The sequence below is a fragment of the Faecalibacter rhinopitheci genome (assembly GCF_015234135.1).
Taxonomy (GTDB): domain Bacteria; phylum Bacteroidota; class Bacteroidia; order Flavobacteriales; family Weeksellaceae; genus Empedobacter; species Empedobacter rhinopitheci.
On the sequence record NZ_JADGIK010000002.1, the window covers coordinates 288357 to 403699 of the forward strand.

The 115343-nt window shown below is 31.0% G+C and carries 103 protein-coding genes and 8 tRNA genes (2 of these 111 cut by a window edge); 43 read left to right on the top strand and 68 right to left on the bottom strand.

Going from position 1 to position 115343, the window contains the following annotated elements; genetic code table 11:
* A protein-coding gene (locus tag IM532_RS04125) for a DUF3817 domain-containing protein (protein WP_194182173.1) crosses the window boundary here: on the bottom strand, nt 1-215 show its 5' portion. Its footprint begins 76 nt before the window's first position; the window shows 215 of its 291 coding nt (coding positions 1-215); the start codon lies at nt 213-215; its stop codon lies beyond the left edge, outside the window.
* Nucleotides 216-318: 103 nt separating this feature from the next.
* Between IM532_RS04125 and IM532_RS04130 the strand changes: the two genes are divergently transcribed.
* A complete protein-coding gene (locus IM532_RS04130; RefSeq protein ID WP_228063649.1) occupies nt 319-1935 on the top strand; it encodes a BamA/TamA family outer membrane protein in 1617 nt (538 codons plus the stop codon).
* A gap of 137 nt (nt 1936-2072) precedes the next feature.
* A complete protein-coding gene (locus tag IM532_RS04135; protein WP_194182174.1) occupies nt 2073-3266 on the top strand; it encodes a C1 family peptidase in 1194 nt (397 codons plus the stop codon).
* Nucleotides 3267-3313: 47 nt separating this feature from the next.
* Here the strand turns inward: IM532_RS04135 and IM532_RS04140 are convergent, their stop codons facing one another.
* Complete coding sequence (locus IM532_RS04140; protein WP_194182175.1) at nt 3314-3751, bottom strand: protease inhibitor I42 family protein; 438 nt, start codon at nt 3749-3751, stop codon at nt 3314-3316.
* 45 nt (nt 3752-3796) lie between these two features.
* The gene (locus IM532_RS04145) at nt 3797-4189 is read right to left on the bottom strand and encodes a protease inhibitor I42 family protein (RefSeq protein ID WP_194182176.1); all 393 of its coding nucleotides are present in this window, start codon (nt 4187-4189) and stop codon (nt 3797-3799) included.
* Nucleotides 4190-4309: 120 nt separating this feature from the next.
* Here IM532_RS04145 and IM532_RS04150 point away from each other — a divergent pair, with 120 nt between their 5' ends.
* From IM532_RS04150 to IM532_RS04160, 3 genes are all read left to right on the top strand, one after another.
* Complete coding sequence (locus IM532_RS04150) at nt 4310-5878, top strand: NAD(P)/FAD-dependent oxidoreductase (RefSeq protein WP_194182177.1); 1569 nt, start codon at nt 4310-4312, stop codon at nt 5876-5878.
* A 2-nt stretch (nt 5879-5880) separates the two neighbouring features.
* Entirely contained in the window at nt 5881-6252 is a 372-nt protein-coding gene (gene crcB, locus IM532_RS04155) for a fluoride efflux transporter CrcB (RefSeq protein WP_194182178.1), read from the top strand.
* Between the two features lie 66 nt (nt 6253-6318).
* Complete coding sequence (locus IM532_RS04160) at nt 6319-9231, top strand: M16 family metallopeptidase (protein ID WP_194182179.1); 2913 nt, start codon at nt 6319-6321, stop codon at nt 9229-9231.
* A gap of 55 nt (nt 9232-9286) precedes the next feature.
* On the opposite strand, the gene IM532_RS04165 is transcribed toward IM532_RS04160, so the two are convergent.
* The 3 genes from IM532_RS04165 to IM532_RS04175 form a co-directional block, all read right to left on the bottom strand.
* Nucleotides 9287-10291 carry a helix-hairpin-helix domain-containing protein gene (locus IM532_RS04165; RefSeq protein ID WP_194182180.1) on the bottom strand — a complete coding sequence of 335 codons (1005 nt, stop codon included), beginning with the start codon at nt 10289-10291 and terminating at the stop codon, nt 9287-9289.
* Between the two features lie 92 nt (nt 10292-10383).
* The gene (locus IM532_RS04170; protein ID WP_194182181.1) at nt 10384-10605 is read right to left on the bottom strand and encodes a PspC family transcriptional regulator; all 222 of its coding nucleotides are present in this window, start codon (nt 10603-10605) and stop codon (nt 10384-10386) included.
* On the bottom strand, nt 10602-11873 hold the full coding sequence (locus tag IM532_RS04175) for a DUF2851 family protein (RefSeq protein ID WP_194182182.1): 1272 nt from the start codon (nt 11871-11873) through the stop codon (nt 10602-10604). The genes IM532_RS04170 and IM532_RS04175 overlap by 4 nt, the downstream gene beginning before the upstream one ends.
* A gap of 102 nt (nt 11874-11975) precedes the next feature.
* Here IM532_RS04175 and IM532_RS04180 point away from each other — a divergent pair, with 102 nt between their 5' ends.
* The 4 genes from IM532_RS04180 to IM532_RS04195 are packed head-to-tail and all read left to right on the top strand — an operon-like array spanning nt 11976 to nt 16724.
* Entirely contained in the window at nt 11976-12611 is a 636-nt protein-coding gene (locus IM532_RS04180; protein ID WP_194182183.1) for a TetR/AcrR family transcriptional regulator, read from the top strand.
* Nucleotides 12601-13905, top strand: coding sequence for a TolC family protein (locus IM532_RS04185; protein WP_194182184.1), 1305 nt, complete (start codon nt 12601-12603; stop codon nt 13903-13905). Before IM532_RS04180 ends, IM532_RS04185 begins: the two co-directional genes overlap by 11 nt.
* A 16-nt stretch (nt 13906-13921) precedes the next feature.
* On the top strand, nt 13922-15130 hold the full coding sequence (locus IM532_RS04190) for an HlyD family secretion protein (RefSeq protein WP_194182185.1): 1209 nt from the start codon (nt 13922-13924) through the stop codon (nt 15128-15130).
* A gap of 22 nt (nt 15131-15152) precedes the next feature.
* Nucleotides 15153-16724, top strand: coding sequence for a DHA2 family efflux MFS transporter permease subunit (locus IM532_RS04195; RefSeq protein ID WP_194182186.1), 1572 nt, complete (start codon nt 15153-15155; stop codon nt 16722-16724).
* Between the two features lie 198 nt (nt 16725-16922).
* Here the strand turns inward: IM532_RS04195 and prfA are convergent, their stop codons facing one another.
* From prfA to IM532_RS04210, 3 genes are all read right to left on the bottom strand, one after another.
* Nucleotides 16923-18011, bottom strand: coding sequence for a peptide chain release factor 1 (prfA, locus tag IM532_RS04200; RefSeq protein ID WP_194182187.1), 1089 nt, complete (start codon nt 18009-18011; stop codon nt 16923-16925).
* A gap of 116 nt (nt 18012-18127) precedes the next feature.
* Complete coding sequence (locus IM532_RS04205) at nt 18128-20311, bottom strand: glutamine synthetase III family protein (protein ID WP_194182188.1); 2184 nt, start codon at nt 20309-20311, stop codon at nt 18128-18130.
* Between the two features lie 203 nt (nt 20312-20514).
* Complete coding sequence (locus IM532_RS04210; protein WP_194182189.1) at nt 20515-20928, bottom strand: DUF4293 family protein; 414 nt, start codon at nt 20926-20928, stop codon at nt 20515-20517.
* A 165-nt stretch (nt 20929-21093) separates the two neighbouring features.
* Here IM532_RS04210 and rho point away from each other — a divergent pair, with 165 nt between their 5' ends.
* Nucleotides 21094-22782, top strand: coding sequence for a transcription termination factor Rho (gene rho, locus IM532_RS04215; RefSeq protein WP_194182190.1), 1689 nt, complete (start codon nt 21094-21096; stop codon nt 22780-22782).
* A gap of 131 nt (nt 22783-22913) precedes the next feature.
* On the opposite strand, the gene IM532_RS04220 is transcribed toward rho, so the two are convergent.
* From IM532_RS04220 to IM532_RS04275, 12 genes are all read right to left on the bottom strand, one after another.
* Nucleotides 22914-22997, bottom strand: a tRNA-Leu gene (locus tag IM532_RS04220).
* A gap of 21 nt (nt 22998-23018) precedes the next feature.
* Nucleotides 23019-23091, bottom strand: a tRNA-Gly gene (locus IM532_RS04225).
* A gap of 31 nt (nt 23092-23122) precedes the next feature.
* A tRNA-Leu gene (locus tag IM532_RS04230) sits at nt 23123-23206 on the bottom strand.
* A gap of 32 nt (nt 23207-23238) precedes the next feature.
* Nucleotides 23239-23311: transfer RNA gene (locus tag IM532_RS04235), tRNA-Gly, on the bottom strand.
* A gap of 25 nt (nt 23312-23336) precedes the next feature.
* Nucleotides 23337-23420 (bottom strand) — tRNA-Leu (locus tag IM532_RS04240).
* 32 nt (nt 23421-23452) lie between these two features.
* Nucleotides 23453-23525, bottom strand: a tRNA-Gly gene (locus tag IM532_RS04245).
* A gap of 26 nt (nt 23526-23551) precedes the next feature.
* Nucleotides 23552-23635: transfer RNA gene (locus IM532_RS04250), tRNA-Leu, on the bottom strand.
* Nucleotides 23636-23667: 32 nt separating this feature from the next.
* Nucleotides 23668-23740 (bottom strand) — tRNA-Gly (locus IM532_RS04255).
* A 359-nt stretch (nt 23741-24099) separates the two neighbouring features.
* Nucleotides 24100-24600, bottom strand: coding sequence for a DNA-deoxyinosine glycosylase (locus IM532_RS04260; protein WP_228063650.1), 501 nt, complete (start codon nt 24598-24600; stop codon nt 24100-24102).
* A 66-nt stretch (nt 24601-24666) separates the two neighbouring features.
* Complete coding sequence (locus IM532_RS04265) at nt 24667-26580, bottom strand: ABC-F family ATP-binding cassette domain-containing protein (RefSeq protein ID WP_194182191.1); 1914 nt, start codon at nt 26578-26580, stop codon at nt 24667-24669.
* A gap of 27 nt (nt 26581-26607) precedes the next feature.
* A complete protein-coding gene (locus IM532_RS04270; RefSeq protein ID WP_194182192.1) occupies nt 26608-27081 on the bottom strand; it encodes a hypothetical protein in 474 nt (157 codons plus the stop codon).
* A complete protein-coding gene (locus IM532_RS04275; protein WP_194182193.1) occupies nt 27074-28135 on the bottom strand; it encodes an NAD(P)/FAD-dependent oxidoreductase in 1062 nt (353 codons plus the stop codon). Before IM532_RS04275 ends, IM532_RS04270 begins: the two co-directional genes overlap by 8 nt.
* 204 nt (nt 28136-28339) lie before the next feature.
* Between IM532_RS04275 and IM532_RS04280 the strand changes: the two genes are divergently transcribed.
* Nucleotides 28340-29266, top strand: coding sequence for an endonuclease/exonuclease/phosphatase family protein (locus IM532_RS04280; RefSeq protein ID WP_317172979.1), 927 nt, complete (start codon nt 28340-28342; stop codon nt 29264-29266).
* 38 nt (nt 29267-29304) lie between these two features.
* Here IM532_RS04280 and IM532_RS04285 read toward each other — a convergent pair whose 3' ends face one another.
* The 8 genes from IM532_RS04285 to IM532_RS04320 all read right to left on the bottom strand — a co-directional run bounded on the left by IM532_RS04285 (nt 29305) and on the right by IM532_RS04320 (nt 39204).
* Complete coding sequence (locus tag IM532_RS04285; RefSeq protein ID WP_194182195.1) at nt 29305-29706, bottom strand: hypothetical protein; 402 nt, start codon at nt 29704-29706, stop codon at nt 29305-29307.
* An 81-nt stretch (nt 29707-29787) separates the two neighbouring features.
* Nucleotides 29788-30711 (bottom strand): type IX secretion system ring subunit PorN/GldN, encoded by a 924-nt coding sequence (gene porN, locus IM532_RS04290; RefSeq protein ID WP_194182196.1) that lies wholly within the window; start codon nt 30709-30711, stop codon nt 29788-29790.
* Nucleotides 30712-30726: 15 nt separating this feature from the next.
* The gene (gene porM, locus IM532_RS04295; protein WP_194182197.1) at nt 30727-32286 is read right to left on the bottom strand and encodes a type IX secretion system motor protein PorM/GldM; all 1560 of its coding nucleotides are present in this window, start codon (nt 32284-32286) and stop codon (nt 30727-30729) included.
* A gap of 48 nt (nt 32287-32334) precedes the next feature.
* Complete coding sequence (gene porL, locus IM532_RS04300) at nt 32335-33009, bottom strand: type IX secretion system motor protein PorL/GldL (RefSeq protein ID WP_194182198.1); 675 nt, start codon at nt 33007-33009, stop codon at nt 32335-32337.
* A gap of 31 nt (nt 33010-33040) precedes the next feature.
* Nucleotides 33041-34483, bottom strand: coding sequence for a T9SS ring complex lipoprotein PorK/GldK (gene porK, locus IM532_RS04305; RefSeq protein WP_194182199.1), 1443 nt, complete (start codon nt 34481-34483; stop codon nt 33041-33043).
* A gap of 119 nt (nt 34484-34602) precedes the next feature.
* Nucleotides 34603-35757 carry an arginase family protein gene (locus IM532_RS04310; RefSeq protein WP_194182200.1) on the bottom strand — a complete coding sequence of 385 codons (1155 nt, stop codon included), beginning with the start codon at nt 35755-35757 and terminating at the stop codon, nt 34603-34605.
* A complete protein-coding gene (gene topA / locus IM532_RS04315; protein ID WP_194182201.1) occupies nt 35757-38294 on the bottom strand; it encodes a type I DNA topoisomerase in 2538 nt (845 codons plus the stop codon). Before topA ends, IM532_RS04310 begins: the two co-directional genes overlap by 1 nt.
* An 88-nt stretch (nt 38295-38382) precedes the next feature.
* Nucleotides 38383-39204 carry a hypothetical protein gene (locus IM532_RS04320; protein WP_194182202.1) on the bottom strand — a complete coding sequence of 274 codons (822 nt, stop codon included), beginning with the start codon at nt 39202-39204 and terminating at the stop codon, nt 38383-38385.
* 119 nt (nt 39205-39323) lie between these two features.
* Here IM532_RS04320 and miaB point away from each other — a divergent pair, with 119 nt between their 5' ends.
* The 10 genes from miaB to mqo all read left to right on the top strand — a co-directional run bounded on the left by miaB (nt 39324) and on the right by mqo (nt 51004).
* Complete coding sequence (miaB, locus tag IM532_RS04325) at nt 39324-40769, top strand: tRNA (N6-isopentenyl adenosine(37)-C2)-methylthiotransferase MiaB (RefSeq protein WP_194182203.1); 1446 nt, start codon at nt 39324-39326, stop codon at nt 40767-40769.
* 69 nt (nt 40770-40838) lie between these two features.
* Complete coding sequence (locus IM532_RS04330; protein ID WP_194182204.1) at nt 40839-42104, top strand: sigma-54 interaction domain-containing protein; 1266 nt, start codon at nt 40839-40841, stop codon at nt 42102-42104.
* 2 nt (nt 42105-42106) lie between these two features.
* On the top strand, nt 42107-42628 hold the full coding sequence (locus tag IM532_RS04335) for an LptE family protein (RefSeq protein ID WP_194182205.1): 522 nt from the start codon (nt 42107-42109) through the stop codon (nt 42626-42628).
* 21 nt (nt 42629-42649) lie between these two features.
* A complete protein-coding gene (locus IM532_RS04340; RefSeq protein WP_194182206.1) occupies nt 42650-44086 on the top strand; it encodes a hypothetical protein in 1437 nt (478 codons plus the stop codon).
* A gap of 3 nt (nt 44087-44089) precedes the next feature.
* A complete protein-coding gene (gene secG, locus IM532_RS04345; protein WP_194182207.1) occupies nt 44090-44443 on the top strand; it encodes a preprotein translocase subunit SecG in 354 nt (117 codons plus the stop codon).
* A 127-nt stretch (nt 44444-44570) separates the two neighbouring features.
* Complete coding sequence (locus IM532_RS04350) at nt 44571-44960, top strand: hypothetical protein (protein WP_194182208.1); 390 nt, start codon at nt 44571-44573, stop codon at nt 44958-44960.
* A 6-nt stretch (nt 44961-44966) separates the two neighbouring features.
* On the top strand, nt 44967-47219 hold the full coding sequence (locus IM532_RS04355; RefSeq protein ID WP_194182209.1) for a zinc-dependent metalloprotease: 2253 nt from the start codon (nt 44967-44969) through the stop codon (nt 47217-47219).
* A 162-nt stretch (nt 47220-47381) separates the two neighbouring features.
* Nucleotides 47382-47660, top strand: coding sequence for a co-chaperone GroES (locus tag IM532_RS04360; protein ID WP_194182210.1), 279 nt, complete (start codon nt 47382-47384; stop codon nt 47658-47660).
* 34 nt (nt 47661-47694) lie between these two features.
* Complete coding sequence (gene groL, locus IM532_RS04365) at nt 47695-49323, top strand: chaperonin GroEL (protein WP_194182211.1); 1629 nt, start codon at nt 47695-47697, stop codon at nt 49321-49323.
* A 202-nt stretch (nt 49324-49525) separates the two neighbouring features.
* On the top strand, nt 49526-51004 hold the full coding sequence (gene mqo, locus IM532_RS04370) for a malate dehydrogenase (quinone) (RefSeq protein ID WP_194182344.1): 1479 nt from the start codon (nt 49526-49528) through the stop codon (nt 51002-51004).
* 80 nt (nt 51005-51084) lie between these two features.
* On the opposite strand, the gene IM532_RS04375 is transcribed toward mqo, so the two are convergent.
* The 15 genes from IM532_RS04375 to mraZ all read right to left on the bottom strand — a co-directional run bounded on the left by IM532_RS04375 (nt 51085) and on the right by mraZ (nt 67948).
* Entirely contained in the window at nt 51085-51636 is a 552-nt protein-coding gene (locus IM532_RS04375) for a septal ring lytic transglycosylase RlpA family protein (protein ID WP_194182212.1), read from the bottom strand.
* 319 nt (nt 51637-51955) lie between these two features.
* Nucleotides 51956-52405 carry a GatB/YqeY domain-containing protein gene (locus IM532_RS04380; protein ID WP_194182213.1) on the bottom strand — a complete coding sequence of 150 codons (450 nt, stop codon included), beginning with the start codon at nt 52403-52405 and terminating at the stop codon, nt 51956-51958.
* A gap of 89 nt (nt 52406-52494) precedes the next feature.
* Nucleotides 52495-54315 (bottom strand): cell division protein FtsZ, encoded by a 1821-nt coding sequence (ftsZ, locus tag IM532_RS04385; protein ID WP_449533639.1) that lies wholly within the window; start codon nt 54313-54315, stop codon nt 52495-52497.
* 36 nt (nt 54316-54351) lie between these two features.
* The gene (gene ftsA, locus IM532_RS04390) at nt 54352-55842 is read right to left on the bottom strand and encodes a cell division protein FtsA (RefSeq protein ID WP_194182214.1); all 1491 of its coding nucleotides are present in this window, start codon (nt 55840-55842) and stop codon (nt 54352-54354) included.
* The gene (locus tag IM532_RS04395) at nt 55832-56545 is read right to left on the bottom strand and encodes a cell division protein FtsQ/DivIB (RefSeq protein WP_228063652.1); all 714 of its coding nucleotides are present in this window, start codon (nt 56543-56545) and stop codon (nt 55832-55834) included. The genes ftsA and IM532_RS04395 overlap by 11 nt, the downstream gene beginning before the upstream one ends.
* A gap of 13 nt (nt 56546-56558) precedes the next feature.
* Entirely contained in the window at nt 56559-57902 is a 1344-nt protein-coding gene (gene murC, locus IM532_RS04400; protein WP_194182216.1) for a UDP-N-acetylmuramate--L-alanine ligase, read from the bottom strand.
* A 1-nt stretch (nt 57903) separates the two neighbouring features.
* Nucleotides 57904-59004 carry an undecaprenyldiphospho-muramoylpentapeptide beta-N-acetylglucosaminyltransferase gene (gene murG / locus IM532_RS04405; RefSeq protein ID WP_194182217.1) on the bottom strand — a complete coding sequence of 367 codons (1101 nt, stop codon included), beginning with the start codon at nt 59002-59004 and terminating at the stop codon, nt 57904-57906.
* Nucleotides 58982-60190, bottom strand: coding sequence for an FtsW/RodA/SpoVE family cell cycle protein (locus IM532_RS04410; RefSeq protein ID WP_194182218.1), 1209 nt, complete (start codon nt 60188-60190; stop codon nt 58982-58984). The genes murG and IM532_RS04410 overlap by 23 nt, the downstream gene beginning before the upstream one ends.
* Before the next feature lie 22 nt (nt 60191-60212).
* Nucleotides 60213-61547, bottom strand: a complete 1335-nt coding sequence (gene murD / locus IM532_RS04415; RefSeq protein ID WP_194182219.1) for a UDP-N-acetylmuramoyl-L-alanine--D-glutamate ligase — start codon at nt 61545-61547, stop codon at nt 60213-60215.
* A 4-nt stretch (nt 61548-61551) separates the two neighbouring features.
* On the bottom strand, nt 61552-62778 hold the full coding sequence (gene mraY / locus IM532_RS04420; RefSeq protein ID WP_194182220.1) for a phospho-N-acetylmuramoyl-pentapeptide-transferase: 1227 nt from the start codon (nt 62776-62778) through the stop codon (nt 61552-61554).
* 5 nt (nt 62779-62783) lie between these two features.
* The gene (locus IM532_RS04425) at nt 62784-64247 is read right to left on the bottom strand and encodes a UDP-N-acetylmuramoyl-L-alanyl-D-glutamate--2,6-diaminopimelate ligase (RefSeq protein ID WP_194182221.1); all 1464 of its coding nucleotides are present in this window, start codon (nt 64245-64247) and stop codon (nt 62784-62786) included.
* Nucleotides 64244-66217 (bottom strand): penicillin-binding protein, encoded by a 1974-nt coding sequence (locus IM532_RS04430; RefSeq protein ID WP_194182222.1) that lies wholly within the window; start codon nt 66215-66217, stop codon nt 64244-64246. The genes IM532_RS04425 and IM532_RS04430 overlap by 4 nt, the downstream gene beginning before the upstream one ends.
* Nucleotides 66210-66599 (bottom strand): FtsL-like putative cell division protein, encoded by a 390-nt coding sequence (locus tag IM532_RS04435; RefSeq protein WP_228063653.1) that lies wholly within the window; start codon nt 66597-66599, stop codon nt 66210-66212. The genes IM532_RS04430 and IM532_RS04435 overlap by 8 nt, the downstream gene beginning before the upstream one ends.
* Nucleotides 66586-67494: a 16S rRNA (cytosine(1402)-N(4))-methyltransferase RsmH gene (rsmH, locus tag IM532_RS04440; protein ID WP_194182223.1), complete on the bottom strand. Its 909-nt coding sequence runs from the start codon at nt 67492-67494 to the stop codon at nt 66586-66588. The genes IM532_RS04435 and rsmH overlap by 14 nt, the downstream gene beginning before the upstream one ends.
* A complete protein-coding gene (gene mraZ / locus IM532_RS04445; protein WP_194182224.1) occupies nt 67487-67948 on the bottom strand; it encodes a division/cell wall cluster transcriptional repressor MraZ in 462 nt (153 codons plus the stop codon). The genes rsmH and mraZ overlap by 8 nt, the downstream gene beginning before the upstream one ends.
* 273 nt (nt 67949-68221) lie before the next feature.
* On the opposite strand from mraZ, the gene IM532_RS04450 reads away from it, so the two are divergent.
* The gene (locus IM532_RS04450) at nt 68222-69004 is read left to right on the top strand and encodes an alpha/beta fold hydrolase (protein ID WP_194182225.1); all 783 of its coding nucleotides are present in this window, start codon (nt 68222-68224) and stop codon (nt 69002-69004) included.
* Between the two features lie 2 nt (nt 69005-69006).
* On the top strand, nt 69007-69639 hold the full coding sequence (gene yihA / locus IM532_RS04455; RefSeq protein ID WP_194182226.1) for a ribosome biogenesis GTP-binding protein YihA/YsxC: 633 nt from the start codon (nt 69007-69009) through the stop codon (nt 69637-69639).
* Between the two features lie 39 nt (nt 69640-69678).
* On the opposite strand, the gene IM532_RS04460 is transcribed toward yihA, so the two are convergent.
* Both IM532_RS04460 and IM532_RS04465 read right to left on the bottom strand, forming a co-directional pair.
* Nucleotides 69679-70098 carry a type II 3-dehydroquinate dehydratase gene (locus IM532_RS04460; protein ID WP_194182227.1) on the bottom strand — a complete coding sequence of 140 codons (420 nt, stop codon included), beginning with the start codon at nt 70096-70098 and terminating at the stop codon, nt 69679-69681.
* A 62-nt stretch (nt 70099-70160) separates the two neighbouring features.
* Complete coding sequence (locus IM532_RS04465; protein WP_194182228.1) at nt 70161-71441, bottom strand: replication-associated recombination protein A; 1281 nt, start codon at nt 71439-71441, stop codon at nt 70161-70163.
* A 123-nt stretch (nt 71442-71564) separates the two neighbouring features.
* Here IM532_RS04465 and IM532_RS04470 point away from each other — a divergent pair, with 123 nt between their 5' ends.
* The 5 genes from IM532_RS04470 to mscL all read left to right on the top strand — a co-directional run bounded on the left by IM532_RS04470 (nt 71565) and on the right by mscL (nt 74136).
* Nucleotides 71565-71966, top strand: a complete 402-nt coding sequence (locus IM532_RS04470) for a hypothetical protein (RefSeq protein WP_194182229.1) — start codon at nt 71565-71567, stop codon at nt 71964-71966.
* A gap of 61 nt (nt 71967-72027) precedes the next feature.
* Nucleotides 72028-72534: a thioredoxin family protein gene (locus tag IM532_RS04475; RefSeq protein WP_194182230.1), complete on the top strand. Its 507-nt coding sequence runs from the start codon at nt 72028-72030 to the stop codon at nt 72532-72534.
* Nucleotides 72535-72616: 82 nt separating this feature from the next.
* The gene (gene yidD / locus IM532_RS04480; RefSeq protein WP_194182231.1) at nt 72617-72856 is read left to right on the top strand and encodes a membrane protein insertion efficiency factor YidD; all 240 of its coding nucleotides are present in this window, start codon (nt 72617-72619) and stop codon (nt 72854-72856) included.
* Nucleotides 72853-73734 (top strand): prolipoprotein diacylglyceryl transferase, encoded by an 882-nt coding sequence (lgt, locus tag IM532_RS04485; RefSeq protein ID WP_194182232.1) that lies wholly within the window; start codon nt 72853-72855, stop codon nt 73732-73734. The genes yidD and lgt overlap by 4 nt, the downstream gene beginning before the upstream one ends.
* Nucleotides 73735-73749: 15 nt before the next feature.
* Nucleotides 73750-74136 (top strand): large-conductance mechanosensitive channel protein MscL, encoded by a 387-nt coding sequence (gene mscL / locus IM532_RS04490; protein ID WP_194182233.1) that lies wholly within the window; start codon nt 73750-73752, stop codon nt 74134-74136.
* A gap of 74 nt (nt 74137-74210) precedes the next feature.
* Here mscL and IM532_RS04495 read toward each other — a convergent pair whose 3' ends face one another.
* Nucleotides 74211-76724, bottom strand: coding sequence for a TonB-dependent receptor (locus IM532_RS04495; protein WP_194182234.1), 2514 nt, complete (start codon nt 76722-76724; stop codon nt 74211-74213).
* Between the two features lie 159 nt (nt 76725-76883).
* Between IM532_RS04495 and IM532_RS04500 the strand changes: the two genes are divergently transcribed.
* Nucleotides 76884-77198, top strand: a complete 315-nt coding sequence (locus IM532_RS04500; RefSeq protein WP_194182235.1) for a hypothetical protein — start codon at nt 76884-76886, stop codon at nt 77196-77198.
* A gap of 57 nt (nt 77199-77255) precedes the next feature.
* Here IM532_RS04500 and proS read toward each other — a convergent pair whose 3' ends face one another.
* The gene (gene proS / locus IM532_RS04505; protein WP_194182236.1) at nt 77256-78734 is read right to left on the bottom strand and encodes a proline--tRNA ligase; all 1479 of its coding nucleotides are present in this window, start codon (nt 78732-78734) and stop codon (nt 77256-77258) included.
* Between the two features lie 101 nt (nt 78735-78835).
* Between proS and IM532_RS04510 the strand changes: the two genes are divergently transcribed.
* The gene (locus IM532_RS04510) at nt 78836-80035 is read left to right on the top strand and encodes a hypothetical protein (protein WP_194182237.1); all 1200 of its coding nucleotides are present in this window, start codon (nt 78836-78838) and stop codon (nt 80033-80035) included.
* Nucleotides 80036-80059: 24 nt separating this feature from the next.
* Nucleotides 80060-81463, top strand: coding sequence for an OmpP1/FadL family transporter (locus tag IM532_RS04515; protein WP_194182238.1), 1404 nt, complete (start codon nt 80060-80062; stop codon nt 81461-81463).
* A gap of 67 nt (nt 81464-81530) precedes the next feature.
* Here the strand turns inward: IM532_RS04515 and IM532_RS04520 are convergent, their stop codons facing one another.
* Nucleotides 81531-82280: a head GIN domain-containing protein gene (locus IM532_RS04520; RefSeq protein ID WP_194182239.1), complete on the bottom strand. Its 750-nt coding sequence runs from the start codon at nt 82278-82280 to the stop codon at nt 81531-81533.
* A gap of 119 nt (nt 82281-82399) precedes the next feature.
* Here IM532_RS04520 and IM532_RS04525 point away from each other — a divergent pair, with 119 nt between their 5' ends.
* From IM532_RS04525 to IM532_RS04535, 3 genes are all read left to right on the top strand, one after another.
* Nucleotides 82400-83164, top strand: a complete 765-nt coding sequence (locus IM532_RS04525; protein WP_194182240.1) for an exodeoxyribonuclease III — start codon at nt 82400-82402, stop codon at nt 83162-83164.
* A gap of 11 nt (nt 83165-83175) precedes the next feature.
* A complete protein-coding gene (locus IM532_RS04530; RefSeq protein WP_194182241.1) occupies nt 83176-83646 on the top strand; it encodes a hypothetical protein in 471 nt (156 codons plus the stop codon).
* 84 nt (nt 83647-83730) lie between these two features.
* The gene (locus IM532_RS04535; protein WP_194182242.1) at nt 83731-84207 is read left to right on the top strand and encodes a GNAT family N-acetyltransferase; all 477 of its coding nucleotides are present in this window, start codon (nt 83731-83733) and stop codon (nt 84205-84207) included.
* On the opposite strand, the gene IM532_RS04540 is transcribed toward IM532_RS04535, so the two are convergent.
* The 9 genes from IM532_RS04540 to kdsB all read right to left on the bottom strand — a co-directional run bounded on the left by IM532_RS04540 (nt 84208) and on the right by kdsB (nt 92425).
* Nucleotides 84208-84732, bottom strand: coding sequence for a DUF4136 domain-containing protein (locus IM532_RS04540; RefSeq protein WP_194182243.1), 525 nt, complete (start codon nt 84730-84732; stop codon nt 84208-84210). It lies immediately after the preceding gene.
* Nucleotides 84733-84739: 7 nt separating this feature from the next.
* Nucleotides 84740-85258 (bottom strand): NUDIX hydrolase, encoded by a 519-nt coding sequence (locus tag IM532_RS04545; protein ID WP_194182244.1) that lies wholly within the window; start codon nt 85256-85258, stop codon nt 84740-84742.
* An 11-nt stretch (nt 85259-85269) separates the two neighbouring features.
* Complete coding sequence (gene xerA / locus IM532_RS04550) at nt 85270-86160, bottom strand: site-specific tyrosine recombinase/integron integrase (protein ID WP_194182245.1); 891 nt, start codon at nt 86158-86160, stop codon at nt 85270-85272.
* 1 nt (nt 86161) lies between these two features.
* A complete protein-coding gene (locus IM532_RS04555; protein WP_194182246.1) occupies nt 86162-87745 on the bottom strand; it encodes a S41 family peptidase in 1584 nt (527 codons plus the stop codon).
* On the bottom strand, nt 87745-88188 hold the full coding sequence (locus IM532_RS04560; RefSeq protein ID WP_194182247.1) for a deoxycytidylate deaminase: 444 nt from the start codon (nt 88186-88188) through the stop codon (nt 87745-87747). The genes IM532_RS04555 and IM532_RS04560 overlap by 1 nt, the downstream gene beginning before the upstream one ends.
* Nucleotides 88189-88195: 7 nt before the next feature.
* On the bottom strand, nt 88196-90160 hold the full coding sequence (locus IM532_RS04565) for a site-specific recombinase Gcr (RefSeq protein ID WP_194182248.1): 1965 nt from the start codon (nt 90158-90160) through the stop codon (nt 88196-88198).
* 59 nt (nt 90161-90219) lie between these two features.
* Nucleotides 90220-90888 carry a LolA-like protein gene (locus IM532_RS04570; protein ID WP_194182249.1) on the bottom strand — a complete coding sequence of 223 codons (669 nt, stop codon included), beginning with the start codon at nt 90886-90888 and terminating at the stop codon, nt 90220-90222.
* 98 nt (nt 90889-90986) lie between these two features.
* Nucleotides 90987-91532, bottom strand: coding sequence for an HNH endonuclease signature motif containing protein (locus IM532_RS04575; RefSeq protein ID WP_194182250.1), 546 nt, complete (start codon nt 91530-91532; stop codon nt 90987-90989).
* 164 nt (nt 91533-91696) lie between these two features.
* On the bottom strand, nt 91697-92425 hold the full coding sequence (kdsB, locus tag IM532_RS04580; RefSeq protein WP_194182251.1) for a 3-deoxy-manno-octulosonate cytidylyltransferase: 729 nt from the start codon (nt 92423-92425) through the stop codon (nt 91697-91699).
* Between the two features lie 198 nt (nt 92426-92623).
* Here kdsB and IM532_RS04585 point away from each other — a divergent pair, with 198 nt between their 5' ends.
* From IM532_RS04585 to IM532_RS04600, 4 genes are all read left to right on the top strand, one after another.
* On the top strand, nt 92624-93400 hold the full coding sequence (locus IM532_RS04585; protein WP_194182252.1) for a DUF3822 family protein: 777 nt from the start codon (nt 92624-92626) through the stop codon (nt 93398-93400).
* A complete protein-coding gene (gene rsmD / locus IM532_RS04590) occupies nt 93391-93933 on the top strand; it encodes a 16S rRNA (guanine(966)-N(2))-methyltransferase RsmD (RefSeq protein ID WP_194182253.1) in 543 nt (180 codons plus the stop codon). Before IM532_RS04585 ends, rsmD begins: the two co-directional genes overlap by 10 nt.
* A 121-nt stretch (nt 93934-94054) precedes the next feature.
* Nucleotides 94055-96199: a TonB-dependent siderophore receptor gene (locus tag IM532_RS04595; protein ID WP_194182254.1), complete on the top strand. Its 2145-nt coding sequence runs from the start codon at nt 94055-94057 to the stop codon at nt 96197-96199.
* 127 nt (nt 96200-96326) lie between these two features.
* Nucleotides 96327-96815, top strand: a complete 489-nt coding sequence (locus IM532_RS04600; protein ID WP_194182255.1) for a TlpA family protein disulfide reductase — start codon at nt 96327-96329, stop codon at nt 96813-96815.
* A gap of 62 nt (nt 96816-96877) precedes the next feature.
* On the opposite strand, the gene IM532_RS04605 is transcribed toward IM532_RS04600, so the two are convergent.
* The 3 genes from IM532_RS04605 to dnaX form a co-directional block, all read right to left on the bottom strand.
* Complete coding sequence (locus tag IM532_RS04605; protein WP_194182256.1) at nt 96878-97807, bottom strand: FKBP-type peptidyl-prolyl cis-trans isomerase; 930 nt, start codon at nt 97805-97807, stop codon at nt 96878-96880.
* 89 nt (nt 97808-97896) lie between these two features.
* Nucleotides 97897-98436, bottom strand: a complete 540-nt coding sequence (locus IM532_RS04610) for a hypothetical protein (protein ID WP_194182257.1) — start codon at nt 98434-98436, stop codon at nt 97897-97899.
* 107 nt (nt 98437-98543) lie between these two features.
* Entirely contained in the window at nt 98544-99632 is a 1089-nt protein-coding gene (gene dnaX, locus IM532_RS04615) for a DNA polymerase III subunit gamma/tau (protein WP_194182258.1), read from the bottom strand.
* 116 nt (nt 99633-99748) lie between these two features.
* On the opposite strand from dnaX, the gene IM532_RS04620 reads away from it, so the two are divergent.
* The 4 genes from IM532_RS04620 to ribB are packed head-to-tail and all read left to right on the top strand — an operon-like array spanning nt 99749 to nt 105637.
* Nucleotides 99749-102379 carry an FtsK/SpoIIIE family DNA translocase gene (locus tag IM532_RS04620; RefSeq protein ID WP_228063654.1) on the top strand — a complete coding sequence of 877 codons (2631 nt, stop codon included), beginning with the start codon at nt 99749-99751 and terminating at the stop codon, nt 102377-102379.
* A gap of 17 nt (nt 102380-102396) precedes the next feature.
* Nucleotides 102397-103029, top strand: coding sequence for a LolA family protein (locus IM532_RS04625; protein WP_194182259.1), 633 nt, complete (start codon nt 102397-102399; stop codon nt 103027-103029).
* A 3-nt stretch (nt 103030-103032) separates the two neighbouring features.
* Entirely contained in the window at nt 103033-104499 is a 1467-nt protein-coding gene (locus IM532_RS04630) for an LptF/LptG family permease (protein ID WP_194182260.1), read from the top strand.
* Nucleotides 104500-104509: 10 nt separating this feature from the next.
* Nucleotides 104510-105637, top strand: coding sequence for a 3,4-dihydroxy-2-butanone-4-phosphate synthase (ribB, locus tag IM532_RS04635; protein ID WP_194182261.1), 1128 nt, complete (start codon nt 104510-104512; stop codon nt 105635-105637).
* Between the two features lie 58 nt (nt 105638-105695).
* On the opposite strand, the gene IM532_RS04640 is transcribed toward ribB, so the two are convergent.
* From IM532_RS04640 to rpsA, 7 genes are all read right to left on the bottom strand, one after another.
* Nucleotides 105696-106163 carry an Lrp/AsnC family transcriptional regulator gene (locus IM532_RS04640; protein WP_317172983.1) on the bottom strand — a complete coding sequence of 156 codons (468 nt, stop codon included), beginning with the start codon at nt 106161-106163 and terminating at the stop codon, nt 105696-105698.
* 208 nt (nt 106164-106371) lie between these two features.
* Nucleotides 106372-107745, bottom strand: coding sequence for an MFS transporter (locus IM532_RS04645; protein WP_194182263.1), 1374 nt, complete (start codon nt 107743-107745; stop codon nt 106372-106374).
* Between the two features lie 24 nt (nt 107746-107769).
* Nucleotides 107770-109191, bottom strand: a complete 1422-nt coding sequence (locus IM532_RS04650) for a porin (RefSeq protein ID WP_194182264.1) — start codon at nt 109189-109191, stop codon at nt 107770-107772.
* A gap of 156 nt (nt 109192-109347) precedes the next feature.
* Nucleotides 109348-110652 (bottom strand): sensor histidine kinase, encoded by a 1305-nt coding sequence (locus IM532_RS04655; protein ID WP_194182265.1) that lies wholly within the window; start codon nt 110650-110652, stop codon nt 109348-109350.
* Entirely contained in the window at nt 110624-111301 is a 678-nt protein-coding gene (locus IM532_RS04660) for a response regulator transcription factor (protein WP_194182266.1), read from the bottom strand. Before IM532_RS04660 ends, IM532_RS04655 begins: the two co-directional genes overlap by 29 nt.
* A gap of 79 nt (nt 111302-111380) precedes the next feature.
* A complete protein-coding gene (locus tag IM532_RS04665; RefSeq protein ID WP_194182267.1) occupies nt 111381-112814 on the bottom strand; it encodes a porin in 1434 nt (477 codons plus the stop codon).
* 270 nt (nt 112815-113084) lie between these two features.
* The gene (rpsA, locus tag IM532_RS04670; protein WP_194182268.1) at nt 113085-114911 is read right to left on the bottom strand and encodes a 30S ribosomal protein S1; all 1827 of its coding nucleotides are present in this window, start codon (nt 114909-114911) and stop codon (nt 113085-113087) included.
* A 253-nt stretch (nt 114912-115164) separates the two neighbouring features.
* Here rpsA and IM532_RS04675 point away from each other — a divergent pair, with 253 nt between their 5' ends.
* Nucleotides 115165-115343 carry the start of an ABC1 kinase family protein gene (locus tag IM532_RS04675; protein WP_194182269.1) on the top strand. 1471 nt of this gene lie beyond the right edge of the window, so only the first 179 of its 1650 coding nucleotides appear in the window; its start codon is at nt 115165-115167; its stop codon lies off the right edge, out of view.

Consider the following 115343-nt stretch of genomic DNA (forward strand, 5'->3'; position numbering starts at 1 on the left):
AAAAATATTAAAAATATTTTCCACGACCAATTGTATTTATCTTTTAGAATATAAACCAAAACCATGTACAATACAAATAAAGCACCATGAGCACGTCCTATGTGCGTTACCCAAATCGGATCATTAAATATATATTTCATTGGCATTGCAAAGAAAAATAATGCAATAGCCGAAAAAGCTTCTAAATAACCAATACCTTTAAAAAATTTCAACATTAACCTTAAATTTGTTTCAAAAATAAACGGTTTTATATATATTAAAAATGATTTATTATCATATATATTTATAAATCAATTATTTTACCTAAACTTAACATTGATGATTCGATTTATTGCTCTATTTATTTTCTTCTTTTGCACTTTTACACAAGCTCAAAAAATAAATGATGTATACAGATGGGATGAATCTAACAAGCGATATATTTTAGATTTTAAAACTAATAATTTTTCTGAATCTTTAGATTCTTTAACTACAAATGGATTTTACACGCTACAAGTTGACTCTATTAGCAATCATAAAATTTATTTAAATAAAGGAAAAAATTATAAAAAAATTTGGGTTAAGAATGAAGTACTCTTTAAAAATTCTGAATTTAATCCAACACACAATTTAGATTCTATCGTGTCGAAGTATATCGTAGAAAATGAAAATAAAGGATACGCTTTTGTAAGTGTAAAAATAATTCCATTAGGATTAATGGAAAATGAACAAAAAATTGAACTAATTTTAAATACAAACGAAAGAAGAACAATTAATGCAGTAAAAAGTGTAGGATACACCAAACTATCCAAAGGATTTATAAAACATGGCTTAGGCCTTAAAAAAGATAGATTATACACTAACGAGAATATAAATCAGGCGAGTCAAATATTACAAAATACTAACTATATCCAGCAACTACAAGAACCACAAACATTATTTAGACCAGATTCTACCATTGTTTACATTTATCCAAAGAAAGTAAAATCAAATATATTTGATGGAATTTTAGGGTTTGGAAACGACGATAACGGAAAATTTAAATTAAATGGTAATGTGATGTTGGAGTTGAACAATGTATTTAATGGATTGGAACAAATAAAATTAAATTGGATAGGAACTGCAACTAAAAATACTACATTAGATATTAAAGTTAGGCTACCCTATTTATTTAAATCGCCCATTGGATCAGAAACACAATTCAAGTTATTTAAACAAGATTCTGTATTTGTAAACTTAGATTTAAACGAAAGATTATTCTATCAAATAAACACCAACTCTAGTATTGGAGCAAATTTAACTTATACCTCATCCAATTATTTATTAGATGATGCTTCGTTTGCATCAAACTATGATGATTTTAATAAAACAGGTATAGGATTAAGTTATGAATATTTTCAAAAGCATCCCTTCCAACTCATGGAAGGTAAATCTCTTTTAAAACTTTTTGCTACATCGATTACCCGAAAAGAAAATAATTTTTCTTGGACAGAAGAATTGAGCAACAAAAAATCTCAACAATATGAAATTGGTTTAGAGACTTATCGCATTTTCCAATTGCATCATAAGCATTATATAAAAGGTTTAGTCCAATTTAGGACACTTTTGGATGAAAATGATTATTATGCTGAAAACGAATTGTATAGAATTGGAGGATTTGGTAGTATACGAGGTTTTAATGAAGAAAGTATTATTGCCAACTTATATGGAATTGGAAGTATTGAATATAGATTTTTACCCAATAACGGATTTTATATCAGCCTTTTTAGTGATTATAGTTTTATAGATAATAAAAGAATAGATCTAAATACAAATTTCTTGAGTATAGGTACTGGAATATCTTTTCTTACAAAACTTGGAATATTTAATTTGAGCTATGCTGTTGGTAAAACTGAAAATACATCTTTTGACTTTAATGACGCGAAGATACATTTTGGTATTTTAAGTCAATTTTAATTTAAAAATTGATAATTAATAATATTTATAAAAATAGGAATGATAAATTTTTAAAATTATTCTGAAAATATTAAGGTTATATTATAACTTTTTAATGAAATTAGCTACTCATTAAGCAAATCAAACATTAAATTAAAATGCGTAAAATATTCTACCCTATTTTAGCTTCAGCTTTATTTATTGCTTCAGCTCAAATAGTAACTGCACAAGACAATCTAGTTAACTCATTAAACAAAAATGTAAGTACAAATGCTAAAGAATCATTTCAATTTACAGAAATTATTAATTTAGCTAAAACTCCTGTTCAGAATCAAGGATCATCAGGAACTTGCTGGTCATATTCTGGGAATTCATTTTTAGAATCAGAAATGTTACGTATGGGGAAACAACCTGTACAATTATCTCAAATATTTGTAGCTCGTAATGCATACCAAGATCGTGCAGAGCAATATGTTAAAATGCATGGAAATTTAGCAATGGGCGAAGGAGGATTGTTTCATGATGTGCTTAATGCATACAAAAAATATGGAATGGTTCCTCAGGACGTCTATTCAGGTTTAAACTACGGTACGTCTAAAAATCAGTTTGGCGAAATGTCAGCTGCTATGGAAGGTTTCTTAAAAGGAATTGTATCTAATCCGAATGGAAAATTAACTTCTAACTGGAAAACTGCTTACGCTGGTATTATGGATGCTTATTTAGGAGCTTATCCAAAAGAATTTACATACAACGGGAAAAAATATACACCTCGCACTTTTGCTGATGAAGTTGTAGGAATTAAGCCAGAAGATTATATTCCAATTTCTTCTTTTAAAAATGAAGAATTGTATAAACCTTTTACATTAATGATTCCAGACAACTGGGCATTTGGTCAATATTATAATGTACCGATGAATGATATCACAGGAACAATTGACTATGCTTTAAAAAATGGATTCACTGTCGCTTGGGCACAAGATGTTTCTGAAAAATCTTTTTCATGGAAAAATGGAGTCGCTTACGTTCCAACGAAAGATTTCGCGGATATGACAGCTGAAGAAAAAGCAGATATGTTTAATGGTCCAAAACCAGAGCGCGTAATTACGGAAGAAATGCGTCAAGAAGCGTTTGATAATTACGAAACAACAGATGACCATGGTATGCATATTGTTGGTTTAGCGAAAGATCAAAACAATAAAGAATATTATATTATCAAAAATTCTTGGGGAGCAACAAACGATTACCAAGGATATATGTATGTAACGAAAGCATATGTACAATACAAAACTTTAAATATATTGGTACATAAAAATGGTGTTCCAAAACAATTACTAAAGAAAATAGGAAAATAAATATATTATTTTAACCAATAAAAAAGCATCTCTTAGGAGATGCTTTTTTATTGGATATGAATTTGTATTGTTTTTATTTTGTTAGAATTTTTCTCTTTAAAAGATACTTTTGCGTTACCAGCTTTCAACGCATGAAAAGTAAAATATTGCTTTCCATTAGCTTCCTTTTTTGGAGAATCAATATCTGCTTCAAAACTTTCAGCAACATAATATAATTCTGAAACAATGTCAGATTCTAATTGCCATTGAAGTTCTTGCCCTTCTGCTTCAAAAACAAACCCAAAATATTCTCCAAAATTTACATTAATTTCATTCTGCAATCCATTATAATAAATAACAGAATCTTTTTGGATAGATTGAGCACCTTTCTCATCGAAAATATTTTCTTCAGTATTTTTGGTTGTACTAGCTTCTCCATTCTTATCTCCACAAGAAATAAAAATTAAAAATATTAAAAGTAAAGATGTGCAATAACTGATTTTCATAGCATAAAATTAATCAAAGTATATTTACAAAAGTAGTTTAAACAATTATTTTACAACAAATTTTAAACGTTTTGGATTCTTACTCTGACCTTCCCAACTTCTTGAGTAATCAAACTCTACAACACATTCACCAATTTGCTCGGCTTTCATTTCATATATTGCAACAATAGGAGCTCCCATCCTCCCATCATTATAAATATTGCGTGAATCTTCTTTTTCCAATTTTACACTACAGCCAGAAGGAAAAGTAGTATTCCAATTATATCCCGTTGAAGGATTAGAACTAGCTTCTATTTTAACAACCTCACCCAATTTCATATTAATGGTCATTTCAGAATCTACTTTATCTAAATCTACTATTGTTGACTTAGATGTTTTTGAAACAGCACAAGAAGTCATTAATACGGCTGCTGTAACTAATAATAATACTTTTTTCATAGCTCTACCTTTGTATATATTAATTTTAACGATGAATAAATTTAAAACAAAAATCATTCAATATGTTCAATTTCGGTTGGATTGAATTAATTTTGTGTTCTTATCTTTTAGACAATAAATATGCCTCAAAACGTAACTATACGAATTTCTCCTGCAGAAGCTGCAAACGAAACTATTTTGAAACAACGTTTAGCAGTAGCTGCAAAAACAAAACCAGAAAATATTAATGCATACCAAATCATTCGCCGATCTTTAGATGCGAGAAGTAGAAATATTGTAACCCAGTTACAAGTAAATGTTTTTATACATGAAGAATTTTTTGATGCATTTGATTTTAATCCTAATTTACAAAATGTAGCGAATGCTCCAGAAGTATATATTGCTGGTGCGGGACCTGCAGGATTATTTGCAGCCTTAGAATTAATTGAACAAGGTTTAAAACCAATCATCATTGAACGTGGTAAGAATGTAAGAGACAGACGTCGTGATCTTGCCGCTATGAATAAAGAAGGAATTGTAAATCCTGAATCAAACTATTGTTACGGAGAAGGAGGTGCCGGAACATATTCAGACGGAAAGCTATATACACGTTCTACAAAACGTGGAAATATCTTAAAATCATTACAATGGTTTGTACACTTCGGAGCAACAGAACGTATTCTTCAAGAAGCACATCCACATATTGGTACTAATAAATTACCAGGGATTATCGCTAACATGCGAGAAGCAATTATTGAATGTCGCGGAGAAGTTTTATTTGATACAAAATTAACAGACATCGTTATTGAAAATAATCAAATTAAAGGAATTGAGTTAAATAATGATACACGCATTAAAACCTCATCTTTAATACTAGCTACTGGACACTCAGCACGAGATATTTTTAGAATGTTGGATGCTAAAAAAGTATTAATAGAAGCTAAACCCTTTGCACTTGGTGTACGTATAGAACATCATCAATCTTTGATAGATTCTGCTCAATACCATTGTTCTCCAGGAGGACAACGTAATGAATATTTACCACCTGCATCCTATTCTCTTGTCTCACAAGAAGCAGGACGTGGAGTTTTCTCTTTTTGTATGTGTCCTGGTGGTATTATCGCTCCTGCATCTACTGACGAAGGAGAATTAGTTGTAAATGGATGGTCACCCTCTAAACGTGATGGTTTCTTCGCCAATTCAGGGATGGTTGTTACAGTAGATGAAAATGACTTTGCTAAATATGGCTTTACAGGTCCATTAGCTGGAATGAATTTTCAGCAAATGGTAGAGAAAAAGGCATGGGAAGTAGGTGGAGGAAAATTAAAAGCACCTGCACAGCGTATGACTGATTTCGTAAAAGGTAGATTATCAAACACCTTAAATGATAGCTCTTATCTTCCAGGGCTAACATCTGGATTATTAAGTGATGTTTTACCAAAAGAAATTCATAATTCTTTACAATTAGGTTTCCAAACATTCGGAAAGAAAATGAATGGTTACTTTACTGAAGAAGCAAATGTAGTAGCAACAGAATCACGAACATCATCTCCTGTACGTATCCCTCGTAATGATGAAACATTGGAACATGTACAAGTTGCTGGTTTATTCCCTTGTGCCGAAGGTGCTGGTTATGCTGGTGGAATTATTTCTGCCGCAATGGATGGTGCTAAAGTAGCTATTGCAGTTAAAAACTTTTTAAATAAATAATAATGATAAAATCTATTATATTAGTTGGATTAGGAGGCGCTTTAGGAAGCATTTTACGCTATGTTGTAGGATTAGGAATCAAACAACTAGTAGCGACTTCTTTCCCCATTGCTACTTTTATAATTAATATAATAGGTTGTTTAATTATTGGATTATTATACGGAATTTCTGAGAAAAATAATCTTGGAAATTCCGATTTAAATTATTTATTAATTATAGGATTTTGTGGAGGTTTTACCACATTTTCAACCTTTGCTAATGAGAATTTTAATTTAATTCAGCAGCAAAATTTTATTACTCCTTTATTTTATATTTCATCCAGCATTATAATAGGAATCTTAGCAGTACGCCTAGGATATAAGATTATAATCTAATTTCTTTCTATATTTTTTCTTTTAATAATAAATGAGTAATTTTAACGAACGCTTAAAAATTACTACATGAAAAAATCACTACTGGTCTGTGGAATAATGTTTTCTTCAGTCCTTTCTTATGCTCAATTTAAGACCGTGAAAAAAACTGATAACAAAGGATATACATACGAAATGGTGGAAAATGATCCATCGAAAACGCGTATTTATACATTAGATAATGGATTAAAAATATATTTAGCTCAAATCAAAGATGAGCCAAGAATCCAAACACATATTGCTGTAAAAACTGGTTCTAATAACGACCCTGAAGATAATACCGGATTAGCTCACTATTTAGAGCATATGGTATTTAAAGGAACATCTAAAATCGGAACACAAGATTGGAACAAAGAAAAAGTTTTAGTCAAACAAATTTCTGACTTATACGAACAATATAAGGCTGAAAAAGATCCAGAAAAGAAAATAGCATTATACAAGAAAATAGATGAAGTTTCTCAAGAAGCATCAAAATATGCAGTTGCTAACGAATACGATAAATTAATTTCGTCTTTAGGAGCATCTGGTACGAATGCACATACTTCATTAGAAGAAACGATTTATCATAATAATATTCCGAATAATGAATTAGAAAAATTCTTAATGGTTGAATCAGAAAGATTCAATGAATTAGTTTTACGTCTTTTTCATACAGAATTAGAAGCTGTTTACGAAGAATTTAATCGTTCTCAAGATAACGATGGTCGTATTTTGTTCTATAAAATGATGGAAAAATTATTTCCAAAATCACATTATGGAACTCAAACTACAATTGGTACATCAGAACATTTAAAAAATCCATCAATGGTTGCTATTCATAATTATTTTGATAAATATTATGTAGCAAGTAACATGGCTGTTTTATTAATTGGAGATTTCGATTTTGATACTGCTGTGCCATTAATTGATAAATATTTTGGAGGAATGGCTAAAAAACCTGCTCCAGTACAATATATAGCGAAAGAAGATCCGATTAAGGGAATTATTTCTGCTGAGGTTGCAAGTCCATCTTCAGAACGCGTTCAGTTTGCTTACCGTTTTAACGGGGTTAACTCAGAAGATGCAAAATATGTAACATTAATTGATTATATTTTAAGTAACTCCACAGCTGGTTTAATTGACTTAAACATCAATCAACAACAAAAAGCATTAGGCGCTGGATCTGGAGCCTCTTTCTTCCGCGATTTAGGAATGCATTCTTTTTCTGGAGTTCCAAAACAAGGACAATCTTTAGAGGAAGTTCGTGATTTATTAATTGGCCAAATTGATAAAATTAAAAAAGGTGAATTTGATGACTGGATGATTGAAGCTGTTGTAAATGACATGAAAAAATCTCGTATGAAATCATGGGAAAATACACGTTCTTTAGCTTCTAGTTTATACAAATCTTTCATCAATGAAACACCTTGGGAAAAGGTAGTTGCAGAACATGACGAGTTAGCTAAAATTACTAAAAAAGATTTAGTTGATTTCGCAAATAAAAATTACAATGACAACTATGTTATTGTATATAAACGCCAAGGAGAAAATAAAGATTTAGTACGTGTATCTAATCCAGGAATTACGCCTATTCAGTTAAATAGAGATGCTGAATCTAGATGGTACAAGGAATTTATGAAAATAAATTCTGGTGAAATCAAACCTGTATTTGTAGATTTCAAAAAAGAAATGAATGAAGGTAAAATTAAAAATACTAAATTCACTTCTATTCAAAATAAAACAAACGATTTAAGCTCCGTTTATTTCATTTCAGAAATGGGTTCTGATCATAATAAAAAATTAGCTTTAGCAATTAATTATTTAGATTATTTAGGAACTTCAAAATATTCTCCAGAAGATTTAAAGAAAGAATTTTATAAATATGGTGTAGATTACGGTGTAAATGCTGGTACAGAACGTACTTCAGTTTACATTACAGGTTTACAATCAAATCTAGAAAATGGAATTAAATTATTTGAACATTTAATTTCTGATGCTGTTGCAAATCAAACTTCTTATAATGAATATGTAAATTCTATTTTAAAATCACGTATTAATGCAAAGAAAAATAAAAATTCAATTGCAGTTGCATTAAATAACTATGCACAATATGGTGCTGATAATCGTTTCAGAAATATTTTATCTGAAGCAGAATTAAAAGCTATTGATCCTAAAGAGTTAACACAAATTATCAAAGATTTCTTAAACTATGAGCATCAAATTTTCTACTATGGAAATAATGAAGCAAGTACTAAGAAATTATTGGAGAAATACCACAACTTTGGTAAAGGAATAAAAGCGCCAGCTAAAAAAGAATTTGCACAAGGTCCAACGGATGGTAAAGTATATTTTGCGCCATATGATATGGTACAAGCTGAAATTAACTTTATTGCAAGAGATCAACAATATGATTCAAATTTATTAACGCCTGCTGGAATTTTTAATGAATATTTTGGTGGTGGTCTATCATCAATTGTTTTCCAAGAAATTCGCGAATCGAAATCGTTAGCATATTCTGCCCGTTCTAATTATGCAAATTCTGCTAAAAAAGGAAATTATAACTACGTTTCTGCAAGTATCGGAACACAAGCGAATAAATTGCCACAAGCGGTTGAAGCAATGTCTGAATTGATGAATAATATGCCAAAAGCACAGAATCAATTCGAGAATTCTAAACAAGCTGCTTTAAAGCAAATTGCAACAAAACGTTATACTAAAGCAAATGTATTTTTCTATTGGTTAGCTTTACAAGATCGTGGGTTAAACTATGATATTAATAAAGATATTTACAACCAAACGTCTACATTAACAATGGATAAATTAGATCAATTCTTCAATAAACACATTAAAGGACAAAAATTTAATGTAGGATTAATTGGTAAAAAAGAGTCATTAGATTGGCAATCTGTTGAAAAACTAGGACAAGTAACTGAATTATCTTTAGAAGATTTATTTAATTATTAAGACGAAACGTTTATATAGAATATAGAAATCCACTTCAGTTGAAGTGGATTTTTTTTTAATCAAAAACCAAAAAAGGTTCCATTTCTTTAAATTTTTCCTCAGAAATAACATAACTACGGCTTAACGTTTTTCCATCTTTAAACTTACCACCCATAGATCGTTTGAAATTTAAAATTGTTTGCGCTTGTTTTTCAGTAAATCCTAATCTCATCCAACCTTCTAAATCTAATTCATTAGGATTAAATTTTTCTGTAATTTCAACTTTAGGAAGTGTGGATTTAACGGGAGTGGGATTTTCTTTCGTTTCTTTAATTTCTTTTGATTCAGAATCTTTTTTAGGAAACTGAGCTTCAGATTTTTCTGGTAAATCAATGTAAGAATGCATTTCTTTATATTTTTCATCAGAGATGACAAAACATTTCTTTATTTGCTCTTTTGAGGTAAACTCACCTCCTACCATTTTTTTATACTTTAAAATAACTTCAGCCTGCTTTGAAGAAAACCCGATATTCATCCAATCTTTTTCAGTAAATTGATTAGGATTAAATTTTCGATAATTTACTTTTTTAGAAAGTTGCTGTTTTTCTAATTTATAATCATTTTTAGATTTTTCAGGGAGCAATATCTTAGATTCTAACAGTGCATATACTTCATCAGAAACTACAAAACACTTTTTTATTTGATCTTTAGATTCAAATTTTCCGCCAAGCATTTGTTTATATTTCATGATTACTTCGGCTTGTTTTGCAGTAAACCCTAATCGTTCCCAACCTTGTTTTGGCAAATCATTTGGGTTGAAAGGTGAAATTGAATCTTTATTAAACTTCGAAGTAAAACTTTTTTTCTTAAACTGACTCGTCTTATCATCGGCCAATAAAGTTTCTAATTCCTTTTCTAAGGAAAGATAATATGATTTATCTACAGATGCTAAGGTTACTTTTTCTACAGATTGTTGAAAAGTAAGGATCAACTCTACTGCAAGTATAAGTACCAACAGAGAGAAAATAGCAATTCGTTGAGAAAATGATATTCTCCAACGATCTTTTTTTAAATATTTCATAGGCAAATAATTTAGTCACCGAACCAAACCTATGATAAAACAATAAAAATTTAAATTACTAAATATTAAATTTTTATTCGGTTTTTAAATAATTATAAATCAAAAACTGATTTGCGTTTAACTACAAAAACATCTTTTACCCAAAAGAAAAATAACATTATAAAATAGCCTATAAAAGCTAATCCGAATGTTGCAAAAGCTAGGTATATATATATTAAACGCAATTTTGTAACACGAATTCCAAATTTATCTGAAATACGTGATATTACATTGAACCAATTTTTTTCTGTAAAATGTCTTATTTGTTCTTTCATGGTGTCAAAACTTCTCTTCCGATGGCACAATTTAAGCATTTTTTTTCATCACAATACCATTTCTTTAAGTGTAAAATAACCTGAGAATCTTTTGAATTTTTTATTGGAAATCCGGTATCAATAAAGAGTTTTATAATAGAATTATTTTCTGTTTTTAACGCTTGTAAAATAGATAAATAAAAATCTAAATCAATCTGTCCTAATGATATTTCATACGAAAATTTTAAAGGTAGTATAGTATTGATTATTAAATTATGAATTTTTGATGTAGAAATATTTTTAGTTACTTTTTTGCTCTCTTTTCCAAAAACATAATGAGTATCCCAATATTCGGATGGAGATATTTTTTTAAAATATTCTTCGATTTGCGTTAAATTTTGGAAAGAAATAATTGTAGAAAATAAGTGTTTTTGCGTTCCATAGATAGAGGCTAATTGTGCTAATCTGATGGTTGGAAAACCTTGCGGTCTTAAACTAAAAAAATTGAATACAGAAGATGATATGGTATTTAAATTGTATTTATGTTTCAAAAAATCATATTCTTTTTTTAATTCTAGCATATAATTATCTTGAGGATTCTCCAAAAAACCACTTTGTCCAAAAAATAAAGCATCTATTAAATACTTTGAATTTTGATTCTTCTGTAATACATAAAAAGGAAAAGAATTACACCAAATCTCAAACGGATCTTTATTTATTTTCAACCCAAAATTTAAGGCAAAAAGTTTAAAGGTAACTTCTTCCCAATTTTGATTTGATTGTTTGTACAGTAGATGTATATTTTTTGACTTTTCTTCTAAGCGTTCAATAATTAAACGTTCAAACCACAAAGAAATTTTATTCCAATCTATATTATCAATTAACCCCTTACATGGCAGAGTATTAAAAGTATGATTTAATATTTTTTCATAATTGTAAATCACTTCTTTTTTAACAAATTGACTAATGATTAAAGTTTCTACATTTCTTGCTCTTAAAAATGTTATTTCTTTATCATGATTCCATACGACATGCAAAATCACATTTCCATAGCTAAGATCTGTACTATGTTGATGTAAATCCCAATCAGAAGAATTAACATGCATTTCTACATTTCCTACCCAAAGCTGTCCACCAATTATTATTTCTGCATCGATAAAATCTGGTCCCGAATTATAATTAATTTTTCCAAAATTAATTATTTCTATCTCACTCCCGTGAAATGTTTTTAACCCCTCAAATGCTATAATTTTTAAATTCCATATATGATGAATAAAGGCTTCTTTCATAACAACCTAGTTTACATTAAGTTAACAATAAAATTTCATCTAAAAAAATTTAATTTTAATTAAACGTTTGTTTAAATTTGTAAACTTTTTTAAACATCATAGATGGAACTTAATTTTAACGAGAAACAAATTGAAATTCTGCAAAAAGCTGAAGAAATTTTCTGTAATAAAGGTATTGATGGTACTAGTGTTAGAGATTTAGCAAAAGCTGCAGGAATTAATATTGCAATGGTTAGTTATTATTTTGGTTCTAAACAAAAGTTAGTCGAAGCACTTTTTGTTTGGCGACTTTATAATATAAATTTAGAATTAAAGAAAACTATAAATAATGAGGAGCTAAATCCATATGAGAAACTTCTTCATTTTCTTGATACGTATATGCAACGTATTATGAGCAACCATGCATTTCACCGTATTATGGTACGTGAATATTCAAAAAATGATTCGTTTATCTTTATTGATAAAGTTATTAATGATTTAAAAATATCTAACCTACAATTCATTAATACTGCTATTGAGGAAGGTTACGACCAACAATTATTTCTACGAAAAGTACCTGCAGAAGCAATTGTTATGTCTATAATTGGACCTATTTCTTACATTATTTTGAATGAAAAAACCTATATGCCTTTATGGAATGTAGATAATTTTAAAGATTATAAAGAAACTATTATCAACAAATATTTCCCCTATTTATTAGACGCATTAAAAGCTATTTTACAATACAATGAAAAATAAAATTTTCGTACCGCTTTTATTGGTTGCCTCATCTTTATTAATGGCACAAAATTCAACTAAATTAACTTTAGATGAAGCTATTGAAAAAAGCTTAGCAAACAGTAAAGCTGCAAAAGTTTCCGAAGCTGCAACTTCATCAGCTGAATGGAAATCCAAATCAGTTAAAAGCAATCAATTACCTGATTTAAATATTTCTGGTCAATACCAACAAATTTTATCCAAAGGGGATACTAAACTAAAAATGCAATTGCCTACTGGTGCTGGAACTGGAATGGTAAATGTTAATCCAGACCACGTGTTTATGGGAACGGCCGGCGTTTCTTTACCAATCTACGCTGGTGGACAAATTATAAATGCAATCAAGCAAAGTAATTTGGCGGTTGATTTATCTAAATTACAAACTGAATCTACCAAAGAAGATGTGGTTTGGCAAACGATAAATTTATATTTCGGAATCTATAAAATGCAAAAGACGATTGATGTTTTGAACGAAAATTTAGTTCGTGCTAATCAACGTGTCAAAGATTTCAAAAACTTTTTAGACAACGGAATTATTCCTCGCAATGATTATTTAAGAGCAAAATTACAAGCTTCTAATGTACAAATCGCCATTGATGAAGCTACAAATAATTATGAGAACTTAAATTATCGTTTAAATGTCTTAATGGGCAATACGACAAATGCTTCTTATGATATCGTCGATGCAAATGCTCTAATGATGACAGAGGTTTCTAACAATGAATTAACAAACCGTAAAGACATTCAATCTGTTGAGAAACAAGCCGAAATCGCTGATCAATCCATTAAAATCGCTAAAGCAGCTTATTATCCACAATTAGCATTTACAGGTAATTACTACGCCGTTGACATCGACCAAGTTGCTTCAATGATCAATAGTGTAACAGTTGGTTTAGGACTTAAATACGATTTAAGTTCATTGTATAAAAACAAACATGAAGTTGAATACGCAAAAGCTAAAAAAGTAGAAAGTGAAATGCAATTGGAAGCTTTAAAAGATAAAGCTCGAATTGAAATCAACGAATCTCATCAAAAATATACTTTAGCGGAAAAGAAAAATAAAGTATATCTAGAAGCATTAGAACAAGCGGCAGAAAACTATCGAATTGTAAAAGATAAATACGACAACGGATTGGCTGATACAGACCAATTATTAGAGGCAGATGTTCAACAATTACAAGCCGAAATTAATAAAGTTGTAGGTGATTCTGATCAAGCTTTAGCTGGTTACGAATATTTATATATGCAAGGAAAATTAATTGAAAACATTAAATAAAAAACGTCGTTTTAGAATGGAAACTACAGAACAAGAACAAATAACTCCAGAAGAAAAGAAAGGAATTAACATAAAATTTATCATCATCTTAGCTGTATTAATCATTGGTGGTGGAGCTTACGGTGCCTATAAATACATGCATTCATTAGAGCATGAAATTACAGATGATGCTCAGATCGAAAGTAAAATCACTCCTGTAATTCCTAAAGTTTCTGGATATATTGCTAAAATTTTAGTGGAAGATAACCAAATGGTTAAAAAAGGCGACACTTTAGTTATTTTAGATAATTCTGAATATGCTTTAAAATTACAACAAGCAGAAGATGCGTTAGCTCAAGCTCAAGGTCAATTAGCTGTTGCTAATGCGGGTGTTACAACTGCGGGTGCAGGAATTGGAGTAACACAAGCGGGTGCAGTCGCTGCAAATACAACTATCGAAACTGCGCAAGCAAACGTAAAAACTGCGCAAGCCAACGTTGAAGCTGCTAAAGTACAAGTTTGGAGAACAGCTAACGATTTTGATCGTTACAACAAATTGTACCAAAATAAATCCATCACAAAACAACAGTATGAACAAGCTTTAGCGGCCAAAGAAACTGCTGAAAAACAATTAAGAATTGTTCAAGAACAATTGAATGTGGCAAAATCTCAAGCGGCTTCTACAGCTAAACAAGCTGCGGCAACAGCAAAGCAAGTGGATACTTCTAAAGCACAAGCTGAAGCTTCTAAAGCACAGATTACGGTGGCTAACTCTACAATCAAACAACAGCAAACAAATATCGATAACGCTAAATTATATTTATCTTATACATATATTATTGCTGCTGAAGATGGACAAGTGTCTAAAGTTAATTTACAAAACGGTCAATTAGTGCAAGCGGGTCAATCTTTATTCAACATTGTGAAAACAAATAATCTTTGGGTCGTAGCTAATTATAAAGAAACGCAGTTAAACGAAATTAGAGAAGGACAAAAAGCCATCATCAAAGTCGATGCATTTCCTGGTCATGAATTTGAAGCGACAGTGACTTCAATCTCTCCTGCTACAGGTGCTAAATTTGCTTTATTGCCTCCAGATAATGCTTCAGGGAACTTCGTGAAAACTGTTCAACGTATTCCAATTAAATTAGTTTTCTCTAACCCTAATGACGAAATGATGAAATTGTTACGTCCAGGGATGAATGTGGAAACAGACATTTTGTTGAAAAGTGCAACGACTAAATAATTCTTCCTTAAGCTAATTTATCATGGAAGAAAATAGTTTAGTTGAATATGGCTCTCGCCGTGTAATTATTACGATTACCGCCATCATGTGTGCCCTATTAGAAATTGTGGATACCACAATTGTTAACGTGGCCATGAATGAAATGAAAGGTAGTCTCGGGGTTACACTTACAGATATTGCATGGGTGGTAACAGCGTATGCAATTGCCAATGTAATCATTGTTCCCATGACCAGTTGGCTTTCACAGCAATTTGGTCGAAAAAATTATTTTGCAGTATCTATCGTAATTTTCACAGTAGCTTCATTCTTTTGTGGACAGTCGACAACCTTGTGGGAAATTATTTTGTTCCGATTCATTCAAGGTCTCGGTGGTGGTGCATTATTAGTAACTTCTCAAACAATTATTACAGAAAGTTACCCCAAAGAAAAACGAGGTATTGCTCAAGCTATCTATGGTATGGGTGTTATCGTTGGACCTACATTAGGTCCTCCATTAGGTGGTTTTATCATCGATAACTGGTCATGGCCGTATATCTTTTATATTAATATTCCTATTGGGATTGTTGCTACATTACTAACCATCGGATTTGTTAAAAGTCCAAAATATGCAGAGAAATCTAGCTTAAGTCAAGTCGATTTTATCGGAATTATTCTTTTATCGGTTGCAGTAGGTGCTTTACAATATGTTTTAGAACATGGACAACAAGATGATTGGTTCGATAATACCGCAATTACTGTTTTATCCATTACAAGTGTGTTTTCTTTTATCTTGTTTGTTTGGAGAGAATTAGTTTTTGATCACCCCATCGTAAATATTCGTGTATTAAAGGATTCTAATCTTTTAGTGGGGACCATCTTATCCTTTATCTTAGGGTTTGGTCTATATGGTTCAACATTCGTTATTCCAATTTATACCCAATCGCTATTAGGATGGACCGCGACCGATGCTGGTTTATTATTAGTCCCATCTTCATTGATGACGGCTTTTATGATGCCATTTATTGCCATCATGCTGCAAAAAGGAGTTTCGCCTAAATATTTAGTATCGGGTGGTTTCTTTATCTTTTTCGCGTATAGTTTCTGGTTCTTTAAAATCATGACACCAGATACAGGGACTGAACATTTCTTCTGGCCTTTAATTATTCGTGGAATGGGATTAGGTTTATTATTCGTACCCGTAACTACGTTGTCTCTATCGACATTAGTAGGGAAATCGATTGGTGAAGGTGCAGCATTCACCGGAATGTTCCGCCAATTAGGGGGATCTTTCGGTATTGCAATTATCACAACACTAATTTCTCGCTGGTCGGTACAACACCGTGCGAATTTAGTGCCTAATCTTGATACATCAGATTTAGATGTTCAAAACAGAATCGTTGCTTTACAACAAAGTTTTATACAAAAAGGCTTTTCAGCCAATGAATCATTGAACAAGGCTTACCAAATTTTAGATGTTCAAATCATTAAACAAAGTACAGTGCTAACCTATATGGATATTTTCTTGTATTTAGGTGTACTATTCTTATGTTGTATCCCTTTTGTATTAATCTTCATTAAAAAAGGAGCAGGTAAAGTAGTTGATGTCGGACATTAATCTTGTAGATAATCAAACCTTATACAAACACCTTCTATTCAGTTAGAAGGTGTTTTTTCTATAATTTATTCTGTTGAGAATTAATTTATCAAATATTGATATGATAGATTAATACAGATAATTTTCCAGAGTAATTTCAATAAAAAAACCTTCCAATAACTTGGAAGGTTTTTTAAATATGTTTATAAAAAGTATCGATTAATAATCGTCTTCTCCTTTTAATTTTTCTGCGTTTTCTGCCATCTTCAATGCATCAATCATTTCTTGGATATCTCCATTCATAAAGTTATCTAAGTTATAAATCGATTTATTGATACGGTGATCCGTAATACGTCCTTGCGGATAATTGTACGTACGGATTTTAGCCGAACGGTCACCAGTTGATACTAATGATTTACGTTGGGCTGAACGCTCAGAGTGTTTTTTCTCAAACTCAATTTCATATAACTTCGTACGTAATAATTGTAATGCTTTTTCACGGTTTTTCAGCTGAGAACGCGCTTCTTGACACACGATAACAATACCAGATGGTTTGTGCGTTAATTGTACTTTCGTTTCTACTTTATTTACGTTCTGTCCTCCTGCTCCTGATGAACGAGATGTTTGGTACTCTAAATCTGCTGGATTAATCGTTACATCCACTTCTTCTGCTTCTGGTAATACAGCTACCGTAATCGCTGAAGTATGTACACGACCTTGAGATTCTGTCTCAGGAACACGTTGCACGCGGTGAACACCAGATTCGTACTTCATTGTACCATAAACGGCATTACCTTCCACTTGCATAATAAGTTCTTTGAAACCTTTTCCTGAAGCTTCAGATGTATTTAACACTTCGTGTTTCCATCCTTTATCTTTAAAGTACATTGAATACATACGGTAAACGTCTTCTACGAAAATCGCAGCTTCGTCTCCACCTGTACCTGAACGTAACTCTACAATAACGTTTTTGTCATCTTCTGGATCTTTAGGGATTAACATCATTTTGATTTCTTCCTCTAAAGCCGGAATTGCATTAATTGCTTCGTCTTTCTCTAGTTTTGCTAATTCAACCATCTCAGCATCAGAACCATCAGCGATGATTTCGTCTGCTTCTTCAATTGCATTAATAAAACCTTCGTACGTTTTTTGAATTTCAACGAAATCTCTAAGATCAGAGTATTCCTTATTTAATTTAGCATATCTTGCTTGATCCGTTACAATATCTGGTTGGATAATTAAATCCGCTACCTCATCGAAACGTTGTTTAATTGCTCTTAATTTATCTAATAGACCTAAATCTGCCATAATCAATTATTGGTTTGCAAAGATACAATATATCAAGTGATTCAGAAAATTTGAATAAAAAAAACCGATGATTTCTCATCGGTTTTAAATTTAAATTTTATTTTTTTAGATACATATTATCTTGTAAATAACATTTCACGGTATTTTGTTAATGGCCATAAGTTATTATCGATTAATTCTTCTAACTCATCAGAGTGGTAACGAATCTCGTCGAATAATGGTTTAACAGTAGCTCCAAATGCTTCCGCTTGTGCTTGATGATCTTCTATTTCTTTTGCTGACTTAGCTGCAACAATTAATTGATCATTTGCTACTTTTATTGAATTGATGTGTGTAGAAATTACACGAATTAAATCCATTTGATCTTTTGCTAAATCTTTAAATTCATCACCAAAGATATCTTTTAATCCTTTCACATTTTTTACTAAAACATTTTGATAATTAACAGCAGCTGGAATAATTTGTGAAGAAACTAAGTCAATTAAAACATTTGCTTCAATAGAAATTTTAGTAGAATATTTCTCTAATTTTATTTCGTTTCGAGCTTCAACCTCACGAGCAGATAGAACACCTGTTTTCTCATAAACTTCAATATATTTAGGATCTAATTCTAATTTTAAAGCTTCTGGAGTGGTTTTATAGTTATTTAATCCACGAACTTCTGCTTCTTCAACCCAGTTATCAGAATATCCGTCCCCTTCAAATAAAACATTTCTAGACGATTTAATATATTCTCTTAATACATTAAATATTGCTTCATCTTTAGATAAACCATTTTCAATTAATGCATCAACTTCTTCTTTAAAATCTTTTAACTGTTGTGCTACAATTGTATTAATAACAGTCATAGTTTCTGCACAGTTTGCAGATGATCCTACGGCACGAATCTCAAACTTGTTACCTGTGAAAGCAAATGGAGAAGTTCTATTACGATCTGTATTATCTAATAAAATTTCTGGGATTTTACCAACAACATTTAATTTTAAATCAGTTTTTTCTTCTGCCGATAATTTTCCTTCCGTTACTTTTTCTAATTCGTTTAAAACGTTTGTTAATTGAGATCCAATGAAAATAGAAATAATAGCTGGTGGTGCTTCATTAGCTCCTAAACGGTGATCGTTACCTGCTTCTGCAATTGCAGAACGTAACATATCTCCATATTCAGAAACAGCTTTGATTGTATTAACGAAGAATGTTAAGAATTGTAAATTTTTCTTTGGATTTTTACCTGGAGATAATAAGTTTTCACCTGTATCTGTAGATAAAGACCAGTTATTATGTTTACCTGATCCATTTACTCCTGCAAAAGGTTTTTCGTGTAATAATACTTTAAAATCATGTTTCTTAGCAATACGCCCCATCAAATCCATTAATAATGAATTGTGGTCAACTGCTTGGTTAGCCTCCTCAAACATTGGAGCACACTCAAATTGATTTGGAGCAACCTCATTGTGACGTGTTGTAATTGGAATACCTAATTTCATAGATTCCACTTCTAAATCTTGCATATAAGACATTACACGCATAGGAATAGCTCCGAAATAGTGATCATCTAATTGTTGCCCTTTCGCAGGAGAATGTCCTACTAAAGTACGACCAGTCATTTGTAAGTCTGGACGAGAATTATATAAATGCAAATCAACTAAAAAGTATTCTTGTTCCCACCCTAAAGTTGATTGTACTTTTGTTACATTTTTATCAAAATACTTTGCAACTTCTGTTGCTGCTTCGTCTACTGACTGTAATGCTCTTAATAAAGGTACTTTATAATCTAATGTTTCACCTGTATAAGAAATAAAAACAGAAGGTATAAATAATGTAGTACCTATAATAAATGCTGTAGAAGTTGGATCCCAAGCTGTATATCCGCGCGCTTCAAATGTATTACGGATTCCTCCATTTGGGAATGAAGATGCATCCGGTTCTTGTTGTACTAATGCAGTCCCCTCAAAAGTATCTATTGCACGACCATCTTCAGTAGGTCGGAAAAATGAATCATGTTTCTCAGCAGTTGTTCCTGTTAATGGTTGAAACCAGTGTGTAAAATGTGTAGCTCCTTTAGAAATAGCCCAATCCTTCATTGCAGAAGCAACTTGGTCTGCAAATTCGCGTGGTATTTTAGTTCCTTTTTCTTTAGAAGCAATAATTGCTTTAAAAGCGTTTTTTGGTAAATATTCACGCATTGTATCGTAAGAAAAAACGTTCTCATTAAATAATTGAGAAAGTTTTTTATCAATAACAATTTTCTCTGCTTGCTTATTAACAGATTTTTCTAATGCTTTAAAACGTAATGTAGACATTGTATTAGTATGTATTTTGTTTGATAAAGCAAAAATAAAACAAAATTTAATACAACCCCCTAATTTTTTAGGGGTATGTATAAATAATTATCAAAAATAAATTATAACCCTACTAATATGCATGCGTAGATTTGATAAATAATAAAAAAAGCTGCTTTAGAAATCTAAAGCAGCTTTAAGCGCACATATAAAAGTTGTTGGTCTTATCTGAATCTATCTACAGATTTCACAAGGTCATCATCCTTTTTGATCAAACGATTGGCAATTGACAGTAAAACAATCGAGATTAAAGGAACTAATGCCCAAATACCCTTCTCAGAAATATTTTCTCCAGGTAAATTTAGTAGACTAAATAAGAAAGAACCAATTAATAAAATATTCAAAATAATATTTAACCCTCCTAATAACATTTGAAATTTTCTGTTTTTGAAAATTAGGATTGCAATAAATGATAAGAATGCTGAAAAGAAAAATGCAATACTAAAAATTATATTTCCTTTTTCAGGATCAGATAAAAAATTTAAAGTAAAATTAAATAATTTATCAAAATTTATAGCCATCAACATTGAAATTAATCCGGCTAGAAATAAGTAAATACTTTGTTTTCTCTGAATCATATCTTAAAATTCGTACACAAATGTATGATTTTTTTTTACTTTTTGCAAGAAATTCGTACTATTGCATATAAATACTTTATAACCACATCATTTACAGTATAAAATATGATTGTTCTCAATCATATTCCTTTCGTAAAATTCAAAATACCTTACTTATATAGGATTATGTCAGACATAGATATTAAATCATTAAAATTACCAGCACTTCAAGATCTTGCTCAGCAGCTTAAAATTGAAAATTTTAAGAAATTAAAGAAAAATGAGTTATTAGATGCTATTTCCTCTTTTATCGAAAAACAACCTTTAGCAACACCAGCTAATAAAGTAGATGAAAATAAAGTAGATGAAAATAAGGAAGCAAAAAATACTATGCCAACCGAAGAGAAAAAATCTAAAAGAAAACGTGTAACTACTCCTGAAGAAGATAAGGTTGAAGAAACAAAACATATTGAAGCTATAACAGAATCTGAATCTACGTCAGAGGAAACTTCAGTAAAGACCAATAAGCAGCCTCGTAAATCTGAAACAACTGTGGAAAATGATAGTTCAGAAGTAACTACTCCAATAGAACAAGAGAAAAATATCCGCACGAATAATCCGAGACAACAAAATAAAAATCAGAATCCTAATCAAAATCGAAAGGTTAATCCAAACCAAAATCGAAACAATAATTCTGATCAACCTCAACAAAATCATCACCATCAACAAAAAAATAAATATCGAGCTGCAAACTATGAGTTTGACGGAATTATAAAAACTGAAGGTGTTCTAGAAATATTACCAGATAACAATTATGGATTTTTAAGATCATCAGATTTTAACTATTTATCTTCTCCAGATGACGTATATGTATCACAATCTCAAATTAGATTATTTGGTTTAAAAACCGGTGATACAATTACAGGAGAAGTAAGACCTCCGAAAGAAGGTGAAAAATATTTCCCATTAATTAAAATCATTGAAATTAATGGTCGTACACCAGATTATGTTCGAGATCGTATTGCATTTGAACATTTAACTCCTCTTTTTCCAAACGAAAAATTTAATTTAAATCAATCTACAGCGTTATCAAATCGTGTTATAGATCTTTTTGCTCCAATCGGGAAAGGTCAACGTGGTATGATTGTAGCCCAACCAAAAACAGGTAAAACATCTTTACTAAAAGATATTGCTAATGGAATTGCACAAAATCATCCAGAAGTATATCTAATTGTTTTATTAATTGATGAACGTCCTGAAGAGGTAACCGACATGAAACGTTCTGTAAATGGTGAAGTAATTGCATCTACATTTGATGAGGAAGCTTCTCGCCATGTAAAAGTTGCAAATATTGTTTTGGACAAAGCAAAACGTATGGTAGAGTGTGGACATGATGTTGTTATCCTATTAGATTCAATCACACGTTTAGCTCGTGCATACAATACTGTTTCTCCTGCTTCAGGAAAAGTATTATCTGGAGGAGTTGATGCAAATGCATTACACAAACCAAAGCGTTTCTTTGGTGCTGCTCGTAATATAGAAAATGGAGGTTCACTAACAATCATTGCTACTGCGCTAATAGATACAGGATCTAAAATGGATGAAGTAATTTTCGAAGAATTTAAAGGTACTGGTAACATGGAGTTACAATTAGACCGTAAAATTGCTAACAAGCGTATCTTCCCAGCTATCGACTTAGTAAATTCATCAACGCGTAGAGATGATTTATTATTAGATGATGCTACTCAACAGAGAATGTGGGTTTTAAGAAATCATTTATCGGATATGAATCCTGTAGAAGCTATGGAATTCTTACATTCTCGTATTAAAAATACAAGAGATAATGATGAATTTTTAATTTCTATGAATAAATAATAAGATCCATTTCTTACAATATTATATCCATCTTGATTATCAAGATGGATTTTTTTTGAACGTAAATCATTTATAAAACTATAACGCATAAAAAAAGCCCAAGAAAATAAATTCTTGAGCTTTTAGCCTTGTACCTCAGGCGGGACTTGAACCCGCACGTCCTAATGGACACAGGATTTTAAGTCCTGCGTGTCTACCAATTCCACCACCAAGGCATCCAACTTATAAAAAGTTAGAGCGGGAAACGAGACTCGAACTCGCAACATTCAGCTTGGAAGGCTGACGCTCTACCAATTGAGCTATTCCCGCAGAATCGAAAAAAATAAATTAATTTAAAAAGTACCTCAGGCGGGACTTGAACCCGCACGCTCTAATGAGCACAGGATTTTAAGTCCTGCGTGTCTACCAATTCCACCACCAAGGCAAAATTAATTTATATTTTCAGTTATTTCAAAGAGCGGGAAACGAGACTCGAACTCGCAACATTCAGCTTGGAAGGCTGACGCTCTACCAATTGAGCTATTCCCGCAGTATTAAAGATTAATTAAAAAAAGTACCTCAGGCGGGACTTGAACCCGCACGTCCTAATGGACACAGGATTTTAAGTCCTGCGTGTCTACCAATTCCACCACCAAGGCAAAATTTAATTTAATCTTTTATTATTTCAAAGAGCGGGAAACGAGACTCGAACTCGCAACATTCAGCTTGGAAGGCTGACGCTCTACCAATTGAGCTATTCCCGCGTAATTATTATATTAACCAAAAAAAGTACCTCAGGCGGGACTTGAACCCGCACGTCCTAATGGACACAGGATTTTAAGTCCTGCGTGTCTACCAATTCCACCACCAAGGCAAAATTTGATTAATATTTTTAATATTTCAAAGAGCGGGAAACGAGACTCGAACTCGCAACATTCAGCTTGGAAGGCTGACGCTCTACCAATTGAGCTATTCCCGCGTTTGTGAGTGCAAATATAGAACAGGATTTTTAATTACCAAACTTTTAAAAATAAAAAATCCTTATATTTTTAAAAGCCTATACTTAACTTATTAGAAACAATAATTTTACGAGTGAATATTTTTATTAAAAAATTTAATCAAATATTTCAACACTACTTCCAAATGACGAATTATTCACTAAATATCCATTTTTAAGGCTCTTTTATATAAGAATTTTAACATCGAATTCTGTAAGTATTGTGAAATTTGATGGGTAGAATAGAATAGTTGACCTCACTTTGTATAGAATCTTTGCTATTTATCATCTATTAATTAATAAAAATGAATTGATATTTTAAGATTCAAAAATTACTTTTATTAGTTTTTTGAATTTAAAATGACTTCTGACCAAACTGATATTAGTTTGTTATAAGAGTAATTGGCATTTGCAGGGCTTGTACTAGGAAGAGAATGATAAGTAATATTTTCTAATTTGGGAAAGTATTTAAGATACATTTGCTCTGCTTTTTTCCCGTTAAATATTACTTTCTTTATGTTAGGATTTTCTATAATAAAAGCATTAATATCATTAGGTATTTCATCTTTTATAGCAGTATCCAATGATCCATCTCTGTAAGCAGATTGTGCAACATCCCAAATTGCTATTTTATTATTTTCTGCGAATTGTTTTCTTAAGATATAATCTTCCTGATATTCTCCTTTAAATATATCAAATATAATTTTCCAAAAACGATTGCGGGGATGCCCATAATATTGGTTAAGCTGAATAGACATATCTCCAGGTAATGAACCTAATATAAGAAGTGAAGGTTGATGAGGCAGAATGGGTTGGAATGATTTTTTATTTATTTGTTCCATAAAAATATAACGTATAAAAAAGTGCTATATAAAAATAGCACTTTATAAACTGATTATATTGTAATGTTAAATAATTTGTGCAGATATTTCTTCCCACTCTAACATATTGCTTTCTAAATCTTTTTGAGCTTGTGTATATTCTTCAATCTCTTTTGATGTTTGGTTACCTAAAGCCATGTGCTTTTCCATTTCAGCAATTTTTGCTTCTAAAGCAGTAATATTACTTTCAACTTTAGTAAGTCGATTGTTTAAACGTTTTTGTTCTTTTTCTTCTTCAAAACTTAACACACGTTTTTCTTGTTCGATTTTTACTTCTATCGATTTTTCAACCTTAGGAGCAGCGATATTACCTTGCTCTACCTCACGGAAGTTACCAGCTTTTACTTCTGCTAAATAATCGTCAATACCAGATAAGTATTCTTTTACTTGTCCGTTACGGAAATCAAATACTTTATCTACTAAACCTTCTAAGAATTCACGGTCGTGAGAAACTAAGATTAATGTACCTGTATATTTTTGTAACGCTTTCTTTAAAATTTCTTTGGATTGAATGTCCAAGTGGTTCGTTGGCTCATCCATAATAAGAACATTAAATGGACGTAACAATAATTTACATAATGCTAATCTATTTCTTTCTCCTCCCGATAGAACTGAAACCTTTTTTTCTGAAGCATCTCCTCCAAACATAAATGCACCTAAATAGTCGCGAACATGTTTACGTGATTCTTCTGTTGCTGAATTTTCCGCTTCTTCTAATACGGTAAGTTTATCATTTAAAACATGTGCTTGGTTCTGCGCAAAGTAACCAATCTCTACATTATGTCCATGTTTTATATTTCCTGTGAAAGGTTGATCTCCCGTAATACAGCGAGACAATGTTGTTTTACCTTGTCCATTCTGTCCTACAAAGGCAACTTTTTCACCTCTGTTGATAAACATTGAAACATTATCAAAAACTTGATGATCACCAAAAGCAACACCTACATTTTCTAAATCAAAAATAACTCGACCTGGTTGGACTGCATCAATAAATCGGATATTCATCTTTGTAACGTCATCATTTTCGATTTCGATACGATCAATTTTATCCAATTTTTTGATTAATGATTGTGCCATTGAGGCTTTATTTGCTTTTGCACGGAATTTAGAAATTAATTCTTCCGTGTGCTTAATCATTTGTTCTTGGTTTTTCTGTGCTTGTTCTAGCTTAATGCGTCGATCTTCTCGTAATTCAAGATATTTTGTATAATTAGCTTTAAAGTCAGAAATATGTCTGTTTGCAATTTCTATTGTACGATTCGTCACATTATCTAAAAACTGACGGTCGTGAGATACTAATACAACAGCACCTGCATAATCTTTTAGAAATTCTTCTAACCAAATAATAGAATCGATATCTAAGTGATTGGTAGGCTCATCTAACAACATTACGTCATGCTTCTGAAGTAATAATTTTGCTAATTCTATACGCATTCTCCATCCTCCAGAAAATTCTTCTGTTGGGCGATGAAAATCAGAATTTTTAAATCCTAATCCTGCAAGAATTTGTTCAATCTCTGCATCTTTTGTATATCCACCTAAAAGACCATAACGATCTGTTAAACTAGAAATATCTTCGATTAATTTAGAATATTCATCAGATTCGTAATCTGTACGTTCTACCAATTCTTTGTTTACAAAATCTATTCGATTCTGTATTTCAACCAAAGCTTCGAAAGCTGAATCGGCTTCTTGCCACACTGTACGACCTTGTACAAAGTCAATATCTTGTGATAAATATCCAACTGTAACGTCACCTTCGTAAACAATTTCACCTTCTGAAGGTTGATCTTGTTTTGATAATAATTTTAATAAAGTAGATTTACCTGCTCCATTTTTACCAACTAAACCAACACGGTTTCCTTTATTGATACGAAACGAAACATCTTCGAATAAATATCGTCCTGAAAAATATACTCCTAAATTCTGTACTAATAACATTTTGCAAAAGTAATTCTTTTATTTGCTTTATAAAACAGATTTTGAATTTGATGATGATTTATATGCAATTAAATAACATATTATTGATAAAATTATACAAATAATTGCTGGAATAATATATGCGCTTATTAAACTTATTTTTATAATTGAAATGGGTGAAATTTCTAGAAATTTAAAATAATGCAATACTCCAACTATAATTGTTATACCTAAAGATATATTCCAATTAAGGTGTTTTTTGTATGCAATAATAAATAAGATTAAATAATTAATTGCAACTGCTATGAAACCTAAAATAATTTTAAAATAGATTAACCTTTTTAGTTTATTGGAAATTCCAAACTTGTCAGATTTTTCAGCAAAATATGCGAAATTGTCTTTACCCAAAGATGTAATTAATTCTAAAAGATCTAATTCTATGAAAATATAAAATTGCTTTATACCCATAATTAGAAGTATGGCTGCAAAAAATTGGAATAATATCGATTTAAGATTATTCATTTAACAAATGATAAAAACGTGAAATATCTGCTTCTGGGTGGATTGGAGTATCAAATTCTAAATAATTGTATAATTCTTCAACCATTACTGGCGCCAACATTGTTCCTCTAGTTCCCATCCCATTCAAACAAATTAGATTTTTAAATTTTGGATGGGCACCTATTATAGGTCTACGGTCTGAGACTGTAGGACGTATAGAAGCCTTATGATCCACTACTTGAATATCATCTTCCAAGAATTGTTTTAAACCTGCTAAAAGAATAGTTTTTGCTTCTTCTGTAATTTCATAATTTACGTTATCTCTATCATAAGTGGCTCCAACAAAAAATTCTTTATTACCTAGCGGCATTAAAAATTCTTTTGCTTTTACGACTGCGTCTGGTAAAATTGCATCTGTTTTTACACGCAGCACCTCCCCTTTTACTCCAATTATTGGTAATTGACCAAACCACGGATTTTCTTTAATATGATAACCCTCAGAAAAAATTATTTTTTTAGCTTCTATGTCTTTATATATAACTTTATTGTTTTCTATTTCAAGTAAATTATAATTAAATGATTCATCCAAACAATGATCTTTTAATTTTAAATATTGTTTAAAATCGGGTAGCAAATTACTTAAATCAATTCTTCCAGTTTCTAATACTTCTCCTGAACCAATAGGTTGATGAATATTTTTAAAAGTATTAAGGCGTGAAAAGTCTTTAGCCAAAAAATCTTTTAAATCTTCACGATCTGCTTTTTTATTCCAAGTCCTTTTTTCATTTTCATCATTAAAAATTCTGAAAACCGGAAATTCATAAACATATTTTTGGTTTAATAATTGCTCAAACGAGTTGAAAACATTTTTTAACTTTTTGATTTGTTGTTTAGCATTCCAAACAATTGCAAATCTTTTTAGAACAACGGGGTTATATATTCCTGCAGCGATTGCTGAAGCTTTATGCTTATTATCATCAATGATGATGAAAGATTTATTATTTTGTAATAATTGAAGAGCCATACAGCTACCTGCAACTCCTTGCCCAACTATTATATAATCAACTGTTTTCAAAAGTGTATATTTAAGATTACAAAGTTACTAAAGTACAATCGACTAAAACGAACTAAAACTCAAGTTATCAAAATTATGATTTACGTCTTTTATTTACTCTCAATTTTTCTGATTATATCAGTTCTATTACCTTTTATAAAAAGCGATCACTGGACAATCAGGGTATTTGATTATCCAAGATTTCAAAAATTAGTATTAATATTTGTGTCCTTTACTATTTGGATTTTTATTGATGATAAAACCATCTTAGATGATGTAATTCTGATACTCTTAGGGTTGTGTACAATTTATTTAGCATGGGTTATTATTCCTTATACTCCTTTAGGTAAACAGATGATAGATAAAGTTACACTAGATAAAGATGAAAAACCATTTAATCTTCTTGTTTCTAATGTTTATCAAGACAATACAGATTATCATAAATTAGTTAATCTAATTAATAAGAATAATCCAGATATTGTTTTCTTGTTAGAAACAAACAAAGCATGGATGGAAAACATTCGGGAAGCTACTGATGAATTTCCTTATAAAATTGAAGTTCCTTTAGAAAATACATATGGATTATTATTCTACTCAAAACTACCTATAAGATTTCATGAAGTTAATTATTTAATTAGCACAGAAATTCCATCTATAATTGTAGATGTTGAATATAATAATGAAATTGTACGACTATATGGCTTACATCCCACTCCACCAGTTCCACAAGAAAATGAAGAAAGTACAGAACGTGATGCAGAAATATTAATTACAGGTAAAGCTGCAAAAGAATATGGAAAAGCATGTATTGTCTTTGGAGACATGAATGATGTGGCTTGGAGTAGAACTACAAAATTGTTTCTGAAAACATCTCAAATGTTAGACCCTCGAAGAGGACGTGGAATGTATAATACTTTTCACGAAAAATATTGGTTTTTGAGATGGCCTCTAGATCATTATTTTTTAAGTTCACAATTTAGATTAGTAGATATGAAAATTGAAGATTCTGTAGGATCAGATCATTTTCCTATATCAATTTCTGTTGTATTAAGAAAAGATGATACATCTGGTGAGATGGAATTAGATACTGAAGAAAAACAAGAAGTTGAAGAAAAGATAGAAGATGGCATCGAGAAAGGCGATGCGAATTAAACTAAAAGAGGATTGCTAAATAGCAATCCTCTTTTAGTTTAATCAATCTCTATATAGACTAAACCTGTCGCTTCTATACGGGATCCAAATAATGCAGTTTCTGCAGCATTCTTAGAATACTTAAAACTTTTAATTTGTTCTAGTTTATATTGATTTAATTCTTTTGTTTCGATTAATTTGAATGATTTTGACTTGCGATTAAAAATATATACCGGAAATTCACCTTCTTTATACATCGATTTTCCATCTTCTAATACAGCTACCGAATTTGTATAAATAGTTTCTACAAATTCTTGTAACGATGGTTTATTCTTACGTTCTTCATCTGTAAATTTTATAACTGGCACTTTTCCAGAACTAGGTATTAACCCTTTACTATTTTCTTGTCCAAAACCTACTATTGAAAGTAATAGTGAAAAAGCAAAAATTGTTTTTTTCATAAATTGTTTTTGTAATATTCAAAAATAAAAAAACCTGCTCAGAAACTGAGCAGGTTTTTATTTTATAAATAAAGTATCTAATTAGTAATTCCACATATCAGACTCTTGTTGGATGATAGAGTTTCTTATTCTGTGATGTTCTTCTAATTGCGCTTTGGCATCTTCAGGAATATATTCGTTGATCGCCTTAACCCCTACATTTGTTTGAGCTTTGTAAATGATTGAAGAAAATCTTCTTGCATTTAAAACTTCATCATATGTAATACTAGAAGTAGAGTTCTTAGGGTTAAAGATTGTAAAATTCGCTAATTCCTTACGAGCATCTGGATACCATATCCAGAATAATGGGAACATTTCATTACTTTCAATACCAGCCATACGAGCTTGCGTCGTCTGTGCTTGGATATCTTTAGATAATAAAGCAATTCCTAATAAACGGTATTTTAATTCACCTAAACGACGATCTATGTACCATAATCCTTTTATTTGGATCATACGTACGTCCTCGTTATGCAATTGGTGTCTTAAAACTCCCTCACCTTCAGCTGGAGTTTCTCCATTAGCAGCTAAGTCATCTAGATAAGCTTGATCAACTTCAACGAATTCTAATTTACTTAGAATTTGATCATAATCTAATCTTTGAGTAAACTCATCAGTTGCATAAACTTCTTTGATACGTCCTGCTTTCATTCCATCCATTAACACCTCGTAAAGTGACTTTGAATTTTGAATAACATTATCGCCTTTTTTAGAATATGGCTGATTTAATCTCTCTTTAAGATCAATAGTTTCCCAAACTACCTTAGACCAAATGATATCTTTATCTTCAATAAAACCATATGATAATGGCTCTACATCAACATTAATAGAATCACCTGCTTCGTTAATTACTAATTTGTTAGCTCTTTGCTCTCTTAATTCTTCTGGAGATTTCGCATTTAACACATTTTGTGCTAAAGCTGCAGTAGACATTAAGAATGATAATCCAACTAAAAGATACTTCATATTTCTTTAATTATTTTATAATACTTCGATAGATACAATAGAAGCGTCTCCTGATTGTCCTAAAGAAGATTTGTATTTAATGTTGATAATTGAAATGTTATCACCACGTTTAGCTGCTGAGATAGAAGAAGCTCCACCTAAGCTGTTTCCGTTAACACGTTCAATTGGTTTTCCAGGTACTTTGATACTGAAAGATTCTACCTCACCTTTTACAGGGAATAAGAAATCTGGCCAGTCTACGCGTACTCTTTGACTTGCTAAAGATGCTTGAGGAATTCCTGCTGCTACTTTACCCATTACAACACCACGTGCTGGTGGTAAAGGTTTAACACGGAAAGTCTCTCTTACAGTTAATGTTTTACCTGAAGATGCTTTTGCAGTTGCTGTGAAAACAACTTCATTACCTGCTCCTGGTGTATGATTCCATCTATTAGCTCCAGCTGAAGATGTTGATCCAGATGAACTAGACATAGAAACTGGGCCGTTCGCACCATTAATAGTTGCTGATATTGGGTTGTCCACACCACGATAAACTACTCTTAAGTTATCTGCTACGATAGAACCTCCTGTTGGATCTTTCTCTATAATTTCAGCTGCTTTAACATCTAACGTTTGAGCAACAACTTGATAAGTTGATGGTACAATCTTAACAACTTTATTTTCTCCTGTAGAAGATTTATAAGTTAAATCACCCGTTAATTGATGAATTCCTACAGAACTTGTATTTAATTTAATAGATGCTTTACCATTTACGATTTGAGCTGATCCTACAGATGTTTGTACTGATCCCGATAATGAATTATCGTATGCACCTAATACAACATTTAAAACAGCCTCATCACCAACTTTTACAATTCCTGGAGATACAAACATACCTTCAAAAGCATTTAATTCGATTTTCTCTTTTAACTTTCCAGCTAATAAATCACGAACAATATTTCCTTCTTCTGTACGCGCATCTGCTTGTAACTTTGTTAAGTTAGATAATGCAGCAACCATTGGTTGTTCATAAAACTTCTCTAATAACCAAGATTTTTTTCCTTTACCTACTGGTTCTGTAGCAAATACTTGATTAATACGTTTTGTAGAGTTTACATCATCTTTAACGTAAGTTAATAAAAAGTTACGGAAGTTATTTACTTTAGAAACTAGTTCTTGTGCTTTTTCATTTCCGTTATCTCCACCTTTACCTTTAAAGAATAAATTCATTACAGATTCTGAATTAGCTAATAAGTTATAATCAGTTTCTTCAGCACCAGGTGTATAATTAGCTCCTTTTACTTCTTGTTTTAAACTTTCTACGTAATTGTAAAAAGCATCCGCTTCTTGCTTTACAATTTTAGCTTTAGCATCGATTGCTTGATAATCAGCTTCGTCTTTAGCTTTGGTTGTAATATTTGTATAGAATGTGTTATTATTCTCAGTTGTCAACTGCGTTGACGATTCCATTGTTAAATAAATGCTCTCGAATGATCTTAACACTTCACGATCTACATTTAACGCCATCATTGCGATAAATACTAGATACATTAGGTTAATCATCTTCTGGCGAGCATTATTGCCTCCTCCTGCCATAATTTTTTAGTAGAATTAATTAATATTTTAGTTAATAATCAGCAATGATTAGTTGTTGTTTTTCATTGCTGCTAACATTCCACCATATACGTTATTTAAAGCATTGATATTAGCAGATAATGATTTCATTTCAGCTAAAAATTGCTCAGAATGACCAGAAGATTTTTGCATCTCTTCGATGAATTGTTTATTTAATTCTACTTGTTTGTTAGACGTTTCAATTTGCTGAACATATAACGTATTTAATGCGTTAACATTTGTTGCTGCTTTAGAAATTTCGTCATTATATTGTTGAGTAGCTGCTGCTGCATTAGTTGTCTTATTAATTTCAGAAACTGCTGCTCCAAAATTATCTAAAGATGCACGTAAACTTTCAAAAACTGCTTTATCAAGTTTTGCATCAGCTAATACTTTATCTAATTCTTGTGTTAAAGAATTTCCGGCTGCTGCAACGGCTGCTGTTTTCTTAGCTACTGGAGCTCCATCTAATAATTCAGGATAAGCTTTTTCCCAAGAATAGTCTCCTTTTGGCTGATCAAAAATAGCTGCATAGAAGAAAACTAATGCTTCTGCTACTAATCCAACTGTTAATAATAAGTTTCCATTTAATGGACCAATAGAAATGTGAGTAATTTTGAATAATGCTCCTAAAATTACAACCCCTGCGAAGAAACTATATATAAAATTAGTTAAACGTTCTTTCTTGCTTGCTTGTATTGCCATGTGTGTTTAATTTGTTAAGATTAAGTTTAAATTATTTAGTTTTTCTATAAGTTACTTTAGATCCATCAGGAAATGGTTGTACTGTACGGAATCCAATAAATGAACGAGCAGAATCTTTTTGCTCCATATCTCTTGTAGAAACCATTAACATATATCCTATATCTTTCCATGAACCTCCTCTAACGACCATTTTAGTTTCATTAGATAATGTAATTGAAGGATTTAAAGATGATGCCATCTGATAAGAAGTTCTATTATGAGGTGACAATGTCCACTCAGCAACGTTTCCTGCCATATCATATAACCCATATCCATTAGGTTGGAAAGTTTTTACTGGCGCAGTGTACATAAAACCAGTTTTCTTTCCTTTCGTAATTTCTATATAATCACCACGTTTAGGCTTAAAGTTTGCTAAGTAACAACCTCTATCATCCGTTAAATAAGGACCTCCCCATGGATAAGGTGCATTCTGAATGCCACCACGAGCAGCATATTCCCACTCAATTTCTGTTGGTAATCTATAAGTTATAACTTTATTCGCAGAACCATTTTTCTTTTTCTTTTTATTCAACGCATTGTTATGGTATCTAGTACGGAAATCTGCAAATGCGTTAGCTTGATTCCAATTAACACCTACAACAGGATAGTTTGAATATGCCGAATGCCAGAAATAATCTTGGTGCATTGGGTCATTATAAGAATAATTAAAATCTCTAACCCAAACTGTAGTATCTGGATAAACATTTACTTGAAATTCTTTACGAAAATCAACTTGGAAAGTACCACGTTGTTTTGCAGCAGCCATTTGGTCTACTACAACATATTGGTAAGTAAGTTTACGCGTATCTATGCGACGCTCACCATTCATTCTTTCTTCAGGTGGGAAATATAATCCTTCCATCACCTCTGTATAATCTACATCTGGATATTTATATTTATCCCATTCTAATTTTACATTCCAATTTAATTTACGACCGTCCATCGTGTTACCGTCTCGGCCAGTATTAGATTGTTGAATGTATTCATCGTATGGAGTTCCTTCTCCATCTTTAGAACCAGAAACATAAGAGTAAGCACCGATCCCAGCATCAGAACCTCCTGGATTCATTGGATCAAAACCTAATTCTTCTGCTTTCATTGCTAAAGCTGTTCGTGCTATAGAATCCTTTACATAATTAACAAAAATCTGATATTCAGAATTTGTTATTTCCGTATCATCCATAAAAAATCCAGCCACTGATACCGTTTTCACAGGAGCATCATTATTCTGCGTGAAATCGTAATCACTTTGTCCTAAAACAAAAGATCCTCCAGGAATTGGAACCATCCCTTTAGGACGTACTGGTGTCCACGAAGAAGATGATTTCGAGGTTATTTGACCATCATTTTTATTACTATTACCTCCATTTTTCAACATTTTACAAGAAGAAAATGAAAGCGATAATAATAAAGTACTTACCAAAATTCTATTCATTCTGTTATAGATTTATTTTATACAGGGTTGTAAAACTATTATTTTATTTGAAATTATACAAATTAATATACACTCAAAAATTTAAATCAATTTACTGAAATTCAATATTTTAATTAAATTTAATAAAACTTTTTAAAATACTTCCACCACTTGTCTGGAATTTCTCCCTCCAAAGCCTTAGTGTAATCTTTTTTAGAGCATGGTATTAAGCATTTAATACCGTCTTCTCCTTCAGTTTTTATCTCAATCCACCACTGATCTGAGTGGCGATTATAATAGAATATAAAAATATGTATATCACTTGGAACAAAAAATTTATCAAAATATTGTTCATCATCAAAACTTTTTATTTCTGGACGATGATTTTTACCATCTACAACATACCATAAAATTTGACTTAACAATAAATGATCTACTTTTTTATATTTTTCAATATAATTCGCAATATATATAGAACTTAAAACGTTACTTGAACCAATATATTTTGCTACTCCACAAATTTCTCTTGAATTAAATCCATTTGGAGAAAAATCTTGAGTGGATTGAAAATAATTATATTCTATAGAATTTAGATTAATCATTCCTGCATTTGCCTCTCTAGTCAAAGGCTCCACCTCTTTGATAGATGCTGAAATTTCCCCTAAACGTAACGCATCAAAATTTAATTGATCAAGTAAATCTAACTCTTCTTGGGCTGTAAAATACGTTTGATAACCAATATTAGAAAAACCCAAAAGGTTGAGCGGTTGTGAAGTTATTATTTTTGTTAGAAAATTATCATTATTCGGATAATGAATTTCATTTCCAAATCTTAATTTTTCATCTACTGTAAAGTAATTAATATTTTTAAAAATTTCATCATATGCCCGGTATTGATAATAGGCCATACTTGGACTTCCTCCCAGTATTATTACAAAATATTTTTGTTTTAATAAATCTTTTAAAACTTTTGTAAATATTTCGCCAGAAGTATTTTTATACCCATCAGGAATCAAATCTCCAAAATCATACATTGGTATATACCAATTTCCTTTATTAAGCTCATAAAATGAACGACGAACTAAATCAAAGTATAATTCATCTAATTCATCAGTAGTTTTTGAGCGATTTTCTTGGACACCTATAAACGCAATTTTATTAAAAATAACTTCAGAAGAATTATCTAATAAAGTGTTTTTTTCAAAGGATAAAGATGCCCCTAAACAAAAAGAATTACAAGACTTCGCGAAGTCTTGTAATTCTTTAGAAACAGGTTTTAAATAATCTGTAAACATTATTTCTTTTTCGTCACTTTTTTTGTTGTAGTGGCTGCTTTTTTTGTTGTAGTTTTCTTCGCTGGAGATTTTTTAGCTGCTGTTTTTTTAACTGGCGTATGATCTGCAATTATCTTTTCTACTTCTTCCAATGTTAAAGCTTCAACATTAGTTTCCTTAGATAATTCGACTTTAATTTTGCCACTGATTAAATTATAGCGACCCCAACGAGCTTTTTCTAAACGAATCTCTTGTTCTGACCATTCGCGTACCACACGTTCTGATTCCTTTCGTTTTTTATCTTCAATTAATTCAATAATATCCGATTGCGATAAGTTATCAAAATCATATTTTTTAGAAACGTTGATAAACCATTCGTTCCATTTGATAAACGGCCCGAAACGTCCTTTTCCTTTTGTAACATCATGCCCTTCATATTGAGCAATTGGTGCATCTGCTTTTAATTTTTCTTCAATTAATTCTACAGCTTGCTCAAAAGATAAATCTAAAGGTTCAATTTCTTTGGGAACTGAAATAAATTTATCATCAAACTTTACATAAGGACCAAAACGACCATTATTTACCTCAACTTGAAAACCATTATATTCTCCTAAAGTTTTAGGCAATTCAAATAATTTTAAAGCTTCTTCTAATGTTATGTTATGGATAGATTGATGCTTTTGTAAACTTGCAAAACGCTTATCTTCATCTTCGGCATCACCAATCTGAATCATTGGCCCAAATCGACCAATACGAGCATGCACTGTACGACCTGAAACTGGATCAATACCCAAATCACGTTCACCAGAAGCACGTTCAGCATTTTCTTGTACATCTAGTACGATTGTATGGAATTTCTGATAGAACTCGTCAATCATCTTTGTCCATTCAATTTTACCTGCTGCAATATTATCAAAACTAGATTCTACACGTGCAGTAAAATCATAATTCATTACATTTTTAAAATAATCTACTAAGAAATCATTCACAACAATTCCTATATCCGTAGGCATTAATTTACGACGATCTGCTCCATAAATTTCGGTAGCAACTGCCGTATTAATTTCATTATTTTTTAATTGTAATGTGTTGTATTTTCTTTCATGACCATCTAATTCACTTACTTCAACATATCCACGATTTTGAATTGTAGAAATTGTTGGTGCATAAGTAGAAGGACGCCCAATTCCTAATTCCTCTAATTTCTTCACTAAAGATGCTTCCGTATATCGTGCAGCAGCTCTTGTAAAACGTTCGGTTCCGTTGATAGAATTTACATTTAAATCTTCACCAACTGTAACTTTAGGAAGTAATACTTTATCATCATCAATTTCTTCATCATCCATTGACTCCTGATAAACTTTTAAGAATCCATCAAAAACAATTACTTCTCCTTTTGCTTGAAAAATATATGCATTTTTTTCATTTTCAATATCAATGATTGTTCGTTCAAGTTCAGCATTTGCCATTTGAGAGGCAACTGTACGCTTCCAGATCAATTCATATAATTTTCTCATCGAATCATCTGCATTTATTGTATGATTCTCGAAATGAGTAGGACGAATTGCTTCGTGCGCTTCTTGAGCTGAAGAATTTTTGTTAGCATATTTTCTTATTTCAACATATTTATTACCATATGCTGATTCTATTTCTGCTTTTACAGCAGATAACGCATCATCAGATAAATTTACACTATCTGTTCTCATGTACGTAATATGTCCAGATTCATACAATTGCTGTGCAACACGCATTGTTCTAGAAACTGACATTCCTAATTTTCGAGATGCTTCTTGTTGTAAAGTTGAAGTGGTAAATGGAGCTGAAGGTGTACGTTTTGCCGGTTTTTTCTGTAAATCTTTTACAGTAAAAGTCGCATTAATACACGTTTGTAAAAAAGCTTGAGCTTCTTCTAACGTTTCAAAGTCTTTGGTTAATACAGCTTTTAAGTTTTTACTTTCTGAGGTTGAAAATAAAGCAACAAACTTGTAAGCTGAAGTTGGTACAAAGTTTTGGATTTCCTTTTCACGTTCTACAATTAAACGAACAGATACAGATTGTACACGTCCTGCAGAAAGTCCTGGTTTTACCTTTTTCCATAAAATTGGAGACATTTCAAAACCTACTAATCGATCTAATATACGACGAGCTTGTTGCGCATCAACTAAATTAATATCAATTTCGCGAGGATTTTCAACCGCTTTTAAAATTGCTTTCTTAGTAATTTCGTTAAAAACGATACGTTTAGTGTCTTTATTTTCTAAATCTAAAACATTATACAAATGCCAAGAAATAGCCTCTCCTTCCCGGTCCTCATCGGATGCTAACCAAACTGTATTTGCTTTACTCGAAAGTTTTTTTAATTTTTCAACAACTTCTTTTTTATCAGGAGTTACTTCATATACTGGTTTGTAATCATTTTCGATCTCAATCCCCATTCCCTTTTTAGGAAGATCCACAACATGACCAAAACTAGACTCCACAATAAAGTCTTTACCTAAAAATCCTTGGATAGTTTTAGCTTTCGCAGGGGACTCAACAATTACGAGATTCTTTGACATAAGATATGCTTAATATTTGTGCAAAATTATAAACAAAAAAATGAAGCAGCCAAAAATCATTTGATACTGCTTCATTTTTTTTTGATTTTTACGAGTTCATGTAAGGATTATCTTTATATATATCCGTTCCAATCTCATCTATTTCAGTATGGTTATCCGGGAAACCAACAATTTCTTTATAAAATGAATAAATTAATACATATACAAAAGGAACTGCTGCAATTAATCCTACGCAACATAACAATAGTCCAACGATTAAAACTCCAATTATTGACAATAGTAATAAAATAAAAGAACCTAAATCCTTAAATCCAAGCTTAACTCCATAGTTTAATGCTTGTTTTATATCTGCATCTGCGAATATTATCAATGGAACAACTAATAATGTTACCGCATAAATTATAAATCCTGGAATTATGCATAGAATAATACCAATCATTGAAATTATACTTATTATTAATGAAGCAAGGAATATATTTAAAAATTTTCCGTCTCTATAATGGATAAAAATATCTGAAATTTCAACATTTTTATAATTATCAAACTTATAAGCCATCGTAAAAATACTATATAATATAGGATATAAAGCTGCTGTGATTAAATTATTAACAATACTATATATGTAGCTTGTATTTTGACTATACTGTGTCAATAAATCTCGTAAAGCTTCATTATCTCCTCCCTGAATTGTATCCATTACTTCATTATAATCCATCGCTGCTACAGGAAATAATAATCCAATAACACTAGATATAATCATTGAAGCTATAAAATATACTACAAACGCTAGTATTGCATATCCTGCGATACCTTTAAATATATCACTTGCTTTTCCAAAAACGGAATTAAAACTTGTTTTATAACCAGTTACAAGTAATTCATTAATTTTACTTTCTACGTTTTGTTTCATTTTATATTATTTTAGATAGTGATAAATCTACAAAATTGTTAAGAAAATGCAAAAGAAAATTTTACTGCCAATATGTCACCATGTTTTTGTATTTTTGCCGAATAATCATTTTGAACAGAATGCACACAGAAGAAAAACATATAGACGAAACTAGACAAGGCGAAGCATTATTAACTTTACCTACGAGAAATGCAACTAAGAAATTATTTTTAGAATCATATGGTTGCCAAATGAATTTTTCAGATAGCGAAATTGTTGCTTCAATTTTAAATGAAGAAGGTTACCAAACTACAAATAAAGTAGATGAGGCCGATTTAATCTTATTAAATACTTGTTCAATTCGTGAAAAAGCTGAACAAACAGTTCGTAAACGCTTAGCAACTTTAAATACTTTTAAAAAACAAAAACCATCTCTAAAAATTGGAGTTTTGGGATGTATGGCTGAACGTTTAAAACATAAATTCTTAGAAGAAGAACATTTAGTTGACATCGTTGTAGGACCAGATGCATACCGTGATTTACCTAATTTATTGAATGAAGTAGAAGATGGTCGCGATGCAATCAATGTACAATTATCAAAAGAAGAAACATACGCAGAAATATCTCCTGTTCGCTTAGGTGGAAATGGAGTTACAGCCTTTGTTACAATTACTCGCGGATGTGATAATATGTGTACGTTTTGTGTAGTTCCTTTTACTCGTGGACGTGAGCGTTCTCGTGATCCTCATTCAATTTTAAATGAGTGTAAAGAATTAGCAGAAGCTGGATATAAAGAAATTACTTTATTAGGTCAAAATGTTGATTCATACTTATGGTTTGGAGGAGGGCCTAAAAAAGATTTTAAAAACGCTACAGAAATTCAAAAAGCTACTGCTGTAGATTTTGGACAGTTGTTAGATATGGTAGCTACACAATTCCCAGGAATCAGATTACGCTTTTCTACATCTAACCCACAGGATATGCACGATAACGTATTAGAAATGATGGCTAAACATGACAACATTTGTAAATACATTCACTTACCAGTACAATCAGGATCTACAACGGTTTTAGAACGTATGAATCGTCAACATACAAGAGAAGAATATTTTGAGCTAATCGATAAAATTCGTCGTATTGTTCCGGAATGTGCATTATCTCATGATATGATTGCCGGATTCTGTGGAGAAACAGAAGAAGAACATCAAGATACGCTATCGTTAATGGAGCATGTAAAATATGATTTTGGGTATATGTTTGCTTATTCAGAGCGTCCAGGTACACCTGCACATAAAAAAATGCCCGATGATGTAGCACCAGAAGATAAAAAACGTCGTTTACAAGAAATTATCGAAATGCAGCAAAAACATTCTGCAATACGTATGAATTCTTATGTTGGAAAAGTACACGAAGTATTAATCGAAGGAAATTCTAAACGTGATGAAAACTTTTGGTACGGACGTAACTCACAAAATGCAGTATTAGTTTTCCCTAAAATGGAAGGAACTAAAGTGGGTGATTTTGTACATGTAAAAGCTAATAGCTGTACAACTGCCACAATAATTGGTGAAATGGTAAGTGAGTAAATATTAAAGTAGATTTCTGATCAATAAAATAATCAACTTTAATTAATTTCTAACTCAAAAACTTATACTATGGATTCCTTACAAACCATTAAACAACGATTTGGAATAATAGGAAATAATACAAACTTGAATCGCGCTTTAGAAAAGGCGATTCAAGTTGCCCCTACAGATATATCTGTATTAGTTATTGGTGAAAGTGGTGTTGGAAAAGAATTTGTTCCAAAAATTATTCATAACCAATCCCACCGAAAACACAATGCATATATTGCTGTAAACTGTGGAGCAATCCCTGAAGGTACAATAGATTCTGAATTATTTGGACATGAGAAAGGTGCTTTTACAGGTGCAACTCAGACACGTAAAGGATATTTCGAAGTAGCCGATGGTGGAACAATCTTCTTAGATGAAGTTGGCGAATTACCTTTATCTACACAAGTACGCTTACTACGTATTTTAGAATCAGGAGAATTTATGAAAGTTGGTTCTTCTGAAATTCAAAAAACTAATGTAAGGGTTGTAGCAGCTACTAATGTAAAATTGAAAGAAGCAATCGAGAAAGGAAAATTTAGAGAAGATTTATACTATCGATTAAATACTATACAGATTGACCTTCCTCCATTACGCGATCGCAAAGAAGATATTAATTTGTTATTTAGAAAATTTGCTTCAGACTTTGCTTCAAAATACAGAATGCCGCATATCGAATTGTCGCCAGAAGCTGCAAACTATATCGCGAATTATCCTTGGCCAGGAAATATTAGACAACTAAGAAATTTTGCAGAACAAGTTTCTGTTGTTGAAAAAGAGCGTGTAATTTCTCATGAAAAAATCACACAATTATTGCCTTTAAGCAACATGATGCCAACTGTTACAAAAAATGCAGATGGAACTAAAACTGATTTCATGGAACGCGAACTTTTATTTAAAGTTTTACTGGACATGAAAAAAGACTTGAATGATTTACGTGCTTTAACTCTTGATTTAATTAAGACAAAAGATGTAAATGATTTTAATGGTAATACTCAAGAATTAATTCAGCGCGTGTACAATGAAAAACCTGCTGAAGAATCAACAACTTTACCTAGCGTTAATATTTTCAGACAAGAGCAGACTCCTACTCCTCCTACATTTTCACAACCTACATACGACTATTCGGATGATGTGTACGATGTAAGCCCAATAGAAGAGCCTGAATCTCTTTCGTTACAAGAAAATGAACGAGAAATGATTAAATTAGCGTTAGAAAAACATCGTGGTAAACGAAAATTAGCCGCAGATGAATTAGGTATTTCTGAAAGAACATTATACCGAAAAATTAAACAATACCATTTATAATCATGCGTTATATAACTTATTTACTGGTTTCTATTTTTACGCTTTTCACATTTTGTGGTTGCGGATCATTTTCAGGAAATTACTCATTATCTGGATCTTCAATTGATCCAAGTTGGAAAACTATCTACATTGCGCCATTTCCTAATTATGCGCAATTACAAAACCCATCTTTGAGCCAAGATCTTAATCTTACTTTGCAAGATGTTTTTAGAAATAGAACAAAATTAAATTTATCGGGTACAGATGATTCAGACCTAATTATAGAAGGCGAAATCACGGGTTACGAAGTAATGCCAATGTCTATTCAGTCCAATGATATTGCAGCAGAAAATAGATTAACGGTTACGGTAAAAGTAAAATATATTAATAATATTGACGAGACAAAAAGTTTTGATCGTACTTTTTCAGCTTATGAAAATTTTCCCGGATCACAACTATTATCAGATGTAGAGCCTACTATTTTACCTAATATTATTGACTTAATACGAGATCAAGTTTTTGCTTCAATAGCAATGGATTGGTAAAAAAATAATTTATATTTGAGCATGACAAGAATAGAATATCTAATAAATAATCCTACAGAGGTTGAAATTAATGACCTTGATTTATTAAATATGGAAATTGAAAAATATCCATATTTCTATTCTTTACGTGCCATTAAATTATTTGCATTAAAAAAAAGTAACGATTTATCTTACGAAGATTATTTACCCTCTACTGCCATTTATAGTAGCAATAGGAGAGATTTGTATAATTTCATTAATTCTTCTCAAAAAATAACTGTTCAGCAAGAATTTCAAAATCTAGATATTGAGAAAGAAAATAAAATAGAAAATTTTATTCTTGCTGATAAAATTGAGATACCAATTGATCATACCAATCCTCAAGAGGTAGAAAACTTAGATTCTATTGATGAAAAAATAATTGAAAATGTAGATAGCATCCAAATAAAGGACGAAAATTTAGATAATACTATTCAAGAACAAATAGAAACTATAAACTATATTGAGGATAATACCGTTAAAAATTCTATTATAGAAAACGGGATTGAAGAATCTTTAGAAAATAATTCAGAACAAATAACTGAGATTTTAGATTTTACTGAGGAAAATACAACTGAAAATTTTATTATGGACGAAAGATTGGAGACATCGATCGAAGATAACGATGAAATTTTTGAAAATTCAATTACAGTAGCTCAAGAATTTATAAAAAATAATGACGAAATTTCAAATGCCGTGAAAGAAACACTTGAGATGGGCCAAGAAATTATTCATGATAAAATTGAACAAGTAAATTTAATTGCTCGATCATTGGATAATAATTCTATCACCTCATCAGAGTCAAAAAATGTTTTTAGCCATACTATTTTCCAAATTCAAAATATGTATGATAAAGTAAGAAATTCTCCTTTGACAGAGGAATTGGAATCAAATATTGAGAATTTAGGAGAAACGGTGTCTAATAATATAATATATGAAACTATTATTCCTGAGATTGAAGCAATTATCCAACCAGCAGTTATTGCTGAAGAAAATACTTCAGTAAATGTTTTTAATGAACAACCTCTACCAAATGAGGTTGAAATTGAAGCTTTTCCTTTAGAACATAAAGAAGTAATTGAAAATAAAAACTCTTTTTCTTTTAATGAATGGTTAAAATTTCCCTCTACAATAGATGTCGATACACCAACAGAAAAAGATTTAAAATTTCAAATCATTGATGATTTCTTAGAAAAAAATCCTAAAATAAAACCTTTAAAGAAGCAGGAAATTCCAGAATCTAAAGCTGAAGTTAAAGATATAAAACAAACAGATTTTTCTGATTTAATGACAGAAACATTGGCCCAAATATATATTGAGCAAAAACAATATGAGAAAGCCGTCAAAGCTTATAAAATATTAAGTTTGAAATATCCAGAAAAATATAGTTTATTTGCAAATCAAATTAAAGAAATAGAAAATTTAAAAAACTCTAAATAAAAAATGGGAACATTTCAATTTTTCATGGTAGTCATCATGATCCTATCTGTTTTATTAACATTAGTTGTTTTATCTCAAAATCCTAAAGGAGGAGGTTTGTCATCAACTTTTGGTGGTAGTGGTGGTAGCCAAATGTTTGGAGTACAACGTACAAATAACTTTTTAGACCGTACAACTTGGGGATTATTTATTGCAATAATTATTTTAGTTGTCGGAGCAAATGTTATGCAACCAAATCCTAATGCTATTAAGATAAAGGCACCAAAAAAATCTGTTGAATTACCTACTGGTAACCAAGCAATGCCTACAGGGAATGAAACTGCACCAGCACAAATTCCTACTACACCAGCAAAATAAAAAAGTTAATAATTTATTTACAATACACTTAAAAGCGAATCTTAAATTAAGATTCGCTTTTTTTGTTATTTAATTTTATTCCCTAAAAATTTTGTTTAAATTTAAATATATTTAACACTATATAGGAATGAAAAAATTACTAACATTAATTACACTTGGGTGCCTTTCTAGTTGCTATACACAAAAAACTGTGGAAGTAATTGATCAATCCTATACTAATAAAGGTTGTACAGAAGAAATTAAAGTTTATACAAATTTTGAGGCGTACGATGAATTTCAGAGAAGTCTAGTTATACCAGGCCAAAGAAATAAACCGCTACAAATAATTGATTTTTCAGATAAAAACATTGCTGTCATTTGTAAAGAAAACATTGATCAGTATGATATTTCTAAACTTGAATTATTCAGAAATAATAAACTAAAATTACACAAGGTTAAAGAAGTATATGATAATTCTATTAACATATTTGTAGTTGAACTTCCTAAAGAAATTAATCATTTAACACTAGAATATTAAAAATTTATGAAATCAAAATTTATTATCTTATCACTACTTCTTAGTGGGAGTTCTATTTTTGCACAAAAAAATTATTGGCAAGAAATTAAAAACAAGAGCTTCAAACCAACTAATCTTGTAGAACGTAGTTCAGTTCCTCAGGAACATAAAATATTTAATCTTGACGTAGCTAATCTTACAAACGAATTAGAAAATATTTCTAACAAAGGAGGAAATCAAACACGCTTAGTTAACATCCCAAATGGTGATGGAAAAATCATTAAGTATCAAGTTCAGGAAGCTTCAGTTATGGCTCCTGGATTACAAGAAAAATACAATATGATTAAGTCATACTCTGGGGTTTCTGTTGATGGAAAATCTACTATTCGTTTTAGTATCTCTCCATACCACGGATTAAGCGCAATGATTTATCAAAAAGATAATGTATCATACATAGATGCTTATACAGAAGATTTAAATACTTACATTTCATATAATAGAAAGAGTGTAGATAATACTCTTGATTTTGTTTGTGATACAGACGATATACACCAAAGAAATATACTTGACCAAATACCTACAGATGTTGAAAACAACAGAACTGCAGTTGATGGGAAAATGAGAAAGTATCGTTTGGCATTAGCTTCAACAATTGAATATTCAAGATATCATATTAATAGAGCTAATTTAAGTAATGGTACAGATGAAGAAAAAACTGCTGCTGTATTATCTGCTATGAATGTGGCAATGACTAGAGTAAATGGTGTTTACGAAAAAGAATTTGGTGTAACAATGGAGTTAATTGAGAATAATGATAAAATTATTTTCATAACAACTGACGAATACAGCAATAGCAATGGTTCTGCCATGTTAAGAGAGAACCAAACTGTACTTGATAGAGAAATTGGTACTAACAATTACGATATTGGACACGTTTTTTCTACTGGTGGTGGTGGTGTTGCTTACCTGAGAAGCCCTTGTAGTAATATAAAAGCAGGAGGTGTAACTGGTTTAACTGCTCCAATTAACGATGTATTTTATATCGATTTTGTTGCACATGAAATGGGACATCAATTTGGTGCAACACATACATTCAATAATTCATGTTCAAGTAATAGATCAAATGCAACAGCTGTAGAACCAGGTAGTGGTAGTACAATTATGGCATATGCCGGTATTTGCGCTCCTAACGTACAAAACAACAGTGACCCTTATTTTGCATCAGTAAGTGTTAATAATATTTATTCATTCGTAACTTCTAATGCTGGTCAATGTTCTTTAAACACAGATAGTGGAAATAACGAACCTGTAATTGTATTAGATAAACTGAATCACAACATTCCACATTCAACAGCTTTCAAGTTAGAAGCTACAGCAACTGATCAAGATGGTGATGCTTTAACATACAATTGGGAACAAATTGATACTCAAATCGCTACTCAACCTCCAGTTTCTACAAATACAGGTGGACCAACATTTAGATCATTAAACCCTAAAACAGATGGCGTTAGATATTTCCCTAATATGCAATCTATCCTTGCAGATAAATTAACAACAACTAGTAATTCAGCACCTATAAATTGGGAAGTTTTACCAAGTGTAGCTCGTAAATTAAGCTTTTCATTATTGGTAAGAGATAATAATCCTATTGGAGGTCAAACAGATCGTAAAAATGTTATCGTTAATGTAAAAGAAGTTGGACCATTTAAGGTTACTTCTCAAGAAGCATCAGAAACATGGAATGCAGGATCTGAAGCTACTATTACTTGGGATGTTGCTGGAACTACAGAAAATGGAATCGATACATCAGATGTTAAAATCTTATTATCATTAGATGGAGGACAAACATGGGAATACACTTTAGTAGAGTCTACACCAAATAATGGTTCTTATACATTTAATGTACCTTACGGAATAGGAGAAACAACAAATGCACGTTTAATGATTCAACCTATCGATAATATTTATTTAGCAGTTAATAAAACTAACTTCACAATTGATAGTCCATTAGCTGTAGGTGATTTAGATAAATTAGAAGCTATTACAATTACTCCAAACCCTACACAAGGTGAAGTAAATATCCAATTGAATAAAAACTTTAGTAATGTAATTGTTTATGTAAATGATATGACAGGAAAACAAGTTTACAACAATACATCTTCTAAATTTAACAATAATACTCACAAATTATCTTTAGGACACTTACCTAACGGTGTTTATGTAGTTACTGTAAAAGCAGATGGTGAACAATTCACTAAAAAATTAATTATCAAAAAGTAATTAAATTTCATCAATAAGTTATTAAAATGTCAGGTTGTCAGCAACCTGGCATTTTTATTTCCTATACTTTTTCAAAATGTCAGAAAATTAGCAATGGCATACTTTTCGAGTGAATAAATACCAAACAAACATTACTTAATTATTTATAAAAAAATAAAAGATATGGCAGAATTAAACATTAAACCATTAGCGGATAGAGTGGTTATTGAACCAGCTCCAGCAGAAACTAAAACTGCATCAGGAATAATTATCCCAGATTCAGCAAAAGAAAAACCACAAGAAGGTATTGTAGTAGCTGTAGGTAATGGAAAAAAAGATGAACCAATGACAGTTACTGTAGGAGATAAAGTTCTTTATGGAAAATATTCTGGTACAGAATTAAAGTTAGAAGGAAAAGACTACTTAATCATGCGCGAAGCTGATATTTTAGCAATCATCTAATTAATTGTTTAATCATATTAAAAAATAAACCAAAATGGCAAAAAGTATTAAATTCGATATTGAATCAAGAGACGCTTTAAAAAGAGGTGTTGATGCATTAGCTAATGCAGTTAAAGTAACATTAGGACCAAAAGGACGTAATGTAGTTTTAGAAAAATCTTTCGGAGCTCCACACGTTACAAAAGATGGTGTTTCTGTAGCTAGAGAAATTGAATTAGAAGATCCTATCGAGAATTTAGGTGCTCAAATGGTAAAAGAAGTTGCTTCTAAAACAAATGATGTAGCAGGTGACGGAACAACTACAGCTACAGTTTTAGCTCAAGCTATCGTTCGTGAAGGTTTAAAAAACGTTGCTGCGGGAGCAAATCCAATGGATTTAAAACGTGGTATTGATAAAGCGGTTATTGCAATCGTTGAAAACTTAAGAGAGCAATCTGAAGAAGTTGGTGATTCATCAGAAAAAATTAAACAAGTTGCTTCTATTTCTGCTAACAATGATGAAACTATCGGAACTTTAATTTCTGAAGCTTTTGCAAAAGTTGGGAAAGAAGGGGTAATTACAGTTGAAGAAGCGAAAGGTACAGAAACATATGTTGATGTTGTAGAAGGAATGCAATTTGATCGCGGATTCCAATCTCCATATTTTGTAACTAATGCTGATAAAATGGTTGCGGAATTAGAAAATCCTTACATTTTATTATGCGAGAAAAAAATCTCTAACTTACAAGAAATTTTACCATTATTAGAGCCAGTTGCTCAATCTGGACGTCCATTCTTAATTATTTCTGAAGAAGTTGAAGGTCAAGCTTTAGCTACTTTAGTAGTTAACAGATTAAGAGGATCTTTAAAAATTGCAGCTGTTAAAGCTCCAGGATTCGGTGATCGCCGTAAAGCAATGTTAGAAGATATTGCTATCTTAACAGGTGGGACAGTTATTTCTGAAGAACAAGGAATTACTTTAGAAACTGCTACTTTAGAAATGTTAGGTACTGCAGAAAGAGTAGTTATCGATAAAGATAATACTACAATTGTAAACGGTGCTGGTGACCAAGAACAAATCAAAAACAGAGTTAACCAAATCAAAGCTCAAGTAGAAACTACTACTTCTGATTATGATCGTGAGAAATTACAAGAGCGTTTAGCTAAATTAGCTGGTGGTGTCGCTGTTCTTTACGTTGGTGCTGCTTCTGAAGTTGAAATGAAAGAAATCAAAGATCGTGTAGACGATGCTTTACACGCTACTCGTGCTGCAGTAGAAGAAGGTATTGTTGCTGGTGGTGGTGTTGCTTTTGTAAGAGCATTAACTACTTTATCTGAAATTGATACTAAAAATGCTGATGAAGCTACAGGTGTACAAATCGTAAAACGTGCAGTAGAAGAACCATTACGCCAAATTGTACATAATGCAGGTGGTGAAGGTTCTGTTGTAGTTGCAAAAGTAAAAGAAGGAACAGGTGACTTCGGATACAACGCAAAAACAGACGAATATGTAAACATGATTGAAGCTGGAGTTATAGATCCAACTAAAGTGGCTCGTGTTGCATTAGAAAACGCTGCATCTGTTGCAGGTATGCTAATTACAACAGAAGCTGTTGTTACAGAAATTAAAAAAGATGAACCAGCAATGCCTCCTATGGGTGGAGGAATGCCAGGTATGATGTAATCATCATCTCATCAAAATATATAAACAAAGCCATCCGTTAATACGGATGGCTTTTATCTTTTAAATCAAATTTTTATATTAAAAAAATCATTCTTGCAATACAACTACCGTTCAACGTAATAGATGTAAAAAATCATTGTTTTTTCTACAGATAATTTAGTCAAAGAGGCTATTTATTAATAACTTTGTAGTAAATTTAGAAATCAAGATGGAAAAACAACCACAAGAGGTAGTCTTAATTGGTGCAGGAATCATGAGTGCTACTTTAAGTATTCTTCTAAAAAAATTAAATCCTAGTATAAAGATATCAGTTTTCGAAAAATTAGATAAAATCGGTTTCGAAAGTTCAGAAGCGTTTAACAATGCAGGTACTGGGCACTCTGCTTTTTGTGAATTAAATTATACTCCACAAGGAAAAGATGGTAATGTTGATATCACTAAAGCTATAAATATTGCTAAGCAATTCGAGACTTCTAAAGAATTCTGGACTTATTTAGTAGAAAATAACTATATCTCATCTCCAGAAAATTTTCTACGTAAAACTCCACATATGAGTTTTGTTTGGGGAGAAGATGATGTGAACTTCTTAAGAAAAAGACATGCTGCTATGTCTAAGCATCCTTTATTTAAAGATATGCTATATTCTGAAGATTTCGAACAAATTAAAAAATGGGCCCCATTAATTGTTACTGGTCGCCAAGCAGGAGAGAAAGTTGCAGCAACTTATATGGATATCGGAACGGATATTAATTTTGGTGAACTTACTCGCGAAATTTTCAAAAGTTTACAACAAAAAGGAGAAATTACTTTAGAAACTTCTCATGAAGTAAAAGACTTAACTCGTTTATCAAATGGTAAATGGGCGGTTAAAGTAAAAGATCTAAAATCTGGTAACAACAAAGCAATTAATGCTGATTTTGTATTTATCGGAGCTGGTGGTGGAGCTATTTTATCATTACAAAAATCTGGAATTCCAGAAGGTAAAAAATTTGGTGGTTTCCCTGTTGGTGGACAATGGCTGATTTGTCAAAATGAAGAAGTTATTAATAGTCACTTTGCTAAAGTTTATGGAAAAGCTAAAATTGGTGCACCACCAATGTCCGTTCCTCATTTAGACACTCGTGTAATTAATGGAAAAAAATCTTTATTATTCGGACCATTTGCTGTTTTCTCAACTAAATTTCTAAAAGAAGGTTCTAATCTTGATTTATTTAAATCTGTAAATTTAGGAAACGTTGGTTTTTTAATGAGCTGTGGTTTAAATAATATGGATTTAACAAAATACTTAATTGAGCAAGTAATGTTATCTAAAGCTCAAAAAGTTGAATCTTTAAAAGAGTATTTACCAGAGGCACGATTAGAAGATTGGTTTGAACAAACTGCAGGACAACGTGTACAGGTTATTGAAGAACAAACTGGAAAAGGTGTTTTAAAATTTGGAACTGAAATTGTTTCATCAGCTGATGGATCTATTGCAGCCTTATTAGGTGCATCTCCAGGAGCTTCTACATCTGTAAGTGCAATGATCAATGTTTTAACGAAATGTTTCCCTGAGTTAATGAATAACGAGTGGAAAAAAGAAATTAAAAATATGATTCCAATATTTGGAGAAGATTTTAATAATGCTGAATTAATTGCAAACAGTAGAGCCAAGACTAACTCAGTTTTAAAGATTAAATAATAACTGTTTTTTTATATAAAATAAAGGGATAAACATTGAATGTTTATCCCTTTTAATTTTTTCCAAATGTTAGATAGTTTTTAATCCTCAGATTCTAAAACCTCATACTTAACTTGCATTACTCCTGAATTGGTGTGCCCAATTTCACTAAAAGCAGCTTGACTAAGATCTAACACTCTAGATTTAACAAATGGTCCTCTGTCGTTAATTTCAACGACCACCGATTTACCATTTCTAATATTCGTAACTTTTACTTTTGTCCCGAAAGGTAAAGTTTTGTGTGCAGCAGTCAACTCATTTTTATCATAAGCCTCACCACTTGCTGTTTTTCTTCCATGGAATTTGTCACCATACCAAGAAACCACACCTGAAGAAGCAGAAGCTATAGCAGCTTTCTCTAAAATTTCTTCAATTTCTTTTTCGTCTTTAATTGATAACTTATTTTCTTTAACAGAATCTCCATTTACAGAGTCGTCATCAATTTGATTGTTAAATCTTTCATTAAAGCTTGGCACGATAGTAGATTCTTGATCAATAGCATCGGCTGTTGCTCCCCTTAAAATTTTACCATCAGCATTTGCTATTGGAAAAATCATTAACATCGTTACCAATGCTAAGATATTTTTACTCATCCTTTAGATATTTCTGATTACGTTGCAAATTTAAGGAGTATATGACCTTATTATTTAGAATAATTCTAATAAGGCATTTTAATGTATAATTATTCGCTCTAAAGGCAACTATAGTAGGGATTAAGAGCAATTGTTAAAAAAATGTTAAAAATAATGGGTTTTGGTAATTTTTTTGGGAAAAAATATAATATTTTTTATAAATAGCTGATTTTTAATATTTTATATTATTTATACTCTTTATTTTTTTGGATAAAAAAAAAGCTAAAACATTGATTATCTTAGCTTTTTATTTTATCGGGTCATTTTGAGATAGTATAGCTTAATTATTTAATAGCTTTTTTACTTTTTCTGAGATTAATTTCCCTTCCGCTTTACCTGCTAATTTTGCAGAAGCTGCTCCCATTACTTTTCCCATATCTTTCGGTGAAGTTGCACCAACTTCTGCGATGATTTCTTTAATTATAACTTCTAATTCTTCCGCTGACAATTGCTTTGGTAAGAATTGTAAGATAACTTCAGCTTGTGCTAATTCCTTTTCCTCTAACTCTGTTCTACCATTAGCTTTAAATTGTTCAGCAGCTTCTTTTCTTTGTTTAATTAATTTTTGTAATAAAGCAATTTCCTGTGCTTCTGAAAAATCTTCAGCCGAACCAGAAGTTTTAGCTAATAATAATTCTGATTTAACTGCGCGTAAAGCTTCTAATGCAATTGTATTTTTAGCTTTCATTGCCTCTTTTAATTGAGACATAATTTCTACTTCTAAACTCATTGAATAAATTTTAAATCAAATTTACAACAAAAAAAGCTCCAAATTCTACAATTTGGAGCTTTATATAATAAGAATATTGTGACGATTAATTAATCTACATTATCATGTAAAAAATTATTAGGTCTAATTTGTGGTTCTTTATTGTTATTAGATCCTAAAGATAAATCAGAAGATGAATTAGTTGAACGATCTGTTAGCTGAACTCCTTGTCTTTGGTAAGCCGGAATTGCCTCAAACTCATCAACTTGTTGATTAGTTAATTGTGAATTAAATTTAAAATTAAATTGACGTAAACGATTTCTACGATCTTCTATAGTTTGATCTAATGCACTATCAATAGACTGGTCAAGAATTGGGTCAACTGTATGCTCTAATACTTCTACTGTTCTTATTGTTTCTGCTGCTGTACTTTGTGTTTGTATAGCAGGTAATTCATTAATATTAAAAACTTGAGAATTAGAGTTTTGAGTATTGTTGAATATATTTTGATTCTGATTAGTCGAATTACTAAATGAATTTAAACTAGGATGTGATTGTTGCCCTTGATTTTGTTCTACTACTGCAGATGGTGAAGGAGAAGTACTTTTCAACCGAGGCTCAAAATCATCATAATTTTTTGATTCATTTAATGAGATTGGTTCATCATCATCTGTTAAAGTATATCTAGTTTGCCCTCCTTGTACCTGAGGTTGCCCAAAAGCTTGCTGATTAAAAGAATTTTTAGGCGTTTCAGGTTCTTTTGGTGGAGTTGGTCTATAACTTGGAGGAGTTTGCGGTTGATTTTGAGCCGCATTTCTACCAAAATTTAGAGATATTGGATTTACTTTAGTAGGAATTGGATTATCTAATGATAACGATTTATTTATTGGTTGCTCGTCATTCAGCGTATGTACTACTCTAACTTCTTCCTTACCCGTATACTCTTGTTCGTCTGCAGGAAAACCTGTAGCTACAATTGTTACACTAATTGCATCACCTAATTCTAATTCTTCACCAATACCCATAATAATATTAGCTGAATTTCCAGCCTCATTTTGGATATGATCATTGATGATACCAATTTCGTCCATTGTAATTTCATTGTTACCAGATAATAACAATAATAAAACATTTTTAGCTCCTGTGATTTTGTTATTATTTAATAACGGTGAATCTAAAGCGGCTGTAATAGCTTCTTTTGCTTTGTTTTCTCCAGTTGCCTGAGCAGATCCCATGATAGCCGTTCCAGAATTTGCTAAAACTGTACGAGCATCACGTAAATCTATATTCATTGCATAGTGTTGTGTAATAACCTCTGCAATACCTTTAGCAGCAGTTGTTAACACCTCATCTGCTTTTGAAAATCCACTTTTGAAACCTAAGTTACCATACAATTCACGTAACTTATCGTTATTAATTACAATTAATGAATCAACATTTTTTCTTAGCTTTTCTATTCCTTTTTCAGCTTGTTCTAACCTCATTCTACCTTCAAAATAGAATGGCGCTGTAACAATACCTACTGTAAGAATTCCTAATTCTTTTGCTATACCTGCTATAACTGGCGCGGCACCTGTTCCGGTTCCACCTCCCATACCAGCAGTTACAAAGACCATTTTTGTACCAACGTCTAAAACAGCTCTTACTTCCTCTACACTTTCTAAAGCTGCTTGTTCACCAACTTCAGGATTTGCTCCTGCTCCTAAACCTTCTGTAATCGCTTGTCCTAATTGAATTTTTGTAGGTACTGGACTATTTGCTAATGCTTGTGCATCTGTATTACTAATTACAAAATCTACTCCAGCGATTCCTTGTTCATACATGTAATTTACAGCATTGCTTCCTCCTCCACCTACACCAATCACTTTGATCGCTAATGATCGGCTTTTTGGTAGATCAAACACTATATCTCCTGTTAACATTTCACTCATATTCTTACTATTTAGTAGGTCAAAATTGTATATTTTTTACTCAGTTTCATTTATCATCTGAATGAACTTATCAGTCCATTTAGAAAAGAAATTTGGTTTTTTTGGGCCTCTTTTTATTTCAGTGTCCTTATCTTTTGGCTCTCCTACAGTTCCATCTATAATTGTATCATAATTTGAAGTTGAAACCTTTACTTCTGTTTTTACTTCTTTGATAGGTTCAGATGAGTCTGCTACTATTTCTGTAATTGCATTTTCTATTTGTGTACCCGTGTCCTTAGTTGCAGAAACTACCGGCGTAGGTTCTATTATAGGTTTATTTAAAGTATCTTTCAAAGGTTCATAAAAACCATCTCTAACTTCTTCGTCAGCTTCTTCTAAACCTTTCATTAATAAACCAACAGATGTCGCATATTCAGGACCGCTTATTTCGTCAGCTTTGCTTCCTACGATATGTTCATTAGAATATCCTATACGAACATCCATTCCTGTTACATATTCTGTTAGCTGACGTATATGTTTTAATTTAGATCCACCACCTGTAAGTACTATACCTGCGATTAATTTTTTCTTATGATCTTCACAACCATAATTTTTAAGGTCTAAATATACTTGTTCTAGTATTTCTTGTACTCTTGCATGTATAATCTGAGACAATCTTTTTAAAGAAATTTCTTTTGCTTCTCTTCCTTTTAATCCAGGTATTGAAACAATTTCTGATTCCTTATTTTCTCCTGGCCATGCAGATCCGAAACGTTGTTTTAATAATTCTGCTTGTTTACCGATAATAGAACAACCTGTTTTTATATCATCAGAAATCACATTTCCGCCGAAAGGTATTACAGATGTATGCTTAATGATATTATCTTTAAATATTGCAATATCTGTTGTTCCACCTCCTATATCAATTAGAGCTACACCTGCTTCCTTTTCTTCCATACTTAATGCAGCACTTGAAGATGCGATGGGCTCCAAGGAAATAGAAGCTAGATTTAACCCTGCTTTTTTTACACAATGTGCTATATTTCTAATTGATGAAATTTGACCAACTACAACATGAAAGTTAGCTTCTAGGCGACTACCATACATACCTATAGGCTCTACAATCCCATCTTCATTATCAACTTTAAATTCTTGAGGAAGAACATGAATTATTTCTTCACCTGGTAACATCACAAGTTTATGTACTTGTTTTGTTAATTTTTTAAGATCATTTTCATCAATAACCTCTTCAGAGTTATCTCTAGTAATATAATCACTATGTTGTAAACTACGTATATGTTGTCCAGCAATTCCAACAGTTACTTCAGTTATTTTAACACCTGATGATTGCTCTGCCTTTTCAATAGCTTCGCGAATAGAATTAATAGTTTGAGTAATATTATTTACTACACCTCTATGCACTCCTAAACTCTTCGCTTGTCCAAAACCAAGAATCTCTATTTTACCGTTTTCATTTTTTCTTCCTACTAAGGCGACAATTTTAGTAGTTCCAATATCTAGACCTACTGCAATTTTATTATTCATCATGTATGGTTCTTTTGGTTGCTACAACTTGGTTTACAAATTTCAGACTTAATTTTTCATATTGATCAGTACCTACAAAATTGATGTATTGATCATAAAATAACTTTAGATTATGTAATTTTTTTTCAAAATTATTCAAAGTTCCGAATTCTATATAAAAATTTCCTCTATTTACTATTAAATTATAGGATCTCTTACCTATTTTTTCAATTCCGATAATATGATTTTTAAATAATTCATCATTTTGTAAAGTTTGAACGAATTTACTTAAATCTTCATATTCATTTTCCTGTACGTCCCCACTTACTAATAAAACAAGTGCTGAGTTCAGTTTTGATAAAGGCATTTTATATCCTTTTTCAGATAGATAAAATTCTCCTTTAGGAGTATTCACTCTTACAATAGGAATACTTGTTTTTATATCAAAATGTATTATTCCTTTGACATCTTTACTTACTTGAACTGAATCTACATAGGGACTTTTCGCCACCTTATCCTCAATTTTTTTAATATCAAGCTCGTTCAAAGTCAAAGACATAATATCTTTATCTTCTTTACTTGCAATTTCTTTGATGATACTATCATTCAAGAAATAATTTGAATTTGAGGCATGAAATTTTACATCAACCTCTTTTACTGGTCGCGTTGCGTTTTGGATTATTGAAAAACTCACTAAAAACGCGAGAACAATAAACCCTAGTATCATTAATATGATTTCTTTACGCTTCACCTTTTAACCATTCTTTTATTGGTTTAACTATTGTATCAATATTTCCTGCTCCTACAGTTAATAAAATATCAAATTCTTTACTTTTTATTGCTTCTAAAGATTTCTCTAATGAATATACAGATTTTTCAGTTAAATTAACAAATTCTGATAACCATTTTGATGTAATTCCTTCAATTGGCAATTCTCTTGCAGGATAAATATCTAAAAGTATTAATTCATCCAAAGCTGATAAACTTTGGCCAAACTCTTCAGCGAAATCTCTTGTTCGTGTAAATAAATGAGGCTGGAAAACACCTAATATTTTTTTATTAGGATATAATTCTCTTAAAGATTTTATAACAGCATCTAACTCAGTTGGATGATGTGCATAATCATCTATATAAATCTTACCTTTAGCTTCAAATCGATTAAAACGACGTTTAACTCCAATAAATGTAGCTAATGCTTCATGAATTTTTTCACTAGATACTCCCAGATAATCAGCAACTGCTATAGCAGCCACTGCATTCTCCATGTTATGTCTTCCTGGAAGCTGAAACTTTATATCAACTAACATTCCATTTGGTGTCTCAACATCAAAAATATAGTATCCATCTTGTATTCTCACATTTATGGCATTATAATCCGCATCTTCATTAACACCATAAGTATTTGCATTAGAAAAACTTAAACCTTTTCTTACAAATAATTTTTCTTCAACAATAGATGCAAATTCTTGAAAAGATTTTTTTACCTCTTCTCGTTCTCCATAAATATCTAAATGATCTGCATCATCTGATGTGATAATAGCAACTTTTGGTGATAATTTTAGGAAAGAACGATCAAATTCATCTGCTTCTGCAACAGTATATTTTGAACCATTCAAAATCATATTTGATTGGTAATTTTCTGCTATTCCTCCTAAAAATGCCGTAGATTCAAGATCTGCTACTTTAAGTATATGACCTAAGATAGAAGAAGTTGTCGTTTTACCGTGCGTACCTGCTACACCTATTCCGTATGTATTTTTAGTAATTTCTCCTAAAACTTCAGAACGTTTTAAAACATCAAAATTTTGATCAAAAAAGTAATTTAATTCTTGGTGATTTTTTGGAATCGCAGGAGTATAAATTACTAATGTATTTTCTTGGTTAATATCTGATGGAATTGACTTGACATCATCATTAAAATGAATATCAATACCTTCTTTAATTAATTGATTTGTTAATTCTGTAGGCGTTTTGTCATACCCTAATACACTTTTCCCCATTGAATTGAAGTAGCGTTCTAAAGCACTCATCCCAATTCCTCCGGCACCTATAAAATAATAATATTTTTTGTCTAAAATTCCCATTTTATAATAAATTCAATAATATATCTACAATTTCTTGTGTAGCATTTGGCTTTCCGAATGCTTTAATATTATTTGATAATTTAATTTTTAATTCTTCATCATTTGCTAAAGCAACAACTTCTTTTACCAATTGTTCTTTTGCATCCGCATCTTTTACTAAAATTGCTGCATTTTTTTCTACCAATGCCATTGCATTCTTAGTTTGGTGGTCTTCAGCTGCTGAAGGCAGAGGAAGTAGAATTGTAGGTTTCCCTATAATACTAAGCTCCGAAATTGCCATAGCACCAGCTCTAGAAACAATACAATCAGATGCTGCATAAGCATCTTTCATATTATAAATAAATTCAGTAATATGTATTGTTGGATATTTATCTCCTACTAATTCTTTGATTTTAGGAAAATCTAATTTTCCTGTTTGCCAAATTAATTGAACACCACTTGCAATTAATTGATCCAAATCCTCTAACCATGCATTATTCATTGCACGTGAGCCTTGACTACCACCTACAGATAATATTGTTGGTTTTGTAGCATCTAAATGAAAGGATTTTATTGCTTCTTCTTTTGACGGAAGATTTTGAAAAATCTCAGTTCTAATTGGATTTCCTGTATAATGTACTTTTTCTATAGGAAATTGTTCAATTCCTTCATAAGCCGTACAAATTGCAGCAGCTTTATTTTTTAAAATTTTGTTTGTAACTCCAGGAAAAGAATTTTGTTCTTGTAATAAATATGGAACATTATTATTTCCTGCGACCCACAACATTGGTCCACTTGCGTATCCGCCTGTTCCAACAGCTAAATCTGGTTTAAACTCATTATAAATTTTTTTCGCAAGTGATATACTTTTTATCACTTTGAAAGGAAATTTAAAATTTGCTTTCATATTACTACGATCAAAACCTGCAATAGGTAAACCTTTTATGTCATATCCAGCTTTTGGCACCTTCTCCATCTCCATCTTGCTATCTGCACCTACAAATAAAATCTCGGCGTTTGGTAAACGTTTTCTGATTTCGTCTGCAATGGCAATTGCTGGATAGATATGTCCACCAGTTCCTCCGCCAGAAATTAAAACCTTAGGCGATGTCTTCGATGTCATTTCCACTATATCTTTTTCTTTCGATTTCTAATTCTTCTGGGGTTTTAATTTGAGTACTTACACTCAAAATAATACCAAATGAAACGCATGTCATCCACATGGCCGTTCCACCATAACTTATCATTGGTAAGGGTTGTCCTGTAACTGGAATTAAATTAACGGCTACAGCCATATTAATCATTGCCTGAAATATTATAGGAATTCCTACTGCAAATACTAATAATGTTCCAAAAACTGTATGAATTTTTGAAGCAATTACACAAATTCTAAATAAAATTATTAAGAAAGTAGCAACCAGTAAAATTGCACCTACAGCGCCATACTCTTCTACGATAATTGCAAAAATAAAATCAGAAGAAGACTGAGGTAAGGTTTGTTTGAATACACTTTTACCTGGACCTGCCATTTCTGTTATACCTCGTGCAATTGCTGCTTTTGCATGTAATACTTGGTAAGATTCTAAAGTTGTTTGACTTTCATCACTAAAAAATTTTTCTATACGCGACACCCATGTATGTACACGTGTATTTCCCATTTTATCAGAAAATGTTAAAGCTGCCCAAATAAAAGTTCCTCCCAACGCTAAACCAATAGCTCCTATTATTGAAAGGTATTTTATTGGAAATCCTCCAATAAACAAAAGTGCCCCACACATTAATGCTAACATTAATGCGGTAGATCCATTAGATGGAAAAATTAATCCTATTGTAATTAACATTGGTAACATTAACTGCACTATAACAACATTTACATCATACTCTTTATCTCTATTTTTAGTTAGAAATCGAGCTATGTAAATTAATAATGCTTGCGATGCTATTGTAGAAGGTTGAATTCCTACACCAATCCCAGGTAACATTATCCATCGAGATGCATTTGCTCCGCCGATAGATTCTCCTTGAACTAAGGTGAATACTAATAGTACTGCAAGGACGACTACACCTGTTAATGCAAATATCCCGAAATATCTATAATCTAATTTTTGTATAAAATAAATAATTAAAATTCCCACAAATAAAAAGCCAGCATGTTTCATTAAATGAGAAAACACCGTTCCTGTTCCTACTGTATAAACTAAGTTAGAACTTGCAGAATATACCGGTAAGAAAGAGAATATAGCCAATACTAATATGAATGACCATAGTGGTTTATCTCCTTTAAAATATCTCTGTATTAATGTTGCCATTTATAATTTTGGAATGATTATTTTATGATAATTTTTTAACTTCTTCTTTAAATAAATTTCCTCTCTCCTCGTATCCATTAAATAAATCGAAACTCGCACACGCTGGGGATAATAATACAACATCTCCATTATGTGCTAATTGATGTGCTTGTGCTACACAATCAACTATATTATCAGTTTCTACAATTTTTGAAATATATGGTGAGAAAAAATCTATAATTTTCTCATTATGTAATCCTAGACACACAATTGAATGAACTTTACTTTTTACAAATGGTAATAATTCATTATAATCATTGCCTTTATCTTTACCTCCGACAATCCATATTACAGGATTTTTCATGCTTTCTAAGGCAAAGTAAGCTGCGTTAACGTTAGTTGCTTTCGAATCATTAATGTATTTCACTCCGTTTATAGTAGCAACAGCTTCTAACCTATGCTCTACAGATTTAAAATCCATTAAACTTTTTTTGATGATTTCTTTTCTAACTTTTAAAATATTAGCTGCGGTTGCTGCTGCTAATGAATTAGAAATATTATGCTTACCTATTAAACTAAGTTCATTGATACGCATTTTTAAACCACCTTCAGAGTCATTAATGTAAAAGAACTCATCATTCGCAAAGGAATTTTGATTAGCTTCTTTCATAGTAAATGGGTTTATTTGTGCACGAATTGCCATTTTTTCCATTACTTCCATAGTTTTAGGATCATCTAGATTATAGATAAAATGGTCGCTTTCGTCTTGGTTTTCAGTAATTCTGAATTTAGAGTGTGCATACTTATCAAAACTATAGTCATACTCATCTAAATGATCTGGTGTAATGTTTAATAAAATAGCTACATCAGGTTTAAATGTTACGATATCATCCAGTTGGAAGCTACTAATTTCTAAAACGAAATATTCATAATTACCTTCTGCGACTAATAAAGCAAAACTTGTCCCGATGTTTCCACCTAATGCAACATTTAATCCAGCTTGCTTCAGAATATGGAACATTAAACTAGCTGTTGTAGTCTTTCCATTAGATCCTGTTATTGCAATAATTTTTGCATCTGTAAAACGTGACGCAAATTCGATCTCAGAAATTACAGAAACTCCATTTTCTTTTAATTTCTGAATCAGTACAGCTTTTTTAGGAATACCAGGACTTTTCATGACCAAATCTGCATTTAAGATTAACTCTTCTGTATGCTGACCTTCTTCATAAGCAATTCCATGCTCATCCAAAATAGCTTTATATTTATCTTTGATTATCCCTCTATCCGAAAGAAAAACCTCATAATTTTCTTTTTTTCCTAAAATGGCAGTTCCTACTCCACTTTCTCCACCCCCAAGAATAACTAATCTCTTCATGGTCTTATCTAATTTTAAGCGTAATAACTGACACTACTGCTAGTATAATACCTATAATTATTGCACGTACTACAATTTTACTTTCGTGATACCCTAATTTTTGATAATGATGGTGCAAAGGAGACATTAAAAATATACGTCTTCCTTCTCCATATTTCTTTTTAGTGTATTTAAAATAAGAAACCTGTAGCATAACTGATAAATTTTCTGCGAAGAATATCCCGCATAAAATTGGTAACAATAATTCTTTACGAACTATAATTGCTAATACAGCAATTAATCCTCCAATCGTTAAACTACCTGTATCACCCATAAACACTTGCGCAGGGTAAGTATTATACCAAATGAAACCTATTAAGGCTCCTAAAAATGCACCACAAAAAATTAGTACTTCCTCGGATCTTGGTATAAACATTATGTTAAGGTAATCTGCAAAAATTATATTTCCTGATACAAATACAAACAAAGCCAATGCACATAGAATAACCGCTGATGTACCTGCAGCTAAACCGTCTATTCCATCTGTTAAATTTGCTCCATTAGAAACAGCTGTAATAATAAAAATTACTGCTAAAATAAAAATTGCGCCTCCCCAAACTGCTTTACCATCTTCGTCCATCCAAAATAAAAAATCTGAATAATTAAATTCATTTCCTTTTACGAATGGCATTGTTGTATCAAGCGATTTATCTTCTTGTCCAAATTTGACAGGTTTATATTCTAGTTCAATAACTTTTTCTGCACGGTCAATTTGTCTCTTAACTGTTACAGATTCACTAAAATAAAGCATTGTTCCTACTACCAATCCAAGCCCTATCTGTCCAACTATCTTAAATTTTCCTTTAAGTCCTTCCTTATTCTTTTTGAAAACTTTTATATAATCATCTAAAAATCCAATTACTCCCAGCCATAAGGTTGAAACGAGTAAAATTATAATATAAATATTTTCTAATTTTGCAAATAACAGTACAGGTACTAAAGTTGCAATGATTATAATTAATCCACCCATAGTAGGCGTACCTGCTTTTTCAACTTGTCCTTTTAATCCAAGATCACGGACAATTTCACCCATTTGTTCTTTACGTAAATAATGGATGATTCGTTTACCGTAAAATAAACTGATAAACATTCCTAATAAAATTGCCATACCTGCACGGAAAGAAGTGTATTGAAACATTCTTGCCCCCGGTATTTGTAATTCGTTTAGGTAATCAAATAAATAATATAACATTTTGCCTATTTGTTCAATAATTGACTTAATTCTGTTGCGATTTCTAAATCAGAGAAGTGAGATTTAACCCCATTTACTTCTTGATAAGTTTCATGACCTTTACCTGCGATTAAAATAATATCGTTTGGTTCAGCCATTTTTAATGCCGTTTTAATTGCTTCCTTGCGGTCAGTAATTTTTAACGTGCGATTATAATATTGGGGTTTTACACCAACCTCCATGTCTTGTAAAATAACTTCTGGATCTTCTGATCTTGGATTATCTGATGTAAAAATTGCAATTTGTGATTGTGAGCTTGCAATATCAGCCATTTCTGGACGCTTTGTTTTATCGCGATCACCTCCACACCCTACAACAGTAATTAATTTTTCATTTTTTGTGCGAATTGCTTCTATTGTATTCAAAACATTTTCTAAAGCATCTGGCGTATGAGCATAATCAACAATTATCACAACTCCTTTAGCTGTTTTAAAAGTTTGAAAACGTCCATCTACATTTTTTAATGTGCTTAAAGCTGTAAGAATTTGTAATTCGTCTTGGCCTAAAAGTGATGCAATAGCAAAAACTTCTAATAAATTATAGGCATTAAATCTACCGATTAATGATGTCCAAAATTCTTTTCCATTAAATTCTAATAGCATTCCATCGAATTGATTCTCTAAAATCTTAGCTTTAAAATCCGCATCCGTTCTTAGAGCATATGTTTTCTTAGTTGCTACTGTATTTTGTAACATTACTAAACCGTTCTTATCATCAACATTGGTAATTGCTATAGCTGACTTTGGTAAATCATCAAAGAATTTCTTTTTTGCGGCTATATAATTTGCAAATGTTTTGTGATAATCTAAATGATCGTGAGTAATATTGTTGAATCCTGCTACAGCAAAATGTAACCCTGCAATTCTATTTTGATGAATTCCATGAGAGCTCACTTCCATAAAAGCAAATTCACAACCTCTATCTACTGCTTCTCTAAACATTTTGTTTAGAGTAAGAATATCTGGAGTTGTATGAGTTGATGGTATAATTTCACCATCAATTACAATTTTTATTGTAGAAATAAGGGCACATGCATAACCTAATTTTGTAAATAACTCATACAATAATGTTGTAGTAGTCGTTTTACCATTAGTTCCGGTTACCCCGATTAATTTTAAATCTTTGGTTGGATTATCATAATAATTAGATGCTAATACACCTAATGCAATTTGTGCATTTTCTACTTTGATATAAGAAATATTCTCATCAATTTCTGATGGTATTTCTTCACAAATTATAACTTTAGCACCAAGTTTAATCGCTTTTTCTATATAATTATGCCCATCAACAGTTACTCCTCTAACTGCAACGAATAAATCATCTTCATTAACTTTTCTGGAATCGAACTGAATCTCGTTTACAGACACGTCTGTGCGACCCACTGTATGTGAGATAGAAACGCTATATAGTAAATCTCTCAAATTTCTCATCTCTCCAACATTAAATATATTGTTTCACCTTTTCTAAATTTTGTTCCAGCAGGAATAGACTGATTAGTTACACGTCCAAGTCCTGTATATCTTACATCTAATCCTAAATTTTCTAATACAGGAACAGCTTTAGAGCCTGAATATCCCATGACATTAGGTACTATATTTTTAGTTTTATTAGTATTTATTACAGATTCTTTCGCAAAACTCTTCGTCAAATTCTTACTACTTTTTTTAATTTCAGCAGGCAAAGGTATGGGAGTTTTTGAATAAACCCAATCTGCTATCTTTTTAAATACTGGTGCTGTTACTCCTCCACCGTAATAACCTTTTTGAGGGTTTGGTTTATGAACTACCACTATACAAGAATATTTTGGTTTATCCGCTGGGAAATATCCTGCAAAAGAAGCACGATATTGCATTCCTTGATCCTTTTTCCAATATTCTACACGCGCGGTTCCTGTTTTACCAGCAATCTCATAATTTTCAGTATGTATTAGTTTACCTGTACCTTCTGTTACAGCTCCTTTTAACATGTCTTGCATCGCTTTGATGTTCTCAATAGAAGTTAACTGATCCACTAAGACAATCGGTTCAAATACAATATCTTCTTCACCTTTTTTAGCAATTTTATCCATGAAAAGAGGTTTTACCATTTTTCCGTTATTTGCAATTGCATTATAAAATGTAACTAACTGTATTGGCGTAATACTTAGTCCATATCCATATGACATTACAGGCAAGGTTACATTAGACCAAGATTTAGAATTTGGTTTATGCATTACTGGTGCCCCTTCTCCCAAAATATCTATACCAAGTGGCTTAGTCATATGCCACTTCTCTAGTTTTTCGAAAAATAATTCTGGTTGAGAATTGTAAAATTTATTGATTAGTTTAGATGTTCCAATATTAGATGATTTTTTAATAACACCATCTACAGTTAAGGTTCCATAACCGTGAGAATCTGTAATTCTTCTGTTATATAATTGATAAGACCCATTACCAGTTTCTACGGTTGTTTCTTTATTAAAATAACCATCATCCATTCCTACCAGCATCGAAACAGCCTTAAATGTTGAACCTGGTTCCGCTGCTTCACCTACCGCATAGTTATAATCATCTATATAGGTACCATCTTCCTTACGGGTTAAATTTACAATTGCTCTAATTTTACCTGTAGGTACTTCCATCACAATTACACTTCCATGACGAGCTTCAAATTTAGAAAGCTGCTGATACAAAGCATCATACGATATCATTTGTAAATCTGCATCAATTGTAGTATAAACTGATGAACCTGGCTGAGGTTCTTGTTCCCAATGTTTAAATGGTTTCCATTTCCCTCGACCCATAAATTGCTCCCAACGACGACCTTCAATGCCAGTTAGTAAATCGCTATAAGCGCCTTCTAGACCAACTTTACCTCTATCATCATCATAACCAATTGTACGTGCACCAATATCTTGGACAATTAATTCACGTTTTGTTTCAACTTCGTGAATAAACCCTCCTTTATTTTGACCTTTATTAAAAATTGGGAATTTTTTAATTCTTTGATATTCTTCATAATCTAAACCTTTAACAAGCATCATGTATCGGTTTTTCTTATCACGCTCATTATTAAATTTAGTTAAAAAATGAGCAGAAGATTTATCAAACATTCGACTTAAAGAATCGGCAAGTCCGTGAATATTTTCTTTATATAAATCTTCTTTAATAGCGACTAAATCTACATAAATATTATGCTTAGTAACAGTAGTGGCCATCAAAGCTCCATTTGAAGCGTATAAATTTCCTCTTTCCGCTTCTTCTGTAGCAAGTCTAAAATTATTTTTTGAAGCAAACTCTTCCAGCTGTTCTCCTTCAATAATATTTATTCTGAACATAAAAAAAAGTATAGCACAAGCCCATAGCGCTAGAAGTCCAGCTACTACCCAACCTTTCATTACTATCCATTTCTTATTATTCATCAACTTTATTTACTATATAATATGGTTGCTTATCTGGTATTTTAAGCCCATACATTTCTGTTTTACTTATAATCTCTGTTTCCAATTGCATACGCATTAAATCTCGATGCTTATCTGTGTATTGAGATTTTAAATCTTCTACACTTTCTCGTAATTCATTTATGCGAACAACTTTTCTATCTACCCAATGGGAACTTGTAATACTTAAAAAGGCTAAAAAAACTAAAAATAGAATAAATTGCCAGTTCTGTTGAGAACCTGTTTTAGTTAAAAAATCACCAGCTAATATCTTTAAAACAGTATTTTTTGATGGTAGCTCTGTTGCTTTAACTTTTTCTACTTTAGCTTTTCTTTTATTATTTAATGTATTATTGATTCTCATTTCTTACTGCAATTCTCATTTTCGCACTTCTTGCTCTTGGATTTTCATTAATCTCATCCTGTTCAGGAATAATCACTTTTGAATGTAATGGTTTAAAAGGTGCATACCAATTTCCATACATATCTCTTTCTGGCTCTCCATCAAACATTCCATTTTTGATAAATCTCTTAACCAAGCGATCTTCCAACGAGTGGTATGAAATAATAACTAAGCGGCCACCTGGTTTTATTACATCTGCACACTGAGTTAACATATCTTTTAACGCAGCCATTTCATCATTTACTTCTATACGTAATGCTTGAAACATTTGAGCAAAGAATTTATTTTCTTTAATTTTTGGTATAAAAGAAAAAATTTGTTTTAATTCTTCTATCGTTTCAATTGGTTTTATAGCGCGTGCTTTTACAATTTCTTTCGCTAAACGGTATGAACCTTGTAACTCGCCATAATCGTAAAAAATACGGGCTAAATCTTCTTGTTCATATTCATTAACAATTGTTTTGGCAGACAATTTAGCATTCTGATTCATTCTCATATCCAACTCACCATCAAAACGAGTTGAAAATCCACGCTCTGGTGTATCAAATTGATGAGAAGAAACTCCTAAATCTGCAAGAACACCATCTACTTGACGAATTAATCTAAATCTTAAGTTATTTTTTAAGAATCTAAAATTTTGTTCGATCAATTCAAATTTAGGATCGTCAATTTTATTATTTACTGCATCTTCATCCTGATCAAAAGAAAATAATTTTCCTTCCTCAGCTAAACGGCTTACTATTTCTCGTGAGTGACCTCCACCACCAAAAGTACAATCTACATATATTCCAGACTCATTAATAATTAATGCATCTACACTTTCTTTTAATAATACTGGATTATGATATTCACTCATCTTCGTTTAAATTTCCCATGATACCTTCTGCCATTTCCGCAAAATCTATATCATCAACATTAATTACATTTTCGTACAATTCTTTATCCCAAATTTCAATCATATTTAGCGAAGTAGACAATACGACTTCTTTATCAATATTTGCGAACTTCACTAAATCTTTAGAAATTTGTAAACGACCATTCGTATCTAGCTCTACAACTTTTACTCCTGCTGTAAAAACACGTATAAAATCGTTATTTTTTTTCACGAAACGATTCAATTTACTTAAATCATTCATGATTTTTTCCCAATTCTTCATGGGATGAATTTCCAAACATTGTTGAAATACTGATCGTTTAATTACATACCCATCTTCAACACCTTCAGTCAATTGCCTCTTCAACCCTGCAGGTAAAGGCAACCTTCCTTTTGTGTCTACTTTACATTCGTATGTTCCGACCAATAAATTCATGATAGAATTTTTTCAAAAATAAAAAATATTTTACCACAATTTACCATTTTTTACCACAATTGTTTTAAATTTTTATTAACAATTTTAAATTTATAATCAAGTAGTTATGCTTTTAACATCTTTTATCTGTTTACTTTTTTAAAAATTATATTTTATATAGCCCATTAATAAAATTCCTATTAATTTGTTTTACAGATGATTTATAAACTTTTTTCAATAAATTCTAAAAAAATATAATAAATGACTAAATTTGTCGACTTAACAACAATGTAAATGTTTTTTAGCTTAAAAAAGAAAGATAAGTTCTCTTATATTGAAGAAGGAGAAGGAAAACCTATAGTATTGCTTCACGGCTTAATGGGTGAACTTAGTAATTTTAGCTCGCTTACAAATTATTTTTCTGCAAAAGGATATAAAGTATACGCACCGGAGTTGCCTTTGTATTCTTTACCTATAATTAGCACAAATGTTGCTAATGTCGCTAAACATGTAGCAAAATTTATCGAAACTGTAATTCAAGAACCTGTCATATTAGTAGGAAACTCTTTAGGTGGACATATTGGATTAGTTATTAGTCATTCACATCCTAATTTAGTTTCAGCGTTATGCTTAACTGGAAGCTCTGGATTATATGAAAAATCTTTTGGTGAAACTTATCCTAAAAGAGGTGATTACTCTTATGTAGAGCGTAAAACGCGCGAAGTTTTTTTTGATTCAAGTATTGCAACAAAAGAAATTGTGGATGATGTATTTAACACAGTTAATGACAGAAATAAAGCCATTAAAACACTTTACATCGCACGTGATGCCATTAAATCTAACATGAAGGATGATTTAAAGGATATCAAGATTCCTGTATGTTTAATATGGGGAAAACAAGATCCTGTAACTCCACCAGAAGTGGCTGTGGAATTTAACGAAGAATTACCTGATGCTTCTTTATATTGGATTGATGAATGTGGTCATGCTCCAATGATGGAACATCCAGACCTTTTCAATGAAATACTTGACAAGTGGTTAATTGAAAAAGGAATTGACCCAAATTTAAAATCGTAATTATGATTAAAAAAGCTGAATTTGTAACAAGTTCTCAAAAATATACGGATTGTCCAGATCCATTTAAACCGGAATATGCATTTATTGGTCGATCTAATGTTGGTAAATCTTCTTTGATTAATATGATTGCTAATAAAAAAGCTTTAGCAAAGACCTCTTCTACTCCAGGTAAAACTCAATTAATTAATACTTTTGAGATGGATGACACTTGGTATTTAGCAGATTTACCAGGTTATGGTTTCGCAAAAGCACCTAAAGGTGTTCGTGGAGGATTTAATAAAATGATATATGATTACATTGAATTCCGTAAGAATTTAGTAAACGTATTTTTATTAATTGACTCTAGACACAAACCACAAGATATTGATTTACAATTCATGAAATGGTTAGGAAATAAAGGAATTCCATTTTCTATTGTATTCACTAAATTAGATAAATTGTCAAGTACTGAATTCCAAAAGAATTTAAATACTTACAAAAATGAATTGCTAAAAACGTGGGAAGAATTACCTGTTATATTTAGCTCTTCTGCAACGAGTCAAATCGGAAAACTAGAAATATTAGGTTACATAGATGGACTTAATAAACACTTAGTAGACGAATTTAGAAAAGAACAATACAAGAAAGAATATTAATAAAAAAGGGTTTAAACAAAATGTTTAAACCCTTTTTTATTATTTTAAAAACTCATCTATCGCTTCTATATACCCTGGTAATCCTTTACCCGAAATAATTTTTTTACAATTAACTCCAGTAACACTATTTGCTCTAAATCCTTCTCTTGCATAGATATCAGAAATATGAACTTCTATCACTGGTGTTGTAATTGCTTTTATTGCATCTGCAATTGCGTATGAATAGTGTGTATATGCACCTGCATTCAAAACAATTCCATCATACATAAATCCTACTTTATGTAGTGTATCAATTATATCACCTTCATGATTAGATTGATAATAATGGATTGCACAATCTGGATATTTCTTTCTTATTTCAATATAAAAATCTTCAAAAGTTTTTGTTCCATAAATTTCTGGCTCGCGCACACCCAATAAGTTAAGATTAGGTCCATTAATAATTTGAATCTGTTTCATTTTCCAAAATTTAATTCAAGTTACGACGATTTATAGGGATAATATAAACTTTTAAAGAAAATTTAATAGCCATATTTTCCTTTCCATTTTTGGTTCAAATTAAATTTATCTTGCATTTCTCGTTTATTATTTCCAGTTTCATAAAATACAGTTCCTTTTAGTTGATCTGGTAAATATTCTTGGTAAGCGAAGTTATTATCATAATCATGGGAATATTTATATTCTTTACCATAATCCATTTGTTTCATCAATTTTGTAGGTGCATTTCTTAGATGCAATGGAACCGATAGATCTCCTGTTTGTTTCACCATTTGTTGGGCTTTATTAATAGCCATGTAGGTTGAATTACTTTTTGGAGAATTGGCTAAATAAATCGCACACTGGCTTAATAAAATTCTGGACTCTGGATAACCAATCACTGAAACAGCTTGAAAAGTATTATTAGCTAAAATCATTGCTGTTGGGTTAGCATTACCAATATCTTCCGAGGCAGAAATTAATAAACGACGAGCAATAAATTTTAGATCTTCACCACCTTCTATCATTCTAGCCAACCAATATACAGCACCATTTGGATCGGATCCTCGAATAGATTTTATAAATGCTGAAATGATATCATAATGTTGCTCGCCAGATTTGTCATAACGTGCTAAATTTTGCTGAATCCTGTTTGTTACTATTTCATCAGTAATGATAATTTCTTCATCGTTACCAAAACTATTTACCACCAATTCTAAACCATTAAGTAACTTCCTAGCATCACCTCCAGAATATCTAATTAATGCATTATTTTCTAAGATTGTAATTTTCTTCTTAGATAAATATTCGTCTTTTATTAAAGCTCGTGCAATTAACTCTTCCATATCTTCCCGTTCCAATGAATTTATGGAATAAACCTGGGCGCGCGATAATAATGCAGGTACCACCTCAAAACTTGGATTTTCTGTCGTTGCACCAATCAAAGTTATCCAGCCTTTTTCTACAGCACCCAACAAACTATCTTGTTGAGATTTATTAAACCGATGAATTTCATCAATAAATAAGATGGGATTTTTTCCTCCTGAAAATAAATTCTGACTTTTTGCCTTATCAATTACTTCACGTACATCTTTTACACCTGCATTTATGGCACTTAAAATATAGAAAGGTCGTCCGGAAAGTTCAGCAACCATTTGCGCTAAAGTAGTTTTTCCAGTCCCGGGAGGTCCCCAAAAAATCATAGAAGCAATTAAATCATTTTTCAACATCATTGTAATTGGACCGTGTGGACCTACCAAATGTTTTTGACTAATGTATTCTTCTAAAGTATGTGGACGCATACGTTCGGCTAATGGAATATTCATAAAATCAGAATTTATTGAAATTCAAATTTAGTTAAAGTTTCACGGAAATTTATCAATGAAATTTATAACGACATGATTTGGCTATCAAGTAAACTTTATTTGCCATAAGTAAATTATAAAATGATGAAGAAAGCTTTAGAATGCGCATTAATTTTAACAGATAAGCACCTTGTAATTAGTAAAAAAATTCAGGAATGCTCAAATTATACAATTCAAAAAAAATTACGTCATCAGCAGAGTTTTATTGAACAACAAATTATTCAATTTTTAGAAGAAATTCAGGAATTTAAGGATTTAATTATGCTTCAAAATGATTTAAAAATGTTGTATATAAAATTAATCAATTACTATTCTAAACAAATACATTTAAAAATTAATCGTTTCCAAATGGAATTAGATTTATTAGAATTTGAATCTAAATTTGCATTAACAGCATTTAGTGCAAAAAAACATAAAATTCATAATCATGAGATTGAAATCATTCAACAAAAATTAAATTCTTATTATCAATTGATCAAAAAATAGATTTATCTACATTTTGGCCCAATTTTTATATTACTTTCGAGGAGAATTAAATAATCAGATAATGAAAAGAATTTCTTTATTCTTTAGTTTAATGTTAATGACTTTAAACTTTGCTGTTGGACAAACTGCAGAAAAGAAAAAAATTTATGATGAAACTGCTGATGCTAAAGTGCAAATTTCTGATGCCGTTGCAAAAGCTAGTGAAACTAAAAAACACGTTTTATTACAAATTGGGGGTAATTGGTGTGCTTGGTGTATTATGTTTAATGAATTAACCACAACAAATACTGAACTAAATAAATATATGAACGACAACTATGAAGTGGTTCATGTAAACTATTCTCCGAAAAATAAAAATGAGGCAGTATTAGCAGAATTAAAACATCCTGAACGTTTTGGTTTCCCTGTTTTTGTTATTTTAGATGATAAAGGAAATCTAATTCATACCCAAAATTCTGCTTACTTAGAAAGCAAGGAAGCAAAGGGACATGACACCAAAGAGGTAATGAATTTCTTACAAAGTTGGTCATACAAAGCATTGGATCCTGCTAGTTATATCAAGAAATAATTATAAATATATTTTTAAAAAACTCTTACTTACGTGAGAGTTTTTTTATTTTTTATAATTGTGATATGTTTACCTTTGTTGAATGAATAATTTTTGGATACAACCAGTTATTTTATTGGTGCGTTTTTACCAACTTGCGATATCACCTTGGTTGGGTAGTAATTGCAGGTATCAACCCACTTGCTCATCTTATATGATTGAAGCACTAAAAGAACATGGATTATTCAAAGGATTATGGTTAGGAACTAGACGAATAGGGAGATGTCATCCGTGGGGAAGCCATGGTTACGATCCTGTACCTAAAAAAAATAAAAAACTATGAATTTAATGGCTTACATCAATTGGCAACCTTCGCCTTATTTATTTGAAATTGGATCCTTTAAAATACATGTATATAGTCTTTGTTGGATTGTTGCATTTATCGTAGGATGGTATTTAATGGCAAATATATTTAAGAAAGAAAATGAGAAGAAAGAATGGTTAGACCCTTTATTTCTATACATTTTTATAGGTGCTATTGGTGGTGCTCGCTTAGGAGAATATTTATTTTATGATCCTTCTGCTTTTATTGAGAGACCAATTGAAGTATTTTTACCTGTTGCTTATTCACCTGGCAGTTCGGCCTTTGGATTCTTAACAGATTATGAATTTGTAGGATTTAGCGGTCTTGCAAGTCATGGAGCTGCTATCGGAGTAATCATTTCTGCTTACTTATTTTCAAGAAAATATACGAAGAGAAATGTATTATGGTTATTAGATCGTATTGCAACCGTGGTTCCCTTTGGTGGTGCAGCCGTACGTATAGGAAATTTTTACAATTCTGAAATTGTAGGAAAAGCTTCTGATTTACCTTGGGCTGTAAAATTTTTAAACCAAAGTTCAGGTTATGGAGATATAGTTCCAAGACATCCTGCACAATTATATGAAGCTTTTGGATATATTATTTTAGGAATTGTTATGTTATTTGCATTTCATAAAACTAAAGTTAAAAATAATCTAGGTGCTCTTCTAGGTATATTCTTATTTTTCTTATTTTTAATACGTTTTGTTGTTGAATTCTTTAAAGAAAACCAAGGAAATGAAGCAGTTGCAGAAGCATTAAATATAGGATTAAATAATGGACAAATTTTAAGTATTCCTTTTATGATTATTGGTGTATACTTATTTACGTCATCAAAAAATAGAAAATTTATCAACTAAAAAATAAATAAACTTATGGGATTTTTTCAAGAATTTAAAGAGTTTGCCGTTAAAGGAAACGTAGTAGACTTAGCAGTAGGGGTTGTTATCGGTGGGGCATTTGGTAAAATTGTAACTTCTTTGGTAGAAGATATTATTACACCAGCATTGCTTACTCCGACATTAGAAACTTTACAATTAGATAATTTAGCAGATCTTGTTATACCAGGAACTGCAATTAAATATGGATTGTTTATCTCTGCTTTTATATCTTTTATTGTAGTAGCTTTTGCTTTATTCTTAATGATTAAAGGAATCAACAAATTAAAAAGAGAAGCACCAGCAGAGCCAGAAGCACCAGCAGGTCCTACTCAAGAAGAATTATTAGCTGAAATTCGTGACTTATTAAGAAATAAACAATAATCAGCTTTTATATAAAATACAAAAAAAGCGAGAATCAGTGATTCTCGCTTTTTTGTTATGTTATTGTGTAATTATTAGAAACCTCCCATTTCTCCACCTTCACCCATTTCTTCCGAGTCTGGACGTTGTTGTTTACCTCTTTTATCTTTCTCATTTGTATTTTTAAAACGATAAGTAAAAGATAAATTCCAAGATCTAACCATCCAACGCATACTTTCGTAATTTGAATAATCATTCGCATATTGTGTCATTTCACGTTTTCTTGAATCAAAGACATCACGAATATTAAAAGATACTGTTGCACGATTTTTAAATAAATCTTTTGACAATGAAAAATCCATAGATAAGTTATCCTCTATTTTTTGTTGCGCTGTTTTCATCGATCCCATATAATTAGCAGCTAATTGAATTTTAAAGTCTGCTGGCAATGTAAAGTTTGATGATAAACGTCCTCTTGAACTAAATCCGTCTCCAGAGAAATCTTGTGCATCCAATTTTGTATAAGATTCACCAGTTTCTGTGTTAATATCTTCATTATATTCTTGGTAATAACCTGTTCTATTATACCCAAATAAGTTAACATTTAACATTAAATTCCACCATCTAAATGGACGGTAGGTTGCTGTTAAATCTAAACCATAACGATCTTCATTACCATTATTTAATGGTTTTGAAATCATACGCTCTAAATAACTTTGGTTTCCTTCCTCATCTTCTGTTAAGATGGTGTTTCTACGTTGAAATTGATTAATCATATCCGTGGTTCTTTGGTAAAATAAACTCGGTGTAATCATTAATTTTCCAAGATTTGTGATATAAGATAATTCAAACGAATTTGTATAAGTAGGATCTAAATCTGGGTTACCATATCTTACGTTACGGTCATCAGTTGCAGAGAAAAATGGATTTAACATGAATCCCATTGGACGACGAACACGTTTAGAATAACTTAATTGTAATTCGTTTTTATCATTAAATTTATAATTCAACGTTGCTGTAGGAAATAAATCTATATAATTCTTTTTGAAACCTGCTCCAGTGTCTACATATTTAATATCCATATTAGATGATTCTAAACGTAAACCAGCAAAATATTGAAATTTACCAATTGCATTTCCATATTGTACATATCCAGCAAATACGTTTTGTTGATTATCTACATTAGAAAAGAAATCATTATCTGCAATATAGTTTCCTTCTATTAATTTATAAGTTCTATTATTTGATTTATTATTATTTAAATCAACTCGACCTCCTAATTCAAATTTTCCTTTTTCTCCAATTGGACGAACGTAATCTCCTGTAAAAACAAAAGATGTTTGTTCTTCAAGATTATCTGTGGTTCTATTAACAATAGAATTATCAGATTTATAATTTAATATATTTCCATTTTCATCTTCTTTTTGAGAAGAAAAACGACCTGTAAACATTAATTCATGACCTTTTTTATCAAATTCATGTTTATAATTTACATCTACATCAAAATTGTTTTCTATTTCTTTTTCATCCTGTAAATTATATTCTCTATTCAAGAATTCCATCGAAGAATTATAATACAAGTAATCTATTAATGAGTTATTATTCCCATTATTATAACGGTAACCAGCAGAAATACCAACTGTGTTGTTATCATTAATATAATATTCTGTTCCTAAACGTACATTGTAATTTCTACGAATTCTATCATTAGTACGATCAGTAGACATATAATCTCTAACCTCTTTAGATTCATTTAAAAAATTTGTTCTAAAAGCTGAACCTTCTCCATTACGATTAGAGTATCGAGTTCCTGCATTTGCAAACCAATTAAACTTTTTAGTTTTATAATTTAAATTCACATTAATACCAGCCATTTCAGGGATTCCTCCATTAACAGTTACAGAACCATTAAAACCAGTATTTGTTCCTTTTTTTAATACAATATTTATTATACCTGCTGATCCAGAAGCCTCATAGCGCGAAGAAGGATTAGTAATAACTTCTATTCTTTCTACGTTCTCTGCTGGAATATTTTTTAAAGCTTCTCCAACATCAGAAACCCCTAACATCCCAGAAGGTTTACCGTCAATTAAAAATTTAACGTTATCATTTCCTCTTAGAGAAACTCCACCTTCAGCATCCACTTGTACAGAAGGTACATTTTGTAATGCATCTGATAATGACTGACCTTGTGACATAGGATCACTAGCCATATCATAGACTTTTTTATCTAATTCAACTTTGTAAATTGGTTTTTGAGCAGTTATAACAGCAGCTCCTAAACTTACTACTTCTTCAACTTTTACTGAAAAAGTTCCTAAATCTAGGTTTGAAGTTAAATTAATTTCTTTCTGAATTATATCGTACCCAAGCGGCTCAATAATAATTACATACTTACCGGCTGGTGCTTCAATTACAAACAATCCATTTGCATCAGCCATTCCTTCCATCACAACTCCTTCTGTTTCTGTTTCTAACGTTACAGATGTAAATTCAATAGGTGCATTCGATGTTGATAATACTTTACCTTTTAATTGAAATTTGTCCTGTGCATTAAGCGCAATCACAAACAAACTAAAAAACAGAGTAAATAAACTTGTTAGTCTCATCTTTAATTTTAATTGTAGTTAACTTGTTACCTAATTAGACAAACTGTATCCCACAAGGTTTAATTTAAAATTTAAAATTTTATTTAAAGATCAGATTAAACCTTTCTTAAAATCCATAGTCTAATGATTTAAAGAGTTTTACTAATAAAAATATTTGTAATGTTATATAATCTAAAGAGTCTATTCATCGTTGCTTTATTCATCAGTTCGTTTTCGGTTTCTGCACAAACTCATCAAAAGAATGATGATCAAATTGAAGAATTTAAAAAGGAGTTGGATTTATCGGATGCTCAAGTTTTAAAAATTAAAAGCATTAAAGAAAAATATTCTCCTGAAAAAGCGGAGTTAAAAAGAAAGCTTAAAGAATTACGTAACAAAGAAATTACGGAAATTGATAAACTTTTTACGCCGGAGCAAAAAACAAAATTAAAAGCACTTATAGAGCGTCATAAAGCTCAGAAAAAAGCTTTATAAATATAAAAGCCATGAAATATTTCATGGCTTTTATATTTTATTTAAAAATACTTTATTTTAGTATGCTTTCGCATATAATACTCTAAATTTCGCTGGTTTTCCAGAGAACATATCAATACCTTCTGTAGGTATTTCAAAAGCTTGAGGAATACAACGAATAGTTGCTTTGGTTGCATCTTTTACAGCTTCTTCTGTCTCTTCTGTTCCATCCCATAAAGCAGAAATAAATCCTCCTTTATTTTCTAACACTTCCTTAAATTCTTCAAAAGTTTTAACTTCAGTTGTGTGCTCAGTTCTATAATCAAAAGCTTTTTGATATAAATTATTTTGAATATCTTCTAATAAAGCTTCTGTTTTATCAACTACCTCATCTAATACTATGAATTGCTTTTCTAAAGTATCACGACGAGCAACCTCTACATGACCTTTTTCTAAATCTTTAGGACCAATTGCCATACGAACAGGAACACCTTTTAGTTCATATTCAGCAAATTTCCATCCTGGCTTAGATTTATCATCATCGTCAAACTTCACTGAGATTCCTTTCGCTTTCAATCCATCCTGAATTTTATCAACTACTGATCGTATTTCTTCTAATTGTTCCGCCGTTTTATAAATAGGTACAATTGCAACTTGAATTGGAGCCAATTTTGGAGGTAAAACTAATCCTAAATCATCTGAATGCGTCATAATTAATGCCCCCATCAAACGTGTAGAAACACCCCAAGAAGTAGCCCAAACATATTCTTGTTTACCTTCGTTAGTTGTAAATTTTACATCAAAAGCTTTCGCAAAGTTTTGACCTAAGAAGTGAGAGGTACCAGCTTGTAAAGCTTTACCATCTTGCATTAAAGCTTCGATTGTGTAAGTTTCGTCTGCTCCAGCAAATCTTTCCGATGGAGTTTTATATCCTTTAACTACAGGAATTGCCATGAAATTCTCCACTACATCACGGTAAACTTCTTGCATTTTTACAGCTTCTTCTTCCGCTTCAATACGTGTAGCGTGAGCAGTATGTCCTTCTTGCCATAAGAATTCCGCAGTACGTAAAAATAAACGCGTTCTCATTTCCCAACGAACTACATTTGCCCATTGATTAATTAAAATTGGTAAATCACGATAAGATTGAATCCAATTTTTATATGTACTCCAAATAATCGCTTCAGATGTCGGACGAACAATCAGTTCTTCTTCCAACTTAGCTTCAGGATCAACCATTAATTTCCCTGGATTATTTGGATCATTTTTTAATCTATAATGTGTTACTACAGCACATTCTTTTGCAAATCCTTCTGCATTCTTCTCTTCTGCTTCAAATAAACTTTTTGGAACAAATAAGGGGAAATAAGCATTTTGATGACCAGTTTCTTTAAATCTTTTATCTAATTCTGCCTGTAATTTTTCCCAGATAGCATACCCGTACGGTTTAATTACCATGCAGCCTCTTACTCCTGAATTTTCAGCTAAGTTTGCTTTGACTACAAGTTCGTTATACCATTTAGAATAATCTTCAGCACGAGTTGTTAATTTTGCCATATTTATCTATATTTGTTTATAAAGTTCTTATTTGATTGGCATATTTATTGCCTTTTATAAAGTACAAATTTATTAATTAGAAACTTAGAAAATATCATATCATGAATAAAGTTTATAAATTTTCTAAAAACTTTCTTAAACTAACAGTTCCATTAAGTGTTATTTTAGGATTTTCATCATGTTCTACATATCAAACAGCATCAAATGTAGAAAATGATGGGGTTTATTATAATCCAAAGACAGATAAAACTTATGCACAAGTTGAGCAGGAAAATTCTCCATCAGAAGGTGGTATTAAAGTTGGTTCTCCTTATTTTGATGCAAATGGAAACGGAGCTGAAGAATTTTTTTATGAAGAGGATGCAGACAATTCAAATGTAAATGTGAATGTTTACGGAAATGGGTATCAATCATTTTATGGAAATAGTTTTCAAACTCTTAGTAATTTAAATAATGATAGTAATTGGGGTCGAAATGATGGCATTAATATAAATATCAATTTTAATAATTGGGGTTGGAACTATGGTTTCGGCTATAGAAATTATTGGAATCCTTATATGAGTTATGGATGGGGATGGAATAGCGGATTCTATGATCCATGGGGATGGAATTACGGTTATGGATTTAGTTTCGGATGGTCTAATTGGGGTTGGGGACGACCTTATTGGGGCGGTATGAATGGATATTATGGTAACGGTTGGGGATGGAATAGTCCATACTATGGATATGGTTACAATAATGGTTATTACAATAGACCATATAATTATGCAAATCCAGGTAGTAGACCTCAAAATGCGTTACGTCCTGTAAATAATCTTAATGGTCGTAATAATAGTTTGACAAGACCTAATAATACATCTATTAGACCTACAAGGGATATTAGACCAAATACATCAAATAATAATTTAGGTACAGTAAATAATAATACTAGACCTACAAGAGAAGTTAGACCAAATAATTCTCAAACAAATAATCAAGGGAATACTTCTAATACAGTAACACGTCCTGTAAGAGAAATTAGACCTACAAATAGTCAAACTAATCCGCAAGGAAATATGTCTACTCCTACTAGAGAGGTAAGACCTGTAAGAACAGTAAGACCTAATAACTCACAATCTACTACGACAAGACCAAGCAGACAAAATGTGGAGCGTAACACTCAACAGAGATCTAATAACTATAATACGCCTAGTTATAGCCCATCTCATAATAATGGTGGACGTAGTGGTGGCGGATCAATGGGTAGTGGATCATCTGGTGGTGGTGGTAGAAGCTCTGGAGGAGGTTCAGGAAGAAGATAATCTTAAACGATTTTAAAACATAACATGAAAAAGATTTTTATCAATATTTTAGTCTTAGGAAGTGGACTAGTGTATGCCCAAGAACAAATAAGCACACAATATTCTACTAACGCAATTGAGTTATATGGACAAGATATTAATAGTGGAAATGCAAAATATATAGGAGTTGGTGGTGCAGTTGGTGCATTAGGAGGAGATATTTCTTCTGTAGAACAAAACCCAGCGGGTTTAGGAGTTGCTATAAATTCTGATGTTCAAGTAACAGCTGGTGTTTCAACCTATAAAAATTCAAACTCATTTTCTTCAAACAGAACTGAAAAAGATTCAAATTTTGATTTCCAGCATTTTGGAGGAACATTTGTTTTCAATATTAATGATTCGGATTGGAATAGATTTTCAATTGGTGTCAATTATTTAAATCAACGTTTAGATAGAGTTAACCAAGTTAATCCGAACTCTAATATTGCATTTGATGCCTTCGATGAAAATGGACAATTGACTAACACATATAGATTTCATGGTTATGCCGATCAGATTGATGGTTATAAATCTAAATTTAGTTTAAACTTTGCAACTGCATATGATAATAAATTATATTTAGGATTAGGATTAAATTTTCATGAAACAAATTATCAAAAATTTTCTCAATATGCCGAGAAAACTGATAATGGAAATACATATGTATATGATTTAAATGGCACACCTTACAGCGAAATTGGTCAAGGATTTTCACTTTCTGCCGGAGCTATATATAAATTTAATTACAATTTTAGAGCAGGATTAGCTTACCATTCTCCGGTTTGGTATAATGTAGATGAGCAGTATTTTGCTGCCAATTTTACAGATGCTGGTGATATCTCATCATACAATGCATATGGAAGTAATTATGATTTAACTAGAGGTGGTCGATTAGTAGGGTCTTTAGGATTTGTTGTAGATAAAAATTTCTCATTTGGAGTAGATTATACATACCATATGAATGATGGTACTAAATTTAAACCAACTTCATATTTTAATTTAGATAATAGTTTCATTGATCAATATGTAAATAATTCAAGTGAGATTAGAGTTGGTGGTGAATATAGAATTGATAAGTTTAAAGCTAGATTAGGTTACAATTTTATAGAATCTCCGTATAAGGATATTAATTTAGATATTGCAGATGTAAATAATATTGTTTCATCTACTACTCTAAGCAAACCATTTGTAGGAGATATTAATAGATTTAGTGCTGGTTTAGGATACGACTTTGGTGGTTTTTATATTGATGCTGCTTACCAATACCAAACTCAGAAAGCTGAATATTTGATTGGTAATTCTACATTTGTTGATAACGATTTATACTATGTAGATTTAGAAAATACTTATGCACCTACTGCAAAATTAAATAATAGTTTATTTTTACTTACTTTAGGATGGCAATTCTAAATAGTAAAAAATACATAAAAAAAGCCGGTGAAATTTCATCGGCTTTTTTTATGTATATAATCAGATATTAAAAACTAGATATCTTTGAAGCGCCAGATGAGTTTAACTTAGTTTGAAGATTAGAAGCCATCTTATATAAAACTTTACTTGCACCTGAGGCATCTACTGTCATCTTATCTATTACCCAAACTCTTGCACTACTCGCCCCTGAACAGTCTATAGTAGCATTAGCTATTTTTAAAGATTCAGCATTTAGTTTAGATGCACCCGATATGTCTGCTACCAATTCTTGTGTATTCCCATCCAATACTAAAGATGATGCACCAGAATTATTTACAACAATTTTATTACTCATTGCCTTTAGCTGAAGACTACTAGCTCCTGATAAATCTATTGCAAGATTTTCAACCTTTAAAGTTGGTTGTATAGTTCCTTTAACAGCGCCTGATAAATTAAATGATCTTAATTTTTGATGAGGAATATTAACTGTAATTTTTTGATTATTCATTCGTAGATTTCCATCCACATATATTTTTAAAACACCATTCACTACTTCAGTTTTTATGTTATCTAAAACATTATCTGGAGCATTTATAGTAATTTCACCATTATAAGGACTGTCTGTCACATTTAATACAATTGCATGTCGAATGTCTACTCCATTAAAAGAGTTAACTTTCCTAATTTCATCGATATTATTTTGGCTCACATTAACTACTTCTTTAGAAAAAGAATTACGCATTCCGTTTACGTCAATATTACAACTTGAAAATCCTAATGTACTCACAAGTAAAAGTGATAAAAATATATGTTTCATAATTTAGTGTTTATTTATAAGACGTATTAATCCATAAAAAGTTACAACAAAATTTCTGTATTTATAAATACTCACAAATAATTGCCTAAAAAAAAAGATATTCACTAATTTCGCAGACTATGAAGATCATCAGTTACAATGTAAACGGTATAAGAGCTGCAATGACCAAAGGTCTTTTAGATTGGCTAAAAGCAGCGGATCCAGATGTTTTCTGTATTCAAGAAACAAAGGCATTACAAGAACAAATTGATACAAAAGCTATTGAAGACTTGGGATATCATCATTATTGGCATTCTGCAGAAAAAAAAGGATATAGCGGTGTAGCAATTTTCTCTAAGACGAAACCTAATCATGTACAAATAGGAACAGGAATAGACTACATTGATTTTGAAGGTCGTGTTATTCGTTTAGATTTTGACAATGTATCAGTTATCAGTTTATATCTTCCTAGTGGAACCAATATAGATCGATTAGATTTTAAACTCCAATTCTGCGAAGATTTTAAATCTTATATTAAAGAATTAAAAATTAGTCACCCAAATCTAGTAATTTGTGGAGATTATAACATTTGCCATGAAGCAATCGATATTCATGACCCTATAAGAAATGCAAAAGTATCTGGTTTTTTACCTATTGAGAGAGAATGGATTAGTGGTTTTATGAATGATTGTGAAATGATTGATTCTTTTCGTTATTTTGTAAAAGAACCTCATCATTATTCTTGGTGGACATATCGTGCAAATGCAAGAAATAATAATAAAGGCTGGAGAATTGATTACAATATGGTAAGTAAATCATTAGAAAAAAATATGAAAAGAGCTGCTATTTTACCAGAAGCAAAACACTCTGATCATTGCCCAATATTAATAGAATTAGATATATAATCATATATAAGATGAAAAAAATAATCTTTAGTTGTATCGTATTAGCAGGAGTTACTAGTTGTGTACCTCAAAAAAAATTCGATGAATTAGAAAACAGCTATTATACTTCTTTGAATGAACAATCTCGTCTAAACAAAGACTTGAGCGTTGCTAATAGCAAAATTGAAAATTTAGAAGCTAGTTTAGTTAAAACACAGAATGAATTATACATTAAAGATACAGCTTTGATAAATGCTCAACGCTTAATGAATGTTTCACAATCTGAGTTTGAAAATCTTTTACAACAAATGCATTCAGCATTAAATAGTACGAGTCAAAAATCTGAAACTTTTTTTAATCAATTAAACGAGAAAGAAAAGCAAGTAGCAGATTTAGTAAAACAAACGACTGAATTAGAAGCTAAAATTGAAAAGCAAAACAATGAAATTATAGCTTTAAAGAAACAAATTTTTGTAAAAGAAATACAAGAACAAGTTAAATAAACTCACTAAAGTCTTACTCACATGTAAGACTTTTTTATTTCTCATAATACTTCTTACCTTTGTATCAAATACATTATTTATTAAATGAAGACTATTTGTGAAACAAAATCACTTGTTTTAAGAGAATTTCTTGACATAGATGCTTACGATTTATTTATCTTAAATTCTGAAAAAGAAGTTATAAAAGCTGTAAACGAAAAGCCTTATTTATCAGAAGACGAAGCTCTTTTTTTTATTGAAAAAATGATTGAACATTACCATGAATTTGGTTTTGGACTTTGGGGAGTTTATGAAAGAAAAAGTGGACGTTTTGTTGGATGGGCTGGTATGCGCCAAACAAAATATGGTCCTGTTCTAAATATCCGATTCAAAAAGAAATTTTGGAATAAAGGATATGGAACAGAAGCGTTGAATGCAGTTATAAACTATGCAGTAAACGACTTAAAGATGAAAAAAATTGCTGCTAAAGCAGTTCCTTCACAACCAGTAACTATAAAATTATTGGACAAAACTACTATGGTTAGATCGGAAGAAAATCCATTAATTTATCGATTACCTTAATTATTTTTTAGGAGGGTAGTTTTTAAACAATTTAGAAACTCCTTTCTCTATGCTTTGTTGCTTCACATCTGCTGAAGCATTTAAAGGCATTTGTAGATTTAAAATCCCTTCCCAAATCAAGCTATTATTTTGGTACATTGTAACAACATATTCTTGATTAAGTTTTTTAGATGTAACAGGAATTCCGACAGATATTCCACCTCCCAAAACTTTCCCAATTCCTGTTCCTAACCCTACTCCTACAGAAGAATTTGTGTTAGACGAAACATATTCTCTTGGAGAAATGCGTAAATATATATCTGAAGATTCAGCATTACGAACACCTCTGAATTTAAGATTTTGCTGTATGGCATCAAATAATCTTTTTTGATCCAATTCATTTAAACCTGAAGAAACTGACTCATCAATTTGGTAAGTTCTAATCTGTGAAAAATCAACATTACGGTCGTAATCAACATTTACTTTCTGTGTATTACAACTTATGCATGTTATTATCAATAAAGTAATAAAAGCTAACTTTTTCATATGATTATTAATTATGGTTTTCCAAATAAAATGAAACTGCATTTCTTAGAGATTCAAATCCAATTTCCTCTAACTTAATTTCTGATAATTTAATCCATTTAACTTCTACAATTTCCTCCAATTCTAATTTTAATTCAGCATTTTCTGGAAAATTTGATTCAAAGATTAAATCGCACGTTTTATAAGGAATAGTCTTATATTCATAGTCATTTGGTTGAGACATTAAATATTTAAATTCAGACACATTAAGTTCTAAATTTAACTCTTCCTTTAGTTCTCTTTGGCAAGTTTGCTCTGCGGTTTCATTCGGATCCGTAAAACCGCCGGGCAAATCTAATTTACCTTTCTGTGGTTCTTTGTTTCTTACTGTAAAAAGAATTTCATCTTTTCTTCTTAGTATAACAGCGGTTGCAGTCGCTACATTCTGATAATAGACCATCTCACAGTCCTTGCAACTTAATTTTCTGAAATTAAATTCAATATTTTGTGAACTACAATTCGGACAATAATGAAATGATTTACTCATAAATGTAGGTATTAATTTTTATTTCTTGGATGAAAATTTAATATAGCTTCTCTAATAAATTCCTGATCCACGTGTGTGTATATTTCTGTTGTCGTAATACTTTCATGACCAAGCATTAATTGAATTGCTCTTAGATCTGCTCCATTTTTTAATAAATGCGTAGCAAAAGAATGTCTAAATGTATGAGGAGATATCGTTTTCTTAACTCCACCTATTATAGATAATTCTTTTACAATTGTAAATATCATGACACGAGTTAAACTTTTTCCTCTTCTATTCAAAAATAAGAAATCCTCGTACCCTGTTTGTATTTTTTGATGCACTCGGATAGCATCCTTGTACAAGTTAATATATTTTATCGTATACTCACTAATTGGAACCAATCGTTGCTTATTTCCTTTCCCTATTACACGAAGAAAACCTTCATCAAAAAATAGATCTGAAATTTTAAGATTTATTAATTCCGAAACGCGCAATCCACATCCGTATAAAGTTTCTAAAATTGCTCGGTTTCTTTGTCCTTCTGGTTTAGACAAATCAATAACCTCTACCATTTGATCAATCTCTATTTCAGATAAAACATCTGGGAGTTTTAATCCAATCTTAGGCGTTTCTAGCATAGAAGCTGGGTTATCTTCCCTAAATTCTTCTAATTGTAAATAGCCAAAAAAACTTTTTAAACTAGAGATTAATCTCGCTTGTGATCTTACACTATATTCACATGATGCGTAAGTGTGTATAAAAGATAATATGTTTTCTTGTGTATATTCTAATGGTTGAATTTCTGAATAGGCAATTAATTTATTGATATCTCTTAGGTAATTTTCTATTGTATTATCTGAAACTCTTTTTTCTAATTTCAGATACATTTTATAATCGTACAATGCGTCTTTCCAAAGCATGCTATGATTTTGTATTTTCTAATTCTAAAATCTTTTTTATCATTTCGTCTTCTTTACTCCATATCTCCAAATAAGCACGATTTCCGAATAGTTCGTTTGCTAAAATAGCTTTAATATATGTATCAATTGTATTACTTAATGCCGGATTAAACTCTTTTGAAGGAACACCTATCATATTTAAAAAATCATTCCTTAAAATTCCTGCTCCAAAGTAATTAATGTATCTTTTTTCATTTTCTAATAAGAACAAAGAATGAAATTGATCTGCTTTTTTAAATATAAATTCTTGGTATAATTTTGCATCATTATTATAAACTAACCAATTTGATACTGAAGAAACATCTAATGGTACAAACTCATCAGGAATAATTCCGCCTCCTCCATATACAATTTTTCCGGAAGGAGCTTTAAATCTTAATTCCTCATTTACTTTAATTGAGTCTTTATTATAGAGTTCTCCATTTTTTAGGCGTTGATAAATATCATCTCCATATGCTTGTTTTCCTTTATCATATGGCCTTTGTATTGATCTACCAGATGGAGTAAAATAATTAGCTACTGTAAGTCGTACACGTGTATCATCTCCTAAGTTTATTTCACGTTGTACAAGTCCTTTTCCATAGGATCTACGCCCTACAATTGTTCCTCTCCCATAATCTTGTAATGCTCCTGCGACAATTTCACTTGATGAAGCTGAACTTTCGTCTATTAAAACATAAACTTTTCCATGCTCAAAAAGCCCATAGTTTGTAGCGTAAATATATTTTTTAGCTTTAGACTTATCTTGTGTATACACAATCAGTTCGTCTTTGGTTAAGAATTCGTCCGCAATTTCTTCTGCGACCCTCATTACTCCCCCTGGATTCCCCCTTAAATCGAAAACCAATGTTTTCATTCCTTGATCTAGTAATTCTTTTAGTGCTGAATGAACTTCAATTGCAGATTTATCACCAAAGCGTGTCAATTTTATATACCCAATTTCTTCATTAATCATATGTTTACCTGTCACCGTAGGAACTGGAACCATACTTCTTTTTAACTTGATAGATAAAGGTTGTTTATTTCTAATTATTTTTATATCAACGCTGGACTGATTTTTTCCTTTTAATAATGCAGTAAATTGTTTTAAATTCTCAGCAAATACAGGTTTATTGGCTATTTCGATAATTCGATCCCCAAATTTTAATTTTTCATAGTTTGGCGAGCCTGGCAACATTTGGCTAACTACTGCTGTATCATTTATTACTCTATATTGTAATCCAACTCCCGCATATTCTCCACTAAGCTCTTCATTTGCTTTTTTTATCATATCCTTGTTAAGATATGTGCTATGCGGATCAAGTTTGCCAATCATAAAATTAATTGCCTCATCCACTAAGTTATCAGAATTTACATCATTTACATATTGATTGTCTATAAGTGAAACTAATCTTCTTATTTTCTGCTCATTACTACTATATTGTAAACCAACAATATCATCATTTTCATCAAATGCAAAATCGTATTTCTTACCTACAAGAAAACCAACCAAGAATAAAATTAAGGCTAATAAAAATATATTTAATATTTTAAAAAAAATCTTCATTAAGAATTAAGTTCTTCTTCAGGAAGGTGTATAATTTCAATTCCTGCTTTATTTAAAAAATCTAAGCCCGAATTATCTTTGTATTTCTCCATATAAACGATACGTTCTATACCTGCTTGCAGGATTAATTTACTACATTCTTTGCAAGGAGACATTGTAATATATAAAGTTGCACCTTTTGTAGATTGTGTAGAGGCGGCACATTTTAATATTGCATTTGCCTCCGCATGTAATACATACCATTCCGTATCACCTTTATTATCTTCACAACAATTTTCGAAACCACTTGGTGTTCCATTATAGCCATCAGATATTATCATACGATCTTTAACAATAATAGCTCCAACTTGTTTTCTCTTACAATACGAAAGTTTAGCCCATTCTAAGGCCATTCGTAGATATGCTTTATCGTATTTATTTTGTTTAGAAAAATTAATTTCCATCATAATATTATGCTTCTTCTTTTGATTTAGTCCACAAAGGTGGGATAAAAAATGGTAATGGATTACGGAAAAATGCCTTGATGATATTTATTATCATAGGAAACATTTTATATGTAGGGATATTATTAGATCTAAATGCTAAGATTAATGATAAAGTAAAACTTACTATAAAATTACATAATCCTACCAAGAATACAGAAATAAATCCAATTATAATAGCGCCTTTATCATCAAAATGATAATCCATTCCTGCTATTCCTATAGCAAAATTACCAGCGACAAAAGTAATGTGACGAATATCGAAAGGCATTCCTAAAATTTCTCCAATTAGGAAAGCAAATCCCATTAAAAATCCAAAAACAATATTACCTATAACTCCTCCGTTGTTACGCTCTACCCAATTGGCTATTTTTCTTCTTTTTACTTGTCCAAAAAATTTAGAAAGAATTGGATGATGGTATACTCTTTCTGGAATATTATAAAAACGCTGATTGTTAATTGTAATACCAGATACTAAACCTGATATAAATAAAAATACTCCTGCAATTGCACCAAAGTAGAATATTTGTGTATCCATGGTTACAACTTCTTCCCAATAATGATAAGCTTTGGAATATTTTATAACTTCTTGCCCAAGTACTTTATCTATAAAAAGAAAAATTAACATCGCTACTGAAAAACCTGCAATTACGTTTCCTAAAAATGCTATTAACTGACTTCTGCACAACTGAGCAAATAAAGTCGTAAAGTCTTTTACATTCAGGTCAGTTCCTGATTTTGGTACAAGAGCCCTTGCAATACGAGCAGCAGTCATCGAAGGCTGTTTAGTAGCTAAAGTCCAATGTAGCAAATATATTGTAGTAAATCCTATGGCATAATTTATACTAAAAGTAAATCCTTTAAAGAAAAGTGAACTATCTGGAATATTACCTAACCATGTTTTTATAAAACATAAAAAAGCAACTATAAAACCACCTCCACATGCAGTCCAAAACATACGAATATATTCTTTGGCCGTTGTAGTTATATATTTTTCTCCGGTTTTACCATTATGGTAAGTAACTAAAAAAGTAATTAAATATAAAGTAGAACTTAATTGATTACTCATCCAATTTTTAGGTGAATAAAATTCAGTCCAAGATTTTGTAGCACTTACATAAAACCCTATTAATCCGTTGTGCTTTAAATCATTAAAACTATTCATCACTACTTGCAATCTACTAAGCTGTTGCTGTAAACGGTTGATCTTAGCTGCTACATCTAGCGAAATTCCTTTATAATCTTTTTGAGTTAAAATATCATCTAATAATTTTCTACAATTTGCAATACTCTCTTTTATTTCTAAGTTATCAAACGGAAGATCTGGTTTATCAACAATCTTATTTATTTGTAATGATAATTTTGAAAATGGATTACTTAAATAATTTACTTCTGAACTATAACGCATCATTTCTTTACCTGAAAAACCACCTGTAATACGATCTGTTAAAATCACCAATGCTTGTAATAAAGAATGTTTAACGTAAGACGTTTTATGCTTAGAATAGCTTTCGGGCATAGTTAGAGTTAACACTCGAAAAAACTTTTCCCAACGATCTCTTGGTATAATGCGAATTACTTCAAATCTTTTATGATCATAAAAGATTTCATTCACAAGCGAAGTTAATTCATTATTATCCTCAATTTCAGGAAGGATTAAATCTCCAATTCGTTTTCTGAATATTGAAATTAAACCGTCTTCCACATGAATTCCTGAATCAACTAAGTATCCAATAAAATTTAAATTAGCAAAAATATTACCTAACTGTAGGATTAAAAATTGACGCTTTTCTTCATCATTTTCTATAATTTCTGTTAACTCATCAATAAATGTTATTGGATCAGGATATTCCTTTTTTACTTTATTCAATAACTCTACTAAATAATTTTTTTCAAAATCATTTGAAGGTTCAAAAAGTGAGTTTAATGACATAAAAATCTATTTATAGATTGAAACAAAAATACTCATTCTAAATGATTTTAGAATTGGTTTTAGAATTTAAAAACTTTCTTTTCAATTTGAGGGTTTATTTGAATTGAATTAAATTTAATAATGTATTCTCCACCTTCGTTTGGTTTTCCAATTATTTTTGTCGCAAAACTTAATCCATTAAAATTTTTATAATCTGAGTAGTATAATACTTCATCTTTATTTTGTTCAAAAACTAATTGGTATGTTTTTTCATCAAAACAGTAAGATGATTTATTTATATTTTTTGTAAGTTCTATTTTATAACATTTTTTATTTTTATCATAAGTCTCCTTTCCTACTAATTTTACATTAAATCCTTTTTGTTTATATTTCAATAAATCTGAATCAAATGCATCTGGTGTATAATTAGGAATGATTACATTTTTCTTTTGTATCTCACTATATGTCCACCCATTTTTCCCGTCATATCCTTCATTTAATACTTCTTTACCATCTATAACAAATGAAACTTTTTTATGATAAGGTCTTTGATGTTTTATAACAATAGGGTAAGAATAGTCCAAATTTAGATGTGCTTCCCCCTTTAGAATTATACTGTTTAAACTATTCCATGCTTTTTCACCTCCAGAAATATTTAAATTATTTAAAATTATTTCTTCTGCTGTTTGTGCATATGAAAAAATGGAAAAAAATAACGCTATAGTAGATGCTAGTTTAGCTTTTAACATATATAAAAATTGTAGTTAATTTGAGTTTGAACGATGAATATACAAACAAAAAAAGGAGATTTAAAAAAATCTCCTCAAAAATGATTACTCTATTTTATTTACTTTACTTCGATATGAGACCAGTTTTCTCCTCTTAAAATTCGATAAACTTGTCCTTGTGAAATATTAAATTGTTTAGCCAAAGCAGCAATTTTAGTTTTGCGATTTGGATCCATCAATTTCTTTTTTAAACGTACAACTTGATTCTCCGTTAACTTACTATTCGGAATACTATCTAGACGTGAGCGACCTTTCATCATTCTAAATAAATCTTTGTTGTGTTCTTTCCACTCTTCTAACGTAGCCCACTGCAAATTTTCAATGCTATTGTTTAATTTTTCATGGTCTATATGAATAACATATTCTTTGTTATCAATGTTAGGTAAAAATGTTTCTGCAACCATTTTATGTACATATTTAGCTGTACGTTTTCCATCTGCCTTGGTTACCCATATTGCACGGTAACCGTTATTAATTGCACCCTCTAAAATCTTGTATTTATCTTGTCCTGTGTAAAGTTTTTTAACTAAACCAGTTTTAGACACTAAGAATGATCTTTTATCAATCAACCCTTCTGACACATACTCTTTCCATGAATCACTCATAATCAATAATTTAACTTACTATATATAAAAACAACAATATTCGTACCGAAAAGCACAATAATATATCATGCGATAATAAAATTTAATTTTTTTTAGTAAATTTAGTTGATTGGGATACAAAGGTAAGTAATCATTTTAGATATATTGTTAATATTAACAAAATCCTAACTTAGTAATAATTTTGCTTTTTCTAAATCCTCTGGAGTGTCTATTCCTACACCGTTGAAGCTAGTTTCTATCACTTTAATTTTCATCCCATATTCTAAATAACGCAATTGTTCAAGCTTCTCTGCGCGTTCGTTTTGACGCATTGGTAATTGTGAAAACTTTAACAATGCTTCTTTTCTAAAAGCATAGATTCCGATGTGTCTGTAATATTGCGCAACAAAGTTTGTTTCCCTTGGAAATGGAATTGCATTTCTTGAAAAATATAATGCGTAGTCGTTATAATCCGTAATTACTTTTACAATATTTGGATTATCAATTTCATCTGAATCAATTATTTCTTGTTTTAGAGTAGCAACATCTACATTTTTTCCTTCATCACCTTCAAAAGAAGATAATATATCTGCTAATGCTTTATGATTTACAAATGGTTCATCTCCTTGGACATTAAGTATAATATCGCATTCTAGTTTTTCTACAGCTTCTGCAATACGATCACTACCTGTTTCATGTTCTTTCTCACTATATATCGCTTTGCCTCCATGATTTACAATTTCTTCATAAATTAAATCTGAATCTGTAACCACAAAAACATCATCAAATAAATGCGTGGCAATTACATTTTCGTAAGTCATACGAATAACAGTTTTATCACCTAACATTTTCATTAATTTCCCTGGAAAACGTGATGCTGCATAGCGAGCTGGAATTACGGCAATCTTTCTCATTTTATCTTTTTTATAATAGCACTAATTATAAATTCCACCTGTTTGTTTTTATTTACTCATGAGAGGAATTAATATTAATAAGTATATTTACGTCAAAGATACATTACATGAAATTAGCTTTCAAAATATTACTATTTTTAATATCAATCGCTTTAATATATATCTTTATAAACGAGTTGAAATAAATCATTTATTATCATGTCTGAAAAAACCTCTACAAAAACTTTAGCGATATTTATTACAAATGATACTCTTACTTATTTAACTAAGACTGCTTACGAAGACGAAGTATTTTATTCAGAAGCATTAAGAGTTAATTTATCACTTAATAATGATGCAGATATTTTAACAAGTGTTGAAAAGGAAATAAAAGCTAATTTGTCTTTATTATTATACTATGATTCTGTAAAAATTTGCTATTTATCTACTCCTATTAATATAGTTCCTACAAATTACAATACTTTTAATAATGAGAATCCTCTTTTTTTAGCTCAAAATAAAGATATCAGCTATCATAAACTAGCTTTAAAAAATGTTGAAGCATCATTATTTTTTAATTCTTACACACCAATAGCTCAAGTTTTTAAAGAATTACCCAATCTTAAAAATGCACATATTCTACATATAGGTAAACTTTTAATAGATGAGGTTAAAATAGATTCTGAAAAGAATCAAGTATTTGTACGTTTAATCGAACAAAATTTAGAAATTTGCATTTATAAAAAAGGCACTTTTGTCTTTTATAATATATTTAATGTAATAACCAATGAAGATGTGGTATATTATATCTTAAATACATTAGAACAAATTAAATTGGACCCAACGCAAACCTACCTTTCATTAGAAGGAGGAATCTCTACTGAAGATTTAACTTATGAATATTTATCTAAATATATTCAATCCGTTAAAATCAATGAGGAAATAGAAGCATTAGGACCTAAATATTTACTTTATAAAATTTTTGAATGCGAATAATTTCAGGATCATTAAAAGGAAAAAGAATCACTGCGCCAACTAATTTACCTGTTAGGCCAACGACAGACTTTGCAAAAGAAGCTCTGTTTAATATTTTAAATAACCAATGGTATTTTGATGAAATTACAGTTTTAGATTTATTTTCTGGAATTGGATCTATTTCTTTAGAGTTTGCATCGCGTGGTGCTAAAAAAGTTACATCTGTAGATAGTTTTACAGGATGCATTAAATTTTTAGATGAAACAGCGAAAAAATTAGAATTAGATAATATTATCAATACGCAAAAAGCAGATGCTATTAAATATGTCGCTAAAAAAGCAATAAAAGGATACGACATCGTCTTCGCAGACCCTCCATATGACTTAAGTGCTGAAGATTATGAAAAATTATTAAATGGCATTTTAGAAAACGAATGGTTAGAAGAAGGAGGAAATTTTGTATTAGAGCATCCTGATTCAATTAAGTTTGAAAATCACCCAAGATTTGTTCAACATAAAAAATATGGAAACGTGCATTTTTCATTTTTTGAATAAATTTCCTAAAAAAATTAACATTAAAAGGCTGATAAATGATATTTATCAGCCTTTTAATTTTTTATTTAGACTGAATCCATTTAAATTTGCGCTATAATTATTTAGAATAAATAAACATAACATGAGAAAAAATCCTATTCTACTAACAGCTATCAGTTTATTCTGTATTTCATATTCCTATGCACAAGAAATTGATTCAATAAATAATCTTAAACAAGTTGAAATATTTGGAGACCGTAATAAAAACCAAAGAGGACTAGAAACAATCACTCGTTTCCCAGGTTCTCCTCAAGAACAATTACAATCAATCTCTGTAATTTCTGAAAAATTAATCGAAGATCAAGGAGCTTTAACAATTACGGAAGCTGCTCGTAATGTACCAGGTGTTACATTATTTGGTTCTTATGGTGGAAATAGAGAGTCTATGTCTATCCGTGGTTACCGTGGAACTCCAGTTCTTAAAAATGGTATTCGTATGGATTCAGATTTCAGAACTGGATCAGCTGTTTCAGACATGCAAGGAATTGAATCTTTACAGGTAATTCGTGGTGCAGCTGCAATTACGCAAGGTATGGCTAATGGATTAGGATCTGCAGGTGGATTAATCAATTTAGTAACCAAAACTCCACGTTATACTAACGCTGCAAACATTGGTTTACGTGTAGGTTCTTGGAACCAAATTCGTACAACTTTTGATGTACAAAGAGCACTTGGAGAAAGTAAAAACTTCGCATTCCGAGTGAATGGAGCTTACGAACAAGCTGATAGCTACAGAGATGTTATTAACAAAGACAAAGTCTACGTAAATCCATCTTTAGCTTGGAAAATTGATGATAAAACTGAATTCATTGCTGAATTTGATTACTTAAAAGGAAATGCTACTCCCGATCGTGGTACTTATAACACAAAAGGTATTACAGAAAATGGATTAATTGATATGGGATCTCGTTTCTTAGGTTTCGATATTGATAATGAAGAAATGGAAGTTTTCTCTTATTCTGCAAGATTAACTCGCCAATTAACTGACAAAATTAATGTTCGTGCAGCTTGGATGTCCAACTTCAATACACGTGATCAATTAGGTTCTACTTTAACAGGAAACGGTGATACAAGAAGACGTGGTATGGCTCATAGCTTTAAAGATGACCGTAATTCAACTTTCCAAATTGATGTTATGGGAAAAGAATTTGCATTCGGTAAATTTAAATGGTCATGGCAAGTTGGTTACGATTTAAGTACAACAAGAACTGATAACCGCACAGCTGCTGGTATTACAAATGTAAATAGTGATGTTGCATCTACAGGAGCAATCAACAACCACATTGAATTAACTCCAGAGCAATGGGCACAATTAGAATTAAGAGAAGCTACAATGGAAAACATGACTTCTTACGGATTCTTAACGCAACAACAATTAACGTATGCAGAAAAATTTAAATTAGTTGCTGCTGCACGTTATTCTTACGCTAATGATTACAAAGATTCAGCAATCGATCCGATGATTGGATTAATGTACTCACCAACAGAAAACATTAATATTTACGGTACTTATGCAACTACAACAAGTTTACGTAGTGCTGCACAAAATATGATTGATGGTACAAAAGCTGGTGCTTCTGTAACAGATCAATTCGAAGCTGGTATTAAAACATCATGGTTCCAAGACCGTTTACGTGCAAACGTGAATTACTTTAATATGAACCAAGATAACTTAACTTACCAATACTATGATCCTACAACTAACGCGGCAACAAACTTCTACGATTATGCAGGTAATTTAAGAAGAAGTGGTGTTGAAGTTGAAGTTACAGGTCGTCCATTAACTAACTTACAAGTATTATTAGGTTACTCTTATGTAGATGCAGGATACAACAGCTCTCCATCTTACGTACAAGGTTCTCGTCCAATGAACTCACCTTACACAACTGCTAATGCTTGGGTACAATACAAATTTCAAAACACAAAATCATTTATCGACGGTTTAGCTGCATCTGTTGGGATTTATTACACAGGATCACGCCCAGTTAATGATCAAGCAACAACAAGAGATTCTCATGGAAATGTGATGAACGGTGCTGCACCATTCTTAATGCCAGATTACACAACTTTAAATGCACAATTAGGATATACACTAAAGAAATTTGATTTCCGCGTATTCTTTAATAATATTACAGATGTTGTAGGATATAACTCTTATTATAGAGGTGGTTACATCAACCAAATTGATCCTTTTAATATGGCAGCACAAGTAACATACAAATTTTAAAAAATTTCAACCCACCCAAAACTATCTATAGTTTAATAAATTCATTTTTAAAAAGAGGTCACTTTTGTGATCTCTTTTTTTGTTTTTAAAAAACAGTTCTTATCTTCCACCCAAATTAATATACACTATGAAATCTTTACTTACAATTCTATTTATTGCCATTGGGAGTATATTCACTCAGGCACAAAATCAGAATAATGATTACCCCAAAATAATGCCTTCTTTTCAATTTATAAAATTAAAAGGAGACGGAATTTATGATTCTAAAAATATTAAAAAAAATAAACAAACACTTATAGGACTCGTTTCACCAGAATGTATTCATTGTTTATTAACATTAGAACATCTAAATAATAACTTAAAGAGATTAGAAAATGTCAACATCATTTTAGTTACAGAATATGAGAAGGATATTTTTATAGAAAAAATGAAAGAAATTGCACCAAATTTATTGAATAGCAACTTGGTAGAAGTATTACAAGATCCGAATTATGAATTTGTAGACAAATTTAAACCCGTTTCATTACCAACATTTTATTTATATAATAAAAATAATGAATTAGAAATTGTTACAAAAGGTTCAGTAGAAATTAACCAATTATTTCAGTATTTATAAAATTCATATAAAAAAAGCGACTCATTAATGAGTCGCTTTTTAAATTTATAATAGTGGAATAATTATTTCCCTTGTTGAGCTTGCGCTTCAAATTGCTTTTGTAATTCAGCCATTTGCTCTTCAGTCAATCCACCTTGTGGTTGTTGCTGTTGTGCACCACCATCTTTAAAATCAACTAATTCAACTTCGAATTCTAAAGCTTGGTTAGGTCCAATTTGTCCACCTGGCGCTCCATTTTCTCCATATCCTAACTCTGCAGGAATATAGAATTTATATGTTCCACCTTTAGACATTAATTGTAAACCTTCTGACCATCCTGGAATAACAGCGTTTAATGGAAACTCTACAGCTTCACCTTTGTTATTTTTCTCAGTAGAATCAAAAACTTTTCCGTTTGCTAATAATTTACCTGTGTACTTAACCTTTACAATTGAATTTGCATTTGGTTTCTCACCTGTACCTTCTTTAACAACTTCGTAAACTAAACCAGATGCAGTAGCTTTTGCTCCTTTATTTGCTTTTTTAGCTTCAACTAATTTCTTAGACTCTTCGATGTTTTTCTTAGACATATTTTTCATATGGTTTTGCGCATATGTATCTAAGAATCCCATTCCGGCTTCTTGAGTGATTAATAGTTTTTTGTGACGTACAACGTCCATAATACCTTGAACGATGATATCTTTATCTAATTGATCTAATTGTTGTTGGTTAATAACAGTTTCAATCTGTTGTCCCATTTGTTGACCAATTGAGTAAGATTCTCTACCTGTAGATCCGTTTAAATAATCTTTTAAACCTTTTTCTAACTGAGCGTAATCGATACTATCAGATTCAACTAGGCGAGCAGACATTTGCTTAACACCTTCTCCTAAACCAGTTCCAAAAGCATAAGATGCTTTTTGATCGTCGTTATCTAATTTTTCTACAGTTTTTCCTTTGTTACAAGCTACTAAAGATGCAACAACGAAAATTCCTACAAGAACTTTTTTCATTATTTGAGTATTTTACTATGCAAGTTTACAAAATTATTTTATAATAATACTTTTTTTGAAGTATTTGCATTAACATTTTAAAAGTTGAACTATTCATACAAATCCAACCCAAATTCTTCTTTCAATTTAAGGAGAACAGGATTTTTAAGGACTAAAGCTTCAAATTTTTGTTTAGAAGTTAAAATATGGCTTTTAGCTTCTTGTGCAGAGTATTTAACTTCAATTGTAAAATAGAAGTTTTTTATTGAATTCCTCAACCCATTTATTATGCGATTTTTATAGGTTTCAAATTCTGATTCAGAAGAAGCTGAGATGAATTCTAGAGTAATTACATTATTTTCTTCCACATAAATAGTTGTAGTAGACAATGCATTGTAAGCCGGAATATTTTGTTCCAATTTAAGTCGTTCTAAAAACTTATTCCAAAAATTCTGAACATCATTTAATTCATATTTTTCTCTTGGTAAATCATTTCTTAAAACTTCCTCCTCAACAAGATCTTTCTTTATATCTTTTATAGCTGATTTTAAACTAAATGCAGAACCGCTAGAAGATCCCATAGGTTTGTTCGTTCTACGTTTAGGCTCTGGCGAAGGAATTACTTGTGCAGGTCGAACGGGTGTTTCCACTGCTTCCTGAGAAATTACACTTGGTATATTTTGTGGAATAGGTTGCCTTACTCCCGCAGCAGTTTGTTGCTGTTTAGCATCTTCTGTTAGATAGAATGAAGGTGGAACTATCCTATACTTTTTTTTTTAAGCCCTTGTTCTTCTGCTGTTAAAGACGAAAGTTGCATTAATGCAATTTCTACCGTTAATCTTGGATTTTTACTAGTTTTATAATTGATATCTGCTTGGTTACAAATTTCAATTGCTCCGAATAAAAATACGCTAGAACATTTTTGTGCATGTGCTACATATTTTGCCTTTGTACGCTCTCCTACTTCTAATAATTGGACAGTATTGGCCGTTTTAGCCATTAATAAATCACGGAAGTGTGAACCTAATCCAGTAATAAATAAATGAGCATCAAAACCTTTATTCAAAATTGTATTGAATTGAAGCATTGCTTCTGGAATATCATTTGTTAAAAATGCATCCGTCATCTTAAAATAATATTCGTAGTCTAGAATATTTAAATTTTCTGCAACTGCATCTAAAGTTAGATTCTTATTGGTAAAAGTTACCATTCGATCTAAAATTGATAAAGAATCTCTTAATGCTCCGTCAGCTTTTTGTGCAATAAGATGTAAAGCATCATCTTCAAATTTCACATTCTCTTTAGTAGCTACATTTACTAAATGACCTTTAATATCATCTACAGATATACGTTTAAAATCATAAATCTGACAACGAGATAATATTGTAGGTATAATTTTATGCTTTTCTGTCGTAGCTAATATAAAAATGGCATGAGCAGGAGGTTCTTCCAACGTTTTAAGAAAAGCATTGAAAGCTGCTGTGGATAACATATGAACCTCATCAATAATATAAACTCTATATTTTCCGATTTGTGGAACAATACGAACTTGGTCAATTAAATTTCTGATATCATCAACCGAGTTATTAGAAGCTGCATCTAATTCAAAAATATTAAATGCAAAATCATTGTCCGCATCAACACCATTTTCTTCATTTATTTTACGAGCTAAAATACGAGCGCAAGTTGTTTTACCCACTCCTCGTGGACCACAAAATAAAAGTGCTTGGGGTAATTGATGAGTCGTAATCGCTTGTTCTAAAGTACTTGTAATTGCTGATTGTCCTACAACATCTACAAATTCTAATGGGCGATATTTACGAGCTGATACTACAAAGTTTTCCATACGTAGGGCAAATATAATAGTTTTAATTCTCGCATAAAAATTATAATTTTAGAAAGTAAAATTTAAAGATTATTACAATATGTACTACCTTAAAGTTTTATATTTTTGCAATCTCAATGATTAAACTAAGAATGGCTATAAAAAATACACAACAAGAACCTAAAACAAATAAAACCAAATTATACTTAACGGGAATAAATATAATTATAATAGGAATTGGATTCTTACTTTTTATTTCATTTTTCTCCTATTATTTTAATGGATTCCAAGATCAAAGTCAAATTACTTCTTTAATGGATAAAGATGTAGTTGCAGAAAATTCTTTCGGAAAATTAGGAGCGTTAGCTGGTGATGTATTCATACATAATGGAATAGGAATTGCAGCATTTATATTACCTATATTTTTAGTCTTATTTGGAGCAAAAAAAATAACTGGAAGTAAAGCGATTAAACCTTTTGGATTTCTTTCTAAATGCATTTTCTTCTTAATATGGTTACCTATTTTTATTGGTTTTTCTTATCCAGATCATCCAGAATTTTCTGGAATAATGGGATTTGAGATCAATGACTTTATGAATAGTTTCGTAGGAAAAATTGGTGTAGGATTTATTTTGCTTATTTCATTAGTTATCTATTTAATGTTTCGTTATGATTTAACGTACGATCGTTTTGTAGCTTGGCAAGAAAAAAGACGCGAAAAATTACGTCTTGAGAAAGAAGAAGAAGAACGAATAAGATTAGAAGAAGAACGTCTATTACTTGAAAAACGCGAGCAAGAACGTTTAACAGAATTTAATAAACAACAAGAATTAAAAATTCAGCAAAGAGTAAAAGAAGAAGAAGAGATACTTGAAAATTTTAATTCAGAAGCGATTAAATTAAATCAGGAAAAGCAACTTAATGAAAAAATAAATACAGAAACTATAGAAGTTGCAGAAATACAACCACAAAGTGCTGAAAATGCTTTTGGTATAAATTCAATTGACAAAGATGACGATGATCATTCTATTTCATTAAATATTATAGATGTTGTTGAAGAGGATGTTATAGAAGATGCAAACGACTTTAAAGTTCAATTACCTGTAGAAGAAGAATTATATGTTGAACCAGTTACGGAAGAAAATTTAGATCTGATAGAAGATATTAAAATCGAAGAAACTGGACTAGAATTAAAAATAGAAACCGTTCAAGTAGAAGAAACAGTAGAACAAGCTGCTGCAAGAATTGTATCTGAACAAGGTGAATATGATCCGAGAAAAGATTTACCAAATTATCAATTTCCTAAAATAAATTTATTAAAGAAATATGATGCCTCTAACACGACGATGATAGATCAGAAAGAGTTAGAAGCTAATAAAAATCGTATTCTTGAGACATTAAATAATTATGGTATTGGAATAGAATCCATTAAAGCGACAATTGGCCCAACTGTTACATTATATGAAATTGTACCACAAGCTGGAGTGCGTATTTCTAAAATCAAAAACTTAGAAGATGATATTGCATTAAGTTTAGCAGCATTAGGTATTCGTATTATTGCACCAATTCCAGGAAAAGGAACCATCGGTATTGAAGTTCCTAATAGTAATCCTGCGATGGTATCGATGCACTCTGTTATTGCTTCTCAAAAATTTCAGTCTACGGATATGGAATTGCCGATTGCTTTTGGAAAAACTATTACAAACGAAACATTTATTGCTGATCTAGCTAAAATGCCTCACCTACTTATGGCGGGTGCAACTGGACAAGGTAAATCTGTTGGGTTAAATGCGATTATTACATCTTTAATTTACAAGAAACATCCTTCTGAATTAAAATTTGTTATGGTCGATCCTAAAAAGGTTGAACTTACTTTATATTCAAAAATAGAAAGACATTTTCTTGCTAAACTTCCGGATTCTGAAGATGCAATTATTACTGATAATGCAAAAGTTATCAATACATTAAATTCATTATGTATTGAGATGGATGATCGTTATGAATTATTAAAGAATGCATTTGTAAGAAACATTAAAGAATATAATACAAAATTTAAAGCTAGAAAGTTAAATCCGGACAATGGACATCGATTTCTACCTTACATTGTATTAATTGTAGATGAATTTGCAGATTTAATAATGACTGCGGGAAAAGAAGTAGAATTACCAATTGCTCGTTTAGCGCAATTAGCTCGTGCGGTGGGAATTCATTTAATTATTGCTACTCAGCGTCCTTCGGTTAATGTAATTACAGGTACCATAAAAGCCAATTTCCCTGGACGTGTTGCTTTCCGTGTAACTTCTAAAATTGATTCTAGAACAATTTTGGATTCGGCTGGTGCAGATCAACTAATCGGTAAAGGTGATATGTTATTTACTACAGGAAATGAACTCATCCGTTTACAATGTGCTTTCGTAGATACACCAGAAGTAGATGATATTACCGAATTTATTGGTGAACAAAGAGGTTATCCAGATGCTATGCATTTACCTGAATATGTGGGAGAAAATGAAGGATCTAGTGTAAGCGTGGATTTATCAGACCGCGACGTTTTATTTAATGATGCCGCTCGTCTTATTGTTATTGCACAACAAGGTTCAGCTTCTCTTTTACAACGAAAACTAAAATTAGGATATAATAGAGCGGGACGATTAATCGACCAATTAGAGGCTGCAGGAATTGTAGGCCCGTTTGAAGGAAGTAAGGCACGACAAGTATTAGTTTCAGATGAGGTTAATTTGGAACAGTTGTTGAATAATTTAAATTAACAAAATTGTCAAATTGTATGAAAAAATATATTTTTAGTTTTATGTTACTATTCGTAGGAATTGGAATAGTAAACGCGCAAACCGCAAAACAATGGTTAGATAAAGTACAACAGAAATACCAAAACGCCCAAACATATTATATTAAATTTGATTTTGAGCATTTAGCTAATGGAAAAACACAATCTCAATCAGGAGAAGTTTTTGCTGCAAAACAAAAATTTAATTTAAATGTAAATGATGTAAATCAAATATTTGATGGGAAAAAATTAATAACTGTAGCAAAAGATGATAAAGAAGTGGTTATTTCTAACGCTACAAATACAGAAGATTTTTTGACACCTACAAAAGTTTTAAATTCTTACAAAACCGGTTACCAATATGCGTTAGATAAAAAGCAAACTATCAACGGGCAATCTATACAATTAATAAAACTAACACCTACAACACAGAATTCTTCTATGAAATATTCTGTTCTAGGAGTAAACACAAAAAATAATCAAATTTATTCGTACCAAGAATTTTCTAAAGATGGCTCAAAAACATCGATTATAGTAAAAGAATACTTAGAAAATTTAATTATTCACAAAGATTACTTTAACTTTGACCAAAAGAAATATAAGTCTAAAGGCTATATTATTACTCAATTATAATCAATGTTAAAAAAGCTTGACCGTTATATACTTAAAACCTTTTTAGGTCCATTTTTTTTCATCTTTAGTATATTATTTTTCATTTTCATCGTGCAATTTGCATGGCAAGAAATGGAAAAATTTATTGGTAAAGGTCTTGAGTGGTATACTATTGCAGAGTTGCTATTATACCTAGGTATTAACGTTATACAATTAGTTTTACCCTTAACCGTATTGTTAGGGTCTATTATGACGTTTGGTGGATTTGGTGAACGCTATGAATTAGCTGCCATGAAAGCATCTGGTATATCTCTAATACGCATTATTGCACCAGTATTCACTTTAGTATTTTGTTTATCTGTCGGTTTGTATTTTTTTGGAGATCGTGTAATGCCTTTATCTCAAAGAAAGGCAAAAAATTTACTTTTCACGATTATACAGACGAAACCTACAATGCAAATAAAAGAAGGTGTCTTTATTGAAACTATTCCTAATTTTCAACTTAAAATCAATCAAGTAAGTGGAGAAAATAGTGAATTTCTTAAAGATATATTCGTACATCAAAATGCTGGTTTTGGAGAAAATACTATGACTATTCTTGCTAAAGATGGTATATTGAAAGCAGACAAAGATGATAATAGATACCTAAAACTTGAGTTATTTAATGGAATAGCTTATACCGATAATATTCAAGGTAAAAATGTTCTTCAACGTCAAAAACAAGAAAATCAAACTACTAAGTTTGATACATTGAATTATTATTTTGATATATCTGAATTATTAGAAAAAAACAACGATCAAAATCAAGCCGGAGATCATTACAAATTTTTAAATGGTAGTGATTTAAGCCTGATGATTGATACGATTACAACAAGTTATCGAGAGACTTATAAGAATGAACAGCAAAAGGCATTCGATAATAATTTTTTCTTCGCAAAAGAATTTTCTAAAATAGACTCTACAAACCTTAGTCCTATCGTAGAATTTGAAGAATTTAATCAACAAGATCAAGACCGTATTATTAATCAAGCCATACAAATGGTAGATAGAGATAAGGAAAATGCTGGATATTTAGTTGAATTTTTTAAGAATAATGACAAATATTTTTCTAAAGTTAATCTACATTATTACAGAAACTTATCATATGCGGTAACATGTTTAGTTTTCTTTTTAATTGGAGCTCCTTTGGGATCTATCGTTAAAAAAGGTGGAATTGGAATGCCAGTAATTATCTCGATTGTAATTTTCGTGATTTACTTTGTAATCAATTTCTCTGCAGAAAACACTGCAAAAAATGGAAAAATATCTCCATTTATAGCTGCATGGATTGCAAATATGATTGCAATTCCTATTGCCATTATCTTATGTATTAAAGCCAACAAGGATTCTTCAATTTTTGATGTATCTAAATATTTAGATCCTATTAAGAATTTCTTTGGCAAATTCAAGAAAAAGAAACAAACCACGGAAGAGCATTCCCGATACCAATAAAGTAAAAAAAATGAGCACAAGATCATCTCAATTGAATACAATTGAAGAAGCATTAGAAGATTTAAAACAAGGAAAAGTAATCATCGTTGTTGATGATGAAGACCGAGAAAATGAAGGTGACTTTTTATGTACTGCACAATCAGCGACGCCAGAAGTAATAAACTTCATGGTAACGCATGGTAGAGGTTTAGTATGTGCACCACTTACACAAGAACGTTGTAAGAAATTGGGGCTAGATTTAATGGTAGGACATAATACAGCTATCTATGAAACTAACTTTACGGTATCTGTAGACTTACAAGGACATGGATGTACAACAGGAATTTCTGCTTCAGATAGATCAAAAACAATTCAAGCCTTAATTGATGAAAATATTGATCCTGATGAATTAGGTAGACCTGGACATATTTTCCCTTTAATCTCTAAAGATGGTGGGGTTTTAGTTCGTATGGGGCATACAGAAGCTGCTGTAGATTTAGCGCGTATGGCAGGACATTACCCTGCAGGTTGTATTGTTGAAATTTTGAAAGAAGATGGTGAGATGGCACGCTTACCTCAACTTTTAGAGATTGCTAAGAAATTTGATTTAAAAATAGTTTCTATAGAAGATTTGATTGCTTACAGATTACAAAATGAATCATTAATTAAGCGTATTGAAGAATTTGAAACAAAAACAAGTTTTGGTGATTTTAAATTAATTGCTTATCAACAAACAACTGATGACCAAATTCACTTTGCTTTAACTAAAGGTGAATGGACTAAAGACGATGTAGTACCCGTTAGAGTAAAATCATCAAATAATTATTATGATTTATTTTCAGCTTTACAGAATGGAGAAACTCCATTATTAGAAAAAACTGCGAAAATTATTGATGAAGCTGGAAAGGGTGTTATTATATTTATTAATAATATTCAAAATGCTGATTTAGTTCAATCTAAATTACAGACTTTTAAAGCTTATTCTGAAGGTAAAATTCAGTCAGGTATATTACCTGAAGATGAAAGAAACCATGGAATTGGTTCTCAAATCATCAAAGATTTAGGTATCCAAAAAATGGATGTTATTACAAGACAAATTGTTGATGAGCCACATACTACACAGTATGGTTTAGACATTGTTTCGTACACTAAATTATAAAATATACAGTCTAATAAAAAAAATCCAGCTTATATTATAAGCTGGATTTTTTTTTATATTATAATTCCGGAATTACAATTGTAGGAACCTCTTTTATCGTTTGTAATACAATTGTAGTACGAGTAGATGTTATCCCATTAATTTTACTTAATGAAGTACGCATAAGCTCTACTAGCCCTTCAGAATCTGCAGTTCTAACTTTTATTAAATAGCCATCATCGCCAGCGATATCATGTACCTCTAAAACTTCTGGGATTTCCGCTAACAGATTACCAACTGTTTCATCTCCAATAATATCAGTTGTTTTAATAAATATAAATGATAACAATTTTTGCCCAATCGAAACTGGATTTATCTTTGCATGATAGGATAAAATAACTTGCTTCTGCTCTAGCTTTTTTACTCTTTCTAGAATTCCAGATGGCGCCATCCCTAATTCTCTCGCAATATCTGCATTATTAATACGCGCATTTGCTTGCATTAAACGCATTATTTTTAAATCTATATTATCTAAATTTATTTCAATCTTATTCATAACTTTTACAAAAGTACACATTTTGTGTTAAAGCATTTATATATAAATAACTCGGTGAATTTATAGCTTTATTAAAAATGAAAAGTTTAAATTTCTATACTTTTCATTTTGTTCAAAAAAAAACTGGATTTAAATAAACCCAGCTTCACTTTCAATAATAAAAACAATTAAATAATATTCAATTTAAAATAATAAGTCCTTAATCTTTATTTAGCATTGAGTGTTCTTTTGTATCTTTCATAAAGAAATAAACAATTAAAGAAAATGCTATACATCCTGTGATGTAATAGTAGAAATAATGCTCTACATTATTTTGTTTAAATAATAATGCTAAATATTCCGCAGATCCACCAAATATACATACAGTTAGCGCATATGGTAATCCAACACCTAAAGCTCTAATCTCAGCAGGAAACAATTCTGCCTTTACAACCGCATTGATTGATGTATACCCAGAAACAATAATTAATGCTATCATTAGGTACAAAAATGCTCCCCACATAGTTGTAACATTTGCTAATCCTGTAAGTAGGGGAATAGTAAAAATAGTTCCTAAAACACCAAATCCTAATAACAAAGGTCTACGACCAATTCTGTCTGATAACAACCCAAATAATGGTTGTAATGCAGCAAAAATCATTAGAGAGAGAAATGATATAAATGTTGATTCTTCTTTCGTAAGATTTACTGTATTTACCAAGAACTTTTGCATGTAGGTAGTATAGGTATTAAATGCTAATGTACCTCCCATTGTTAATCCGACTACTGTTAAAATAGCTTTTGGATGTTGTAAAAGTAATTTTATCGATCCATTTGATTCTTTTTTATCTGATTTACTATCATTATTATTCTCAAAAGCTTCAGTTTCATGTAAGTTCTTTCTTAGATATAAAGCAATTACAGATAATATTGCTCCAATAACAAATGGTATTCTCCATCCCCATGCAGATAATTCAGCATCTGTAAGTACAAAATTTTGCAGAATTAATAAAATTCCCAAAGCGATTAATTGTCCTCCAATTAATGTAACATATTGAAATGATGAATAGAATCCTCTACGATCTGGTGTTGCCATTTCTGATAAATAGGTTGCCGAAACTCCATACTCTCCACCTACACTCAACCCTTGTAATAGTCGTGCAATCAGTAATAATGCCGGAGCTAAGACTCCAATCGTTTGATATGTTGGGGTCAATGCAATTAATAAAGATCCAAATGACATTAATAATACAGATAAAGTCATTGCTTTTTTACGTCCAACTTTGTCTGCAATTGTCCCAAATAGCCATCCTCCTACTGGCCTCATTAAGAAACCTACTGCAAAAATACCAGCTGTATTTAACAATTGTGCAGTTGTATCACCTGTTGGGAAAAAAGCTGAGGAAAAATAAATTGCAAATGCTGCATATGCATACCAATCGTACCACTCTACAAGATTACCAATAGAACCTCCAATAATGGCTTGCACACGATCTTTAACCGTTAATTCCGAGTCTAATTTTATATTTTTTTGTCTAGCAGTTATTTTTTTATCCTGCTGTTCAGCTTTAATTGTAGTTATTGTATCTGACATAATATTATAGATTTATGATATTAATTATAAGGCGATTTGTAAAGTCAAAATATGCTCTCCTTTTCTCGTAAAAACTTCTTTAGTTTCAGCATCAAATAATGGACGAGAAGAATATTGATAAGCAACTTTTGCGTTTTGAGAGAGGACAAAAAGATTAGCACCAAATTCATAAAAATGTGCAATTTCATTTAATCCTTCTAGATCTTTTAATGTATATGCAGCAAATGGCTGAAGTTTAACTTTTTGACTGAAATTAGGTAAAACAAATCCAGCTTGTGTATACCACATATTTCCTGTTCCTAAAAGATATTTTGCATTTCCGAAACCTTCTACTGCAATTGGACCGTTATAAGAACTATCCTTGGTTCCTTGATTCATAATTCCATTAGTACGAAGATAATTTGGCCCAAAATTATAATTATAAAATACTGAGTATATAGAAAGAGCCATCTCTTTAGATTTTGGTCCTATCGGCATATCCAAAAATGCATCTACTCCGATCAATGTATTATCATAAGATTTGTACAATCCGTCTTCGGTTTGTGCTAACGTAGCATCTGATGTAGTATAAATACCTGCTCCTATATTAAAGACTTTTTTAGATCCAATATATGTTCCCGGCAAAAAGGATAACAAAGTATTTTCCTTTTCTAAAAACTGATACATACCATACCCTGAAAAAGATAATTTACCTGTTTGGTTATTATCTACAATTTCTCCGATTAAAGGCTGTTTATTAGTTGCAAATGGCTTATTAATAGCTACTCGGTAATTAAATTTATTATAATCTCCATGAAAAAAAACACCAAACTGACGAGAAAACTGATCTGAAACTTCAATATTCGGAAAATTAAAAACAGGTAAATCAGCAGTCAACATTTTTGTTGTACTGGCATTAGTTAATCTAGAAATTCCTGACCAACTATGCAATCCTGCTCCAACGTATAAATGGTTTTTATTCTCTTTTTTAGTGGTAGAATTTACACGAGGAATAATTGCTAATTCATTATACGCATCCATAAAAAACATTTGCGGCTTTTTACCTTGCCCATTTGCACCTGTACCAGATCCTCCACCACTAATAAAAGATTGATTATTAATGCCAAATTGAATATAAATAGAATAAGCATTAGACAATTGCGCCTGCATCGTAACACGCATACGACGTAAACCTGCATCGTAGGTATTTTCTTGTAGCATTCCATTAACAGCTGTTCCTGGATTATTTTCTAGATATCTCAACCAAAACTGAGTTGATAGTCCAAACTTGATATTTTTTTCACCTGATGAATCAAGATTTACTTTTAATTCTCCTAATGAATTTTTAAACTTAATATCTTGTTGATTTTCTTTAATTATAGGTTTATTAAATTCAACATTCAAAGAATCTTGAGCATAAATATTTAGAGTAAAATTCAGGGCAATTAGAGCAAATATTATTCTCATTATTCAACTTAATTTTCATTATTATTTTTCAGTGTATTTTTTACACCTTAATGTTGTGTATTTTTTACACCACTAAATAACAAGTTAATTCTGAAGAAATTTTGAAGTATTTATGAAGTTTCTTTGAAGTTTTATAAATAGCTATATATCAAATATTTAAACATGCAATTTATTGAAATTTATTAAAAATGAATGGCTTTTTTGATGAAAATTATACGATATATCTAGATTGTATACTGTGAGAATTTTTTTGACAAGGGCTAATCCAATACCAATTGAATTAGGATTGTATTTTCCTTTATTGAATCGTTGAAAAATAGTATCATTCGAAAACTCTTGCTCATTTCCCGAATTACTTATGTTTAAAAAACAACTATTAAGAGTTATTGATATATATCCATTTTTAACATTATGTCTGCATGCATTACTTACTAAATTGGATAAAACAACATGTGCTAATAAAGGATTTAAATTAATAAAAATATCAGGCATAATATCTAAATTAAGTTCTAATCCATTCATAGAAATTATATCTTCATAATTTGATATAATCTCATTTAATAAATCCGAAATATTAATACTTTCATTACTCACTTGATGATGATCTAAACTCATCAACAACACTAAGGATTGGTTAATGGACGACACTTTATCTAATTCATCATACATACTACTCAACGCTATCATTTGTTGTTCTGAGAGGTCACTATTCAGCATCAACTCTAATTTCCCCTTAATATTAGCTATAGGAGTTTGTAATTCATGAGAAAGATTTTCAGTAAATTCTCTTAAAGCTTGATAGTGCTGAATGGATTGCTCTGAAGTTTTATAAAAAAGTTCATTCAGCTGAGAGAATTCTTTTATGGGAGTTTCTATCAACTCTAAACTTTTCTTCTCTCGTACGTCAAAAGAGTTCATTTTATCCAATAAATGAAAAAAAGGAGTATATAATTTTCTAGTTATTAATTCTCCAAAAAAGATAATCGTAATAATAATAAATACTAATATCCATGCAATTGTCATTGCTATTCCTACAAAATAATCATCATCTATAATAGTTAAGCTAATCTGACTTTGTATTGAATAATGTTGATCTCCTATAAATGGATAAGTCGTCACCGTAACATGATTTACCATGGTTTGTAACATCTCATTCCACTCATAGTTACCTTCTCTTATTACTTCATCAACTAAATCCATATCCTTTTCAGTAAGACGAATTACTTTTACATGGGGATGTTGTTGCTGAATTTCCTCGATTGAAGTACAAGCTAACTTTTGTTCTATTACATGATTCAAATTTTCAAGCTTTCCAATAGCAGATTGCATTGTAGCACGCTCTATTGCAAAATAAAATATAAAAAATCCAAAACAAAGAGATGTAAAAACAATCAGCGTAAAATATTGAGTTATTTTTCCACTTAAAGTCATGTTACTCTGCCCATTTATATCCCAATCCATACACCGTTTGTACATAATCTGTACCTCCAACCTCTGCAATTTTACGGCGCAGATTTTTTAAATGCTGGTAAATAAAATCAACATTATCCAAATTATAGGTATAATCTCCCCAAAGATGGGTAGCAATGGCCTGCCGTGACAAAACACGATTTTTATTATTTATAAAAAAAACTAAAAGATTAAGCTCTTTCTTTGTTAAAGTGATTGGAGTATTTTTCACTTTACATTCCATTGATTCTAAATCAACTTCAATTTCATTAAAACTTAGGATTTGATGAGCTTTCTCATTAGAATTCCTACGAGTTACAGCTTTTATTCTAGAATGAAGCTCTGGCAATGAAAATGGCTTTGTTATATAATCATCGGCGCCACTGTCTAATCCTAAAATTTTATAATCTAAAGAATTTTGAGCTGAAATGATTAAAACTTTTAAATCAGGATATAGATTTTTAATAAAATACAATAAAGTTAGCCCCGTACTATCTGGCAATGTAATATCTAAAAGTACACAATCATAATAAGCTGATTGTAATTGCTCTTTTGCTTTCGCAATTGTATTAACCCAATCACATGTATGATTTTCTTGAGACAAAAAGTTAACAAGATTATCTGCTAATTCTTGATGATCTTCTATAAGTAGTAGTTTCATTTTGAGTGTTAAATCTTCATAAAGATAATATTTTATAAAAAAATAAAACCACCTCATGTAATTGAGGTGGTTTTATATCTTAAAAAGATAATTGAAATACTAAAATATGTTCTCCTTTCCGATCGAATATCTTCTTATCTACTTGATCATATAAAGGTCTTGAAGAATATTGATAACTAATCTTAGCAGATTGAGAAAATACAAATAAGTTAGCACCAATATCAAAATAGCTACCTATCTCATTTAACCCTTCTAAGTCTTTCATGGTATATGATGCAAAAGGCTGCAATTTTATAGTTTCACTAAATTTAGGCAATACAAAACCAAGCTGTGTATACCATAAATTTCCTGTACCTAATAAATTCCTAGCATTACCCGGTCCTTCTAATGCTTTATTCCCTGTATAATTATAATCTGTATCACCAGGATTCATGATAGAAATATTCCTTAAATAATTTTTACCGAAGTTATATCTATAAAAGGCTGTGTAAAATGTAAGTGCCATTTCTTGCGATGGTCTTCCGATGGGCAAATCCGTAAAAAAATCTGCACTTAAAACCGATTCATTATTTCTTTTGTATATTCCCTCTACTGGCTGTGATAGTGTAGCATCATTAGATGAGTAAAATCCAAGCCCAAAATTCATTACTTTTTTTGTACCTAAATAAAAACCTGGTAAAAAAGCTGTAGAACCTGTTTCTTTATTTAGAAAATTGTACATCACATATCCTGAATAACTTAATTTCCCTGGCTGATTATTATCTACAGTTTCTCCTATATTAGGCTGATTATTTACAGCAAAAGGTTTATTTACAGCAAAACGATAGTTAAACTTATTATATTCTCCACGTACAAAAACTCCAATCTGACGTGCAAACTGATCTGAAACTTCAATATTAGGATAATTGAATATTGGTAAATCACCCAATAACATCTTAGAAGTAGATGCATTACTTAATCTTGAAATTCCATTAAACCCATGCAAACCTGCCCCTAGATAAAGATTAAATTTATTTTCTTGATGTGTTTTAAAATCTTTTTGAGGAATAATTGCTAATTCGTTATAAGCATCCATAAAAAATATTGCGGGCTTTTTACCAGCACCATTTCCTGCAGCTCCTCCACTTATAAATGATTGATTATTTACACCAACCTGCAAATAGATTTGATATGCTGGTGATAACTGTGCCTGCAACGTTACACGTAGAGTACGCAACCCAGCATCATAAGTATTTTCTTGAGGTAAATTATTAACTAAAGTTCCGGGATTATTTTCTGTATTTCTTAACCAAATTTGCGTATTCAATCCAAACTTCATAAATCGATCTCCTTCCTCATTCAGTTTTAACGTTAAATCACCTAAAGAATGTTTAAAGGTTGGTCTATTTTCTGTTTCAAGAACGACATTTTTTACTTGTACGGGAATGCTGTCGTTTTGTTGTACAATAGAATCCTGCGCATATATTGTAGCAGTTAAGGAAATAAATCCAATCACTAAAAATCTTTTCACCATAAATTTCAAATCGGCCAAAGATATTAAATAAATATGTTTAAAATTTATTCATTATAACCATAGGAAAAGAACTATATGTTAAGCATTTATTAAATGTATATAAAAAATTAAATTTAAAATAAAAATTAATAACTATTAATATTGATAATTTGTATAGACACTTATTCTATTCGATTATCCTAAATTAAAATTGTTGATAACTTTTAATCATAAAAAAAAGGCTACCCAAATTGGATAGCCTTCTTTATATTAAAAATTTCAGTTAGAGAATTAGTTTCCTCCTTCTTCCATTTTCTTTTTTAATTCTGCTAATGAATCGATATCTCCTAAAGTAGAAGTTTCGATTGTGTTATTAGAAGAGTTATTGTTGTTGTTATTGTTGTTAGAAGATTTCTCAGCTTTAACTTCTTCCTCACGGAAAGTTGCAGTATGAGAAACAACTACGCGACGGAATTCTTTGTTAAATTCGATTACTTTGAAAGAAATTTCTTCCCCTTTCTTAACACGAGAACCATCTTCTTTATCTAAAGTACGAGCTGGAGCGAAAGCCTCAACTTCTTGATCTTCAAATTGAACAGTAGCTCCTTTGTCAAATACGTCAACAGCAACACCTGTATGAGTAGTACCTACAGCGTATTTAGTTTCGTATTTATCCCAAGGATTTTCAGTTAATTGTTTGTGACCTAAAGATAAACGACGAGCTTCAACATCTAATTCTAAAACTACAACGTCTAATACATCATCAACCGCACAGAATTCTGATGGGTGTTTGATTTTCTTAGTCCAAGATAAGTCAGAAATGTAGATTAATCCGTCAACACCTTCTTCTAATTCTACGAATACACCGAAGTTAGTGAAGTTACGAACTTTACCTTTGTGAGATGAACCTACTGGGTATTTAACTGTAATATCAGTCCAAGGATCTGGAGTTAATTGTTTAATACCTAAAGACATTTTTCTTTCTTCTCTGTCTAAAGTTAAAACTACTGCTTCAACCTCATCACCAACTTTTACGAAATCTTGAGCAGAACGTAAGTGAGTTGACCATGACATTTCAGAAACGTGGATTAAACCTTCTACACCTGGAGCAACCTCAACGAATGCACCGTAGTCAGCTAAAACAACTACTTTTCCTTTAACTTTATCTCCAACTTTGATCTCAGCATTTAAAGCATCCCATGGGTGAGCTTCTAATTGTTTAATACCTAATTGGATACGAGATTTATCTTCGTCGAAATCTAAGATTACAACGTTGATTTTTTGTCCATCTTCTAAGATTTCAGATGGGTGGTTGATACGAGACCAAGATAAGTCAGTAATGTGGATTAAACCGTCAACACCTCCTAAGTCTACGAATACACCGTAAGATGTGATGTTTTTAACTTCACCTTCTAATACTTGTCCTTTCTCTAATTGAGCAACGATTTCTTTCTTTTGAACTTCGATATCAGCCTCGATTAACGCTTTGTGAGAAACTACTACGTTTTTGAATTCTGGGTTGATTTTAACAACTTTGAACTCCATAGTTTTTCCTACGAATTGTTCGTAATCACGGATTGGTTTAACATCGATTTGAGAACCTGGTAAGAAAGCTTCAATTCCGAATACGTCAACGATCATACCTCCTTTCGTACGAGCTTTGATGTAACCATTAACGATATCTTGAGAATCGTGTGCTTTATTAACAGCATCCCATGCATTTAAAGTACGAGCTTTTTTATGAGATAAGATTAATTGACCGTTTTTGTCTTCACGTTGGTCAACCATTACTTCTACGATATCACCTACTTTTAAGTCAGAGTTGTAACGGAATTCATTTAATGAAATTACCCCTTCTGATTTAAAGTTGATGTCAACGATAGCTTCTTTATCTGTAATACGAACAACTTGTCCTTTGAAAACTTCATTTTCATTTAAGTCTTCTAAAGTTGTATCGTACATTTGCTCTAATTCAGCTTTTTCTTTACGATCAGCTTCATCTAATCCTGATTCGAAAGAATCCCAGTCAAATGATTCTGGTGCAACGTTAGCGTTAGCTAATGCGTCGATTTGAGCAGTTTCAATTACTTGCTCCTCTACTTGATTTTCTGTAGACATAATAATTTAATTTGTATCTCAATTCATTCTTGTTGAAGTCTATAAAATGTAAACAAATGATTGAGAGTTGTTTAACTTAAAGATTTTCGCCGACTTCTTTCACATTTTAGCGAGTGCAAATATAAATATTAATTTTCAAATATTTACATATCTTCTTTGGAATAATTATGTTGATACTTTATATAATAATTTTCTAAATAAAAAATTGGTAAAGATTTTGTCATAACTTTAGAAAGTCTCAACTAAAAAGCCAATGGACAGCCTAAAAAAAATTAAACGATTTTCTAAAATTGTTAGTGTCTTATCTAAATACGGATTTGAAGAAGTAGTTTCTCGAAGTAATTTTGAAGCATTAACACCTGATTTTCTCACAACTGGATATGCTCAAGAAATATTCAACCAAAATTTTAATCAACGTTTACGTTTTGCTTT

Bases quoted from the DNA above. Each gene is read 5' to 3' on its own strand.
- IM532_RS04595 (WP_194182254.1), top strand. From the start codon at position 94,055: ATGAGAAAAAATCCTATTCTACTAACAGCTATCAGTTTATTCTGTATT.
- secG (WP_194182207.1), top strand. From the start codon at position 44,090: ATGGGAACATTTCAATTTTTCATGGTAGTCATCATGATCCTATCTGTT.
- proS (WP_194182236.1), bottom strand. From the start codon at position 78,734: ATGGCAAAATTAACAACTCGTGCTGAAGATTATTCTAAATGGTATAAC.
- mraZ (WP_194182224.1), bottom strand. From the start codon at position 67,948: ATGAATTTATTGGTCGGAACATACGAATGTAAAGTAGACACAAAAGGA.
- ribB (WP_194182261.1), top strand. From the start codon at position 104,510: ATGAGCACAAGATCATCTCAATTGAATACAATTGAAGAAGCATTAGAA.
- xerA (WP_194182245.1), bottom strand. From the start codon at position 86,160: ATGCTTTGGAAAGACGCATTGTACGATTATAAAATGTATCTGAAATTA.
- IM532_RS04130 (WP_228063649.1), top strand. From the start codon at position 319: ATGATTCGATTTATTGCTCTATTTATTTTCTTCTTTTGCACTTTTACA.
- IM532_RS04185 (WP_194182184.1), top strand. From the start codon at position 12,601: ATGAAAAATAAAATTTTCGTACCGCTTTTATTGGTTGCCTCATCTTTA.
- groL (WP_194182211.1), top strand. From the start codon at position 47,695: ATGGCAAAAAGTATTAAATTCGATATTGAATCAAGAGACGCTTTAAAA.
- IM532_RS04530 (WP_194182241.1), top strand. From the start codon at position 83,176: ATGAAAAAAATAATCTTTAGTTGTATCGTATTAGCAGGAGTTACTAGT.
- IM532_RS04450 (WP_194182225.1), top strand. From the start codon at position 68,222: ATGTTTTTTAGCTTAAAAAAGAAAGATAAGTTCTCTTATATTGAAGAA.
- IM532_RS04535 (WP_194182242.1), top strand. From the start codon at position 83,731: ATGAAGACTATTTGTGAAACAAAATCACTTGTTTTAAGAGAATTTCTT.
- IM532_RS04335 (WP_194182205.1), top strand. From the start codon at position 42,107: ATGCGTTATATAACTTATTTACTGGTTTCTATTTTTACGCTTTTCACA.
- IM532_RS04395 (WP_228063652.1), bottom strand. From the start codon at position 56,545: ATGATACTAGGGTTTATTGTTCTCGCGTTTTTAGTGAGTTTTTCAATA.
- lgt (WP_194182232.1), top strand. From the start codon at position 72,853: ATGAATTTAATGGCTTACATCAATTGGCAACCTTCGCCTTATTTATTT.
- IM532_RS04555 (WP_194182246.1), bottom strand. From the start codon at position 87,745: ATGAAGATTTTTTTTAAAATATTAAATATATTTTTATTAGCCTTAATT.
- rsmD (WP_194182253.1), top strand. From the start codon at position 93,391: ATGCGAATAATTTCAGGATCATTAAAAGGAAAAAGAATCACTGCGCCA.
- IM532_RS04495 (WP_194182234.1), bottom strand. From the start codon at position 76,724: ATGAGACTAACAAGTTTATTTACTCTGTTTTTTAGTTTGTTTGTGATT.
- dnaX (WP_194182258.1), bottom strand. From the start codon at position 99,632: ATGGAAAACTTTGTAGTATCAGCTCGTAAATATCGCCCATTAGAATTT.
- IM532_RS04655 (WP_194182265.1), bottom strand. From the start codon at position 110,652: ATGGATTGGGATATAAATGGGCAGAGTAACATGACTTTAAGTGGAAAA.
- murD (WP_194182219.1), bottom strand. From the start codon at position 61,547: ATGAAGAGATTAGTTATTCTTGGGGGTGGAGAAAGTGGAGTAGGAACT.
- IM532_RS04330 (WP_194182204.1), top strand. From the start codon at position 40,839: ATGGATTCCTTACAAACCATTAAACAACGATTTGGAATAATAGGAAAT.
- IM532_RS04375 (WP_194182212.1), bottom strand. From the start codon at position 51,636: ATGAGTAAAAATATCTTAGCATTGGTAACGATGTTAATGATTTTTCCA.
- ftsZ (WP_449533639.1), bottom strand. From the start codon at position 54,315: ATGAGTGAAATGTTAACAGGAGATATAGTGTTTGATCTACCAAAAAGC.
- IM532_RS04575 (WP_194182250.1), bottom strand. From the start codon at position 91,532: ATGAGTGATTCATGGAAAGAGTATGTGTCAGAAGGGTTGATTGATAAA.
- IM532_RS04515 (WP_194182238.1), top strand. From the start codon at position 80,060: ATGAAAAAGATTTTTATCAATATTTTAGTCTTAGGAAGTGGACTAGTG.
- crcB (WP_194182178.1), top strand. From the start codon at position 5,881: ATGATAAAATCTATTATATTAGTTGGATTAGGAGGCGCTTTAGGAAGC.
- IM532_RS04605 (WP_194182256.1), bottom strand. From the start codon at position 97,807: ATGAAAAAAGTTCTTGTAGGAATTTTCGTTGTTGCATCTTTAGTAGCT.
- IM532_RS04660 (WP_194182266.1), bottom strand. From the start codon at position 111,301: ATGAAACTACTACTTATAGAAGATCATCAAGAATTAGCAGATAATCTT.
- IM532_RS04350 (WP_194182208.1), top strand. From the start codon at position 44,571: ATGAAAAAATTACTAACATTAATTACACTTGGGTGCCTTTCTAGTTGC.
- IM532_RS04260 (WP_228063650.1), bottom strand. From the start codon at position 24,600: ATGGAACAAATAAATAAAAAATCATTCCAACCCATTCTGCCTCATCAA.
- murG (WP_194182217.1), bottom strand. From the start codon at position 59,004: ATGACATCGAAGACATCGCCTAAGGTTTTAATTTCTGGCGGAGGAACT.
- IM532_RS04320 (WP_194182202.1), bottom strand. From the start codon at position 39,204: ATGAAACAAAACGTAGAAAGTAAAATTAATGAATTACTTGTAACTGGT.
- yihA (WP_194182226.1), top strand. From the start codon at position 69,007: ATGATTAAAAAAGCTGAATTTGTAACAAGTTCTCAAAAATATACGGAT.
- murC (WP_194182216.1), bottom strand. From the start codon at position 57,902: ATGGGAATTTTAGACAAAAAATATTATTATTTTATAGGTGCCGGAGGA.
- IM532_RS04360 (WP_194182210.1), top strand. From the start codon at position 47,382: ATGGCAGAATTAAACATTAAACCATTAGCGGATAGAGTGGTTATTGAA.
- IM532_RS04560 (WP_194182247.1), bottom strand. From the start codon at position 88,188: ATGGAAATTAATTTTTCTAAACAAAATAAATACGATAAAGCATATCTA.
- IM532_RS04425 (WP_194182221.1), bottom strand. From the start codon at position 64,247: ATGAGAAATTTGAGAGATTTACTATATAGCGTTTCTATCTCACATACA.
- IM532_RS04285 (WP_194182195.1), bottom strand. From the start codon at position 29,706: ATGAAAAAAACAATTTTTGCTTTTTCACTATTACTTTCAATAGTAGGT.
- IM532_RS04270 (WP_194182192.1), bottom strand. From the start codon at position 27,081: ATGAATAATCTTAAATCGATATTATTCCAATTTTTTGCAGCCATACTT.
- IM532_RS04430 (WP_194182222.1), bottom strand. From the start codon at position 66,217: ATGAATAATAAGAAATGGATAGTAATGAAAGGTTGGGTAGTAGCTGGA.
- IM532_RS04265 (WP_194182191.1), bottom strand. From the start codon at position 26,580: ATGTTATTAGTACAGAATTTAGGAGTATATTTTTCAGGACGATATTTA.
- IM532_RS04175 (WP_194182182.1), bottom strand. From the start codon at position 11,873: ATGAAAGAAGCCTTTATTCATCATATATGGAATTTAAAAATTATAGCA.
- IM532_RS04585 (WP_194182252.1), top strand. From the start codon at position 92,624: ATGTCTGAAAAAACCTCTACAAAAACTTTAGCGATATTTATTACAAAT.
- IM532_RS04510 (WP_194182237.1), top strand. From the start codon at position 78,836: ATGAATAAAGTTTATAAATTTTCTAAAAACTTTCTTAAACTAACAGTT.
- porK (WP_194182199.1), bottom strand. From the start codon at position 34,483: ATGAATAGAATTTTGGTAAGTACTTTATTATTATCGCTTTCATTTTCT.
- mraY (WP_194182220.1), bottom strand. From the start codon at position 62,778: ATGTTATATTATTTATTTGATTACCTAAACGAATTACAAATACCGGGG.
- IM532_RS04545 (WP_194182244.1), bottom strand. From the start codon at position 85,258: ATGAGTAAATCATTTCATTATTGTCCGAATTGTAGTTCACAAAATATT.
- IM532_RS04460 (WP_194182227.1), bottom strand. From the start codon at position 70,098: ATGAAACAGATTCAAATTATTAATGGACCTAATCTTAACTTATTGGGT.
- IM532_RS04470 (WP_194182229.1), top strand. From the start codon at position 71,565: ATGAAGAAAGCTTTAGAATGCGCATTAATTTTAACAGATAAGCACCTT.
- IM532_RS04475 (WP_194182230.1), top strand. From the start codon at position 72,028: ATGAAAAGAATTTCTTTATTCTTTAGTTTAATGTTAATGACTTTAAAC.
- IM532_RS04190 (WP_194182185.1), top strand. From the start codon at position 13,922: ATGGAAACTACAGAACAAGAACAAATAACTCCAGAAGAAAAGAAAGGA.
- IM532_RS04160 (WP_194182179.1), top strand. From the start codon at position 6,319: ATGAAAAAATCACTACTGGTCTGTGGAATAATGTTTTCTTCAGTCCTT.
- IM532_RS04145 (WP_194182176.1), bottom strand. From the start codon at position 4,189: ATGAAAAAAGTATTATTATTAGTTACAGCAGCCGTATTAATGACTTCT.
- IM532_RS04140 (WP_194182175.1), bottom strand. From the start codon at position 3,751: ATGAAAATCAGTTATTGCACATCTTTACTTTTAATATTTTTAATTTTT.
- rho (WP_194182190.1), top strand. From the start codon at position 21,094: ATGTCAGACATAGATATTAAATCATTAAAATTACCAGCACTTCAAGAT.
- IM532_RS04600 (WP_194182255.1), top strand. From the start codon at position 96,327: ATGAAATCTTTACTTACAATTCTATTTATTGCCATTGGGAGTATATTC.
- IM532_RS04195 (WP_194182186.1), top strand. From the start codon at position 15,153: ATGGAAGAAAATAGTTTAGTTGAATATGGCTCTCGCCGTGTAATTATT.
- IM532_RS04465 (WP_194182228.1), bottom strand. From the start codon at position 71,441: ATGAATATTCCATTAGCCGAACGTATGCGTCCACATACTTTAGAAGAA.
- ftsA (WP_194182214.1), bottom strand. From the start codon at position 55,842: ATGATGAATAATAAAATTGCAGTAGGTCTAGATATTGGAACTACTAAA.
- IM532_RS04150 (WP_194182177.1), top strand. From the start codon at position 4,310: ATGCCTCAAAACGTAACTATACGAATTTCTCCTGCAGAAGCTGCAAAC.
- rsmH (WP_194182223.1), bottom strand. From the start codon at position 67,494: ATGAGTGAATATCATAATCCAGTATTATTAAAAGAAAGTGTAGATGCA.
- miaB (WP_194182203.1), top strand. From the start codon at position 39,324: ATGCACACAGAAGAAAAACATATAGACGAAACTAGACAAGGCGAAGCA.
- IM532_RS04380 (WP_194182213.1), bottom strand. From the start codon at position 52,405: ATGAGTTTAGAAGTAGAAATTATGTCTCAATTAAAAGAGGCAATGAAA.
- IM532_RS04210 (WP_194182189.1), bottom strand. From the start codon at position 20,928: ATGATTCAGAGAAAACAAAGTATTTACTTATTTCTAGCCGGATTAATT.
- IM532_RS04310 (WP_194182200.1), bottom strand. From the start codon at position 35,757: ATGTTTACAGATTATTTAAAACCTGTTTCTAAAGAATTACAAGACTTC.
- rpsA (WP_194182268.1), bottom strand. From the start codon at position 114,911: ATGTCTACAGAAAATCAAGTAGAGGAGCAAGTAATTGAAACTGCTCAA.
- yidD (WP_194182231.1), top strand. From the start codon at position 72,617: ATGAATAATTTTTGGATACAACCAGTTATTTTATTGGTGCGTTTTTAC.
- porL (WP_194182198.1), bottom strand. From the start codon at position 33,009: ATGGCAATACAAGCAAGCAAGAAAGAACGTTTAACTAATTTTATATAT.
- IM532_RS04540 (WP_194182243.1), bottom strand. From the start codon at position 84,732: ATGAAAAAGTTAGCTTTTATTACTTTATTGATAATAACATGCATAAGT.
- IM532_RS04645 (WP_194182263.1), bottom strand. From the start codon at position 107,745: ATGTCAGATACAATAACTACAATTAAAGCTGAACAGCAGGATAAAAAA.
- IM532_RS04620 (WP_228063654.1), top strand. From the start codon at position 99,749: ATGATTAAACTAAGAATGGCTATAAAAAATACACAACAAGAACCTAAA.
- IM532_RS04570 (WP_194182249.1), bottom strand. From the start codon at position 90,888: ATGTTAAAAGCTAAACTAGCATCTACTATAGCGTTATTTTTTTCCATT.
- prfA (WP_194182187.1), bottom strand. From the start codon at position 18,011: ATGGCAGATTTAGGTCTATTAGATAAATTAAGAGCAATTAAACAACGT.
- IM532_RS04340 (WP_194182206.1), top strand. From the start codon at position 42,650: ATGACAAGAATAGAATATCTAATAAATAATCCTACAGAGGTTGAAATT.
- IM532_RS04410 (WP_194182218.1), bottom strand. From the start codon at position 60,190: ATGGCAACATTAATACAGAGATATTTTAAAGGAGATAAACCACTATGG.
- IM532_RS04355 (WP_194182209.1), top strand. From the start codon at position 44,967: ATGAAATCAAAATTTATTATCTTATCACTACTTCTTAGTGGGAGTTCT.
- IM532_RS04650 (WP_194182264.1), bottom strand. From the start codon at position 109,191: ATGAGAATAATATTTGCTCTAATTGCCCTGAATTTTACTCTAAATATT.
- IM532_RS04170 (WP_194182181.1), bottom strand. From the start codon at position 10,605: ATGAAAGAACAAATAAGACATTTTACAGAAAAAAATTGGTTCAATGTA.
- IM532_RS04630 (WP_194182260.1), top strand. From the start codon at position 103,033: ATGTTAAAAAAGCTTGACCGTTATATACTTAAAACCTTTTTAGGTCCA.
- mscL (WP_194182233.1), top strand. From the start codon at position 73,750: ATGGGATTTTTTCAAGAATTTAAAGAGTTTGCCGTTAAAGGAAACGTA.
- IM532_RS04165 (WP_194182180.1), bottom strand. From the start codon at position 10,291: ATGAAATATTTAAAAAAAGATCGTTGGAGAATATCATTTTCTCAACGA.
- kdsB (WP_194182251.1), bottom strand. From the start codon at position 92,425: ATGAGAAAGATTGCCGTAATTCCAGCTCGCTATGCAGCATCACGTTTT.
- IM532_RS04180 (WP_194182183.1), top strand. From the start codon at position 11,976: ATGGAACTTAATTTTAACGAGAAACAAATTGAAATTCTGCAAAAAGCT.
- IM532_RS04205 (WP_194182188.1), bottom strand. From the start codon at position 20,311: ATGTCTACATTACGTTTTAAAGCATTAGAAAAATCTGTTAATAAGCAA.
- IM532_RS04500 (WP_194182235.1), top strand. From the start codon at position 76,884: ATGTTATATAATCTAAAGAGTCTATTCATCGTTGCTTTATTCATCAGT.
- IM532_RS04520 (WP_194182239.1), bottom strand. From the start codon at position 82,280: ATGAAACATATATTTTTATCACTTTTACTTGTGAGTACATTAGGATTT.
- IM532_RS04565 (WP_194182248.1), bottom strand. From the start codon at position 90,160: ATGTCATTAAACTCACTTTTTGAACCTTCAAATGATTTTGAAAAAAAT.
- IM532_RS04525 (WP_194182240.1), top strand. From the start codon at position 82,400: ATGAAGATCATCAGTTACAATGTAAACGGTATAAGAGCTGCAATGACC.
- IM532_RS04435 (WP_228063653.1), bottom strand. From the start codon at position 66,599: ATGAGAATCAATAATACATTAAATAATAAAAGAAAAGCTAAAGTAGAA.
- IM532_RS04665 (WP_194182267.1), bottom strand. From the start codon at position 112,814: ATGGTGAAAAGATTTTTAGTGATTGGATTTATTTCCTTAACTGCTACA.
- IM532_RS04135 (WP_194182174.1), top strand. From the start codon at position 2,073: ATGCGTAAAATATTCTACCCTATTTTAGCTTCAGCTTTATTTATTGCT.
- IM532_RS04625 (WP_194182259.1), top strand. From the start codon at position 102,397: ATGAAAAAATATATTTTTAGTTTTATGTTACTATTCGTAGGAATTGGA.
- topA (WP_194182201.1), bottom strand. From the start codon at position 38,294: ATGTCAAAGAATCTCGTAATTGTTGAGTCCCCTGCGAAAGCTAAAACT.
- porM (WP_194182197.1), bottom strand. From the start codon at position 32,286: ATGGCAGGAGGAGGCAATAATGCTCGCCAGAAGATGATTAACCTAATG.
- porN (WP_194182196.1), bottom strand. From the start codon at position 30,711: ATGAAGTATCTTTTAGTTGGATTATCATTCTTAATGTCTACTGCAGCT.